This is a genomic window from Rhodobacter capsulatus (assembly GCF_052363175.1).
GTDB classification, from domain to species: Bacteria; Pseudomonadota; Alphaproteobacteria; order Rhodobacterales; family Rhodobacteraceae; genus Rhodobacter; species Rhodobacter capsulatus_D.
Window position 1 is genome coordinate 3555001 of sequence record NZ_CP198946.1, and the last position, 113779, is coordinate 3668779.

Below are 113779 nucleotides of genomic sequence, written 5' to 3' on the forward strand. Positions count from 1 at the left end.
GCTATTGCCCAATTGTCAACGTCAAAAAAGTTGGGCATTATCCCAATCTCTGACTTGGAGAGATTATGGCGTTCGCTGATGTTGTCCTTGCCCGACTAGCTGAGCTTGGCCTGAACGTGAATCAGGCGGAGGCGAGAGCTGGTTTGCCCCAGGGCTACATCCGTGGGGTGATCCGCGAGGATGAAAAGCGGGCCATTCCAAACATCGACAAGGCCACTAAGATTGCTGATGCGCTAGGCTTGGAGTTGTATTTTGGCCCGCCGAGAGACCACCAACCGGTCAATATCGTTCCGCCGAAAGACGATGATTTCGCGAAGATCCCGTTGCACGAAGCGACGCTATCCGCGGGTAATGGCTACGTGAATGGCGACGATATCGTGGTCGGAACCTTGGCGTTTAGGCGCGATTGGTTAAAGAAGCTGGGCGTCTCGGCATCCAGAGCCAGGGTGGCTCGGGTTCATGGTGATAGCATGGCGCCCACGCTTTCCGATGGCGACATGATCCTGATTGACACGTCGAAAACGGATGTTCTCGCGCGCTCAAAGTCATCGCGACGAAAAGCACCGCCGATCTACGCTTTTGTCGAGGACGGGGTTGCACGTGTGAAGCGCATCGAGCTTGTTGACGCGGATTTTTTCGCGGTGATGTCAGACAACCCGGAGTTCAAGACAGAGTTCAAGAGATTGGCGACGATCAGTTCCATGCGGATCATCGGCAAAGTTCTTTGGTGGGGCCACACAAGCACGGAGTAGTGCGATGGCAAATTGCTCGAAATGCGGCGAAAAAGTTTCACGGTTCGACTTGTTCGAGGGTTTGTGCCCTGATTGTCATGCCTCGAAGCGACAGCTTGAAGCTGCCGAGAAGGCAGCGGCTGATGAAGCGGAAAGAGCTGCAAACGAGGCTCACGAGGCCCGTTTGGCGGCTATCATGCTCACGACCGAGTCTTCGTCAGATCTGGGTGTCGAGACAAGGCTAGGAGTGATTGCTGCCGAATATGTGGTCGGCCTCAACATCTTCATCCGGCGCTTCGTCGAGTTTCGGCTGACACTGGGAAGCCCTTTGATTTTTTCATGCTCAGTCGACGCAGTCGCCAAACCCCAGACAGCAACTATTGAAGCAGAAAGAAGGTCAAGAAATGGAATGTAAAAATCTGGGTTGAAAACAATATTAAAAAAATCTGCCATGCGCCTGAAATCCTTATACTTACATTTCAGGCGGCAGGTAATCTGGCCGAGGTGAGCTGTCAATCAAATGACGATAGAGAACGAGTACAACTGGCGCATTCATCCACCGGCCAGCAGTTCAGCCGCCAGAGTTCTGAGCGCATGCGCCGCAACCAGCGGGACCACGCCGTTGCCACAGAGGCGAAGCCGGTCCACCCGGTGGGCCAGCCCATCAGCGCCTCGACGAACAGCGGGTTCAAGGTCCGGCGCAATTCGGAGGTATTCGGCCCAGCCATCGGCGTCACCAGGACCTGGCGGCCAAGCAAGCCGTTCACCGGGGTATTCGCCAGCGTCGTCGCGCCATCCTTGTGATCCCGCGCCGTCGGCGTCATCCACATCTGACTGGCATGGATGAGGTCCGCCGTCCGGCGGTTGCCGGCGCTCGGCTTGTTGCCGTCCGTTGCCATCGGGGTCGGCCAATCCCGCGCCATCCGGTCCAGACCTTTCTCGTCGCGCCTGTCGCCGCCCCGACTCCGAAAGCTGTCGGTCTGCGGCGTCGGCCACATTGCAGCCGTCGTCGCGAGGTTCATCCCGTGCTGACCCGCGGCCTGTGACGGCGTCGGCTTCGTCTGCCGGTTCTCGTTGGCGCTGGCCCTCGGCGTCGGCCAGAGCCGCAGCAGTTCCGTCCGGTTCCCGCCACTCGAGCGGGTTCCAGAGCAGGCGCGTGGGGTAGGCCAGCTCGTCACCCTCGCGGATGGCGAGGATGAACAGCCGCTCGCGCTTGTGAGGCGCGCCGACCTCCGCCGCCGTGAAGAGGCCTGCCGCAAGGCGGTAGCCCATGCGGACCAGTCCGCTGGCGACTTCGGGGAAGCCGAGGCGGAGATGATGGGCGACATTCTCGAGGAAGACGAAGGGCGGCTGGACCTCGCCGATGATGCGGGCGACATGCGGCCAGAGGTGCCGCGGGTCGTCTGCGCCCCGGCGCTTGCCAGCGACTGAGAACGGCTGGCACGGATAGCCCGCAGTGACGATGTCCACCGCGCCGCGCCACGGACGGCCGTCGAAGGTTCCAACGTCGTCCCAGACAACAGCCTGATCCAGGGACGCGTCTTCCATCCGCGCCACGAGAGTGGCTGCGGCGAAGGTTTCCCGTTCGACATGGCCCACAGTGCGATATCCGGGCAAGGCGATGGTGAGCCCGAGGTCGATGCCACCGGCGCCGGAGCAGCCAGTCGAGCGCCGACCGGATGGCGGGCAAGGTGCCGATCTGCCCGTGGTTGCGCAGGGATGTGGCCAGTGCTGCCGAGCGCAGCCCACGCTGACGCAGTTCCTCTGGCAGGATCGCATAGGCCTCCTCAAGAAAGGCCGCCGCCGCCTCCTCGGTGATTTCCGGAAGATCGCGGATATCGAGATCGGCCAGCCCCTCGTCGGGCCAGACATAGGGTGCGCCGGTGTCGGGGTGGTCGGCATAGACCAGAAACTGCTGCCCGAGGCAAAGCACCTCGAGCGGATGGCGTTTGATGCCCCGAAACGGTGCGGCCGTGCGATAGACCAGCATGCGCTTCGGGGCGCGGCCGATGCGCAGCGCGGGCGTGTCGCCAAGGCGCGTCCGCGCCAGTGCCTCGATCTGCAATGCCAGTTCGGCGTCCGTTGCGATGTCGATATCGACCGCCGCCACCGCACCGCCGACCATGCCGATGCCGCAATCGGGCCAGGCAGCCCAGGTCGCGACCTCGACCTCCGTGGTCGGGCGTTCGGCATGGCGGTTCCATTCCGGGTAATCGGCCCAGCCGCCGCGCTGGAACCGGCCGGGCTTCTTGGTGCTCGGGCCGATCGGCAGGATGGCATAGCCATTGGTGACGAGCCGCGCGCCGAAGCGCGCCATCCAGGACGTGTCAGCCATCAGAACGGCACCTCCGGGACCATCGCGTCCAGCCGGCTGCGATCCTTCGCCGCCAACGCACGCAGGTGGTCGCAGTAGCCGGTGACGACAGCATCGAGAAACCGGGCCCATTCCTCCTCGGACAGGGTCGCGAGGTCGGACTTGCCGATGGCTTCCAGATATTCGCCGCCCATCTGGCCGCCAAAGGCCGTGGCATCGGTCTCATTCGGGGTCGGATCGATCATGCCCTTCCTCCCATGGCAGAGGTCTTGGCAGGCACGGCTTCAGAGCCGCTTGCGGCTGGCGTCGCGCCGCGGGTCGGTGCGCCGGAAGCCCGGCTCGAACCAGCCAAACCCGCGAGGTTCCCGGTGGCAGACGGCGCAGAGGCCGGGGTCGGATGGGCGCATGGGGCGAACCTGTAACCGGAGATCTCAAGATAACGGCCCGAGGGGCGGACCGAGATGTCGCTGGGGCGCGCAAGGCGGCTCGTCTGCGCGAGGGCCTCGGCCACGCTCAGCGGCACGGGGCAGCCGGGCGCGCGCTTGCGCCACCACTGGGCCGCCTTCTGGCGGGCATAGCCCTGATGCTCGAGGCAGACCCATTCGCTGTAGGAGGCAAGGCCGCAGCTATAGGTCACCTTCAGCGACGGACGGCCGCCCGCCTTGTCGTGGCGGCTGTAGGAAACGCCTGTGACCGGAAGCCATTGTTGCTTCGGCGAAAGCACCGGCAGCGTGGCGGCCGTCGGGGCGATCTTCACCTCGCGCGCCGGGAAGACATAGCCGCAATCCGGGCATTCCGTCGCCGAGAGCGCGATGATGCTGTCGCACTCCGGACAGACCTTGGTCGGCGCTTCGCCACCGCCGCCATCACCGGGGCGCTTGGGCCGCACTAGGTCGATCGGCCCGTGGCGACGGACATTGCCAGCGAAGTCCAGCACCAGGCAATTCTCCTTGCCCGGCGCGAGACGGGTGCCGCGCCCGACCATCTGCACATAGAGGCCTGCCGATTGCGTCGGACGCAGGAGCGCGATCAGGTCGACGCCCGGCGCGTTGAAGCCGGTGGTCAACACGCCCATCGAGGCGAGCGCGCGGATTTCGCCACGCTTGAATGCGGCAAGAATCGCATCGCGCTCGTCCATCGGCGTGTCGCCAAAGATCGTGCGGCAGCTGATACCCTGGCGGCCGAATTCCTCGGCCACATGGCGCGCATGCTCGACACCCGAACAGAAGGCCAGCCAGGACTTCCGGTCACAGCCATGCTCGATGATTTCGGTCACGGCCGCGCGGGTGATGGCGTCCTGGTCGACCGCCGCCGCCAGATCACGCGCGATGAAATCGCCCGCGCGGGTGCCCACTTTCGAGACGTCTAGCCGTGTTGCGGGCTGCTTCGAGACCAGAGGGCTCAGATACCCCGCGTCGATCAGCTCACGGACCGGGGCCTCGTAGGCGATGTCGGTGAAGAGCGCGTTCTGCCCCTCGTGCAGCATCCCGCAATCGAGCCGGAATGGTGTGGCGGTCAGCCCGATCACCTTGAGCGCCGGGTTGATCGCCTTCAGCGTGTCGAGGAAGCGCCGATACATCGTGCTCGACTTGCCGGGGATCAGATGCGCCTCGTCGATCAGCACCAGATCGGTGTGGCCGATCTCGGCCGCGCGGCGATGGATCGACTGGATGCCGGCAAAAAGGATCCGCGCCTGAGCCTCGCGTTTGCCGAGGCCCGCCGAATAGATGCCCGAGGGCGCATCGAGCCAGAGGCCGATCATTTCGGCGTGGTTCTGCGCGATCAGCTCGCGCACATGGGTCACGATCAGGATGCGCTGGTCGGGCCAGGCCTTCAGCACGCCCTCGATGAAGGAGGCCATGACGAGCGACTTGCCGCCCGCGGTCGGGATGACCACCAGCGGATTGCCGGTGTGGGTCTGGAAATAGCCGTAGATCGCGGTGATCGCGGCCTGTTGATAGGGGCGCAGGGTCAGCATGGCGCGGCCTCCGGGGAACGGGCGTCGTTGGTCCAGGTCGAGCCATCGGCCATGCGGTAGGTGACGAGATCGTCGCCCGCATCGATGACCTCGCCCGGGATGAGATCGGGGATGAAGAGATGGCGACCGCAGGCCGCGCGTTGCTCGGCTGGCGCCAGCATCCGGTCGTGACGCGCACAGTGCCAACCACCGTCGACGGGTGTCGCATGCAGGCAGGACCGGCAGGTCACCGCCGCGCCACCGCCTTCGTGGCAGGCGGCATGGTGATCGCAAAACCGGCATTCGAACCAGGCCGGGTCCTCGCTGATCCGCGCGGGCGGATGCTGGGCGAAGATGATGCGCCGGGCCTTTTCCAGAAGACGCTCGGCCATCGCGCGGACCGCCTCGATGCGCTCGATATGCAGCGCGTCGGTGTCCTTGCAGACCGCGACGTAAAGGGCGCGCGTGATGCCCGTCAGGTGCATGTAGATCTGCATCTGCGCGGCGTGCTTAGGCTTCGCCAGAACGACGCCCTTGGCGACCAACTCGTTGAAGCTCTTGACCGAGTGGGTCTTGAACTCCAGCACATGCCAGGTCTTCGGCGCTTCGAGGAGTCCAAGGGCCACGCCGTCGAGCGAGCCGCCGAAATGGCCGCCATGGGCCTTGACCCGGAACTGGCGGCCGGTCTCGGGATCGACCTCGAGCACCGTTGCGCCAGTGGCGCGCAGATTGCGCACGAGACGGTCCTCTTCCAGCTGACCCGTCTCGAACAGACGCAGCAGGCGGCCGGAATGGCGCGCGGGCGTGATCCAGCGGAAGTCATACCAGAGCGCCCGGGCACAGGATTTGCCGATGATCGACGCCCCGAGATGGTCGCGGAAACCATCGCCCTGGCGGGCCTCGTAGTCCGCAAAGATCGCCGTCAGCGTAGGCGTGGGGGCTTCGGGAAGTTCTGCCATTACAGACCCTCCCGTTCAGTGCGGGCCTGCGCCTCGGCCAGAATGCCATCCCAGGTCTCGGGGTCATGGCGTTCGCGCAGGATGCCGATCAGCGCGTCCTTGAGCTTTTCGCGGCGACGGCGGCCGGTGCCTTGGGCCAAGAGTTCCGCCCGCTCGCGGCACAGGTGGCGCAGCGCCGTGCGGGCCCGATGGAACCAGTCCGGATCGATGGGCTTCTGGACGCGCTGGCGGGCCAGATCGGCTGTCGCGATCTGCGTGCGGATCTTGGCAATGGCATCGTCGAGCTCGATCAGTCGCCGCTGATCATCAGGCAAGCCGGGGCTGTTCACGGCCACGGGGGCCGCGTTGATCATGTCAGTCATGGAAATTTCCTCAGATGGGGTTGCGCGCTGCCCCGTCAGTCAGGGCGCAGGGCAGCGCGAAGGCTCAGGCCTTCTTGTTCCAGGGCGCGGAGGCCATTTTCGGCGGCACCGAAGAGCCGGCCGGATCGGGCGCGGGCTTGGCCGGACGGGCGGCCGGGGCCGAACCCCGCTCAGGCGGCAGGTAGGCAATCGCGTTGCTCTCGCCGTAGCCGTTCTTCGGCGGCCGGATCTTCACCTGGATCGTCATCGGGATCAGGTGCAGCTCCTCGCTGTCGCTGACATGCATCCGGCCCGTGGCGTGGCAGATCGCCGAGAGCGTGCGCTGCGCGATTTCCACCGTGGTCGGGTTCGGGTTCACCAGGTTCAGCTGGTCGAAGATCTTCCGCCCCTTGTGCTCGCCCTCGAGGATATCGAGCATCAGCCAGAGGAACTGGCCCATGCCGTTCTTCGTGACGCGCATCTCGCTCTCGACGATCTGGGCGCGGTATTTGCCTGCGGGCAGCAGCTCGTAGGCGGTGGTGGGCTCGACGCTGGTGGCGTCGAAGGACGTGTCGAAACGTGCCATGGTCTTGTCCTTGTTCAGTTCATTGGGATTGGGGCATGGCTGCGAGGAACTCCGACCACATCAGCGGCAGGGTGTCCGGCAGGCCGTAACGGTTCTTGGCGAGGAAGGCGGGACGCTCTTCGGTGTGCATGACGCGCGCACCGGACCCGAGCGCCCGGGTCACCTTCTTGTTGAAGCCGACATCGGATTTCGCGACCGATATCTGATAGTTGGCGAAGAGCACCACGTCCGAATGCTCCTGCAGCAGCGCCGAGGCGCGGGTCTGCAGCTTGATCACATAGCGGTCGTAAGGTTCGTGCCCGGGGCTGTCGAAACGCTTGATGTCGGTATGGGCGATCTGGATGACCACCATGCCCTTGCGGTCGCGCAGCGCGTTGAGCCGGTCGAGATATTCGCGCCAGATGGTCAGCGCCTCGGCATAGCCCTTGCCAAACCCCGGCGCCTCGATCGAGGCCCAACCGTTGCGCTTGCAGGCCTCGGCCCAGATCAGCGGCTCCAGCCAGTCGACGCTGTCAACGACGACCGTGCCGAAATCGTGGTCCTCGTTCAGCAGCGCATCAAGCGCCTCGGCCACCTCCGCATAGCTGGTCGCGAGAGGGAAATGCGGGACCTGCAGCTTGCCCAGACCATCCTCGGTCATGAGGAAGACAGGCCGGTCGGCATCGGCCGCGAAGGTGGATTTGCCCACCCCGGCCACGCCGTGGATCAGGATGCGCGGCGGGGTCAGCACCGAGGTCGTGCGCAGGGATGCGAGCGAAATGGCCATCAGCGCACCTCCTCGTTCAGCACGAGGCGGAACTTCGGCTTGCCGGTGCGGACGGTGCGCGCGGGCTCGAAGCCCTTGCGCCAGCTTTCCGGCAAAGCGCCGTATTTGCGCTCGGAGACCGACAACTTGGTCTCGATGAACTCCGCCGGGTCCTCACCAGCCGAGGCGATGTTCTCGGCGATCTGCGCCAGCAACGCCTGATTCCAGTCGATGCGCTTGGGCAGTTCGGCGATCACGGTGACGCCGTCATCCTCGAACCGGATCGTGCCGGTGTCCTTGCCCGCCTCCTGGCGGGTGTCCTGGGCGCGGTCCGCGTATTTCAGGGAGATGGCGCCGTCGAGCCAGTCCGCGACCGACTTCGCCTGCGTCAGTTGCTCGTCGGCCGCGCCTTTCAGCAGCGCGAGCTGATCGGCGGGCAGCGCCGCGATATGGCCCACCGGCACCCGGTGGAGATCGGCCAGGGTGATGTGGTTGGAGATCGTCATGTTCCGCCCCCTCACGCCGACATCGGACGATGGGGTTCGTGATCCACGCCGCGGATCTGTTCGGCCTCGAAGGCCTCGACATCCTCGAGCCGGTAGATCACCCGGCCGCCGAGCTTGATGAATTTCGGGCCTTCGCCCGTCCACCGCCAACGCTCCAGCGTGCGGTGTGAAATGTTCCAGCGAGCCGCCAGCTCGATCTGGGAAAGGTGCCTGGTCGCCATGTGAACCTCCTTGGGATTTCTGCGAACACTTGCGGGTTCAACATGGCGGACGGCGTGGTAGGGCTGAGGAAGGGCACCGGTAGGGAAGCCGGTAGGGAAGCCGGTAGGAAAGTCACAAAAGCAAAAGGCCGCCCTGATGGACGGCCTTCGAAATGGCGATGGCTGATCGGATCAGGGCTCGATCCAACAGTTTCCGTCGGCGTATTTGATGAACGAGCGCCAGTCGTCGCGACCGCTGAACACCTTGGAGAATGAATTCGTGCCGTCCTTGTAGCCCGCTTCATACAACACGGCTTCCGTCAGGCATGTTGCAGAACCTGTTTCGTATGCATCGAACAACACGTTCAACAAGCGACGCTGCTTGGGGCTCTTGAAGGTGAGGGCTTCGCCGCGCAGCCAGACGATGCCGTAGTCATCGGAATGATCGATCGGAAAACGACGCTGCGCTTGCCCAGGAAACACCCGAGCCCCGAGGACCTGTGGCGAGATCGCGAGCTTTGCCGGATCGCCAGCAACATCCGCCACGTTGATGATGTGGTTGCGCTTCTGGGTGGTCTCAGGGATGCGCTCCCCGGGTGCGGAGGTCAGGATGATGCGGATTTCCTGCGGCGGCTTGCGCCCGATCAGCGCCTCGAGTTGCGCCCAGACCGCCGGATCGCCAAGCCGCCGTGCAAACCAGACGGGCACAGGGGCTTTCGCTCCGGCGAGCTTGATTGTTCCCACCTCCCAGACGAGATCCGTGACCAAGGGTGCCGGGCGCGAAGGCCCGGCACGCTCGAACGCCACCAGCATCTTGGCAAGGGCCAGGCCGTAGTCGACCCTGCACGCCGCGATCTCCTGATGGGCGACCTTGATCCAACGGCCGGTGCTGTCGTGATAGCCATATGAATTCAGCTCGGCCGACCAGGTGGCCTCGAGCGGTTCATCCTCATAGTCGTCCATCGCGACGACGACGGGGACATGCCCGCTCGGCACCAGCAGTTTGGCCGCGATCAAAGCGTCGGTCGCACTGCGCGAAACCTGGTGCAGCGCCGATGTCTGGAGAGACATGCTGCGGGCTTCCATGGCCCGCAGCAGAAGGTCGATCGCACGCTTACTCAAGGACGTCGCCTTCGTCGTTGTCGTCTTTCAGGATGCCCCAGAGCCGCAAATACTTCTCGCCGATCAGGCGCTCTTGCGGCGTCATGTCCTTCAGGTTGCAGCCATGCGGCATGGTCACGGTCAGCGACAGCGACTTGCCCCGCCCGCCATCGGGGCCCGGGTGGAACTTGATGGTGAAGCGCGCACGGGTGACCACCCATTCCGCCACGTCGCCGGTGCCACCGAAGACTCGCGCGCCGCCACCGATGTCGAGGCCGATCCGGTGTTCCGCCATCTGCCAGATCGTCCGGTCGGCACCCGACATGGATTCGAGCGTGATGCGCTCTTTCGCATCGCCCAGATCCATCAGGCGCAATTCCTTGACGGTCACGCCGGCAATCCCGTCGGCCGGGTCGGTCGGGAAGTCGAACGGCCGGAGCAGCATGCTGAGATCATATTCGCGCAGCGGCAGCGACTGCTCTTCATCGAGGGTGATGCCTAGGAGGTCGCGCGCCATGTACCGGGTCAGATCGATCCGGTCCTCGCGCGTCTTGGCCACGACCTCGATCACGCCGGTCGCGGCCTCGTAGGTCAGCGCCGCCTCGACGACCGGCTTCACGATCCGACGCGACAGGGTGCTGTTGGCATCGAATCCCAGCGTGTCCTCGGGACGCCCCTCCCGGTAGACCGCGACCTGGACCAGTTCGCATTCCTGGCCCTCGAAGATCACCCGGTGGCGGTCGAAGATGTCGACATGGACGTTGGGCGTTTCAAACCGTGCACGGATCGCGGCCGTGAACGCGGCGAGCGAGACCGGGTCCTTCTTCACCGCGAGATCGGGATCGACGCCGAACCCGCTCCACGACCGCCCCCGACGGCGCTCGTCATTGTAGCGCACCTCTTCGGCAAGGCGGAACCGGTCGTTCTCGTTGAGGAAAACCCAGAGCGAGCGGTTGTTGGCCCCCTCGAGCGTATCGAAGACCGCGCGATTCACGACGACGTTCTGCAACGCGTTCTGGCCGGGCTCATCGGCCAGCGCCGCCACGCGGGCCGCATCAAGAACGACGCGCTGCTTTTCGTCATCTGACATGGCATCGACGGCCTTGATCAGCGGCTCCACGACCTCGGGCTCGGGCTTCGTCCAGTCGATGGGCGCAAGCGAGGTGAACCCTCCAGCGGTGAAGTAATCCTGCAAACGGATCACGGGGGTCTTGCGGAGGAACGCGGCGATGGCGGTCATGAGAGCCCTTTCTTTGGCCGGGGAGGAGGACAGAATCGCGAAAATGCGATACGATGTTGTTCGATATATACCGAACAAATCGCCACGTCTACTTGCGCGGCACAATTTTGTTCGGCATATCGAACAAGCGTTCTCCAACCAAGGAAACCAAGGATGATACGATGACCACGTCCCTCGGCGCGAAGATCAAGCGCCACCGTCAGGAAAAGGGATATTCCCTCGACAAGCTCGCCGAGCTGACCGTCTCCAGCAAGAGCTACCTCTGGGAACTCGAGAACCGCGACACGCGAAAACCGTCGGGCGAGAAGCTGACCCGCATCGCCCAAGCTCTGGAGGTCACGACCGATTACCTGCTCGATGACAGCGAGGAGCCCAGCGACGAGGTTCTGAAGGAAGCCTTCTTCCGCAAGTTCAGCAAGCTCGACCCCGAAGACCAACAGAAAATCAACCAGATGATCGACATGTGGGGGAAGAAGGATTGAGCCTGCCGACGACGCCTCAGAGCTGGGCTAACCGCCTGACGAAAATCCTGTCCGTGCATCAGGCGGTGCACGGGCTGCCGCGGTTCCCCATCGACGTGGCTGCGCTCGCGCAGGATTTCTCGCGTCAGGTGTTTCCGGACGCCCCGATCACCATCGTGAAGGGGCTTGCGCTGTCCAAGGGCGTCGAAGGCATGCTGATGCCGCATCCCAGCGGCTCAGGCGAGTGGGGCATTGTCTATAACGAGACCATCCGGTCGCCGGGGCGGCGCAACTTCACGCTGGCGCATGAGCTGGGGCACTACCTCCTGCACCGGCAGGCCAACCCGCGTGGGCTGGAATGCACCAGCCGCAACATGGCCGACTGGGATGAGGCCCGGAACAGGATCGAGGCGGAAGCGAACACCTTCGCCTCCTACCTGCTGATGCCCCTCGACGATTTCCGCGCGCAGATCAAAGGCCGGATCGTCGACATCGACGTGATGACCGAGCTCGCGGATCGCTATGCCGTGTCGCTGACCGCCGCGATCCTGAAATGGATGACCATCACCGACAAGCGCGCGATGATCGTGGTCGGCAAGGAAGGCTTCATCGATTGGGCCTGGTCCAGCGAACCGCTGTTGAAGTCCGGGGTTTTCTACAGGGCACGGCAAGAGGTGATCGAATTGCCGCCCGCCTCGCTTGCTGCACAAGAGGTGGACGGGGATGAAGGGCGATACGGCTGCCACCATGCCGCCGGCGTCTGGCTCGGCTCCGAGCCTGTGCATGAGATGACCGTGTTCTCACCCAGCAATGACCAGATGACGATCTCGCTTCTGCTTTACCCCGACCGCGCCCCATCGCGATGGGATATGGCCGATCTGGAGGAAGAGCCAGTCCTCGACAGCTTCGACAAGTTCATGGACGGCCGGACGAGTTGATTCGGCGCAGCCGCCCGACCGAAAGGTCGGCGCGGGGACATTTCCCCTACGCAGATTTTCGCCACGGCGCGCAGCGACCGCATGATGCCGCAATAAACTGATTTACTTGATATTTTTCTGATTTCGCGACACATTTTGCCTATCATAACAGTCGCGAAAACCCGCCATGTCCATTCCCCCCGAAGACCCGGTTTCCGGGCCCAATCCTCTATGCCCTGAACGCATGTCCCCTGATGCCCGGCTTGCCGAGTTGGGCCGCATCCTTGCTGCGGGCATCGTTCGCCTGAATGCCGGGAAGTCCAGTTCTTTATCGCCCGCCGACGGAGACAGTTCAGTGGACTACCCGCTCCGAAAGAGCGGTGGTCGTCGCAGGAAACGCATCCGCATCGGAGGAATTTATGAAGCATCACAGTAAGATAACGCCGCCCAAACCCGGGCAGGACGCGCGCCTGGACCAGAGCGTCCTATCGCGCATCGCCGCGCTCAAGGCCATGTCGGTGAAAGAGTTGAAGGCCGAATGGGAACGGCTCCTCGGCAGCGCCGCGCCGAATAACAGCCGCGCCTTTCTCGAGGGCCGCATTGCCTATCGCCTGCAGGAACTGACCTATGGCGGGCCCGACCACGAGACCCGCCGCATGCTGGACCTGCTTGCCGACGAGGTCGAGGACGTCTCCCGCCGCAAGAACCAGATCGCGGATCCTCGCAATCCGGTGGCTGGCACGCGGCTGATCCGGGAATGGAACGGGGTCGAGCACATCATCACCGTGCTGAAGGACGGTTTTGAGTGGCAGGGCCGCAAGTACAAATCGCTCTCCGGCATCGCGCGGGAAATCACCGGCGTGCGCTGGAACGGCTATCGCTTCTTCGGGCTGCAGGTCCGACCGCGGGAGGTTTGACCATGGACATGAACACGCGCCCCGGCCGCCGCCTGCGCTGCGCCATCTACACCCGCAAGTCGAGCGAGGAAGGGCTCGACATGGAGTTCAACAGCCTCGACGCCCAGCGGGAAGCCTGCGAGGCCTATATCGCCAGCCAGAAATCCGAGGGCTGGGTCGCCACCCGCGACCGCTACGACGACGGCGGCTTCTCGGGCGGCAATCTGGAACGGCCCGGCCTGAAACAGCTTTTGGCGGACATCGACGACGGGCTGATTGACGTGGTGGTGGTCTACAAGATCGACCGGCTCAGCCGCGCCCTGATGGATTTCTCGAAGCTGGTCGAGGTCTTCGACCGCAACGGCGTCACCTTCGTCTCGGTCACGCAGTCCTTCAACACGACCACCTCGATGGGGCGGCTGACGCTGAACATCCTGCTCAGCTTCGCCCAGTTCGAGCGCGAGGTCATCGGCGAACGCATCCGCGACAAGGTCGCCGCCTCGCGCAAGCGCGGAATCTGGATGGGGGGCTATGTTCCGCTCGGCTACGATGTGCAGGACCGCAGGCTGGTGATCAACGAGGCTGAGGCCGCCTCGGTGCGCCGGATCTTCGACCGGTTCGTCGAACTCGGCTCGGCCACCATGCTTGCGAAGGAGCTGCGGCGGGAGGGGTTTCGCAGCAAGCAGGGCACGCTGATCGACAAGGGATACCTCTATCGGGTGCTCCGCAATCGCGTCTATCGCGGCGAGGCCGTCCACAAGGGCAAGGCCTATCCGGGCGAGCACGAGGCCATCGTCACCGACAAGGTTTGGGATCAGGTCGATGCGATCCTGCAGGGCAACCGCCACGCGCGGTCCAGCAACAGCCGCATGCAGACGCCCGCGCCGCTGAAGGGCCTGATCTTCACCGACACCGGCGCGGCGATGACCCCGACCGCGACCAAGAAACGCGGCAAGCTCTACCGCTATTACGTCTCGATGGACGTGATCAAGAACCGCACGACGGAGGACGACAGCGGCGGCGATCAAGCACCGAACCGCTTGCCTGCGGGCATGGTCGAGGACGCCATCGTCACCGAGGTCCGGCGCATTCTGCAGACGCCAGAGGTGGTCACTCAGGTGCTGGCGGCCCTGAAGCGCGATCAGGTCTCCGAGGCCGAGGCCATCGCGGCGCTGCATGATTTCAACATGCTGTGGGCGCAGCTGTTTCCGCTCGAGCAGGCGCGGATCATCCAGCTTCTGGTCCGGCGCGTCACGGTCACCGCCGCCGGGCTCGAGGTCGACATCCGCCGCGAAGGCGTCGCGGGCGTCATTCGCGAGATGATCGCCCCGCGCGACATGGAGGCCGCCGAATGAACCGAGGCAATGACACTATCCGCGTGCTGATCCCCCTGAAGGTACGCAAGAAGAACGGGCGGCCCAAGATCATGCCGCCCGCCGATTACAGCCCGAGCGAGGATCAGACGCAGGACCCGCACATCCTGCGCGCCATCGGCCGGGCATGGGGCTGGCGGCGGCGTATGGAAGCAGGCGAGTTCGCCACGATCCAGGAACTGGCCGAGGCCGTCGGTCTGGCCGAGCGCCATGTCAGCCGCCAGCTGCGCCTCGCCTATCTGGCGCCAGAGGTGCTCAAACGCCTGACCTGCGGCCGCGAGGCGTCGGCGGTCAGTCTCTACGACCTGTGTTTTCTGGCGGGGGACACATGGCAGGAGCAGGCTGAGCGGGCGTTTCGGTGACCCTCAATGAAAACTCGCCTGAAAGGACGTCGCAGTCAGCGAGACATGCGCGTCCAGCGGCGGATGCAACTCGAACGCCTTCGGCTCGCGCGCGCAGTTCCAGAGCCGGAACAGGGACCACTCCGAGCGCCGCTCCTCGGCCACAGCCAGCTCGTTGCGGCTGATGTGGAAAGGCGTGCGTTCCCAGCCATTCGTCGTCTTCACCTCGATCAGGCGCGGACGGCCATCCGGCGCGAAGCTGGCGATATCGTAGCCGGCACCATCGCCATCCTCCTCCGACACCCACCGGACCTTGCGCGCAAGATCGTCGCGGCCTGCTGAATTCAGGGCTGCACGTTCATGCGCCAGGACGCGCTCCTCACCGGCACGGCCGAGGGCCCGGTTTCGCTCGTCTCTCGCCGCGACATCGAATTTGCGAGCGATATGCAGCATCTGCTCCAGCTCCTGCGGAGGCGGCTGGTTCGACAGCGTGGGCGGCGGCCCGATCCAGATCGGCGCAGCGTCGGCCAAACCGGTCGGCGGTCGCGCAGCAGGATGGCGGCCGAGCCAGGCCGGATTGAACGCCAGCCAGCGCGCTACGGCATCCACCAGCGTCATCTGAAAATTGAAGGCGGGCTTGTAGCCCGGGATCCAGTCCTCACCCAGCCCCTTCAGCACGGCGCTGATATTCTGGTGCTTGAACTCGACCGATCCCTCGGAGCGATCGTTCAACAGCGGCAGAAGTCCGCGCCGGTGCTCGGTCTTGTTGTAGGGGCGACCAGAGACGTCGTCGGCCAGCATCGCGAAGTAATCCGCGACGATCAGGTCGTTCTCTTGATCTGTCCAGCTCCCGTTCGACATTGCGCCAGGCTAGGGGCCGAAACTGCTTTTGTCATCAGAGACTTCGCGCAAAACTCCCAAGACATACCAACCACCACGCCGCCCGTGTTGCGTCGCCATCTGTTTTGAGACGAGCCGGAACCAGCGAAACACGGGCGCAGTGCGACCTTGTCAGTTCACTAAAAAATATGGGGATTATTTACCCGTCTCGCCGAGAGCGCAGGGCGGGTGGAAAGAGACGCTGGGCGTTCGGAGACCGATCTCGCGCGGCGGGCCAGTCTCCGAAGGGCGGATGGTCCCTGCAAACCCCTTTGGCACATAAAGAAAAAGGCCCCGCGAGGGACCTGTTTTCGGGTTTGCACTGTGCAAGTGGCGGAGGGGATGGGTCTGACGTCCAACCTTCTTTTGTGGATGCCGCTCGGTTTGCAAGGAAATTCTGATCTTCTGGACTTGTGATCGAGTGCGTACTTTTGTCAGGCCTGTTCGTGCGGCTGACATGGCGCCGCTGGCCGGGATGGTGATGCGCGGACCGGGTCCAAATCTCCAACGGCGAGCTCGAGGCTCGGAGAAGGTTTCTGGTTTTCCCGACCCGGATCATGTCGATCATGTGCCCATTCGGATCATGCCTTCCTCACAACTCGGTGGCCCCGCTGCCGATTCAACGCCGTGTCAGGCGCCGATCAGCACCGGGCCGCGATAGCTTTCACCGCGCGTCAGCATCGCCCAGATGCCACGCGCCATCTTGTTCGCCAGCGCGACGGCCACGACCGGGACCGGCTTGCGTTCCAGCATCCGCGCCAACCACGACCCCTTCGGCGCACCGCGGCGCGAGGCCCAGCGGATCACAGCGGTCGCCCCGATGACCAGCAATCGACGAATGTCGCGCTGCCCCATCTTCGAGGTCTTCCCCAGCTTCTGCTTGCCCCCGGTGGAATGCTGCCGCGGCACCAGGCCGAGCCAGGCGGCGAAGTCTCGCCCTCGGCGGAACTGATCCATCGGCGGCGCGAAGGTCTCGACCGCCAGTGCAGTGATCGGGCCTACACCCGGCATCGTCTGCAGCTGGCGCGGCATTTCCGCTTCGTTCGACAAGGCCGCGATCCTGGCTTTCAGCGCATCGATCCGGCCGGTCAGCTGGTTGATCTGGTCGAGGAGCATCTGGCAGATCTCGCGCGCCAGATCGGGAATGTCGGCGTCAGGATCTGCGATGACCCGTTCCAGGCGTGGCAAATAGCCAATCCCCACGGGGGCGACATGGCCGAACTCGTAGAGATGCGATCTCAGCGCATTCACGGCTTCGGTGCGTTGCTTCACGAGCTGTTCGCGCGTCCGGAACGCAACCGCTCGGGCTTGCTGTTCCTGGGTCTTGGGTTCCACAAACCGCATGGTCGGTCGCAGCGCCGCCTCGACGATTGCTTCCGCATCGGCGGCGTCATTCTTCTGGCGCTTGATGAACGGCTTGACGTAGTGCGGCGCGATCAGCCGGACCTTATGCCCGTGGCGGGACATTTCCCGCGCCCAATGATGCGCACTGGCGCAGGCCTCCATCACCACGAGGCACGGCGGCTGCTCCGCCATGAACCGGGCGAACTGTGGTCGCGTCAGCTTCTTGCGGAACACGACGGACCCGTCCGCCGCTGCGCCGTGAACCTGGAACACGTTCTTTGCCAGATCGACGCCGATGATGGTAACCTCTCCCATGGATGCCCTCTCCTTCAGCTTGTGCTTCGACACCACGAGTATGGCACATCGCGATGCCGTCAGGGTGAGAGCGGCATCCACCCCATCTCCACCTTAAGGGATTGATTTCATTATACAAGATCCCAACAGCTCTCGCTTCAGATCACGAACACCGGCGCGAACCCACCCCCTAGCGTCCTGAAATTTGTGGTCTGGCCTTGATGAAGGCGCGCGGCCACCAGAAGCACCTGCCCATCATAGGTATATAGTCGCACGTCCATTTTGCGCCCCTGGGGTGTCTCGTCGATCTTGATCATGCGCTCGCTGGGGCGGACCAGCGTCTGGGCAACGTATCCGCCTCCCGCGATCTCCGCCCAGACTCCTTTCGTCAGCTTGTCGCCACGATATACCGCCTTGCCACCATGTCCTCCTGTCGGCTTGAAGAACAGGTCCTTGCGGGATTTCCAAAGTGCATCAGCGTTGTCGGGATTGACCAGGACGGTGCGTGGAACGGCATCAAGCAGGGCGCGAAGTCTCGGCTCCACGCCCCAGGCCTCCAGCGTCGCGGGTTTTGAAAGAAGCGAAAGATTGCGCTTGTCGGCAAGGAGCGCGTGGTTGTGCGGATTCGGCGTTACGACAACCGCGCCATCACGGTAGGATTCCTGCAATGCCTTGTGCTCGGGCTGATCAAAGGCGAAATCGGTGACCCGGTTGTAAACGAGATCGATCGTCTTTCCGTCGACGCTGAGCCGACCATCGTCGTAGCTAAGGTGACCGGCGTCGGCGATGACCGCGTCTACCCCTCGTGCCGCCAAAACTTGCCGCGCGAGCACGAACTCGGGATAAAGGTACTGTTCCGGCGGATTGTCATCGATGATGGCGATGCGTTGTGGCGTGCCCGTTCCCCGCTGCCGAATCCATTCGTTCTGGAACATGCGAAACGCCGCGTCCTCGAACGATGGCAGCGCCGGGGGGATATCCATTTCGGCACAACACGCGCGCTGCGCCCTTGCAAGAAAGGCATTGAGAAATGCCCCGCCGGCGTTGGTATTGATCTCGATCAGCCGGGGGCCGTCTTCGCCAAGATGAAAGTCGTAGCCCATCAATGCCCCGATCGGACCGTGATCCGCCCGCGCGATTTCCGGCGCCCAGGAAAGGACCGCGGCTTTGTATGCCGCGAGTTGGGCGGTGGTCTCCACAGCCGCTGCGATGGCGCGCATCTCATCCACGGTGGTGGCCGAAAGGAACACCGGTACGTGCGAGAACAGATGGGCCTTGGGGCGGATGAACGTCTCGAAGAATGCCGGCTCACCGGCCTCGCGCTCCATCGCTTCGCGCAGCGATGGAAGGTCCAGTGTAACGCAGAAGCAGTTCTTGTTGAGTCGGTCCGTGCGGTCCTGAACCCGCTTCGATGAACTGGAGCCGGGATTGTTCATCGAGGGAAAACCCGAGGCGGCGCCAAGATCGAGCGCGCTTCAAATGCCAAGTAAGCCATGAATAATCCCACGAACATCCCTCCCAAAGGTTTCGCCATCAGGTCGATCCAAACATGCCGCTTCTGTTCGGCGGCATCAACTGTGACCGGTGGGCCTCGGGAAATTGCACTGCCGGTCGCAGGGGCAGCTCCATCCCGAAGGTGCCATCAGTGTGGTTGCGACACATTCTCCTGGTAGGTCCGCTCGCGCTCTGGCCAGGTGCTCTTGATATAGGCGAGGACAGCCCGGATCTCGGCGTCGCTGAGAAGATCGGCAAACCCCGGCATGTCGCTCTCATAGCCGCCCCCGACGATGGCGGCCGTGCCTTCCCTGACGATGCGGAACAGGATGTCATCGGGATGGTGCCACGTGTGGCCGCCGGCATCGTGCGGTGGCGCCGGGAGACGCCCGGACGGAAGGGGCGTCTTCCAGTCCGGCTGCCCCTCGAGCTGCGCACCGTGGCAGGACGCACATTGGTCCGCATAGATCTGCCGGCCCTGTTCGATGACTTCTGCAGATGACGCGGCGTTGGATGCGGTCTGGGCATAGTGCCTGCCAGCGAAGACCGCCATGACCAGGCCTCCGACGAGCAACCCGGGCCACAAGATATTACGGAGTTCTTTTCGCATGAGTTGCATGATTGGTGGCGAGGAATTTCTATTGGCTATATGCCGAGGATGAATTTCTGCCAGAGGCGCGACGCCGGAGGCAATGGACATTCCCGTGACCAGCGCCTATCTTTCCGGCATGTTCTCGCGCCTCGTCACCATGCTTGCCGTACTCGCGATCGCCGTCATGACGACGGTGACCTCCGCGCATGCGGCGCGCTTGAGCGCAGAGCCGGATCACTCGGTGCATGTCGGCGAGATGATGCAGGTTGCGGCCGGCAGCGACCGTTCCTGTGACGGCGCACAGCACTGCGGATCGATGGATGCTGGAAGCTGTGAGTTGCTTTGTTCAGGTCTTTTGGTCTTTCTGACATTTCCGAGGGAAGACTCGCCCAGCGTTTACGCGCCTGCCAGCCATGACCTGCCCACCGGTGCAGTGCTTGCCGGTCGGGCACCTGGACTGAACGAACGACCTCCCAAGCACCGTCTCCTCTGATCGCGCGTCCGGGCCGAGGCCCGCGGCGTCTTGTCGGTTTTGATGAACGGGACGAGCTGTCCCGAGGAGACGACCATGAATACCCTTTCACGACGCGGCTTTCTTGCCGCTGGCGCCGCCATGCTGGCCTATGCGCATCTGCCCCGGATCGCGGCAGCGCAGGGCGCCGCCCCGCTGTCGCTGCACGCCGCCACCCGGACGCTCGACATCGACGGTCGCGCCGCCACCGTCTGGGGTCTTGCCGGGCCAGCCGGACAGGGGCTGACACTCGATCCCGGCGCGCGGTTCCGGGTGGATCTGCGCAACGATCTCGATACTGACACGCTGATCCACTGGCACGGCCAGATCCCGCCCAACGCACAGGATGGCGTGCCCGACATGCCTTTGCCGATGCTCGCCCCCGGCGAGACTCGCGCCTATGACTTCGCGCCGCTGCCCGGCACCTACTGGATGCACGCGCATGTGCCGCTGCACGAGATGCGCCTTCTGGCCGCGCCGCTGATCGTGCGCAGCGCCGAGGATGTCGCCGCCGACCGGCAGGAGGTGGTGCTGTTCCTGCATGATTTCTCGTTCAAGGCACCCGAGGAGGTGATGGCCGAGATCCTTGGCGGCCACGGGACCGCCGGCGGTCATGGAGGCGGCCACGGCGCGGTCATGGGCGGCATGGCGGCCATGGACCACGGCGCGATGGGGAACATGCCGATGGGTGGCATGGATCACGGCGCCATGGGTGGCATGACGGGAATGGGCGCCATGGACGGCATGGCGATGGACCTCAACGACTACGACTGGGACGCCTATCTCGCCAACGACCGCACGCTTTCGGATCCCGAGGTGGTGCAGGTCGAGCGCGGCGGGCGCATCCGCCTGCGGGTGATCAACGCCGCCGCGGCAACGGTGTTCTGGATCGAGACTGGCGAAGCGCAGGCCCGGCTCGTCGCGGTCGATGGCCATGCCGTTCAGCCCGTCCCCGGCACGCGGTTCGGCTTGGCCATGGGCCAACGGCTCGACCTCGAGATCGACCTGCCGCAGGAGGGCGGCGCTTGGCCGATCCTCGCGCTGCGGGAAGGCGCGCGAGAGCGGACCGGGCTGATCCTTACCACGCAGGGCGCCGAGGTCCGGCGCATCGACCCCATGGCGGAGGCCGAAGCGCCTGCCTTCGACACCGACCTTGCGCAGGAGACGCGTCTGATCGCCGCCGACGCCCTGCCGGATCGTCCGGTGGACCGCAGCCACATGGTGATGCTGGGCGGCACGATGCAGCCCTATGTCTGGACGATCAACGGGGCCGTCTGGGGCCAGCATCGTCCAATAGCCGCGCGCAGCGGTGAGCGGGTGGTGCTGTCATTCCATAACATGTCGATGATGGGTCACCCGATGCACCTGCATGGGCATGTGTTCCAGGTCGTCGGGTTGAACGGACGTGCGGTCCGAGGCGCGCTGCGCGACACGGTCTATGTGCCGCCGATGTCGATGGTCGATGTAGCGCTCGACGCCGGCGAGGCCGCGCGCTGGATGCTGCATTGCCATCACATGCCGCATCTCGAGACCGGCATGATGACCGAATTCGCAGTCAACGCATGATCGGGCAAACCGCCAAGGAGGCGTGAGAAATGGCCAGCAAGACAGATCACCATCACCACAACCACGGCCATGTGCACGATCACGCGCATGACCACGCCGCCGTCGCGCGGGACGACACGCACAAGGTCAAGGACCCTGTCTGCGGCATGATGGTCGACCCGCACACGACCGAGCACAAGGCCGAGCATGCCGGCCTGCCGTATTACTTCTGCTCCGCCGGCTGCCGGGCCAAGTTCCTGGCAGAGCCGGAACGTTACCTCGATCCGGCGACCGCGGCGGCCACGGCAGAGCCGGTGCCCGAGGGGACGATCTATACCTGCCCGATGCACCCGGAGATCCGGCAGGTCGGCCCCGGCTCCTGCCCGATCTGCGGCATGGCGCTGGAGCCGGTGCTGGTCAGTCTCGAGGCCGGACCCAACGAGGAACTGATCGACATGACACGTCGGTTCTGGATCGGACTGGCGCTGACGATACCAGTGGTCGTCCTCGAAATGGGCGGCCATTTTCTTGGCTTGAGCCATTATGTCGGCCAGCTGACCTCGAACTGGCTGCAACTGATCCTCGCAACGCCGGTCGTTCTCTGGGCCGGCTGGCCATTCTTTCAGCGCGGCTGGCAGTCGCTGGTCAACCGCAGCCTCAACATGTTCACCCTGATCGCCATGGGCACCGGGACCGCCTGGATCTACAGCGTCGTCGCCACAGTTGCGCCCGGTATCTTTCCCGATGCGTTTCGCCAGCAGGACGGTTCCGTCGCGGTCTATTTCGAGGCGGCGGCGGTCATCACCGTGCTGGTGCTGCTCGGGCAGGTGCTGGAACTGCGGGCGCGAGAGAGCACCAGCGGCGCCATCCGCGCGCTGCTCGACCTCGCCCCCAAGACCGCCCGGATCATTCGCGACGATGGCATGGAGGAGGAGGTTCCGCTCGACAGCGTGCATGTCGGCGACCGCCTGCGTGTGCGTCCCGGCGAGAAGGTGCCGGTCGATGGCGAAGTGCTGGAAGGCCGCAGCGCCGTCGATGAATCGATGGTGACGGGTGAATCGATGCCTGTGACCAAGGAGGCCGGTGCATCGGCCATCGGCGGCACCATGAACCAGTCCGGCGCGCTGGTGATCGAGGCGCGGAAAGTTGGCCGCGACACCATGTTGTCGCAGATCGTCCAGCTTGTCGCCGAGGCGCAGCGGAGCCGCGCGCCGATCCAGCGCCTCGCCGACCAAGTGTCGGGCTGGTTCGTGCCGGCGGTGATCGTGATCGCGATCCTTGCCTTCATCGCCTGGTCGATCTGGGGCCCGGAGCCGCGTTTCTCCTTCGGTCTGATCGCTGCCGTGTCGGTGCTGATCATCGCCTGTCCCTGCGCGTTGGGGTTGGCGACGCCGATGTCGATCATGGTCGGCGTCGGCCGTGGCGCGCAGGCGGGCGTGCTGATCAAGAACGCCGAGGCGCTGGAGAATATGGAGAAGGTCAACACCATCATCGTCGACAAGACCGGCACTCTGACCGAGGGCCGGCCCGCTGTGACCGCCATCGTTCCGGCTGCTGGCTTCAGCGAGGACGAGGCGCTGCGGCTTGCCGCCAGTGTGGAGCGGGCCAGCGAGCATCCGCTGGCGCTGGCCATCGTCCGCGCCGCCGAGGAGCGCGGGATCGCGACGGCGCCGGTTGCGGATTTCGACTCGCCGACCGGGAAGGGCGCGCTCGGGGTGGTCGAAGGCAAGCGCATTCCGCTTGGCAATGCGAAGTTCCTCGCCGAGCAAGGCGTCGATGTCGCTCCGCTCGCCGATGAGGCCGACCGGCTGCGCGAGGACGGGGCGACCGCGATCTTCATGGGGGTGGATGGCCGCGTCGCCGCGATCTTCGCCATTGCCGATCCGGTCAAGCCATCGACGCCGGAGGCGCTGGCCGCGCTCAAGGAACAAGGCATCCGCGTGGTCATGCTCACCGGCGACAACTGGACCACAGCGAAGGCCGTCGCGCGCCATCTCGGCATCGACGAGGTCGAGGCCGAGGTTCTGCCCGATCAGAAAAGCGCGGTGGTGCAGCGGCACAAGGCGGCGGGCGAAGTTGTGGCGATGGCGGGCGATGGGGTGAACGACGCGCCGGCGCTGGCGGCCGCCGATGTCGGCATCGCGATGGGCACAGGCACCGATGTGGCGATGGAAAGCGCCGGTGTCACGCTGCTGAAGGGCGATCTGAACGGCATCGTCCGCGCCCGCTGGCTGTCGCAGGCGGTGATGGGCAACATCCGCCAGAACCTGTTCTTCGCTTTCATCTACAACGCGCTCGGCGTGCCGGTCGCAGCCGGAGTCCTCTATCCGTTCTTCGGCATCCTGCTGTCGCCGATCATTGCGGCCGCCGCCATGGCGCTCTCATCGGTCAGCGTCATCACCAATGCCGCTCGGCTGCGGAGGGTGAAGCTATGACGATGCCGGTGCCAAGGCCCTCGGTTTGCCCATCACTCCCTTGTGAGCCGGATGCGGACCGTGACGGCGAGACAATGAATCCATGGAAAAAGGTGTGACTATGAGAAACGACAGCAACATCAGCTGGCGCGCCATCCTGGCCGCTGCCGGCGCGCTGCCCCTGCTGATGTCCACGGCCGGCTGGGGACATGCCGAAACGCTGCCGCTGGTGAGCGTTACCAAGGATCCGTCCTGCGGCTGCTGCGATGGCTGGATCGCGCACATCGAGGATGCGGGATTCCCGGTGCGGGTGGTGGAATCCACCGACATGGACAGCTTCAAGCAGCGCCTCGGCGTGCCGGCCGAACTGGCATCGTGCCACACTGCCGAGGTGGACGGCTATGTGATCGAGGGTCATGTGCCTGCCGCAGCGATCCGCCGCCTGCTGGCCGAGCGGCCTGACGTGACGGGGGCTGGCCGTTCCCGGCATGCCTGCCGGCTCGCCCGGCATGGATTTCCCGGGCGTCGATCCCGAGCCGTATGAAGCGTTCCTGTTCGGCCCGACCACCCGGAGCTTCGGGCGCTTCCTCGGTTCGCGGGGGAAATCTGAAAGGCGCCGCCGACATGAACGCCAGGCTCGCGGATGATCTCAAACAGCACCTCGCTGTGGCGGCCTGCCTCCGTCCGCGGGGCTGGCGCCCCACGTCGGGTGGCGCGCGACATGAACGCGACATCGCGCAGGGCCGGCGTGCCGCCGGCCGGCAAGGAAGGTGGCGCATGACCAAACGGGCCGGGGTCAAATTTCGGGCGAGTTGCGGCCGACTGCGCCGGTTTGCGATCTGCATCCTGCTGCTTGCCATCGGCGCACTGGTTCTGCAGGTCCCAGTCCATGCGAGCCCGACTGGACACGCCATCCACCAGCAACAGGCCGCTGCCCAGGCAAGCCACTGCACCCAGCATCACGCGTCGGACGACCATGGCGCCAATCAATCGCCAAGCTGCGTGAACACGGACGGTAGCCCAAACCTTGCGGATTGCTGTCAGACCTGCCTGACCGCCGCAGTTCCCGTCGCGCCGCCGGAGTTCGGCCCGCCCACGAGCGGTGAGGCTTTCACGGTTGTGCGCCCTGATCCGCACGACCGTTTCCCCGAAGGCATCCTGAGGCCGCCACGTCTCATCGCTGCGTGATGCGCAGGGATCGCCGCGAGAACGAGAGATGTCTCCGGCCGCTCCGGCGCAAACCCGAAAGACCAGCGAACAGAACGGAGAACCGCGACCCGGAACCCGGGCCAGCGCTCCGGAACCAGAGGATGAAATCAATGAACCGAACCACAATAGCCCTTTCCCTCGGCGTCCTGGCAGGCCTGCCTGGCGCTGCCCTCGCGCAGGCCGGGCATGACGCCCACCACCCGGGAACCCCGCCCGCGCAAGTGCAGCAGGCTCCCGTGCCGACGCCTCCCTCAGGCCAGATGGCTGGTATGCAAGGGATGATGCCAGAGCAGTGCCAAGCCATGATGCAGGCGATGGCCCCGGAATGCATGAGCGCGATGCACCAGATGATGCAGGGCGGAATGATGCAGGGGATGATGGGCGCGCCGAACGAGGGTGCCGCCCCGGCCAACGAAAGCCTTCCGGAGTTCACCCGGGCCTACGTCGAAGCGATGAATGAAATGCACGGGCCGATGATGGACGGCGTCATGGCGGATGATCCGGATGTCGCCTTCGTCCGGGGCATGATCCCCCATCATCAGGGCGCGATCGACATGGCCCGGATCGTCCAGCAATACGGAAACGACCCGCAGACCAGGGCATGGGCGGACCAGATCATCGCGGCGCAGGAAGCCGAGATCGCCGAGATGCAGGCATGGCTGGAGGCGAAGGCCGGCGACGCGCCGTCGCCCTTTGCTCAGACCGGCGGAACGGTCTACTCCGCCAACGAGGGCGGCAATTCCATCAGCGCCTTCGATCTCGGCACGGGGGCGGTCGACACGGTTACGATCCCGGTCGCGCCTCACAACGTCGATCTGACGCCGGATGGCAAGCTTCTGCTGGCGGTCGGAGATCCTGCCGCCGAGGGGGATCACGGCTCGGACGGCCATGGGCATGGCGCGGAGGGCGCGGCCGAGGGTCTGCTGGTCATTCTCGATCCGCGGAACCTCTCGGCGCCCACGGCGACCGTGACGGTAGGCTCGCATCCGGCCCATGTGGTCGCTGACCGGCAGGGGCGCGCATTTGTCTCGCTGGCCGGCGGCGACGAGATCGCCGTGGTCGACCTCGCAAAGGGAGAGGTCATCGGGCGCATCGCGACGGGGGATTATCCGCACGGCCTTCGCCTCAGCCCCGATGAGAGCCAACTCTATGTGGCTAATGTCGAGGATGGCTCGGTTTCCGTCATCGACACGCAGGATCTGACGGAAGTTGCGCGCATTCCGGTGGGCGCAGCGCCCGTTCAGGTCGGGTTTACCCCGTCTGGCGATCAGGTCTACGTCTCTCTCCGGGACGAGAACCGGGTGGCCGTCATCGACACCGCCTCCCGCGAGGTGATGAACAGGATCGACGTCGGGCCGAACCCGATCCAGATGGTTGCGACCCCCGATGGAGCCTACGTCTATGTGGCAAACCAGGGCACCGACGCGGAGCCTAACAACACCGTGTCCGTGATCGACACCGCGACCGGTCAGGTCGTGAAGACCCTCGCCACCGGCGGCGGCGCCCATGGGGTCTCGGTATCGACCGACGGGGCATTCGTGTTCGTGACCAACATCGCCGACGATACCGTGTCGATCATCGAAGTGGGGAGCCAGCACGTCGTCAAGACCCTACCGGTTGGTGATCGCCCGAACGGCATCGTCTACGGCGGATCGAGCCGGTAGGTAGTGAATGGCGCCGGAGGCAGTTCCGGCGCCGCTCTTATTCGTGGCACAGAAACATTTACACGATTCTGGAGATATGGAAAAAATGGGCACCATAGCGGCCTTGGCCGCGCTCGCGCAGGAGACCCGTCTCGATATCTTTCGGATGCTGGTGCAGGCCGGGAGCGAAGGGCGCGCTGTCGGGCATATCGGCGAGAGGCTCGGCCTGCACTCGACCACCCTCTCGTTTCATCTGAGCCAACTGAAGCATGCCGGCCTGGTGACGTTCCGCCGCGAGGGGCGATCCTTTGATCTACACCGCCAACTGTGCGGCGATGAACGGGCTGATGGCCTATCTCACAGAGAACTGCTGCGGCGGCGATACCAGCGACTGCGCGGTCGGCACAGCGGTCTGCGACCCGGGCGACCGGTGTCGGGAAAGCGTAGATTTCAAGTAGAAAACCGTCCGGCATCACAATTCCAAAGCGCCGAAAACAGCCCTGACAGGGGGGCAGAATTGTTCCCATTGCCTGACGCGACATGCCGGGCCACTGTGTTATCTCCAACCTGCAGCGAATCCCCTTCCGCTTTCTGAAACGTGAATAGGTGAACCGGGCCGGGCGTATTGCTCCGGTCGAGGCATTCGGCGGTTGCCTCGATGGTGTTGCCCGGCCCGGCATGCACACGGCAGTCCATATCTACAGATCAGAAATCCGTCTCGACATAGACCCCCGCGCAGTCGTAGGCGACGGCGGCGGCGGTCGCGCCGGTGTTGAGGAAGAGGCGCGGTGACAGGAACTGCGTGGCCGCTGGCAGGTCGGCGGTGACCTCCTGCTCGAACACCGCGCCGGAAACCTCGTCGACCACCCGCGCCCAGACCGAGCTGCCATTGGGCGGTGCCGCGATGAACAGCGTCAGCACGCCCCCCGTTGCGACGGCGAAACTCGCCCCCATGTCGGTCAGCGTCGGCGCGCCGGTGCCGTCGTTTGCGACCAGCTGCCAGCGGGTGTGGGTGCCGCGCTGGAAGCCGATCCCGATGCAGTTGATGGCTGCGGCCAGCGTCAGAGTGGTGGCCAGCGCGGCGGTCGATCCATAGAGGCCAAAGAATGCCATGCCGGTTGCCTGCAGGGTCGTCAGCGAAATCCGCGTGACGAAGGTCCAGCCGCCGAGGCCCGCGGCGTTGCCACGCCAGCAGGCCCAACCGGCAGAACGCTGGTCGGCGGCCGCATCCACCAATGCTGCCGAGGTCAGCCGCCAGCGGCGCATGCTGGCGGCCAAGTTTGTGGCGGCGAGCGTCGGGTGCGAGACCGTTCCGACCGAGGTAATGGGCAAGCCTTCGGTCGTGATCGTGGTGGTGACCGAGGGCGACCAGTTGGCGATCCGGTTTACCCCGAAGTGCGGCTGCAGCGGGAAATCCCGACCGGAGGGACGCATCACGTCGATCCAAGGGGCCCCCGCCCGGTTGCGGGCATAGACGGCCGCCTTGCCGGTGGGCGGCGGGGTTGGCGCGGAGCTGAGCCCCGGCAGGATCGTCGGTTGCGGCAGTTCCACCTGGCCATTGGTGCGGTCAATCTTCAGGGCATCAAAGAAGGCGGAGCCATCCGGGCTGACCTTGAAGCTGAAGTCGTCGTTGCCCAAGAGGCCGATCAGCGCCCGTACTGAGAACCCGGTCTTGAAGGCGAAGGCCGCATCGTTCCCGGCCGCCGCCTTGTTGACCGTCGCCTCGATCCCGGCTCCGACGTTGTTGAACAGGAGCGCCGGTGTGTTGATCGACAAGCGGTTGAAGCTGTCCGCCGTCGCCCCGCCCAAGCCCAGAAGCTGGGCGGTCAGGTTGGCTTGCGGCATCCCCACCTGAGTGACCGCATTGGCGAAAGTCACGGTGGGCGTGTTCACCACCGTTGTGCCTGCGGCCCCCGCCGTGGCCGAGCCGATGTTGACAACGGTGGTCGATCCGGATGCGCCGCCTGTGCCGAGGTTCACGGTCTTGGTGATGCCGGTGGTCGTCGCCCCAGTGCCCATACCGTAGGTGGCAGTCGTCGTCGCTGTGCCGATGCTGGCCGATGCCGCCGAGACGGTGACAGTGCCCGAGGCGGTCAGAGTCCCCGAAAACGTCTTGTTGCCTGTGAAGGTCTGGGTGCCCGCGAGGATTGCCAATTCGCTGGAGGTGTTCGGCAATGTGAAGGTGCGCGTCGTACCGGTGGTGATCCCCGACAGCGAAAATAGCGCCTTCTTCGTCAGATCGGCGTCGTTGACGAGGCTGAAGATCGCGTCGGAAACATCCTGCGGCACGCCGACCGGATCCCAGGCGCTGCCATTCCAGACCAGAAATACCTGCTCGGCCGCAACCCAGACCAGCCAGCCGGGGCGCGGCACCAGGCGCAGCCAGGAGCCATCGACCCAGAAGGCGACGTTCAGATCCCACCCCGCCCAGAGGCCCGTCGCGCCCGATGCCACGAGGTGGCGGTCGCCATCGGTGGGACTGACCGGGGGCGTGGTGCGCGTGCGGTCGAGGACCGAGAGCTGCACCATGGCATCGAGGAGGCGCAGGGCCTCGTTGTGGGTGACATGCTTCTGGGCTTGGGCCGCCAGCAGGTATGGCAGGCCAAGGTGGGTGGAGGTGTCGGACATTGGGTGCCTTCAGAACTGGAGGATGACGGTAGCGGGATCGCCGCGACCGAGGCGGTTCGAGAGCTGGTAGATGCGGATTGCCAGTGTCTGACCGGGGCCGAGTGGCGCACCCCAGTCGGTGGTCTGCTGGGCGGCGGTGTAGAGGACGGACGTCGTGGTGCTGGTCAGCGTCCGCTTGACGACAGCCCCGTCGAGGATCTGGACGTCGTAGCTTTCCAGATCCTCGGCCAGCGGCACCTCAACCTGCTCCCAGGTATCAGCCACCAGCGCGCGGGATCGCCGCGTCCAGCGGATCGTCAAATCGCCCGGGCTGCGCGCTGTCCGCCACGGCTGGGCGACATGGACCGGGGCGAAGGGCACGAGGCCGCGACCGGCGGGCGTGAAGGCCAGCGCAGTGTAGCTCGCGTCGCTGACGGCCCGCGCCGCTGGGCCAATGCGCCAGTTCCATGGCAGACCGAGATCGGCTTCGGCGATCGGCAGCGGGGCTATGGAAGAATCCAGCGCCACTACCCGTGCCCCGGCCGGGGTTGGATTGCCCATCGCCGCTTCGGTGCCGCGCTGGCCGCGCAAAAGGCGGGTCAGGCGATAGCGGCCCGGGGCGATCAGTTCGGCGGCACCCGCCTGAACGACCTCCCATTTGCCTGGTGCGGCTTCCACCGCCATCGCATTGGCGCCGCCGAACAGCGTCAGATCGGTCACGCTTTCCAGCGTGCCCGAGGCCAGATCGACGACCAGCGCGTTGCCGAGATCGAAGCGCGAGGTCGGGCCAGGGTAGAAATCCGACACCAGCGTGCCGATCCGGGCGCGGCTGCCAAAGGTGGTCAGCAAGGCAAACCCATCCGCCCCCGGGCTGCGGAACACCGCCATCTCGCCCGGCCAGGGAATGGCCTGCGCCGCGACCATCGGCCGGTGCGCGGGCTGCTCCTCGGACAGTTGCGGCAGGTCGAGCAGCACGACATCCGGCGCGCCGAAGACCACGGACCGGGTCAGCGAAGCCGGTCGCGGATCGCCGGGCGGCAGATCATAGACTGCGCGGTCCTGGCGGACGGCCTCAACGCCCCGGCCATCGGAATCGGCGATGGACACCAGCCGTAACTCGATCTCGCGGCCATCATGGGACAGCCGGATCACGTCGGCGGGGTCCAGCGCCAGCCGCGAAGGCGGTAGCCGGAAGGTGGCGCTCTCGCGGCCGATCCACGCTTCCATCAGTGCGCGGCGGCAGCGGCGTTCTGCCTCCTCGGGTGGGATTGCCATCGGGAAGGACTCGGACGCGATGCGGGTGGTGTCGACAGTGATGCGGCGGGCTTCGACGAGGGCGGCATCATAGTCCTCATCAGCGCGGGCCACCTGCCACTTCAACGCCTGCGGCAGTTCGGTTTCCTGAGCGCGGACCAGTTCCAGCGCCTCGCCCTCGCGGGAGGCCACGAGGTCGTCATGGGCCAAGGTCAGAACCGACGCCCGCCCGCGCATGACGAAGCGGATCATGCCTTCGGTCTCGATGGCATCGAACCCGAAATGTCGGGCCAGCGTGCTAATCGAGGATCGCGGGGCTTCCAGCGCGGTGATGGCATAGCCCTCAACCGCACCCCAGAGGCCGGACACGTCGATCAGGGCTTCCAGCATCCCGGCGCGCAGGCAGAGGTGGCGCACGAGGGCCGCCAGCGAGACAGCCCCCAGCCGCCCGGTCAGCCAGTGGCCCAGTCGCCAGTTCGTGCCATCGGTCCAAACGTCCGTCAGTTCGGGGAAAAAGGGGTATGGCCGCGCATCCCAGGTCCAGGCGGCACATTCGGGCACATGCACCATGCGGCCGCCATAGATGCTGGAGATCGGGTTGTCGGCCGGGTGGCCCCAGTGCAGGTAGCTCGCTTCCAGATAGGCGCGCTGGATCGCATCGTCGCGCCATCCGCGCGAGAAATACGGCGTGAAGCTCTCAGACGACTTCGGGTCGAAGAAGACGTTCGGCTGGTTCGTACCCCGGTCGATGGCCGGGCAACCAAGTTCGGTGAAGCGGATGGGTTTCGATTGAGGCGCCCATGCGGTCGGTGAGCCGCTCTCCACTCCGCCCGGCCGGTTGAAATGTTGAACGGCTTGCAATAAGGACCCCGCTTCTGGGGTGATCGGCGTCCAAAAGGGACCCCACCGACCGGGGGTTGGGTCCATTGTGCCTTCGATGATTATCGGAGGCCGAGCACGGGATGCTGATCGTGGAGACAATCGCAAAAATCAGGCGGCTGCATTTTACTGAGGGCAAGGGGATCAAGACGATCTGCCGTGACCTGAAGCTGTCGAAGAAGGTGGTGCGGAAGGTGATCCGCACCGGGATTACCGAGTTCACCTATACCCGGACGGTGCAGCCGCGCCCGAAGCTGGGTGCCTGGCTGGGGGAGCTCAACCGGCTGCTGGAGGTCAACGCCGCGCGGGCCAGCCGGGAACGTCAATCCCTGACACAGCTCTACGAAGAGCTGAGCGGTCTCGGCTATGAAGGCGGTTATGATGCGGTGCGTCGCTACGCCTCGAACTGGGCGCGCAATCAGAGTTCGGGCGCATCTTCTGCTTTCGTGCCCCTGAGCTTTGCGCCCGGCGAAGCCTATCAGTTCGATTGGAGCCACGAGGTTGTGGTCATTGATGGGGCGACGACCACCATCAAAGTGGCCCATGTTCGCCTGTGTCACAGCCGGATGTTCTTCGTGCGGGCCTATCCGCGCGAGACACAGGAGATGGTGTTCGATGCCCACGACAGGGCCTTCGCCTTCTTCAAGGGCACCTGCACCCGCGGGATCTACGACAACATGAAGACGGCGGTGGAGACCATCTTCACCGGCAAGGAACGTCTCTACAATCGCCGGTTCCTGCAGATGGCCAGCCATTATCTGGTCGAACCCGTTGCCTGCACCCCTGCTGCGGGTTGGGAGAAAGGCCAGGTGGAGAGCCAGGTCGGTACGGTCCGCCAGCGGTTCTTCTCGCCCCGCGTCCGGGTCAAAAGCTACGAGGAACTGAATGCCTGGCTGCTGGACAAGTGCATCGCATCGGCCAGAAGCAGCAAGCATCCGGAGCTGACGGACAAAACCGTCTGGCAGGTCTTCCAGGAAGAGAGAGGTGGTTCGGTTGCTCTGAACAGGTTCCGGGCGTTTTCTAAGTGGTTTTCCGCCTCGGTTATGCCGCCGCCGCTTCGGGTGTCGGCGGGTTGAAGTAGGCCTGATCGGGGGGTTTGCCGTCAAGCGACGAATGAGGGCGGCGGGTGTTGTAGAAGTTCAGATACCGGCCGATCCCGGCGCGAGCTTCGGACACGCTGGCATAGGCGTGCAGGTAGACCTCTTCGTATTTGATGGTCCGCCACAGGCGCTCGACGAAGACATTGTCGCGCCAGGCCCCCTTGCCATCCATGCTGATCTTGATCTCGCGGGCGGCGAGCACCTTGATGAAGTCGATGGACGTGAACTGGCTGCCCTGATCCGTATTGAAGATCTCGGGCGTGCCGTGACGTGCCAACGCCTCCTCGACAGCTTCCATGCAGAACTCGGCCTCCAGCGTGATCGACACTCGCCATGCCAGGACGCGCCGTGTGAACCAGTCCAGCACGGCGGCGAGGTAGATGAACCCCCGGGCCATGGGGATGTAGGTGATGTCCATCGCCCAGACCTGGTTGGGCCGCGTGATCGGCAGCTTTCTCAGCAGATACGGGTAGGTCTTGTGCCCCGGCGCTGGCTTCGAGCTGTTCGGCTTGCGATAGAGCGCCTCGATGCCCATGCGCTTCATCAGCGTGGCAACATGCAGCCGCCCGACCTTGAACCCTTCCTGGACCAGCAGACCCTGCAGCATCCGGCTGCCCGCGAACGGGAATTCCATATGCAGCTTGTCGATCCGGTGCATCAGCTTCAGATCGGCCTCCGACACCGGGCGGGGCTTGTAGTAGATGCTCCCCCGGCTGATCCCCAGCACGACGGCCTGGCGGCTGATGCTCAGCTTGGCGGTGGGATCGATCATTTTCTTGCGCTCGGCAGCAGACCCGCCTTGCCGAGCGCGCCGGACAAAAAATCATTCTCCAGCGTCAGCTCTCCGATCTTCGCATGCAGGGTCTTCACATCGATGATCGGCTCCGGCTCGGCTTTCGGGGCTTCCCCGAACACCCCGGTCGCCCCCTCAAGCAGCTGGTCTCGCCACTGCTTGATCTGGTTCGGATGAACGTCGAACTCCTGCGCCAGCTCGATCATGGTCTTCTCGCCCTTGATCGCGGCTACCGCCACTTTCGCCTTGAAAGCCGGGCTGTGGTTCCGGCGCGGTCGTCTTGCCATGGTCTTCTCCTCGCTCGCAGCATCATGCTGCTGTTACGCGGAAAATCCACTTATCCCGGCTGTTCAGGTTCCCGCAGCCACCTCTAAAGGCATGGATCTCGCCTGCCGCCCCGATAAGATCCTCCATGTTTCGGCGCGTTTTGCCTGGCGCTCGCGTGCGCTTGGTCCGGTCCTTCGGTTCGCCCTTCTTTGGCCTTTTGGCCTTCTGCGGGAGCGTGACAGCCGACAAGTCGAAGCCTTCGAGTGCGCATACGCTAGCGTCAGGCACGTGGGCCGAGATATGCGCGAAGAGATCTGCGAGACCGCTCTCCGAGTTATCGATTTCTCCGCCGCAGACAGAGACCATTCGCTTTTTCCGTTCAGCCACAGCTTGTTGAGCTGCCAGACGACCCTGTGCATCCTCCATCTCGGAAGCATTGACCTGCAACGCTGTCATCAGCGCGTCTAGTGACCGTGCATCCCTGAGCGCGTCCCGAATCTTCTGCGGCGATGTAATGGGAAGATCCGCATGAATGAACTCGAGCACGCGCGCTTCATCCCAGCGTTTAGTGAAAACATCGCGATCTTCGGTCCTGGCCGAAATCGTGGGGTCGCCCAGTTTTGTCTCGCGCCAAGCTGAGCTTTCATTCTGACCCGCGGCCGCATGCCATGCCGTTGCGATCAGGATGAATTGGCTATGGAGCGTCTCCAGGAGACGGCGATTTTCGGACGCAGTTGCAACAGGATCAGTCAGCGGAACTTCGACCGGCAGGCATGAAACAGCGCGTCCGGGTTCGTCTGAGGCGAGGAGGAGGGATAAGGCAGCCTCATCAAGATCATAGCCTGCTGCGACCAGTTCCGTAGCGATGACTCTTGCGGTTTCCGACGCAGGGAGCTCCCAAAAAGCCTCGGCGGCAGCTGGGGGGCAGGAGATTTCATCGAGCCGTTTCATCATGGTAATGAAGGACGGCGCGTCGCGGTATTGCTTGTCTCGTGCATGTCTGGGCCCTTTGAGTTGCAAGTTCCACAAGCTCCACCCCAACCGGATGCATGGACAGGACAGTCATGTGACCGGATCGGTCAGGCCCTTCTCGGGTCACAAGCAGCGGCGAGGCGCAGCCTCTCCGCAAGGCGTTCCTGGGCGGCCGACAGGTCCGGGGAAAGACACGGCGGTCGATCAGTGTGTGGGTCAAACCGCGCAGGACGCCTTGCGGCGCCAGCTTACCAGACGGTCTATCGCTGTGAGAGTCAGGCCGCCCAAGAACTGGCAACCATCTTCTGACTATCCGTGTGATGAATACAGCCTGGTGGCGGGCGGCGCAGGGCAACAGCCATGTTCAGCGCCCTGATCGCCAGATCCTGTTTCATCCTGTTGCTGATAGCCCAGCCAATCACGCGCCTCGAGAACAGGTCGATGATGACGGCCAGATAAACCCAGCCCTCACGCGTCCAGATGTAGGTGATGTCGCCCGCCCACTTCTGGTTCGGGGCACTCGCCGAAAAGTCCTGTTGCAAGAGGTTCGGCGCGATGTTGAAGGCGTGATCGCTGTCGGTGGTGCGCTTGAACGCCGCTCGCTGCGGATGATGCGGATGCCGTTCTGGCGCATCAGACGGCCTACCCGACGCTGTCCGACCCGCAGGCCCAGCTCGTTCAACTCTTCGGTCATCCGCGGCCTGCCGTAGCTGCCCAGGCTCAGCCGATGCTGTTCGCGGATATGCGCCAGGATCACCATGTCGCGCCGCTGACGGATGGACGGGGGCCTGCGCAGCCACGCGCGCAACCCGCGATCCGTTACGCCCATCATGCGACAGAGATGGCTGCGCGAAAGGCTGCCCCGATAGCTGGCAATGAACTGAAACCTCACGGCTTTTGAGCCGCGAAGAACTGAGCCGCCTTTTTTAATACTTCCCTCTCCTCGCGCAATATACGGTTCTCTTTCCGCAGCCGTTCATTCTCGCGCAGAAGATCGGCGTCCCGGTCAGGCACCTTCGCCTCATCGGAAATCGCCCGTATCCACTTGCCGAGCGTCGAAAGCCCAACCCCAAGATCAGACGCAACCTGACGTCTCGTCAGGCCGCTGGTGAGCGCGATGCGAACCGCATCCCGCTTGAACTCGTCGCCGTGTGTCGCTGCCATATCCTGTCTCCTTTGGTGAGAGCATCGCTCTCAGAAGACCGGAACGAAACCGGGGCAGGTCCAAAGCTCTCGGCGTCACGCGCCATGATGGTTATGTTGACGCCTCCGCCTGCGCCGTAGCTCTGCGCCTCGCGCCGCGACAGCACGCGCTCGCCCCGCTGCAGGATCGCAGGAACCTCGTCGTGGCGCAGCGCACTGAACGACAGCCTCGATCTCGGCGCGGTGCTGGTAGTGGTAGCGTAGTGGCGAGAGCGTGACCTCCGGCTCGCCTGGCTCGCCGTCGCGCAGGATCAGCAGGCCTTCGGCCGGGACGCGCTCGGGCAGCACCTCACCGCGCAGGGCGGTGGCGGGCAGCGCCAAGAGCCGCGCGTGCAGCGCGGCGAGGATGGTTTCGCGGGGAGTGGGCATGGTTTACGGGCTGTCTGGGTTTTTGGGATGAGCCTTCCGGTCATCCGGGTGTAGGAGAGAGCGATCTTCCTCGATCTCGGAGTAGACCCAGACCATCCTGTCCAGGAGCCAAAGCTTCGACAGCATTGCGATAGCAACGCCAGTCATCGTCAGGGACAGATTCAACCCCGCAAGCCCGACGACCAGAAACACTGCGCCTGTCGACGTCGCAATCGTCAGGGCTCTGACCACCGGGACATGATGCGCGAGCGCCGCGTCCTTGCCCCGCAGCAGCCAGATGCGCTCGCCTAGGACACCCTTCGACATCCAGTTGTTGGTGGACGCCGGAGGTGGGAACAGGCGCGGGTTCAACCATGTCCAGATCAGCACTGCGCCTATTGGAAGCAGCGCCCACCAACCAATCCAGACGCGACTCCAGACGGCAACGGCAAGCAGGGGCAGGATCGAAACCCGCGACCAGCCACTCCAGGGATTCGCATGCCGCGCCCAGACTGTAGCGTTCATGGCCATGATCCGTTCGGCGCCAAAGCCGTTTAGCATTTCTGTGCCCCCGATCCTGCCAAATTACTGTAGCGCCGATGCAGGTCGTTGTCCGCCCGCCGGAGGTCCTGCCATTAGCCGATCCGCCCCTCGACCCAGTTCGCCACGATCAGCCCCGGCACGCTGTCCACCGCTCTCTCCGCATCCCGCGCCAGATCCAGCCGCTTGGGCAGCTTCACCTGCGGGACCAGCAGGAAGATCGGCGCGGTGACCTTGCCGCGTCCGGTCTTCGAGCGCGACACCACCGCCTGGCCCTTCGTGTTCAGCCGCCCCTCGGCCACCAGCAGGCTCGGACCGGTGCGGCGATAGACGAAGCGCAGCCGCAGCCCGCGTCGCCGTTCCCACTCGCCAGGAGTGATCCGGCCGCCGCGCAGGGACTTGCCCGCGGCGGGCAGCGGGATCGCCAGCCAGAACCCGTCCTTCGAGCGGATCAGCGGCCCGGCGTCATGCGCGCCGACGATGACCGGCGCCTTGGACCAGACCAGAGCTGCGGCGTCCAGGCTCTCGCCCGACCTCGGGAAGGTCTGGCTCCGGATCGAATTGGCGAGCCGTGTGCCGAGCCCCGCGCCGGTGATCTGCAACCGCCACGCCGACTTCAGCCCGGTCCCGGCCTCGCGCATGGCGGCGGTCACGGCGCGTTCGCCCGCGGCGACCTCAGCCGCCATCATCGCGACGATGTCGGGATCGATGTCGAGCTTCAGTTTCACGCGGGCCTCAGATCCACGGTCCAGACGAGCCGCTCGCGGTCGCGGACGGGCTCGCCCTGAATGAGGAAGGCGTCCCCATCGATCTCGATCCTATCGCCGGGACGCGGGTTCGCCACCTCGGCGACGCGCAGGTCGATCCGCGTGGTCTCGGACCAGAGCCGCGCATCGCCGAAGTCGGTGACCGCATCGGCACGCCGGGCGACGACGCGCACCAGGACGGGCGTGCCGCCGTCGGCGATGTAGACCGCGTCCCGGCCGATGTTCGGATCGGCGAAGAGCGCACCGACGGCGGCAGCGAAGGCGCTCATCAGAAGGCCGCGTTCAGCCGTACCCGGCCGATGGTATCGCTCGCGCCGCTCGCCACCGCCTCGACGGCCACGCCGATGAGGGTGTTGTCGGTGGCAACCGTGGTGCAGCGCTTGTTGGTGTCGTCCCAATAGATCTTGGCGCCGACGGTCCAGGCCTGGGAGCCGACCTTGGTGATGTCGAACACGCCGACGAGCGAGGTCTCGACGGGCTCGCCGAGGGCGGCCGCTCCGGCGGCGATGCCGAAGATGGAGCCGACGAGCAGACCATCGCCGGAGGCGACGGCATAGGGCGCGGTCAGGGTGATGGTGTTGCCGGGCTGGACGAAGTTTTTCATGGACGTGATCCTCGTGGAAAGACGAAGGGCGGCCCGTCAGGACCGCCCGTGTGTCAGGGTTCAGGATGGGTGCGTTACGCGCCCGGGTTCTTGTAGAGACCGCGCCAGTCGATCGCCTTGGCGCCGAAGTCGAGGCGGCACTTGATCTCGACGCCGTCGACGTCGAAGCCGTTGCGCGTCTCGATGTAGGCGCCCTGCTGACCCTCGAGATAGGCGTACTCGATGGTGTCGATCTGGTTCGGGCTGGCCGCGAGATACCAGGCGGTCTCGCTGGCCGCGTCGAGCCGGGGCTCGCTGATCGGCGCCAGTGTGCGGATCGACTGCGGCACCACGCTGGACGTCGCGGCGGGCACGAGGTTCTGCGCGACCAGCTGCTCGGCCTTCAGTTCCAACGAGGCGGGCACGATCAGGAAGGCGGGCCGGACGTTCAGCACCGTCTTCTTGTCGAGGCCCGTCTGCTTGGCCATCGCCGCCCGCGCCGCGCCCACCGCATCGACCGCCAGCGCCGCGCCGGTGCCCGCGAGGTTCTTGTGCGTGGTGTGGAACAGCGCGTTGCCGTCGGCCATGGCCGGGTTCGAGGTAATGATGCCCCAGACCACGTCCGACTCCAGCTGCGCGATGGAATTGCCGTACATTGCCGGGATCCGGGTGAAGGCGTCGAGATCATCGTTGATCAGCGTCTGGCGCATGACCCCGTCGCGCACCTGTGGCCAGACGAACTTGCCGCCCTCGAGCCGCTTGTGAACCAGCACTATCCCGGTCTGATCCCAGATCAAGAGCTTGATCCGATCCGCCCGCTTCGCTCGGAACACAAAGGCGGCTCCGCAGAACGGGTCTCTGGATAGTCCGGACCGGTTGTCCATGGCGCGACTTGCCGGCGGATTTCGGCAAGTGGAACTCAGTGTTCAAGCGGTTCCGGCGATGGGTAAAGGCCGATGCGTTCTACCGCATGTTCCGAGCCCTGGCTGAAGATGCCGATTTTGGATACGCCATGATCGACGGCAGCATCGTCAAGGTTCACCGCCACGGACAGGGCGCAAAAGGGGGACGCAAAGCCAGGCCATCGGGCGCTCTCGCGGAGGGATAACAACCAAGATCATGGCTTTGGCCGATGCGGTCGGCAACCTGACCGACTTTCGGCTGCTGCCGGGACAGGCCCATGATCTGCGCGGCACAGGGGCGCTGATCGATGGCCTGACGTGTGGCCAACTTCTTGCCGACCGGGCGTTCGATGCCGATTGGCTGCGCGAGGCGCTAACCGGTGCAGGGATCGAGCCGGTCATTCCGCCAAAGTCCAACCGCCGCTTCCCCGCCGAATTCGACCGCGAAACCTGCAAGTGGCGGCACCTGATCGAGAACCTCTTCGGCAGGCTCAAGGAATACAGAGGCATCGCCATGCGCTGCTGCAAGACTGATGAAAGTTTCAGCGCCTTCATTGCTCTCGCCGCAACCGTCATCCGACTCCGGTGAACGTCAACACACCCTAGCCGACCAGCGCCGAGATGATCAGCGCGTTGACGATATCGATGAAAAAGCCGCAGACCAGCGGCACGATCACAAAGGCCCGGTGCGCCGCGCCATGTTGCTGCGCCACGGCGGTCATATTGGCGATGGCGGTGGCGGTTGAGCCGAGCGTGATACCGCCAAACCCGGCCGAGATCACCGCCGCCTCATAATCGCGCCCCATCGCGGGGAACACGACCCAAATCGTGAATCCGACCGTCAGCAGGATCTGCATCACAAGGGCGGCGGTAATGAACAGAAGGACGCCGTTCAGCTCCCAGACCTGCAGGCCCATCAGCGCCATGATCAGGAAAAGCCCGAGTGACAGATCCGAGATCAGCGCCAGCGCATCATCGACCCCAGGCCAGATCCGCCGCACTAACCGCCTCGGGGCCAGCGGCAAAAGGTTGCGCAGCACGATCCCCGCGACAAGGCAGCTGACAAAGGCTGGAAGCGTGACGCTGGCCGCCGTGATCGCCTCATGCAGCGCCAGCCCGATCAGCACGGTGACATTCAGCGCCAGGATCGACCAGAGGATGCAGAAGTAATCCATCCGGACCGCGCGCCCCTCATTCGGAACGCCGATGTCCAGATCGCGCTTGTTTTCCGCCTTCAGCCCGCCCCGCCGGATCAGGAGCGCCGCAATCGGCCCGCCGATCACACAGGCCGCGATTAGCCCGACAGTATTGGCCGCGACCCCCAGTTCCAGCGCATTCGTGATCCCCAGCTTTTCGGCGAATATCGGTGCCCAGGCCAGCGTGGTGCCAACGCCGCCGGTCAGCGAAACCGAGCCGACCATCAGCCCGGTCTTCGGCTCCATTCCAAAGAGCCTCGCCAGCCCCATCCCCGCGAAGTTCTGCAAAAGGATGAAGCTGGTCGCAAGGATCAACAGGATCACCAACGGCCTGCCCCCCGCAAGCAGCGTGCGGATATCGGATTTCAGCCCGATACCGGCAAAGAACACCAGCAGCAGGAAATCACGGATCCCCACCTCGAATGAGACCTTCAGATCGAACAGCGCCCAGAGGAGCCCCGTTACCGCGATACAGAGAAAGCCGCCCGCCACCGGCTCGGGGATCGAATAGCGGCGCAGAAGATCAATGTTCAGGGTCAGGATCTTGCCCGCGATCAGCAAGACCACGGCAAGATTGAAGGAATGGAAGGGATGAACCGTAAAGAAGGTCACGCGGCGGCGCCTGTCAGAATGCTGTCAACTGATGTTGATTCCGCTTTGCCCCGGATCCGCCTTCCGGTCAAGGGCGGGGCCCCGCGCCTGCCTCAGGCGGTGGTGTGAAATCCGTTATCGGCATAGACCACCGATCCGCTCATGGGACTTGCGGCCTCGGTTGCCAGAAAGGCCGCCAGCGTACCGATCTCTTCGATGCTTACCAGTTTTCCCGCAGGCGTACGGGCGCGAATCTTATCCATCAGCGCATCGAACCGGTCGATCCCCGAGGCGGCGCGGGTCTTGACCGGACCGGTTGAAAGCGAAAAGGCACGAATCCCTTCGCCCGCCAGATCGGCCGCCGCATAGCGGACCGAAGCCTCCAGCGCGGCCTTTACCGGACCCATGAGGTTGTAATTCTCGACCACCCGATCCGCGCCGTAAAAGCTGACCGTGATCAGCGAACCACCCGCCTGCATCAAAGGCCGCGCCAGCCGCGCCATGCGCAGGAAGGAGTGGCAAGAGATATCCATCGCCGTCGCAAAACCTTCGGCCGAAGCGTTGACAACGCTGGTGTGCAGATCCTCGCGCGGGGCGAAGGCGATGGCATGAAGCAGAAAATCAAGCCGCCCCCATTCAGCGGTAATGCGGTCAAACACGGCTTCCAACTGGCCGGGTTCACGCACATCGCAAGGAAGGAACAGCGGCGCACCCACTTCCTGCGCCACGGGTTCGACCCATGGCCGGGCCTTTTCATTAAGAAAGGTCAGCGCCAGCTCTGCCCCCGCCGCGCGAAAGGCCCTGGCGCAACCGGCGGCGATGCTGGCCTCATTCGCCACGCCAACCACGAGGCCGCGTTTGCCTTTCAGATCAATCATGTCGCTGCCTCTTCGCTGACGGCCTCCTGGGCGATGATGCTTTCCTCATCGGTCGGAATGACAAGAAGCTGCACCCGGCTGGCGGCGGTGCTGATCCTGCGCGACCCTGCTTCATTGGCATCGGGGTCAAGCTCTGCCCCAAGCCAGGCCAGCCGCGCGGCGACACGGGCGCGGATACCGGGCTGATGCTCGCCGATTCCTGCCGTGAAGACCAGCGCATCGATCCCGCCCATGCTGGTCGCCAACCGTGCCACCTCGCCCGCGATGCGCAGGCAAAAGAGGTCGATCGCCTCGGCAGCCTCTGGGCGCGTGCTGGCCATCAGCTCGCGGCTGTCAGCCTCGAAACCCGACACGCCCAGAAGGCCGCTTTCACGATAGAGCATGGTCTCGACCTGTTTCAGGCTTTGCCCCATTTCGCCCATCAGATGCAGGATCACGCCGGGGTCCAGCGCACCCGAACGCGTCGCCATCGGGATGCCGTCCAGCGTCGAAAACCCCATCGAGCTGTCGATGCTCTTGCCGCCCCGGATCGCACAAAGGCTTGCGCCGCTGCCCAGATGTGCGGCGACCACCTTTGCATCGGTGGCCAGATCGCCCAGTTGCCCGGCGATATAGCGGTAGGAGAGACCATGAAAGCCATAGCGCTTGATCCCCTGATCATAAAGCGCGCGCGGCAGGGCAAAGCGGCGGATCAGGGGCGGGTTGGTGGCATGAAACGCCGTGTCGAAAGAGGCTGTCTGTGGCACATCGGGGTAAAGCCCCCGCATCGCCCGGATCAGCGCAAGGCTTTGCGGCTGATGCAGCGGCGCAAGCCGCGCCAGCGCGTCGATCTGCGCGATCACCTGATCGGTGATCCGGGCTGGTCCTGTGAAGACATCGCCGCCATGCACAACCCGATGGCCGATCACCGCAAGGCGCGAAAGATTGAAATGCCCGGCCAGCCAGGCAAAAGCCTGGTTCAGCACGGCTGTCAGATCGCCGGGATCCGCTGTGATCGGGCCTGAAAAGGTCTTGCCCTCGCGCGTCAGGCGCACTTCGAAAGGCTCATCGCGGAAATCGATCACGCCCGACGCCAGCGGGCGCGGCGCGGCGGCCTCCAGTGCGTAAAACCCCAGCTTGATAGTCGAGGATCCGGTGTTGAATGTCAGGATCAGATCGCGGGTCACGCCTTCCCCTCCGCTTTGCGGACCGCGACCAGCTTGGCCAGCGCAGCCGAGGCGATGCGGGCCGATAAAGGATCCGCCCGGCTTGTCAGAACGATTGGCACCCGTGCGCCCAGAACCAGCCCCGCGGCCGTGGCGCCCGCGAAATAGATCAGCTGTTTGGCAAGCATGTTCCCGGCCTCGAGATCCGGCACCAGAAGAATATCGGCCTCGCCCGCCACCTGCGAGACGATGCCCTTCGTCGCCACCGCCTCGGGGCTGATCGCATTGTCGAAGGCCAGCGGCCCGTCAACCAGCGCGCCCGTGATCTGGCCTCGAGCCGCCATCACCGTCAGCGCGGCGGCATCCAGCGTGGCGGGCATCGTCGCGTTCACCGTCTCGACCGCCGCCAGCACCGCGACCTTCGGCTGATCGCGCCCCAGAAGCCGCATCAGATCGACGGCATTCTGGCAGATGTCGCGCTTATGCTCCAATGTCGGTGCGATATTGATCGCGGCATCGGTGACGATCACCGGCTTGCGATAGGCGGGCACATCCATCGCATAGACATGGCTGATCCGGCGTTCGGTGCGCAGGCCGCCGCTTTTCGAAACCACCGCCGCAAGCAGTTCATCGGAATGCAGGCTGCCCTTGACCAGCACCTGGACGTTGCCACAGGCCGCCAGTTCCACCGCCCGCGCCGCCGCTGCATGGCTGTGCTCTGTCTCCTCGATCCGGAAGCCGTCAAGCGAGACCCCGGCCTCGGCGGCCGCCGCGCGAATCTTTGCGCCGGGACCGATCAGGATCGGGTCAAGCAGGCCTTCGTCGCGCACCTCGATCGCGCCAAGGATCGCGGATTTCGAACAGGGATGCACCACCGCCGCCCGCACCGGGGGCAATGCGCGGGCCTCTTCGACAAAGCCCTGCCAGCGCCCCTTCGGCAAGACCGCCGCCTCGGGAAGGTCACCCGGCACCCAGGTCACCTGCTCGACCGGGGCCAGCACCAGCGCCTCGCCCGAAAGCACCACCTCGCCCCGCTGATTGCGGGCGGTGGTCGTCAGGCGGACACGGTTCTTGCCCTCGATCAGCTCGGCCACTTCAACTTCGGCGGTGATGGTATCGCCTGGCGAAACCGGCTTGTTAAAGCGGATCTGCTGGTCGAGATAGATCGTCCCCGGCCCCGGCAGGCGGGTGCCCAGCACCGCCGAAATCAGCGCCGCAGTCCACATGCCGTGCACCACGACATGGCCAAACGGCCCATGGGCGGCGAAACCGGCATCCAGATGCGCGGGGTTGGCGTCGCCGGAAACAGCGGCGAACAATTCAATATCCTTGGGACCGACGTGGCGGACAAGACTGGCGCGGTCGCCGATTTTCATCTGGTGAAACAGATAGTTGGTCAGAGTGCCGGTCATCTTGTCACCTCTGGAAAACATATGTGCCGGGCGCATCTGCCAGCGCGTTGCCCATTGCGGGCGGCGCGGCGGGGGCACCCGAACGCGCGGCAAGCCAGGCCTGCCAGGGCGTCCACCACGAACCCTCGGTTGCAGGATTGGCCTCGACCCAGGTCTCGGGCGGCAAAAGCGCGTCGTCATGGGCGCGGGTCGCCAGCCGGTAGCGGCGGCGCGGGTGACCGGGAGGAGAGACGATCCCCGCATTATGCCCGCCCGACGTCAGCGCGAAAGTCACCTCGCAATCGGTGAACTGGTGGATTTTGTAGACCGACTTCCAGGGTGCGACATGATCGCGCTCGGTCCCGACGGCAAAGATCGGCACCCGGATGTTCTGCAACAGAACTGTCTTGCCCCCGGCGGTGAAGCGTCCCGAAGAAAGCTCATTATTCAGATAAAGCCTGCGCAGATATTCGGCATGCATCCGATAGGGCATCCGGGTGCTGTCGGCATTCCAGGCCATGAGATCATTCATCGCCGTCCGCTCGCCCATCATGTAATCGCGCACCATCCGGGACCAGATGAGGTCATTCGAGCGCAAAAGCTGAAACGCCCCCGCCATCTGATCGGCAGAGAGATAGCCGCGGTTCCACATCATGCTTTCAAGAAGATGCAGCTGGCTTGGGTCGATGAACAACGCAAGCTCGCCCGGTTCGGCGAAATCGACCTGCGCGGCAAGCAGCGTCAGCGAGGCGAGACGCGCGTCCCCCTTCCCCGCCATGGCAGCCGCCGCGATCGACAGCAAAGTGCCACCCAGACAATAGCCGGTGGCGTGGATTTTCTGATCGGGCATTAGACGGGTGATCTCATCCAACGCGGCCATCACGCCCAGCCGGCGATAATCCTCCAGCGTCAGATCACGATCCTCTGCACCCGGATTGCGCCAGGAAATGGCGAAAACCGTGTGGCCCTGCGCCACCAGCCAGCGGATCAGTGAATTCTCCGGGCTGAGGTCGAGGATATAGTATTTCATGATCCAGGCCGGAACGATCAGCACCGGCTCGGGGTGCACGGTTTCTGTCGTGGGCGTATACTGGATCAGTTCGATCAGGTGGTTGCGGAAGATTACCTTGCCCGGCGTCACCGCCACATCGCGACCCGGTGTAAAGGCCTCGACACCCTCTGGCGGCTCCTGCCGGATCTGGCGGACGACGTCCTGCAGCCAGTTCTGCCAGCCCTTCACAAGGTTCATGCCTCCGGTAGCCCAGGTCCGTGCCACAACCTCGGGATTGGTAAAAGGGTTGTTCGAAGGCGCACAGACATCAAGGATCTGTTTCGCGGCAAAAGACACCACATCCTCGTGGTGCTTCGTCACGCCCGGAACCTCATGGGTGACGTTATGCAGCCATTGCTGCTGCAGCAGGAAAGCCTGCGACATCCAGCTGAAGGGCGGTTTCGCCCAGGCTTCACCGGCGAAACGGCGGTCGCCCGGCAAGGGCGTGATGACCGGCGCGGCCTGCGGATCCATCGCCGAGGCCATCAGATGCGCCATGAGACGCTGCCATTTGCGGCCCGCCTTGACGCCCAGTTCCATCTGCTTGCCCGGTGCCTGCGCCAGATGAAAGGCCCAGTCGACATAGGCCATCATCAGCGAGCCGGGCGAGACCCCGCCGCTGAGCTGTCCCGAGAGCGCCTCTCGTATGCGGTCAACGGCCTGAAAAGCCTCGATGCCAAGGCTTTCATCGCCGGTTGCACCCGAGCCATCTGATTTGGGAGTAAGGGCCATGTCGCGTCTCCAATTTACCGGCGGAAGTTAGCACAGAACTATCAACGAGTGTTGATCGAAATCAAAGAGTTCAAGATTTTTCTTGAACATAGGCATTGCGCCCAAGGCCCGATGCCGACGACATGTCGTAAAGCGCCGTCAAACCGCCGAAACAGCCGCCCCCGGACTGAACAGGCAAAGCATCGGCGTCCGGCGGCGGACACGGAATCCCCTGTCCCTGCCCTGATCATCATGGACGATTACCGGCAAAACGGCGCGACGTCGAGGCCATGACCCGGCCAATGCCGCTGGCACCAACGCCGGGCCAAGGCCGCGGCCTCAATCCGCCAGCACATCACCGATGCCAGTGAAGACACCGCCGACCTGATTGAAGACAAAGGCCCCAGCCAAGCGTACCTCACCGAAAAGGGTGTTTTCAACCACAGCCCCGGCCTCGCCGGAAAGCAGGCCGACATAGCGGCTGTGGGCGGGATCATCGGTCGGAATATCGGTAATATCCACGATCCGTATTCCGGTCGCGACCGCCAGGCGCTGGACCGCCGGATCACGCACATCGACAAGCCCAAGCCGTATCCGACGTGCCGAAAGCCGCGACGACAGTTTCAGCGCCAGATCGTCCGAGGAGACGAGCACCGTGATGGGATGCTTCATCGGCCCAAGGCTGACCATCTGGGCGCGGAAAAGATCGATATCAATATCCGGGGCGGCAAGGATGACCTCGATCCGGTCCAGCACATCGTCCCGCCCGGCAAGACGCAGTTGCACCAGCGTCTCCATCGTCAGCCGCGCGCCCATGCTGTGAGCCAGCACCGGCACCGCGTCGGAAGCGGACCGACCCTTTGTCAAAAGCCGCAGCAGATCGGCAAGCGCCGCGCGGGAAAAGTCAGACGCGTCACGATCAGCCAGATAGGCGCCCGGATAGCCTGCCGAGGGCCATGTAAAAAGGACGGGCTTTTCCTCGATATGCGCATCGACCGAAAGCTGCGCGGTACGGAACAAGGCCTCATGAAAGCGGGTGTTGAAGCCGTGGACATAAAGCCCGACCCCCTCGCGCGAGAGACGCTTTGCAAAGGCGTCACGGCTAAGCGTCTGCCGGCTGCGCATCACGAAATTCCGGTCGGCGCTGCTGCCATTGCGATCCGGCCATTCAATCTTTCCCGGCCGATGGCCAGGCGGCACCGAGACCTCGTATTCCAGCCAGCTTGGCCGGATGGAGCGAGAGTCGCCAAAGGCCCCCGGCAGATTTGCCTCGGGCGCGCGGGTGGTCATGGTCAGCACCCGGACAAGGCGGGCGCCCTCGGGCAGGGCACCGGCATCGGGGGCCAGAACTTCCGGCCCCGGACGCGCAGCGCAGCCTGCAAGCGCAAGCGTCAGGATCAGAAGCAGGCGGCCCAACATATGCCTTACCGCAGGAATTTCTTGAATCGTATCAGTGCCACCCAGAACAGCGCCACCCCGATCGCCGCCAGCGCCGCGAACTGGGGCCAGACCACGTCAAGCCCCGCACCTCGGAACAAGATGCCCTGCGAGAGGATGATGAAATGCGTGTTGGGGGCTGCAAGCATGATGGTCTGGATGATCTCTGGCATGGATTCCCGCGGCGTCATCGCGCCTGACAGCACCTGCAGCGGCAAAAGCGCCATCATCAGCAAAAGCGCGAATTGCGGCATCGACCCGGCGATGGTGGCAAGGAAAATTCCAAGCCCCGTCATGGCGAAAACCATCAGCACCGCGCCCGCAAGAAACAGCACGACCGAGCCCTGCACCGGAACCGCCATCAGCGCCTGCACCACAACACTTAGCGAAAAGATCGACCCCAGCAGCACCACCAGCCCCATCGACCAGATCTTGGAAAACATGATCTCGGTCGTGGTGACGGGCATGACCAGCAGGTGCTCGACCGTGCCATGTTCCTTTTCGCGGATCAGCGCCGCGCCGGTCAGCACCAGCGACAGCATGGTGATCGACCGGATCACGGCGGAAATCGCGCCGAACCACTTCGGATCCAGCGAGGGATTATACCGCGCGCGGAGCGCCAGATCGACCGGCAGCGCGGTCTCGGCCCGGTAGCCCGCCACATATTCCGAAACCTCGGAGGACACGATCTGCTGGATATAGCCGCCGCCGGTGAAGGCCTGGCTCATCCTTGTCGCGTCGATATTCAGCTGGATCGCCGGGTTTTTTCCGGCCAGCACATCGCGCGCGAAATCCGGTGGGATGTTCAGCGCAAAAGTATCCAGCCCCTGATCCATCCGCCGATCCATCTCGGCCGTCGTGGTCATCTGCGGCTCGACAAAATAGGGCGGATAAAAGGCCGAGGTGATGCGGGCGGAGAGATGCGACTGATCCTCATCCACGATCGAGATCGCGGCATTCGTCAGCGCCTCGGGCGAGACGTTCGCAGAGGTCCAGATCGAGAGCGAAAAGGAATAGACGATCAGCACCAGCATCACCGGATCGCGCCAGAGCCCGCGCAATTCCTTGACGCCCAGATTGAAGGTGTTGCGCAGGTTCATCCGCCCCTCACTTCGCCTGTTTTTCCAGGAAGGCCGCCGCCAGCCCGATAATCACCGGAATGGCGATGCCCATGGCCAGCATCGGCCCGGCCAGTTCCGCCATTCCGAAGGCCTTGGAGAAAGCCCCCCGCGCGGCGGTGATAAACCAGGTCGAGGGGTAGATCTCGCCCAGAACCCGGCCAAAACCCGACAGCGAAGAGACCGGGTAGATCAAACCCGAATAGCTGACCGCCGGGATCATCGTCAGCATGGCGGTCGCGAACAGCGCCGCGACCTGACTTGCGATGAAGACCGACACCAGAAAACCAAGCGCCGTGGTCGCGGTGACATAGATCAGCGCCGAAAGGGTAAAGCCCAGAAAACTGCCGTTGAAGGGCACTGCGAAGAATGTGACCGCCATGGCCATCATCAGGAAGAAATTCAGCATGGCCAGCGCGATATAGGGCAGCTGTTTGCCAAGCAGAAATTCCAGCCGCGTCACCGGCGTGACGTAGAAATTGATGATCGAGCCCAGTTCGCGTTCACGCGCGACCGAAAGCGTGGTCAGGATCGCCGGGATCATCAGCAAAAGCAGCGGGATGATCGCCGGCACCATCGCATTCAGGCTGCGCACGTCGGGGTTGTAGCGGTATCGGGTCACCAGTTCGAAACTGCCGCCGCTCGCCTTGTCACCGTAAAGCTGACGCGCCTGACGTGTGATCCAGTCGGCATGCATGCCCTGCACATAGCCCTGCACCGTATTGGCGCGGCTGGGGTTGGCGCCGTCGAACCAGGCCCCGACCTGCACATCCCTGCCTGCCGCGATATCGGCGGCAAAGCCGGGCGGGATCTCGATCGCCAGCGCCAGCTCGCCCGAGCGCATTCTTGCGTCGATCTCGTCGTAACTTGTCAGGGCCGGCTGTTCGATGAAATAGCGCGATCCCGCAATATCGGCGATATAATTGCGGCTGGTGGTGGTCTGGTCGCGGTCAAGGGCGGCGAAGGTCAGATCCTCGACATCCATGTTGATGCCCAGCCCCACCACGATCATCAGAAGAAGGCTGCCGACCAACGCCATGGTCAGCCGGATCGGATCGCGCTGCAATTGCAGGCTTTCCAGCTGCGAATAGCTAAGCAGTCGCCGCAGGCTGAAGCCGGATTGCTGCGCGTGATGGGTCACCCCGGCTGCGGGGGCCTCGGGCGCGGCCTCGGGCGCAGCGGCGGGGGCGGGTGCCGTCTCGCCAATCGCCTCTTCAAGATAGGCGATGAACGCGTCTTCCAGCGTGGCGCAACCTTTGGCTTTCGTGATCCCCTCGGCGGTGTCCGAGACCAGCACCTTGCCCGCATGCATCAGGCTGATGCGGTCGCACCATTCCGCCTCGTTCATGAAATGGGTCGAGACAAAGATCGTCACGCCATCCTTGCGCGATAGTTCCGCCAGAATGCGCCAGAAGCCGTTGCGCGCCACCGGGTCCACCCCCGAGGTCGGCTCGTCAAGGATCAGGATCTCGGGCGCATGGATCATCGCCACCGCCAGCGAAAGCCGCTGGCGGATACCCAGCGGCAACGCCTCGGGCAGGCTGTCGGTCACGTCGCCCAGATCGAACCGGGCGATCATCTCGTCAACCCTGGCGGGGATCTTCTCGGCCGCCATATCGAAAAGCCGCGCGTGCAGATCAAGGTTCTGACGCACCGTCAGCTCGGAATAGAGCGAGAAGGCCTGCGACATGAACCCGACCCGGCGGCGCACCGACAGATCGCTTGCATCGACCTCATGGCCGAAAAGCTTTGCCCGGCCCTCACTCGGCTCCAGAAGCCCGGTGAGCATCTTCATCGTCGTCGTCTTGCCGCAGCCGTTCGAACCCAGAAAGCCGAAAATCTCACCCCTAGGGATGCGGAAGGAAACATTATCGACCGCCACGAAATCGCCAAAGCGCTGCGTCAGCCCCTCGGCCTCGATGGCGATATCGCTGTCATCGGTGGTCCGCGGCGGGATCACCACGGCACTGTCTTCGCCCCGGTCTTCTTCGGGCAAAAGCGCGATGAAGGCTGCATCAAGCGTGTCGGCCCCGGTCCGCGACAGCAGATCGTTGGTGGTGCCGGTGGCCAGCACCCGGCCCGCATTCATCGCAACCAGCCAGTCGAAGCGCGCGGCCTCTTCCATATAGGCGGTGGCGGTGATCACGCTCATCCCCGGCCGTGTCGCGCGGATGCGGTCGATCAGATCCCAGAACTGGCGGCGCGACAGCGGATCGACGCCGGTGGTCGGCTCGTCAAGAATCAGGAAATCGGGATCATGGATCAGCGCGCAGCACAGACCCAGCTTTTGCTTCATGCCGCCCGACAGCTTTGACGCCGGGCGCGACCGGAACGGCGTCATGCCGGTCGCAGCCAGCAGATCGGTAATCCGCCGCTCGCGTTCGGCCTTGTCATGACCGAAAAGCGAGCCGAAGAAATCAAGGTTCTCTTCGACCGAAAGCGTCGGGTAGAGGTTCTTGCCCAGACCCTGCGGCATATAGGCGGTGCGGGGGCAGACGCGGTTGCGATGCGCCACATCGCGCATATCGCCGCCCAGAACCTCGACCTTGCCCTGCTGGATCACACGTGCCCCGGCCAGCAGCGACAGAAGGCTGGACTTTCCGACCCCGTCTGGCCCGATCAGCCCGACCATGCGCCCCTCAGGGATCTCCAGCGTCACATTGTCAAGCGCCGTGACCTTGCCATAGCGCAGCGTCAGGCCGGAGACCCCGGCAACTGAGCCGGTCATTTCGCGACATTGGAAAGAAAGTCAGGCCAGGCGGCATCCGGATCAAGCCGCAGATAGGCCATGCCCGGCAGGCCGGTTTTGACATATTCGATATGCCGCGACAGCAGCTCGGGGTCGATGCGGGCACGGACGCGGAACATCAGCTTTTCGCGCTCATCGGCGGTCTCGACCGTCTTTGGCGTGAACTGCGCCACATCGGCAACATAGGAAACCGTGGCCGGGATCACGAATTCCCGCGCCGCATCCATGACAAGGCGCACCTCTGATCCGACCTGCACCCGGCCGACCTGCGATGTCGGCAGAAAAACCGTCATATAGACATCGCCCAGATCGACAAGGCTGAGGATCCGCCCGCCAGAGCCGACAATCTCGCCCTCTTGTGCGATGCGATACTGGATCCGGCCCGTGCGCGGCGCTTTCAGCGTGGCGTCGTCCAGAGAGGCCTGGATCGCATCAATCGACGCCTTTGCCGCCTCGACGGCCGCACTTGCATCGACCACCTGCGCCTGCGCGCTGCTGACCCCCGCCAGCGCTGCCGCATGGCTGGCTTCGGCCGAGGCCACACCGGCGCGGGCCTGGGCGTCCCGGGCGCGGTCATCATCCAGCACCTGCTGCGAGATCGCACTGGTCTTTGCAAGCTGCTCAGAGCGTTCAAGCCTGCGCGACGCGGCATCGGCAACCGAGCCTGCCTGATCAACCGCGGCCCGGGCCGCGCGCTCTTGTGCCTCGGCCTGAGCGACCAGCGCCCTTGCTGTCTCGACGCCGATTTCGGCGCGGGCAAGCTGCGCTTCGGCCTGACGTTTTTGTGCGTTCAGCTGCACCACGTCCATCTGCACCAGCACATCGCCTGCGCTGACCATGTCACCTTCGGCAGCGGTGATTTCGGCGATTCGGCCGCCGGTGAGCGCCGCGATATCCACCTCGGTCGCCTCGATCCGGCCATTGGCGCTGGCAAAACCCGCCGGCAGACCGGCGGGTTGCAGCCGGTCCCAGGCCAGCCAGCCAAGCACGGCGACAACGGCCAGGCCGCCCAGAATAATGGTGTTTCTGCCGGGCTTTGCCATGATCTGCCTCTGATTGCTGTGCTGATGGATGCTTCGCGCATGTCCCGATGCGGTTTTCGCCCTACGCTCCCCTGTTGTCAACGCTCGATGACAGGGTAAAAACCTGTATTGTCGCGCAAAAGCGGCTGCTGGTTGTTTGCTGTTGAAAAACCAGCTAAACAACACGACCCGGTGTGGGCTGCACCTTGCCGCACCTCTGCTCCGGGGCAGCATTTTCAGTTTCTTCGCGTCGAAGCCACCGGACGAACACAAGCCACCCATGCCAAGGACGCTCAACTCAGCCAACTCGACCGACCGCATGCCGGGGCAGGCAACCGGGAAAGAACGCATTCTTGCATCGGCGATGCTGCTTTTCGCGCGGATGCCCTATTCCGACACCAGCCTGCGCGACATCGCCGCCGCGGCTGGGGTCGATGTGGCCTATGTCCATCGCGCCTTCGGGTCGAAGGCCGAGATATTCCGTCAGGCCTTGCTGGCGCTTGCGCCCCTCGATGACATCGCCGCAGGGGACCCCGATGGCGCGACCATGATCAACCGGATCTGCGATCTGGCCTTCCTGCGTGATCCGCGCAAGGTAGAAGATGTCAGGCCGCTTCATTTACTGACACAGTCCAGCCTCTGCAGCGAGGCGCGGGCGATCATTGCGCAATTCTTTGGCACGTCACTAGCCCTGCCTCTAAGCAGGGCGTTTGGCCATGCGGATCCGGGACGGGCGCATTTCGCGCTTAGCCTTCTCAGCGGTTTCGTGACCCATCGTGCGATTTTCGGGCCTGCGGATTTGCTGGCTATCCCCGAGGCGGATCAGCGACAGATGCTGCAAACCGCCCTGATGAACGCAATGCTGCCTGGTTGTTCAGATGGGGTATTCGGCTGGCGTCCCATCTAGACCACTATCCAAGTCAGCTTGCCAACTGCGATCCTGTATAAGTCATGTTGGGATTTCCGCGTTTCGTGCGGAGATTTCAACACGATTGATCGGACGCCTCAGGTGCTTTCAGGCGGCTATATACGGTCGGTCAGATGGCCGCTTGGATCGAGTGTCGGTCTCGTAGGTAGCGCGCCCCCGCACCAAACAAATCAACGATATCAAAATGTTGGAGCCCGACTTAAACCGTCGGGTTTTTGCTTTTGAAATTCTTGTCAACACCTGGTCAACATTTGCAGAGGCCCCCATCGAAGGCCCTGCGGATGGGCGAGTGCTTCCATTTTCCCGATCAATGGAAATCCCGACTCGGAAACAGCTTCCGTGCCTGTTCGCGGGGATGGCGCGCTGTTGGTCTCCTGCTGCCGCCAGTCGGGCGCTTTCCCGGTCTCGACCCATGTCTCGCCTAGGATGGTGTTGCGGAACGCCTTGATCGCCTCGTCCGACCCCTGAGCTGCGTCCCATGCCCGAACGATCCGCTCCCAGCTCAGCCAGCCGATCGGCGAATAGAGCGCCGAGAGGTGATACCCGACCGTGGTCGGATCGGCGGCCGTGGCGGTCGCCCGCCACTCGCCGCCTTCCAGCATCGCCGTCTTGTGGTGTTCCGTGATTGCCGCGTCGCAGCCCTCGAAGTGATATTCCGCCGTTTCCGGCTTACCCTTCTGCCAGCGCAGCCGGTCGAACTTCAGCCATTGCATCGCGCCGCAATGCGGGCACGGCACGAAGTACCGGCGCTGGTCGCTCACCTCGTATTCCCGTTCGATCCGGCTCAGCCCCCGGATGGTGGGCGTCGACACCAGCAGCACCTTGCGCCGATGGGCGAAGGTCAGCGACCGTGCCTCGGCCAACGTGACCGGATCGCCTTCCTCGTCGGCCGAGGCGGGATAGGCATCGACCTCGTCGAGGAAGATGTACCGCGCCGGGGTGGACCGCAGCCCGACCGCCGAATTGGCCCCGGTCATGATCAGGATGCCACCCGCGAACTCCTTCGACAGCATCGTATTGCCCGCATCTCGCGACCGGGCCGGTTTGACCCGCTCCCGCAGCTCGGGGCTCTCGTCGATCAGCGGGTCGATCCGCTGGCGTGAGTTGCGCTTGGCAAGTTCCACCGTCGGCTGGACCGCAAGCATCGGGCCCGGTGCCTGGTGGATCGCAAAGCCGATCCAGTTGTTGCCCGCCTCGGTCGCCCCGACCTGCGCGGCCTTCATGAACACGATCCGCTGCATCGTGTCGCCGGCCGACAGCCGGTCCATGATCTCGCGCATGTAGGGCGTGCGCACCGTCCGGTGCCCGAGCACGATCACCGGCGCTTCGGTCAGCCCGAGCTGCGTCGCGGCCAGCACCCGGCCATGGCCCGCTATCAGTTCGCCGTCATCGCCGACGAGGCAGGGCACGGTCCAGCCGAACTCGGCCATGCTGGCGGCGATTTTTGCGACCTGGTCGGGCCCGTGCACCTTCGCGTTCTTCGCGTAGGGTTGGAGGCGCGCAAGCGGCCACATCTCGATCCGCTCGGGGGCGAAGGCGAGGTTCATGCAGGTTCCTGTCGATGATAGGTCGGCATCCGCTGGGCTGGACTCCGGCGCGATGGGGTCCGCCGGCTTCCGGCTGGACTCCGGCATCCGCGGGGTATCCACCCCGCGCGGCCGGTCAGATGCTTGAATTCACGAGGGTTTCTTGGCGTCGCGGCTGGACGCTGGACTCCGGTGGCTTCCCAAAAATCTGGCCCTGTCGCTGGCGAAATGCCGAGCTTCGCCCGCCAGCATACGAATATCGCCAGGAAGGAACCAAGATATCAAAGGCTTGGCAGTTCGGACCCCGACTGGCCCCCTCGCTGGACCCCGGAAGCCAGCGGCGCGGCCAGTGCCTGCGCGCTCCTCTCCCGAGTATATTGAATCTGTAGCGTCCTGGACGCGATCTGTCTTGGCGTCTGGTGTCTCGCTTGAAAGTGTCTCGCCCACGCGACGGCTCTTGACAGATTCAGGGCGTCACCTTCGCCACCACGAAGTCCATCGACCGCTTGGTCGGCACGCGCTTGCCGTTCAACCGCCACACAATGACGGCGATGCCATACTGCCAGCGCCGGTTGGCGGTGGCGCGGCTGATGCCCAATTCCCAGCAGATCGGCTTCCATGGCTTGCGGTTCGCGCGCAGCCACAAGAGGCGCGCGTCGGCCGGGTCGAGCCAGCGCAACCACAGCAGCGCGTCGTCGGCTTGGGTGATGTCGCGCGGGCCAGGCTTCGGCCGTCGCATCCGGGGTTCCTGACCGACCTGATCGGCGAAGCTGTGGAAATACTCTGGCCAGGCGTTGAAGTAGCCCTGCGGCTTGACCTCGGGCAGCGACCGGAAGACATCGGCAGCGCTTTCAAGGCGCGCTTCGACCACGGCAGGCGTCCACTCAGCCATTGGCCACCTCCCTTGGCTCGACACGCGGGCCGTAGAGTTTTTCACCCAGCTGGCGGACCAGTTCTTGCTCGGGCCAAGTGAGACGGGGGTCGTCGATGGAGACGGCCAGCAGGCCATGGTCGTGCCAGCCTTCCTGCTTGACGCGATCTGGATCACGGCGGGTGCCACCATAGCCTCGGGGATACCACCTCACGCGACACCCCCGTTCGTTTCGATTGCCCAATGCAAGATGGCGATGGCATCCGCCTCGTTGTCATCGGCGGGACTGAACCCGCGCGCCCGCGCGGCCGCGATCATCGCCTGCTTGTCGGCGTTGCCCTTGCCGGTGGCATGGCGCTTGATGGTGCCAACCGGAACGCCCTCATAAGGGATGCCGCGGAGTTCAGCCCATGCGGTGAGCGTGGCCATCAGCCCGCCATAGACATGGGCAGCGTCCGTTCCGACATGGCGGCGGACTTCCTCGAACCAGATCGCAGCGATGGGGCACGATAGCCGGTCGACCTCGGTCAGCCAGTTGGTGAAGCGAAGATACCGCATACCGCCGCCGTCGAACCGCCCGGGGCGAAAGGACATCGTGCCAGAGGTGATCAGGCCGTCATGGCCACGCAAGGCCCAACCTGTCGTTGTCCCGAGGTCGAGGGCAAGGATGCAGGACGTGGAAAGGCGCCCCTGTTCGAGGTGCAGATCCGCAGTCTGGATGGTCGGCGTCATGTTGAAGGCTCACCTGAATCGTGGGCCTTCGGCTTTGGTCGTGGGCAGAGAATCATGACACGCGCACCCATACAAGAAAAATGCGCCAGACGATGCTTCTGTCCCACCTGCTCGTGGGGTGTCCCACTTGGCGATCAAAGTGGGACGCCAGATTTTCCTTTTAGAACAAGGCGTGTCCCACCTGTCCCACTTGTCCCACCTTTTTCCCTACGTCGCATGAGGAAGAATGAGGTCGAGGGGGATGTATGTGCTCCATATGGGAAAGAGAGATGTTGGCAGTCCAAGTGGGACAGGTGGGACAGGATTGATTTTAAATGGTTTTTTCTGTCCCACCTTGGGCTTGAAGTGGGACAGGCCGCGAAGTGGGACAGCGGCAAAACGAAAAAGGGCACCCGGATGGATGCCCCTTCGGTGCCTGACACTGCCATCGCGATGTCAGCCGCGCGGCGACCTGCGGTAGCGCCATTCGCGGGTCGCGCCTGCGCCGCTGCGGTATCGCTCCCAATCCCGCGACTTCAGCCAGGCCCCCACGCGCATCTGGTCACCCTTGGTCCATTTCGCGGGCTCGATGCCGAGCGCGCCTTCGAGGATTTCGCCCACCGACACATCGCGGATCGGCTCGGGACGTTCGAACTCTTCATCCTGCCAATCATCCCAGCCCGCATGGCCGCGATTGACGCTGCGGGTGTCGTGGGTCAACCAGCGGTCGATCCGCGCGTCCCAGGCATCCGCCTGGTAGCGTGCCTCCTGCGCGGCGGCGGCTTCCGAAAGGATCGCCGGATCGTCGATCCACCAGATTGCGCCGTCGCGGAAGCGGTGGACGGCTTCGGCCCAGAGTTGATCCCGGTCACGGGCGATTGCGGCGATGTCGATGGTGCCACAGCGTAGCGGCCAGAAGCGGCGATTGCCGGTTTCATCGCGCAGATAGGTGTCGGGGTTCACAGTGCCCGCGAAGACGCATTGGCGCGGAACCTCGACAGTGTAGCGGCCATAGGGCGGACGGAAGCGGTCTGTGGTGCGGGTCAGGAAGGCCTTGATGCGCGAGACCTCGGCGCGGCCGATGGCGTCGAGTTCGGCAATTTCCACGATCCAGACGCCCTGCATGTGGATGGCAGCATCCTTGGACCCAAGCTCGGGCAACTCGTCGGTGAACCAATCCTCACCCGCCAGCACCTTGATGGCTGTCGACTTGCGCGCGCCCTGCGGCCCTTCGAGGATCAGCATGTGGTCGGCCTTCACGCCGGGTCGGTAGATCCGGGCCACAGCCGAGATCAGCCAAAGCGCGCCGATGGTGTGATGGAAGGCGGTCGGCGCTGCGCCGAGATAGGTGCTGGTCCAGGTCTCGATCCGGGGCGTGCCATCCCATTTCAAGGTGTCGAGCCAGTCGCGAACCGGATGGATGCGCAGGTCGCGGGCCACCGCGCCAACACCACGGCCGACAACCATCGGGGCGACGTTCAGCCCGCGCAATTGCAGCCACTCGGCCGTGCGCACATCGTCGGCATCGTTCCAGGGGCGCGGAAAGCGGATGGCCGGATCATCCCAAGGCAGCGGCTGGCGCACCACGATGGATTGGGCGAACTCGTCGAAGGCCAGGAGACCGGCAAAGACCGGATCCGAGGACAGGGCGATGATCACATTGGCCTCGTTGCGCTCGGGCGTGCCGGACAGATCCTGACACAGCCGCCCAAACCAGGCGGGACGCGCAATCCTGCCCTGCGGATCGCCCGTCGCATGCACGCGGCGGCGCAGTTCCGTCAATTGCTTGTCGAGGATGGACATGGAGATGCCGGTCGCAGTCTTGATCCGGGCAAGGATCTGGCGTTCGGGCAGCGGATCGAGCCGGGCAAGCGCAAGGCGGCCGAGAAGGCTGGAGAGTGCGGCGAGTTCGGGCGGGTTGGTCAGCGCCTCGGCGGCGGCAATCAGAACGTCCGGATCGCCAGGCGTCGGAGCTGCCGCTGTCGTCATGGCCTCAATACCGACCGGCTCGTCTGCCGAAATATCCCGGCTATAGTCGGCCGCACGCGCCCCGCGCATCAGATCGTCGTTGAAATCGTCGCCATGGAGCGGGACCACGATTTCGTTCGGAATGTCGGCCCGGTTCAGGCGATCCGACAGGGTCGCAGCGGCCTGACGACCGGCATCGCCAGCATCGGCGTAGATCGTGACCCGTGTCGTGCCCGTCGGCCACTGAAACCGCGCGAGCCCCTCGGCGGAGAGCGCCGCCCATACGGCGGTGCCGAACAGGGCATGCGCTGCCAGGGCGGTCTCGATGCCTTCAGCGATGCCGAGATGGCCGTCCGCAGGCATGGCGAACAACCGCACGGCCGCTTCGGCCACCGAACCCAGCATCTTCTTTCCGGCAGGCGCCTTGGCACTGCCGTCGTCGAGCAGGAAAGTCCGGTGAATACCCTGCGCGCGAGTGCCATCCACCAGGCGTGGCAATGCGATCAGCCCCGGCCAACCGCGTCGCGTGTCGAAATCCGGCAGGTCGGGGTGGAACAGCAGATCCGGGCATCCCGGATCAGCAAGGCCGCGGGTGCGGAGGTAGGTTTCGCCGGGGGTGCCAGCGAGCGGCTTTGCGCCATCGACCAGCCGGGCAATCTCGCCGGTATGATCGGGCTTCCCGCGTGGCGCGTTTCGGGGCGCGGGATGATCCATTCCGGCAATCCGCGCCGCCTCGTCGAAGAGCGCGCCATCGCAGAGCCCGGTTGCCTGCGCGATCAGGTCGATGGGCCCTGCGCTTTCGCCGGTGGCATAGTCGAACCCCCAGCCGGCATAGGGCCCGTCGAGATGGATCGTGCAGGACCCTTCCTTGCGCGGCGGGCGGCCGGACAGGTCGGCACAGCGCAAGGAGCGACGGTCGCGCGCAAGCCGCGCCTCCGGAAAGATGCCGGGGAGCCAGTCGCCAGCTGTCGCCGCCAGCCGGTCCTTTACGGCCGCCAGATCGTGGCGTGCTTTCGGCGTGCCGACATCGTTGAGATCGATCATCGCGCCCCCTCAGGCCAGAAGGACGAGCCCGCGCTCAGCGCGGGTGATGGCGGTATAGAGCCAGCGACGGCGGTCGATCTCGCTGCGTCCCAGCCCGTCATCCCAGACGATCACGTTCTCCCACTGCGACCCTTGCGCCTTGTGGGCGGTGATCGCCCAGCCGTAGGTCGCCTCGGTCAGCTTGCGCTTTTCCCGCCAATCGCGGTCATGGCGCTTGGCGTCGTAGGAGACGTGATCCTCGAAATGCCCCTTGTAGATGCGCAGCCGCCCGGGGCGTCCGTCGCTGTCGAAGGGGGATACCCGGCGCCCGTCCTCGTCATGCACCACGGCAGAGAAATAGAGGCTGCCCTCGTCGACGATATCCTCGAGGGTCAGGAACATGCCGTTGATAAGCCCGAGTGAATTGTCGTTCTTGAGGCAGATGATCTTTTCCGCCGCGCCAGTGGGCAAATACGTCCCGCCAAGGCCAGCCGCCGCGCGCATCGCATTGTTGATCTGCAACCGTGTCGCGTTCAGCCCGCAGATCAACTGCCCGCCGCGCAGCGCCTGTTCCGGCGAAATGTCGCCCTTGCGCATCTTGGCGACATGGGTGTCGTAGGTGCCAAAACCGATGGGCTCGCCCATTCGCGCCATGGTGGCGAGACGGATGATCGCGCTCTCAGTCGCCTGACGGTGGATCTCGGTCAGCATTACGTCAGGCGCATCGCGGGTGAAGGCGCCTTCGCCCTTGATGGGCGGCAACTGACCCGGATCGCCCAGAACGAGGATCGGCTTGCCAAAGCTCATCAGATCGCGCGCCATTTCCTCGCCCACCATCGACACCTCGTCGAGGACGATCAGCCTTGCATCCGCGGCATCGCTCTGCGGGTTCAGGGCGAAACGGGGATGCTTCATCGCCGAGAGCGCCTGCCGCATGGCCTCGATCGCGGCCTCGGCCGTGGTGCGGTCAAAGCCGGTCAGCCGCCGCGCGGCAGTCTCGGCCTCGCGGACCTTCTGCGCTGCGGCCTCGATTTCCGCTTCCGTGGCCTCGATCACAGAATAGATCAGGCTGTGGATGGTGCGCGCAGGCGTGCCTTTGCGGGTCAGCACCAGCGCCGCCTTGCCGGTGAAGGTGGCGGTAACCACACCCGGCACGCAGGTGCCGTCCTTCGCGCCGCGGTGGGGCGACAAGCCAAGCTCATCGAGCGCGAACTTCAGCACCGTGCTCTTGCCCGATCCGGCATAGCCAAAGAGCCGGAACACCTGTTGCGTGTCCGTGCGGTTCTCGAACCAGTCGCGGACCTCGGCGATGGCGGCGGCCTGCGCTGCCGATGGGGTGAATTCCGTCATGCCTGCCGCGCCTCCACCGCATAATCCTTCACCACCCCGCCGCGCGCGGGATCGCCCACTTCACATTGGCGCACGAAGATGCGCCGACCGTCCGGCAACTGGCGCCAATGTCCTCGACGCAGGTGCCAGCGCGGGCTGGCATGACTGCCGCCGAGCGGTTCGGATGCGGCGCGAAGCCGGGCCGGATCGATGGCGACCTGATGCCAGGTCCAGCCGCGCACGCCATCCCGCGCGAAGGGTTTGCGCCTGATTGGGGCGATCTGCCGTTCGCCGATCCTTGCAGCGGATGCGAGGATCGCGAGCCCACGCCAGACGATGGCGGCCGCCGCCTGACCGCTTTGTTCCGCCAGTCCTGCATCGCGGAGCGCCGGATTGGTGGCGAATTCCGCGACGCCGCCATCGGCGATCCGGACATGGGCATGGATATCGGTCCAACGTCTGGGGCTGCGCCAAAGGGCGAGCCAGACCGCCTCAATGCCGTCTTCGCGCTGCCGGGCATAGACGATCTGGCTGCGGATGGTCCGACTGCGGTCGGCCAACTCAAAAATCGTCTCGGGGTGTGGCAACCGTTGCGGACCGGCCGCCAAGCGGCGGGCCAGTGCATCGACGACGTCGGAATCGAACTGCGCCTGATCGGCGAAGCGCCAGACCGGTGCAAACTCGAACCCTTCGAGCAGGTCCGGCAGCCAGAAGCGCGCGCGATGGGTACGGATGATGCGTTTGAGATCATAGGCGTCGGGGATCATCGCCTGGGCTCCGCCCGTTCGCGGCTGAAACGCTCCACTGGAGCGTTTCCGGGACGCCGCTCACCCCAGCACCTAGCCGCCCATGCGCAGGGCGCGTGCCATTTGCCTCCGGCCATGCCACCCCGGCAGACGACAGCCGTGGGTTCGGTCGCCGTCCGGGGCAACCATTCGGCCGCCTCTGATGCTTGCACGACCGTGATCGCTCGATCCGACATTTCCTGCGCCAAGCGGGCATCGAAGGGCACCAGTTCCGTGTGCAATTCCATCGTGTCGCGGTTCAGCGCGGTGAAGAGCGCCGGGTTGGGCAGGTCCATATAGGCCTGATAGAGCGCGATCTGGGCGGCGTAGACGGGTCGCGCGATGCTGACGCCACGCTTGACCACATCCTTCCAGCTCGACGCGCCGAGCGCCTTGTTCTCCCAGAGCGCGGGATAATCCATCACCACGGGGCCTGAAACGAAGCAGCCGTCGATATGCCCCTTGAACCGGCCCGCCATGGCCGCGAAGCCGAACTGGCGGCCATCAGGGCGTGCGGTGCGCAGGTCGAACCCTGCGATCCGGAACCAGCCCGCGACAATGTCCTCGGCCCGGTGTCCAGCCTCGAATATCCGCAGGATGCGCGGTTCGAACTCCTGGCCCGCATCTTTGGGGATCGCGAGAAAGTCGTACTGGATCTGGCGCAAGCAGTCGCGCCCGAGCCCCGACGAACTGACATAGGTGCGGGGGCGCTCGGCGCGATTGCGCGCCGTCAGGGCGGTGTCGATGGCGGATGAGACGGCAGTGGCGATCGGCGGACGCGGCGCGTCCTGGCCATAGAGGCAACCAGAGCCATGGTTCAGGTCGATCATTGGTCGCGCTCCCAGAACCCGCCCGCCTGCGCGATGCAGGTCAGCTTGTGATGCTGGGCCTCGGTCAGCTGGGCGCGCGCGCCGAATGTCTCCAGCTTCTGGCGCAGGCTCTCGCAGAACTCGACCTCGAAGTCGGTGATGGCGTTCGCTGTCGCTGCGGCGAGAAGGTCGGTCCAGGGAGCGGTCTCGTCGTTCAGATCGATCATGACGGCCCCCTCAGAACGGAATCGGATCGTCATGGGCCGTGCCGGTCCGCTCCTTGCGTGCGCCCTGCGCCAGCATGCTGTCGACATAGCCGGTGACAGCCGCCTCGATCAGCCGGTCGATATCGGCGGCGGTGCGATGGAAGAAGGGCTCCATGAGCCCGAGGTCGGTCAACGCTTCGGCAAAGAGCGTCCGCGCGTCGCGGATCGCCTGTGCCTCGCGGGCGGTCTTGTCGATCATGCCATTCATCCTTTGGGCGATTGCGCTGCCCACGTCCTGACAGCGGAGCGAGCAGAAGCGGTGATAGGGATAGCGGTCGTGCTGGAGGCGGTGGACGTAGCCGAAGCCACGAGCCTCCCGCGCGCAGACGGCGCAAAGCGCTACCCCAGTAGGAAATTCGCGATCGGGTCCTCGGGCGGCCAACCCGCCCGCTGAAGCTTCTCGGTCTGCATCACGATCCAGCGCGAGATCGCGTTGCTTGCCATGGCCTCGAGGTCGCCGAGGGTGAGGCTTGCGATGGGTTGGTGCAGTCTTCCTCGGGCCTCGAGCCATGTTCCGATCTCCAGCGCGGCGGCGCGCGTCACATGCGCTTGCCATTCGTCCGGGGTCATGGGCCGGTCGCCCGGCCCAGCCCCATCGGGCTCGGCGGTGGTGGATCGCGCAGAGCCACCCGACCGCCGCTTCCGCCGCGCCTCAGCCATTGAGCCAGGCGGGCATCGCGGGGGCGCCCGGCGCGGCGGACGCCGGTGCCTGCGTCGCGGCAGCCGCTGTGGGTACGGTCTGCGCGCCCCAGGCCGGAGGGGTCGTTGCAGCGGGCTGCTGTGCCGCGCCCCATGCCGGTGTCGGCGCTTGCCAGCCCGGCGCCGCGCCGCTCGCGGCCTTGCGCGGCGGGGCGTTGACGGGTTCCGGCGGGACGGTTTCACCGCGCATGACGGTGGCATGGTGCGGCTCGTCGGGCAGAACGACGTTGGCGATGCGGTTCTGGTCGCGGTATTGCGGGTTGGACGCGGGCTCCACCATGATGCGGGCTGCGAAGACGATGCCGTCGAGATGCTTGAGGCCGGGCAGCACCCGCTTGGCCTTGGTCGCCGGGGTTTCGTCGCGCGGATCGAGCCCGAGGGCGCTGTCCACCATGGCGCGAAACGTGGATTTCGAGATATTCCAACCGATGGACTGGCCTTTCTCGTCCAGCTTTCCGCCCGCCACGGTGAAGCTCTGCCAGAACTTGCGCCGGGCATGCGGGCCCTCGACCACGGTGAATTCGCAATCGAGCATCCGCGCATCGCTGGACTGCGAGGCCTTCAGCAGCCCCGCATCCATCGGCGTCGCGCCGTTCACCCCGCCGGGGCGGATGGTCAGGCGGACCTTGGCAAAGGTGCCGTCCGGGATCAGCTCGCCGATGGGGGCCATCTGAGGCTGGGCGTCGTTCAGATCGTAGCTCATGTCAGTTCCTTTCAGGGATCAGGAGGCAAAAGCGGGTTGATGGGAGGCGCGACCGTCGATCCGGGCGAGCAGCGCGCCGAGGTCGGGCGGTTCGGTCAGGTCGAGACGGCCGGAGCGGTCCTTGGCAGGAAGGCCCCAGGGATTGCCGGACTTGCAGACAAGGCGGCGGTCGGTGGCGGTCTCGTCCAGCACCCAACCACCCTCGGCATCGCGGGCGAACAACTGCATCGAAACCACCTGGTCCACGATGCCGGGCAATTCCCGCCCCGCCTTGCTGCCTTCCATCTGCGGCTGCCAGGTGACGGCACCGAAATCGTCGGTCACCTTTTCCAGCACGCCCACGAAGATCACGGTCTTGCCGCGAGCATGCTGGAGGTGCTTCAGCGCCTGGATCACCTCACGCCCCAGAAGCCCATAGGCGCCTCGGACATCCGGCTTGCCGGTCCGGTCCGAGAAGGCTTCAGGCTGCTGGCGGGCATAGGCCATCGCCTGCCGGGTCAGATCGGTGATCGAGTCGACGAAGACGATGCGGCGCGCGGCGAGGAAGGCCTCGATGCCGCTGTCGCGGTGCTGGGCCTGCAGCCACGCGTGCCGTTCGGTCCCGTACCAAGACTGCGGATGTTGCGCGGGGTCCGGCCCGCCGATCAGCACCGCCAGATCGCGGAAGTCGGTGAAGCTGCGCACCGGGATCGACGCGCCGCGCCAATCCTGCACCGATTTCATGCCAGCCTCGAGGTCGAGGCAGACGGTTTCGTCGGCCGGGAGGGATTTCAGAAGCGTGGTCTTGCCCACGCCGGGCGGGCCGAAGATGGCGAGCGAGGTCTTGTTCTCGGCGGCCGAGAGGCGTTCGTCGGCGGTGATGATGCGGAAGGCCATGGGATTCTCCGAAGGATTGCAAGGGGCGCGGCGGCGGGGGTGACCGGGTGCCGAAGGGGAACCTGCCCGGCGTTGCCGCTCGGGCGTCCCGCCGCCGCGCGTCACCGGTCTCGGGTCTCGAGCCGGAACACGGGTTTGCCGGTGGTCTCGGACCGGGCGGCTGCGAAGCCTTCGCGCATGGCGTCGGGCCAGGCCCCGAAGCGGCGTTCGGGCACGCGATAGGCGATCTCGAGATACTGGGTCGGATCGTCGCCGACCTCGCGGATCCGGGTTGCCATGGCGGCCAGCCGGTCCTGATCCCACGTGACCTTCTTCGGCAGGTCGGCGATCACCACCACGCCCGCATCCTCGATCCGGACGGTGCCCGAGGTCTTGCCCTGCGCAGACCGCTCAGCCTCGGTCGCGGCGCCATAACGCTGCGCCAGTGCCGCCTCAAAGCGGTCCTTCAGGCGCTTGACCCGGGCGGTCTCGGTCGCTGCTTCTTCCTGCAGCGCAAGAAGCAGCGCCGGTGGCATGTCGGCGATCTCACCGATGGACAGCCGGTCGAGGTCGTCAAACTTCGGCATGTTGTCGAGGCGGGCCTCTGTCGGCGCCTCGGTGCTGGGGAAAGGCATGGCCATTACAGCCCCTCCCGCTTCAGGGCCGCATCCACGGCACGGTCCGTGCCGACAGCCCCGGCTTCACGCGCCAGACGATGGAGCTTTTCCAGCGCCGAGGATCGCTGGATGGCCGCAGAGAGTTCGGCATTCGCGGCGACGATCGCGATGGCGATATCGTCGACACTCGCGGTCTCGACGGGCAGCGGATCGGTGGCATCGCCGGGACGCCAGGCGGCGGGGATCACCTCCGGCAGATCCTCAAGGCTGCGGAAGGCCTTGCGCAGGCGCGCAAGCAGGCCGTTGGTCTCGGTCATGTCGTGGTCTCCGATGAGGGATGCGGCCGAGCTTCCGGCCAGAAGAAAGTAAAGGGACGGCGGCAGCCGATCCCCGATCCAGGCAAGCGTGGCGCGCATTAGGCGGCCTCCTCTGTCGCGATGAGTTGGGAAAACGGGATCGGCGCATGGCGCGGCTTGGTCCGCGCGATGGCCAGATAGGCGAAGCGATCAGGGCCGACGCGGACCTGCACCAGATGCACCAGCGCGGCCTCGAAGGCGCGGTGGGCGGCACTGGCCAACGCCCCAAGCCTGCGGCGTTCCGGTTCCGGCAAGGTGGAAATCACCGCCGTGATATCGATCCCGAGAAACCCGCGATGATATTCGAGCCGGTCGCCCGGCATGGCCTGGCCGATCCAGGCGCAGAACTCGATGTCGGTGAGCGGCCGGACCTTTGCGGGCGTGAATTCGGTGAGGGGCATGACGATCATCTCCATGTCGGTCCTCTACTCACGCTGCTTTCGAACCGTCCCACTCGACCGCGATCCCGCGCATGGCGAGGTCGAGCCGCAGGCGCGCGATGTGACGGTAGAGGGCGGAACGGGAGGTGCCGGTGCGTTCGACGATCTCCGCGACAGCGCAGGTGCCAAGCGCCGCGCAAAGCCCGCGCGCCTCCTCGGGCAGGCCGCCCAGCACCCGGGCGAGATCGTGGATTGTGTCGGCGTCGTCCGTCGCAGAGCGGTCCTGCCCATGCCAGGCGGCCAGACCATCGGCTTCCGCCAGCAAGCAGCCCAGCGGCTCGGTCGCGCCGGAAACGGGGGCATCGAGAGAAAGCACCGTGCCGCCCTGCGCGCGACGCTGGCGATGGTGGCGGATCGCGATGCGCGAGGACTGGTTGCGCAGGACGATGTTGGCGAAAGCGCCGATGCTGCCACGGCGGGCGTCGAAGCCGGGCAGTCGGCAGATCAGGTCGACCAGCAGGTCCTGGCGGAGATCGTCGAGATCGGCGGCGGGCAGCACCAGCTTGCGATGCAGGCGGCGCGCCGCAATGGCCGCCTCGTCGATCAGCGTGGCAAGGTCATTGGGGGAAATGGGAGGGAGCATCTGTTTCGATCCTGGTCGTTTGCGTTGACCAGTCGAAGATGCAACCTGCTGAAATTCTTTATCTCTCGGGCTTCTCCCGGAAACCTCCCGAAAATCTCCCGGTGCCGGAAAACGGGTCTAGGCGATGAACGCGATCCCGGAGGATGCAAGGTCGAGACGTGCGCCGACCTTGGACTTGCGATCGATGAACCCGTTGCTCGGGACCGCATCCAGCCGCTTGTTCTTCCGGAACGCATCGCGCAGCCGGTTGATGCAGCGATCGACCTGTTCGGGATTGCTTTCCCGCCCTGTGCTCGCCTGAAGCGTTGCCGCCAGCGCCTCCTTTGAAACCCAGCCCCCGGCGGCCATGGCCTCCTCTGCGAGCAGGGCGAAGGCGTCGAAGTCTCGCGGCTCGATGTCGATTTCGATGCCTTCGAAGATCACCCGGCGGCCGATACGGTCGATCTGGAGGCGCGCGTCCGGGGCCTGCTGTCCCGTGGGCACCCGAACCCGACCGAGATCGAGCGCGAAGGGGCGATCCGGGTCGTCGCGCAGCAGATCGAGGGCACGGGTGACCGTCAGGCGGAGGCCGTCGAGCTGGCGAGCGACCGCCGTCGGCAAGTCGCAATCGCCGAGACTGATCAGGGCAACAGGCGTTTCGCTGTCGATGGCGCCGCGCACATGGTCCACGATTTCTTGCGAATTCTCCTCCCGCAGTCGCCGCACAAGGCAGATTTCGGCAGTTCGACCATGCTGTTCGTGGCGACCGAGCCGCCAAATCCTGGCCGAGATCTCAACCGGACCCGGCCCCTTCAGTCCCGACTGCTCGCGTATCGCGCGGCAGAGAGCGGCGATGTCGATGTCGAAGGACTGGATATCCAGCGCGTCGTCGTAACGTTCGCACTCTCCGGTCTCTGGATCGACGACGATCAATTCATCGCCGACCACCTGAAAGACCGCAGTGCCATCGTTGCGTTCATCCTCCCGATCCGCCAGGATTCCGAGATTGCGCAGCGATCGGACGAAGCGCGGATCATAAGGCTCTAGCTCTGCCGCACCGATGGCACGGATCGGATGACGATCACTCTGCCGCAGCAGCAGCCTGATCAGTTCTGCGGCGTTTGCGAATGTCATTGTTTTCCAGCATCTCGAGGATGAGCCGTTCGTGCGAGTGGTCGCGCATGCTGACTGTGCGCGGCGGCCGGATCGTAACCGGGACCACGATCTCGCTGCCGTCCACTTCAATGGTGACGTCGATCTTGGCATGCACGATCCGCACGTCAGCAACCTCGATCTCGGGGGCCAAATCCTTCAAGCGCCTGAGCGCATTCTCGGAATCGCCGAGCGCCAGAAACCACGGCGAGCGACGCAAGCGCCCCGTAGCGGTCAGTTGCGCCTCATCGATGCGCACTTCCCGCAAGGCGACATGCGTGATGTCGCCGTCGGGATCGAAGGTGAACCTGAACTTCTCGCCGTGTCGCTGCAGGGGACCGAGAGTGTAGAGTTCTTCTTTGGCCGAGGCCTCGAAAATGTCGCCATCTCCAAGGACATGGGCGCCGAAAAGCCTTACCAGCTTCTTGGCGTCGGTGGCGGACTTCGAGCCCACAGAGACCGCGCTCCTGCGTCGGTCATACTCGATGGTCGATTGCACGATCTCGCGGAATTTCAGCGTGTCCTCTGCCCCCTCCTGATCGACGTTCTTGGTTTCTGGCTTGGAGCCGTGCAGGATCAGCACGCGTAACAGATCGTCCTCTTCGAACCACCGCACATCGCAATAGTGACCGTTGTAGCGGCCTGCGAAGTGCAGCCGTGCCGATTCGGCGAAGCTGTCTTTTACCCCGGCATCGTGGTGGCGCAGTTCGACGTCCTCCCGTTCCGCGTCGCGTTCGAGCTTGGACGAATGGGCAAGAAATGCCGCTGCGCTGAGGGCGCGGTCGAAGATTGCACGGTGATCGAGCCAGGTGACCAGCGCCATGAAGCGCGGCGTGAAGCGCAGATCGTCAGCTGCCCCGTCGATACGACACGCCGACAGGACATCAATACCAGCCTCCGAGGCGATTTCCTGGATGATTCGTGCGCTGGCATCGGTCGACAGCGTCGAGATATTGTAGAGTGCGAATTGCAGCTTTGCCGGGAATCGCAGGTCAGCCCTGGCGAAGAGCGCGAAAATCGCCTCACGCCGCTTTCCCTCGTCCTCTGGGAGCCCATTCCAGTCGAAATCTATCTGGCCCAGATAGGGGCTCAGCAAACGATGAAGCAGTTCGAGGTCGACGGTGCGCGAGAACGCGCGATCGACGAAATTCTTGATCCTCTTTGCCATGTAATCTCCTCTCGCCCCGAAACCTTGTCGCTTGCGGTCGCAAACCGGTTTGCGCCTCCACGACCCGCTTAACGCTGGCGGAAAATGCACGACCGATTCACCGGGCGAAGGTGAAGCACTGTTCCGATTATGTTCTACCCGGCCGATCAACCATGAGTCGAGTCCCGCCTTTCGCGTAGCAGTCACCTATCCCAGCGGGACGTTGTCCGGCTTACCTGAGTAGAGGCAGGGCAAGCCACCACGGACTTGCCCGCATGAAACGTCCCAACCCGCTCCGGCCTGAGCTGATGACCGTCACCGAACGCCGCGCCGAACTGTGCGGGCTGCTTGCCCTCGGGCTGGTGCGTTTGACGCAGCGCGCGCGGGGCGAACATTCTGACGAAACTGGAGAAATTCGCCTACACTATCCGGCCGACCGATGCCGTCATGCAACCCCGAACTCAACGGAGAAAGCATGACGACGCACGATCCCATCCCCGCGCGCCTGGCCGCGCTCAAGACCACAGCGACGCCTGACCTGAAAAAGCAGTGGCGCGAGTTGTTCGACAGCGAACCGCCACCGTTCAACCGCCGCCACCTCGAGTCCCGCCTGGCATACCGCATCCAGGAACTCGCCTATGGCGGGCTGAAGCCCGAAACGATACGGCGGCTGGAGCGGCTTGGCGTGGAACTGGACGGCGGCGACAGGAAGAAGCGTGGCATGCGCGCCGACCGTGACCGCCCGATCACCGGAACGCGCCTCCTGCGCGAATGGCAGGGTGTCGAGTTTGTCGTCACCGTCACAGCCGTCGGCTTCGAATGGCAGGGGCGGGCCTACAAGTCGTTGTCCGCCATCGCCCGCGCCATCACCGGCACGCGTTGGAACGGTTGGGTGTTCTTCGGGCTCAAGAACCATAGGGGGCGGACATGACGAAGCCGCCCGAAAAAACGAAGGTCGTCCGCAAGCTGCGGTGTGCCGTCTACACGCGGAAATCCTCCGAGGAAGGGCTGGAGCAGGAGTTCAACTCGCTCCACGCCCAGCGCGAGGCCTGCGAGGCGTACATCGCCAGCCAGCGGTCTGAGGGCTGGGTGCTGGTCCGCGATCAGTATGACGACGGCGGCATCTCGGGCGGCACGCTGGAACGCCCCGGTCTGAAGCGACTGACGGCCGACATCGAGGACGGGCTGGTCGATGTGGTGGTGGTCTACAAGATCGACCGCCTCAGCCGCTCGCTGGCGGATTTCGCCAAGCTGGTCGAGGTGTTCGACCGGAACGGCGTGACCTTCGTCTCGGTGACGCAGAGTTTCAATACTACCACCTCGATGGGGCGGCTGACGCTGAACATCCTGCTCTCCTTCGCCCAGTTCGAGCGGGAGGTGACCGCCGAGCGCATCCGCGACAAGGTCGCCGCCAGTCGGAAGAAGGGCATGTGGATGGGCGGGGTGCCGCCCTACGGCTACCGGGTGGAAAACCGCAAACTGGTGGTCGATGACGAAGCCGCCGAACACGTCCGCTGGATCTTCGCCCGCTTCCTCGAGATCGGGTCCTGCACGGAGTTGGCGCGGGAGGTTGGCACGCGCGGAATCCGGACGCCGCGCGGCAACCGGATCGACAAAAAGTACATCTACCGGATGCTGAACAACCGTGCCTACCTCGGCGAGGCGGTCCACAAGGGCGACAGCTACCCCGGCGAGCACGACGCGATCATCGACCATGACGCATGGGACCGTGTCCATGCGATCCTAACTGAAAGCCCCCGCAAGCGCGCCGCACGCACCCGTGCCGACACGCCCGCGCTGCTGAAAGGGTTGCTCTACGGCCCTGATGGCGCAGCCTTCTCGCCGACCCACACCCGCAAGGGCGGGCGGCTTTACCGCTATTATGTCAGCCAGACCGTGCTTAAGCATGGCGCTAGATCTTGCCCGGTCGGCCGCGTGCCCGCGGGCGAGATCGAGGCCGCCGTCATCGACCAGCTTCGCGCCGTGTTACGCCAGCCCGAGATCGTTGCGGGGACGTGGAAGACGGCGCGGGCGCAGGATTGCGAGATCACCGAGGCAGACGCCCGCGCGGCGCTGCAGCAGCTCCATCTGCTGTGGGATGAACTGTTCCCGGCCGAACAGGCGCGCATCGTGGCACTGCTAGTCGAGCGCGTGGATATTGGCACTGACGGGCTCAACCTCCGCCTGCGCGTCGAGGGCCTCGGCGGCCTGGCCCGCGAGATGCTGGCTGGTGGAAACGGAGAAGTTGGGTGACACGCGGTGCGCCAGTCCCCGACACCGTGACACTCCATGTCCCGTTCCGCATCGTGAAGCGGGGCGGACGGAAAGAGATGCAGTTGCCAGAAGGCGCGGCGCACTCGCCACGGACCGACAACACGCTGGTCAAGGCACTGGCTCGCGCGTTCCGCTGGAAACGGATGCTGGAGTCGGGAGAGTTCGCTACCATCGCCGAACTGGCCGAACGGGAGGGCATCGCGCCTTCCTACATGACTCGTGTCCTGCGCCTGACGTTGCTCGCGCCCGACATCGTCGAGGCCATTCTTGTCAGTCGGCAGCCGACCAAATTCCAACTGGACGACCTGCTCGTAGCGTTTCCGGGGGAGTGGGAAGAACAGCGCCGCATGCTTCGGGCTGTGCGCACGATTTGACCCTGCCTCAGGCAAACGCTTTCCTTCCGCACCGGTTTGGTGCAGTATGGTGCAAACGCGAGCAGGTGGAGTTGATTATGGGAGCCAAGGTCAGGTTTTCAGTAAGTTTGAGTGACGAGACAAATAGCGAACTGGAAGCCTTGGCGGCGGATCATAGGCCACCTCTATCTAAGTCATACTTGGTAGAGTACGCGGTTCTAAGACTCGTTTATGCGGTCAAATCAAAACAGTTGGCACTGCCGCTTCTATTGGAGGACGAAGACAGTGCCCACTGAGTTTAATTCTGAGTTACTAACTAATTACGAGAATTCGGTGAAACTCCAAGAATCGGAAGTAATCACTGCAGGCAGTGAGACGTGCGACGCGACAACTTTGGCACCGTCGGAGACATTATGCCTACCTTTGACAAAAGGAGCAGGCGCGAGCGTGTTCCGGCCGGTCCAATACCTCGGCAGCAAGCTTCGAGTGTTGGAAGCTATCACTTCTCTCGCCCGCGACGTCGTTCCGCAGGAGGGAGAAGCCGTCGACCTTTTTGCTGGATCCACCGTCGTCTCGCAGGCATTTGCAGCCTCTGGATTTCGCACCACTTCGGTCGACACTCAGGCCTACTCCCGGGTGTTCGCCCAAGCGCTGTTGGGCATCGACCGTGAAATCGCCGCTGAGGTCGATGCAGAGGCCCTTTTGCGCGATGCTGAGAACTCAATTCACCGCGACTACACATGGGCTGCCTTCGCGCAGGAGGAGCGAAATTCTCTCGAACAATCCGACGCGACAGCGCTGCGCGACCTTGAGGCCCGTCTACCCCTAGCGTGGCGGCATGGAAGAATAGAGGCCGACAGTGACGCGCCGCTGACTTCGTTCTATGCAGGAAGCTATTTTGGAGTGAGGCAGGCCCTACAACTAGATGCACTCGCGTCGGTCATCGCGTCTCCAACAACGGGTTTAACTCCGTGGCAGCGCGCGGCAGCGCAGACGGCGCTCATGCATGCTGCCTCCCGTATAGTTCATTCGGCAGGCAAGCACTTCGCGCAACCGCTCAAGAACAGAGCCGGCAACGCAGCGTTCCACGACCAACGACTTCTGTCAGATCGGGCGATCGACGTGTCGGCAGTATTCCGCGAGGCATGTGCCACGATAGCCAGCGTTGCACCAAAGAGCGACGCCGGGCATCACGCAGTTCAAGACACGGCTGAGCGATTTGTGGCCAGGGAGGGCGGAACCGCCAAACTCTTTTATCTTGATCCGCCATACACTGCACAGCAATATTCACGCTTCTATCACATACTGGAGACAATCGCGACCAACACCTTGCCGCGTCTTCCAGCTGGTTCGGCGCCGACGATGGGCCTGTATCCGGACAATCGCTACAAATCGGCGTTTTCCTCCCGCCGACACGCCCCTACGGCACTTGCACTAGTTTTAGGCCATCTAGCGTCGCTCAAGGCGACCGCAATTATTAGTTACTCTGCATCAGCACGCGGGTCCGATGGAAATGCCCGAATGATAAGTTTGGAGGAATTGATGGCGGTCTGCCGACAGGAGTTCGGCAGCCGTCGTGTCGAAATGATCGAATTCGCGCACCGCTACCGCCAGTTCAACAGCGGAGAGAACGCCAACAAAGGCCGCGATGATAAGGAGGTACTGGTTCTATGCAGGTCGGCCTGATCCAAAGGTATTTGGGCAATAAATCCTCGATTGCGCCCGACATTGTCGCGTTGGTTCGCTCACTCTCCGAGCCTGGAGACACGGTTGTTGACGCCTTCAGCGGCTCGCTGGCCGCAACCTTTGCGATGCGCCAAGCAGGACTCCGGGTCGTCCCGAACGACATCAATCACTTCTCTTGGCTGTTCGCGACTGCATTCCTGACTGGAAGCCAACCAATCGGCCCGAACGGAAGGTTGGGCAGCCCTGGCGAACGCCACCAGCAGTGGCGCGCACTAGCTGACGAACTCGTCGCACCAGTCGGCCATGGCGATGCGGCTTCCATCTTTCGGACTGACATATACGACCATTATTGCGAGGAAGGTGGAAAGAGCAGCTTCCTCAGTGCTCGTGGCCGATCAGGACGGCGTCGGTTTTTCAGTGCGGATAATGCGGCAACTATCGATCGCGCGCTCTCGCGGATACGCTTTTGGTGGCGCAACGGACGCATCGACCAGCGCACGCGGTGTATACTGTCCGCCATGCTGATCTCCGGTGTCGAACGCGTCAGCAACACGCAAGGCACTTACCACGACTTCCCACGAGAGTTTATCGATTCACGGGCGCTACGCCCGCTGAAGATTGAGGTGCCGCCCGACGAGATCTTTCTAGGACCGGAATCTCCGCTCATTGGGCGCGCTGAAGACAGTCTTGATTTTGTGAGGCGCGCGCCTGCGCACCGTGTGTTGTACCTTGACCCACCGTACAACTTCCGACAGTACACCTCGTACTACTTCATGCTCAATCTGCTGTCTAAGCACGCTGAGGTCGATGACCTCGACGAATTCTTTTCCGAACTGGAGTATGTTCGTGGTCAGAACATGGCCGATGATTTCAAGTCAACATTCTGTAGCAAAAAAGCATTTATGCCGTCTTTGCGTACAATCATCGAGCGCGCGGACACCGAACACGTGGTCATCAGTTATTTCGATGGTCGAAACCACTGGGGTTCGTTTAAATCAGAGCACGCCGAAAGTGATGGCAGAAAAGCGATCGAAGAGTTCTTGGCGTCAGATCTCTTCGAGGCTGGTAGCGCACGCTGCATCCCCGTCGACAGGCTCAATTACCAGAGCTACGGAGGCTTCAAAGCAAAAAAAGTTAGCGAGTATCTTTTCACCGCTCGGACGAGTAGCATCATCGCCAATGAACGGCGCGGTGAGGTGCTTGAGTGGACTGGGAAGGCATTGGGCTAGCAGACGAGATTACGGCTTGGCTAGATGAGACCGGGAGGAGGAAGGCGACGCGCGAAAGGCGGCTAGACCCGTTCGCAACCTCCATGCGCGACTTTGATGATGTAGCTGCCAACCTCGAAGGCGTGGAGAAGAAAGGCGCGATCGAGCATACCGATCCGACGCAGAGAGTCGCCGACCTTCGGTCGGCAGGCCTTATCGAGACCCCCGATGGTGCCCCTGTTCTGTCCAGCCTCGGAGCAGTTGTGCTGGATCGATGGCGGGTTGCCAGCGTCGCCAACCAGGACAAGCTAGACGAGACCGCACGCACCGTGATCGTCTACGGAACAGCAAGGGAAATGGGGGCCGAGCCCTATGTCACCTTTCTCGCTTACTGGGCAGAACTGCGCGCCGCCTTCGATCCCGCAGCGTTGATCAACGGCTGGGATAACCTATTCTCACTCAATTACCTCGACTTCCGCATTAATGGCTTCGCACCCGGTGATGCCTTCAGGGACGAAGGGATTAGAGCTGCGGACATCGTCTACGATCTTGATGCCTTCGCTGAAGAACAGGGTGCTTCCGAGCGTGTTCGCAAGGGCGCTAGGCAAGTCCGCAGCGGCATAGCGGGCAAGGTACCACGTGGGCGCGCCCGCGCGACATGCTGTCTGGCAATGGAGCTTCTGCTGCGACGTCCCGAAGAAAGGAACGCGCTCGTCGCGCGCTTCGGAGTGCCACGACGTCCTCACGACTGGAGTAAATTTAGCGCGGATCAGGCCGAGAATTTGCTCAAAATTGTAGCTGGTTTCGACGACTTTCCTGCCGTCACAGGAGCAGCTTCTGCCAAGCCTGACGAAGTCAGCAATGAACCGGGCGCTCAAGTGGAGAACTATGACTTCTCAACCGCGCTGCAGCCCGTGCCGAAGCGAGCCAAATCGAAGAGTGGCACGGGCAGCAGCGGCCCGAAAAAAGTAGACTACAATAGGAGGCAAGAGCGCAACAGCGAGGTTGGACAACTTGGCGAAGCTTTCGCGTTTGCCTACGAGAAGTGGCGGCTCGCAGAATTTCCGGAATTAGCAGCGAAGATCGTCCATGTCTCACTCGATGACGACACGCTCGGCTATGATATTATGTCATTCGAGACGGACGGGCGTGTCCGATATGTCGAAGTCAAAGCGACAGAAGGGCCGCTGGCGACGCGATTTTTCATCAGTGCAAACGAGATTGCTCGTGCCGAACAGCATACTGATCAATTTCTCATTCTGAGGGTCGGTAACGTCAGGAACAAGCCTGTCTGTTGCGAGATAAGGGATCTGAAAGCAGAGCTCGACTTAAAACCTACGGTGTTCGAATGCGCGTTTAAACCAATTAGCGAATGACCTTGCAATAGCGGCGACGAACTCACCAATCGGCGTTGAGCCGCGATCACCTATCCATCTGAAGCCAGGGTTGCTGGTCGAAAACTACACGGTTGGGCCTGCGGAGTGTTGTGATCTTAGCAGCGAGGCGTTGCGTGGAGATGACGCGGCCCACTTCTGAGAGTTGTGCGGCGCAGACTATCGGAGCCCGGTGCCGAGAGCCATGTTATGACATTGGACCTTGAAGCCATGGACGCAAACAGCGACAGCCCAAGACATGAGCGATCGCCGCGCCATCAACGCAGGTTCGATTTCGGTTCCATTTGACCGGACGCGACTCCTGTCGAAGTGCTCAGCGCGGGATGCCGAAAAACGTCATGATTTCAGTCGCCTGCAAGAAATTCACCAAATCGACGCAGTCATGAGGTCCGGAGAATATCGGCCCTAAGAGACCGCTTCCGAGCCACCTGTCAGCAGGGGCAGTGCTCAGCCCCACCCGCATAACCCTCGAAAACAACGAGAAAATCCGGCCGCAGCCGGATCGGGAGAACGCTTTCGCGAGGGCAAGTGGCGGAGCGGAAGGGATTCGAACCCTCGAGACGGTTTCCCGCCTGCACCCTTAGCAGGGGTGTGCCTTCGACCACTCGGCCACCGCTCCGTCGACCCGTATATGCGGCAAGTGCAGGTAGAACAAGAGCTTTTTCGGTGCGGCCGCTGGCCACAGGTAAGCCGCTGTTTTTGCTGATTTTCGCAGAACTTTTGCAGAACTGGCCGCGATTCGTGAGCTTTGGTGGCCCGCCCACACCCCAACACGAGGGGCGAAATCCTCCCCGAAATCAGAGCCCTCCCGCGCCTTCTGCGTTCCGGAACAGAGCGTCGCTCGGCCTTAAAAAAAGGCCCGCGATGCCTTGCCGCATCGTTTCAGCGGGAAAAACTCCCTCGTCTTCATGGAGTTAGGCATTCCTTTACACCCCTGAACGAAGATCGACGCACGGCGCTCCAGAATGGCGGTGCCAGATCATGACACGGGCCCGACCGGGCCCCTTCAGGGTGAGTGGCAGAATGTCCCTTCTCAGCACGATGACGACGGCCGAAATCGCGGCCCTCTCCACTTCGGCGATTGCCGATCTCACCACCGGAGACATCGTCGGCGTCAGCTCGGATCAGATGCAGGCCCTCAGCTCGGGTCAGATTCAAGCCTTCTCCTCGGAATTCGTGTCGGGCCTGTCACCGCTGCAGGTGCAGATGCTGACCACCGCCCAGATCGCCGCCTTCGCCTTCCAGCAGATTGCGGTCCTGCCTACGGTCGCCCTGCGCGGCTTCTCGACCGAGGCGATCGTCGCGCTGACCACGGAACAAGCCGCCGCTTTCACCTCGGAACAGGTCGGCGCCCTTTCGACGTTGCAGCTCAGCGCGTTCGAGACCGCCGATCTGGCCATGATCGGCCCCAAGGCCGTGGCGGGGCTGACATCGGCGCAGATCCGCGCGCTTGCCACGAGCCAGTTCGCCGCGCTGACCGTCGATCAGATCAACGCGCTGACGGCCGCTGCCGCCGCCGCGCTGAGCTCGACGCAACTTTCGTCCCTGGCGACTGCACAGATCGCCGCGCTGAGCGAATCGGCCATTGCGGCTCTTGGCACTTCGGCGCTTCGCGGTTTCGGGACCGAGGATGTCGTGGCGCTGACCGCGGACGAAGCCAGCGCTCTGACGGCAACCCAGCTTGCCTCTTTCAGCACCGACCAGCTTTCCGCCTTTGAAACCGCCGATTTCGCGCATCTGAACACCGCCGCTCTGGCCGGGCTCGGTTCCGCACAGATCCGCAGCCTGTCGACCGACAAGCTTGCGGCGCTGTCGACCGACCAGATGGCCGGGCTGTCGAGCAGCATGATCCAGTGGCTGACCACCGATCAGATCAGCGCCTTTTCCACCGCCCAGCTGCGCGCCCTGTCAAGCCGGGCGGCGGGCGCGCTGACCTCGGCACAGATCGACGCAATGTCCGCCGAACAGGTCGGCGCTTTTGCCGGAACGGCTTTTGCGGCCATCGGCACGGCGGCGCTGAAAGGCATGACGACCGAGGACATCGCCGCACTGAGCACGATCGAGATGGCCGCACTGACCAGCACGCAGGCGGCTGCGCTTTCGACCACGCAATTTGCAGCGCTCAGCACGACGCAGATCGCGGCGCTGACCGAGTCCGCGGCGGAATCGCTGAGTTCGGCACAGATCGACGTTCTGACAACGGCGCAGGTCGCGGCGCTTGGCAGCGATGCCTTTGCCGCGCTTGGCACCTGGGCCTTGTCGGGGCTTGCGACCGAAGACATTGTCGCGCTGACCACCTCGCAAGTGGCTGCGATGACCGCGGAACAGGTCGCGGCGTTGTCAACCGAACAGATCGCGGCGATGGAAACCGCGGATCTTGCCCATCTGTCCGGCGAAGCGGCGGCGGGGCTCGACGCCACGAAGATTGCAGCCCTCGACACGGCGCAGGTGGCCGTTCTGGGCACCGCAATCATGGCCGGGCTGACAAGCGCGGCGATCGGCGGGTTCGGCACCTCGCAATTCGCGGCACTGACCACCAGCCAGCTCGCGGCGATCACCAGCGGGGCGGCAGCAGGACTTGGATCGGCACAGATCGCGGCGCTGGAGACGAACCAGATCATCGCGCTCAACACCGCCGCGATGGCGGGGATGTCGACCGCGGGGCTGCGCGGATTTGCGGTCGAGGATATCGAAGCGCTGACGACAGCGCAGGCGACAGCGCTGAAATCGGCGCAGATCGCATCGCTGACGACCACGCAGATCGCAGCTTTCGAGACGGAAGATATTGCGAAACTCAGCTCTTCGGCCCTTGCGGGGCTGACTTCGGCCCAGGCACGCGCACTGACGACCGCGCAGATCGCGGCGCTTGGTACCGGCCAGATCGCCGGGCTGGGCAGCGCGGCACTGTCCGGGCTGAGCACGACCCAGATCACCAAGCTGACGACCGCGCAAATCGGTGCCCTGTCGAGCACCGCCATGGCCGGGATGACCTCGGCGCAGGCTGCCGTGCTGAGCACGGCGCAGATCGCAGCGCTGGCCTCGACCACGCTGGCCGCGCTGAGCACCGGCGCCATCCGGGGGCTCACCACCGCGGATATCGTCGCCCTCACGACCGCCCAGGCCTCTCGGCTCGGGTCGGTGCAGATCGGGGCGCTGACCAGCACGCAGCTGGCCGCTTTCGAAACCGCCGATCTGGCTCAGATCAGCTCTGCCAGCCTTGCCGGGCTTGGATCTGCCGCCATCGCGGGATTGTCCACTTCCCAGATCGCCGCCCTGTCAACCCGGCAGGTCGCGAGCCTGACAAGCACGGCGATGCCGGGCCTGACCACGACACAGATTGCCAGCTTCTCGGTCCCACAGATCCGCGCACTGTCAAGCAGTGCGGCGCGCGGGCTGACCTCGACCCAGGTGGCCGCGCTGAGCACGACGCAGATCTCGGCGATGAACACCGCCTTTCTCAATGCCCTGAGTTCGAGTGCGATCAAGGGGTTGGGCACCGATGACATCGCCGCGCTGAACACGGTGCAGGCAACGGCTCTGGGGTCGGAGCAGCTGGCCGCCTTGTCGAGCACGCAGGTCGCCGCGCTGGAGACCCGCGACCTGATCCGGTTCAGTGCCGATGCGCTGACGGGCTTTGGATCGACACAGGTCAAAGGGCTTTCGACACGTCATATTGCGGCGCTGCTGTCCGATCAGATCGCGGCGCTGACCTCAGGCGCGGTGGCCTCCTTTGCCACGGCACAGCTTGCCAGCCTGAGCACCGATCAGATCGCGGCCCTGACCAGCGCGGCGGTGGGCGGTCTTGGCTCGCTACAGATCGCCGCCTTTGGCACCACGCAGATTGCCGCCCTGTCGACAGCAAGCTTCGCCGCGCTGAGCACGGTCGCACTGAAGGGCCTGGCCACCGACGACATCGTGGCACTGACCGGCGATCAGGTGGCGGCGATGACCTCGAAACAGCTGGCGGCACTGAGCACGACACAACTGCAGGCGATCGAAGTCGACGATCTGACCCGGCTTTCGACAGAGGCGCTGGCCGGGCTCGGCTCGGCGCAGCTGCGCAGCCTGAGCGGCGCGCAGATCGGCGTGCTGGGCACAGACCTCATCGCCAGCCTCTCGAGCACCGCCATTGCCGGTCTGAGCACCAGCCAGATCGCCGGGCTGACGACCGAACAGATCTCTGCCGTCTCGGGCGCGGCCGCGCTGGCGTTGCGCTCCGGGCAGATCGCAGCGCTCAGCACCGCACAGATCGCCGCTTTCAACACCGAGGCGCTGGCCGCGCTGGGAACGGCGGCGCTGAAGGGGCTTGGTACGGCGGCCATCGCGGCGCTGACCGGCGTTCAGGCCGGCGCGCTGACACTTGCCCAGCTGGCCGCCCTCAGTTCAACGCAAATCGCCGCGCTGGAGACCGACGACCTCGCGCAACTGTCCACCACGGCCATTCCGGGTCTCGGTTCGAACCAGGTCAAGGGTTTGAGTCTGAGCCAGATTGCGGCCCTCGGAACAGAACAGGTCGCCAACCTGAGCGCCACCGCCATCGGTGCGCTGAGCACGACACAATTCGCGGGCTTCAGCGCCGATCAACTGGGGGCCCTGTCCTCGGTCAGCGGGGCGGGCATCGATTCTACCCAGATCAACGCGCTTTCGACCGCGCAGATCGCGGCGCTCTCGACTGCGGCCATCTCTGCCCTGACCACGACAGCTCTCGCCGGATTCGGAACGGCGGATATTGTCGCGCTGACCCTCGATGAGGCGGCAGCGCTGGCCTCGCGGCACATCAGGGCCCTGACGACCCAACAGATCGCCGCCTTCGCCACCGAGGATCTGGCACAGGTGTCAAGCTCGGCCATTCGCGGCCTGACCTCGGCGCAGTCGAAAGTGCTGTCCACCGCACAGCTTGCCTGTCTATCGAACGAGCAGATTGCCGCGCTGGCCAGTGTCGCGCTTGCGGGCCTCAGCACCACGCAATTCGCCAGCCTGTCCGACGATCAGCTGGGTGCGCTTTCGTCCTCGGCGGCCCCCGGGGTGACCTCGGCGCAGATCGCGGCCCTCTCCACCGGTCAGATTGCGGCGCTCTCGACCGCGGCGCTGAGCCGTCTGGGCACTGCCGCACTCGCCGGGCTCTCGACCGCCGATGTCGTCGCGTTGAGCGGCGATGCCGTGGCCGCACTCACCGCCTCGCAGATCGCGGCGTTGAGCAATGCGCAGATCGGCGCGATCGAAACCGCCGATCTTGGCCAGCTCTCCGCCACGGCGATGACCGGTCTGGGCTCGCGTCAGATCGGCGGACTAAGCACCACCCAGATCGTCGCCCTGACTCAGGATCAGGTGGCACGGCTGAGCACGGCAGCCATCCTTGGGCTGAGCACCGCACAGCTGGCGGCGCTGTCGATCGAGCAGATCGGCGCCCTCTCGGCCGCGGCGGCGCGCACGCTAAGCTCGACGCAACTCTCGGCATTCACCACGGATCAGGTCGCGGCGCTCGGCTCGGTGGCCGTAGCCGCGCTCGCGACTGCAGCGCTGGCCGGACTTGGCACGGCCGACATTGCCGCGCTGAACGACAGTGCGGTGGCGGCGCTGACCTCGACCCAGATGGCAGCTCTCAGCTCGACCCAGATCGGGGCCCTTGAAATCGAAGATTTCGGCCGGATTTCAAGCACGGCGGTGGCCGGGATCGGGTCGGCCCAGATGCCGGGGCTGAGCACGGCGCAGATCGTGGCTCTGGGCGCCTCCCGGTTCGAACGGCTTTCGACAGCGGCGGTTGCCGCGCTGTCGACACTGCAGATTTCGGCGCTGACGACGGATCAGGTGCAACTTCTGTCCGGCGCGGCGGCGAAAGGGCTTGGCTCGACGCAGATCGCGGCAATGACAACGGAACAGATCGCGGCGCTGAGCAGCTCGGCGATTGCCGCATTGACCACTGCAGCGTTGCAGGGTCTTGCAACGGACGATATCGCAAGCCTGACAACGACACAGGTCGGGCGGCTCAGCTCGACACAGATCGCAGCCCTCTCGACGACCCAGATTGCGGCCTTCGAGGAGGAGGATGTGACGCAGATCGCCTCTGCGGCGCTGCAAGCGCTGAGCTCGACGCAAGTGGCTGCGCTCTCGACAACGCAGGTGGCGGCGATCTCGACCGCGGCGATCGGCGCCCTGTCCACCGCCGCCCTGCGCGGCCTTGCCACCGAGGATATCGCCGCCTTGACCACGGCGCAGGCGGCACGGTTGAGCTCGCTGCAGCTGGCAGCCCTCGGCACGGCACAACTTGCAGCCCTTGAAACCGCTGATATCGCGAAGCTTTCGCTCTCGGCGATCGGCGGGATCACATCGACGCAGATGGCCAGCCTTGCCACGACGCAACTGCGTGCGCTGACCACGGCGCAGATCGCACGCCTGACCACAGCGGCGATCCGCGGATTGACGACGCAGCAGATCCTGTCGCTGACGACGGGTCAGGTGGCGGCGCTTTCAAGCGTGGCGGTTTCCGCAATCGGATCGGCGCAGCTGGCCGCCTTCCGCAGCAACCAGATCGCCGCGCTGAGCACGACCGCCATTCCGGGCCTGAACACCGCGGCCATGGCCGGGCTCGACACCTCGGACATGGTCGCCCTCACCGGCACGCAGATCGGGCGGCTGAGTTCATCGCAGATTGCCGCGCTGACCAGTGCCCAGATCGCCGCGATCGAAAGCGCGGACATGGCCGAGATTGCGCTCACCGCCTTGGCCGGGATCGGTTCGGCCCAGATGGCAAGTCTTTCGACCGCCCAGATCGCCGCCTTCTCCGAAACCCAGATCGCACGGCTGTCGCTGACCGCCATCTCCGGCCTCAGCACAACACAGATCGCCGCCCTGACGACCGGGCAAATCCGCGCCATTGCGGTTTCGGCCGCGCAGTCCTTCACCTCGACGCAACTGGCCGCCTTTACCACGGCACAGATCGCCGCGCTCGCCACCAATGCGATTCCGGCCCTCTCGACGCTTGCCCTGCAGGGCCTGTCGACAGAACAGATCGCGGCGCTGACCCCATCGCAGGCCGCAGTTCTGACCTCGAAACAGCTTGCATCCCTCAGCACCACGCAGATCGCCGCGATCGAAACCGAAGATCTGGCGCAGCTCTCGGCAACAGCCTTTGGGGGGCTTGGCTCGGCGCAGATCGGCTGTCTCGACACGGCGCAGATCGCGGCAATCACCGCGACGCAAATGGGTCGGCTCGGTGTCGCTGCAATCACCGGCTTGAAGACGCAGCAGGCTGCGACACTGAGCACAGATCAGGTGCGGGCGATTGCCGCCACGACAATCCGGGCGCTCAGCTCGACACAGCTTGCGGCCTTCTCGACCGCTCAGATCGCCGCGATCAGCACCGGCGCCATCGCATCGTTGTCCACTCAGGCGCTGACGGCCCTCTCGACGGCCGATGTACGGGCGCTGACCACGGCGCAGGTCGGTTGCCTGACGGCGAGCCAGCTCGCCGCCTTTTCAACGCAGCAGGTGCGGGCGATCGAAACCGAAGACATCCCGCGGATCACCGCCTCGGCCATCGTCGGGATCGGAACGGCGCAGATCGGATCTTTGGCCAGCGCGCAGGCGGCCGCCCTGCTGACATCGCAGGTCGCCAGCCTGACGACCGCGCAGATCCACGCCTTGAGCACCGCCTCGGTCGCAGCGCTCAGCACGCAAGCCATCTGGGCGCTGCGGACCAATCAAATGGCCGGTTTCACAACATCGCAGATCGCCGCCCTGACCATCGATCAGGTGACCGCACTGGAAACCGCCGACATCAAGGCCCTGACCGGAACGCAGGTGACCGCCTTCACCGACAGCCAACGCGGGGTGATGACGACGGCGCAGATCGCGGCCCTGTCTATGTAACGTGGCTCAGCCCCCAGTAGAGACGAGATTCGCAATCCGTCCAAGCAGATAGCGATGCCGTTTGCGATCGAAACCGAGGACGCTCAGCCCGGCCGCGAAAGCCGTCTGAAGGCTCTCGCGCAGCCGCAGCCTCTCGGCCAAGGCTTGTTCGGGATCGGCAAGCAGCAACGCGTCGATATCGGCGGGGATCTCTGCCTCAAGACTGGCGAAGGGCGTCGGCAACGATTGCCCGGCGGCCCGGGCGACAACGCGGGGCGCGTCGAGTTGCCAGACCGCCATCACCCGATCAGACGGCAGGCCCGCGTTGATCCCCGGCATCGGGCCGTAATAATCAGGCAGATATTCGCGCGCCGTGGCCCCCAGAACCGCGATGTTCAGCCCGGCATTGATCGCGCGCAACGGATCATAGGTCCAGCGCACCCGCGTGATGCCGCGCGCCAGACACCAGTCGCGCTGAAACCATTTCAGCCGCGCGCCCAGCCCCAGCCCGCGCGCCTGTTCCGACACCGCCAGCCGGTGCGAATGCTGCACCCCGGGCGTCGCACTCGGAAAACCGAACAGAAACCCGAGCATCCGGTCGCCCGCAAACGCCCCCGCCACCAGCGCGCCTTCGTGTTGCAGCGCCAGCATGATGTCGCTGTTGTCGGGCCGCTCGCCCTCGCCCCAGACTTCGACCTGAAACCGTTCAGCCTGCTGCAATTCGGCGACGCCGTTCAGTTCGCGCAGGATCACCCCGGAGGTCATGGGCGGAACTCCTCGGTCGAACGGGTGACGGTGTTCAGGAACGGCCGGTCGAGTGTGACCCCGATTCCCGCCCCGTTGCCCGGCACCGGCATCAGACCCTCCGTCGCTTCCAGCGGTTCGGCGATGATATCGCGATGGAAATAGCGGCTGGCCGAGGAGGTATCGCCCGGTTTGGTGAAATTCGGCAGCGTCGCCAGATGGATGTTATGCGCCCGCCCGATCCCGCTTTCGAGCATCCCGCCGCACCAGACCGGAGCGCCGAACGCCTCGGACACGTCATGAATCGCCTTGGCCGCCGTATACCCACCGACCCGACCAACCTTGATGTTGATCACCCGCGCCGCCCCGGCCGCCAGCGCCTTGCGGCAATCGGCAGGCGTGCGGATCGATTCATCCAGACAGATCGCGGTCGCAATCTCGCGCTGCACCAAAGCATGATCGTGGATGTCATCGACCGCCAAGGGCTGCTCGATGTAGTCGAGATCGAAGCGATCCATCGCCCGCAGCGTCGCCAGATCGGCCAGACCGTAGGCCGTGTTCGCATCGACCGTCAGCTTGACGGTCGGAAAATCGCGCCGGACCGCTTCGAGCAGCTTCAGGTCATGCCCCTGCGCCACCTTCAACTTGATGCGCTTGTAGCCCGCCGCCTCGGCCTCGGCGATGCGCTCAAGCGTGCGGTCGATCGGCGTGATGCCCAGCGACACCCCCACCGGCACGGCGTCGCGCACCCCGCCCAGGGCCGCACAAAGCGGCAGGTTCAAGGCCTTCGTCCACAGATCCCAGAACGCCAGCTCGACCAGCGCCTTGCTCATCTTGTGACCGCGCCAGGGGGCCAGCAGCGCCGTCAACTCGGCCGGGTTGCCGATCCGCTTGCCGACGATCTGCGGCAGGATCAGATCACGCAGGAAGGCGAGCGCCCCGGGCAGGGTTTCTTCCAGATAGTCGGGATAGGGGTCCATCACCCCCTCGCCATAGCCCTCGATGCCATCGGCGCGCAGCGTCAGCAGCGGAAAGGTCTTGTCGGTCAGGGTCTGGTTCGAGACGGTGAAAGGGGTGATCAGCGGCAGGTGCACGACGCGCAGCTCCGCGCTGTCGATCGTCACCCCGGCAAAGGCTTGGGTCATGCGAAGTCTCGGCGGGTTTTGGAGATGAAACGGGCGAACACCTCGGTTTCGGGGTGGTCGAACAGCTTGTCGGGCGGGCCCTGTTCGGCGATTCGGCCCTCGTTCAGGAAGACAACCTCGGTCGAGACGTCGCGGGCGAAGGCCATTTCATGGGTGACGACGATCATCGTGCGCCCTTCGGCGGCCAGATCCTGCATCACCTTCAGCACCTCACCCACCAGTTCCGGATCAAGTGCCGAGGTCGGCTCGTCAAACAGGATCACGTCGGGCTCCATCGCCAGCGCGCGCGCAATCGCCACGCGCTGCTGCTGCCCACCCGACAGCATCGCCGGATAATGGCCCATCCGGTCGGCAAGGCCCACGCGGGCCAGAAGCGCCTCGGCCAGATCGCGAGCCTCGGCTTTCGGCATCCGCTTGACCTGCACCGGGCCTTCCATGACGTTTTCCAGCACGGTGCGATGGGTCCAGAGGTTGAACTGCTGGAACACCATGCCAAGATGGCGGCGCAACCGTTCGATCTGGCGCTGATCGCCGATGCGGCCATTGCGAAAGACGATTTCCTCGCCATGCACGGCGATAGAACCGGAATTCGGAATTTCCAGACAATTCAGGCAGCGCAGAAATGTCGATTTTCCCGAGCCCGACGTGCCCAGGATCGAAATCACATCATGATTGCGCGCGCCAAGGGTGATGCCTTTCAGCACCTCCTGCGGGCCGAAGCTCTTGTGAATATCCTGCGCGCTCAGCACCAGATCGGTTGCGATTTTCGGGGGCATGGCTCAGCTTCCTTGCGTACGGCGCATGTGGCGGGTCAGGCGGCGTTCGGTCTGCCGCCACAGAAAGACGAAGATGACCGTGATCATCAGATAAAGCGCCGCGGCTTCGAAATAGACCGAGAATTCGAAACTGCGCGAAAAGATCTGCCGCGTGCGCCCCATCAGATCGAAAACGGTGACGATCGACGCCAGCGCCGAGGCCTTCATCAGCAAGATCACTTCGTTGCCGAGTGCGGGCCAGGCGATGCGATAGGCATGCGGGAAGATCACCCGGGCCAGCACGCGCGCACGGGTCATGCCGATGGCGCGGGCGGCCTCGATCTCGCCGGGGGGGACGGCCTCGATCCCGCCGCGCAGGATTTCGGTCTGATAGGCGCAGGAGTTGATCACGAAGACCAGCACCGCGCAGTTGAACGGATCGCGGAAAAAGGACCAAAGGCCAAGCCCGGTCAGCTCGGCGCGGAACTGCCCCGAACCGTAGAAGACGAGGAAGAGTTGCGCCAAGAGCGGCGTGCCGCGCACGAAGGAGATATAGGCGCGCAACAGCATCCTGGCCGCGGTTGGCCCGAACAGGCGGATCAGCGCCAGACCGGGCGAGAAGACGGCGGCCAGCGTCGCGCCAAGGCCGGTCAAGACCAAGGTCGTTTCCGCCCCGTCGAGCAGCTTCGGCAGATTGGCTGAGAGGCTTTCGATCAGGCTCATCTCAGGCTCTCCGCACGCCACGGTTCGCCCGCGCCTCGAGCCGGGTCAGCACCAGTTCCGAGCCAAGACAGAGCAACCAATAGATCAGGCAGGCGGCCAGATAGAAGGTGAAAGGCTGCTTCGTCACGCCGACAGCAACCTTGGTCGCCCGCATCAGATCATCAAGCGCAATGACGGAAACCAGCGCCGTATCCTTGAGCAGATTGAGCCAGAGATTCCCCATGCCCGGCAGTGCAAAACGCCACAGTTGCGGCAGCTTGATGCGCCAGAACACCTGGGCGGAGGTCATGCCGATGGCCAGCCCGGCAAGCACCTGCCCCTCGGGCACGGCCTGAAAGGCGCCGCGCAGAACCTCGGCCGCGAAGGCGGCAAAGACAAGCGCCAGCGCGATCACCCCGGCGGCAAAGGGCGGAAAATCGACCGCGCCGATCTGCGGCGCGAAATGGTCGAGGAGGCGGTTCAGCCCCAGCCCGAGCCCGTTGTAGACGATGAAGAGCGTCAGGATTTCGGGCATCCCGCGCATCACCGTCGTGTAACCCCAGCCCATCGCCCGCAGCACGGGGCGGCGCGACAGCGAAGCCGCCGCCACCAAGAAGCCCAGCAATAGCCCCACGGGAAGGGTGGCCGCCGCAAGCCGCAGCGTCACCCCCAACCCCGCAAGGAGTTCGTCGCCCCAGCCTTGGGGGCCATATGAGAACAGCGTTTCCATCATCTGCCGCCTCGGCCGGGGCCGCGATCACTTCATCGAATAGATGTCGATCGAGAAGTATTTGTCGTTGATCTTCTTGTAGGTGCCATCGGCGCGGATCTCGGCCAGCGCCTTGTTCAGCCGCTCGCGCAGATCATTGTCTTCCTGCCGCACGGCGATGCCCACACCTTCGCCGACAAAGGCCGGATCGGTGATCGGCTCACCGGCGAGCTTGCAGCATTTGCCGTCTTCGGTCTTTTGCACGAAATCAAGAAGCGGCAGCATGTCGCCCACCATCACGTCAAGCCGCCCGGACGCCATGTCGAGGCTCGCCTCATCCTGCGTCGGATAAAGCCGCACGTCGGCATCGGGATACATCTTCACCGCATAATCGGCCTGCGTCGTGCCCGATTGCGCGCCGACGACCTTGCCCTTCAGGCTCTCATTTGTGAATTCGGTAATTTCCGAATCTTTCGGAACAACATGCGTCATCGCCGCCTTGTAGTAGGGATCGGTGAAGGACACCTGCTTCTTGCGTTCCTCGGTGATGAACATCGAGGCGATGATGAAGTCGTATTTGTTCGCGATCAGCCCGGGGATGATGCCATCCCAATCCTGCGCGACGACCTCGCATTCGGCGCCGATGCGTTTGCACAGCTCCAGACCAATATCGAGATCGAAGCCCGCGATCGTGCCGTCAGGCTGCACGAAGTTGAAGGGCGGATAGGCGCCCTCGGTCCCAAGCCGCAGTTTCTCGGCCTGCGCGGTGCCTGCCATCGCCAGAAAGGCGATCGCACAGGCCAGAAGTTTCGAACGAAGTGTCATGTCTTTCCCCTGTTGATGGTGATTATTGCGCGACCGGTGTCAGCGGATTGCCGACATGGCCACTGAACGCGCCGTAAAGCCGCGCGATTTCGTTCAGACGGGTCTCGGCCCCCTCGCCGAGCGTCAGGAAGATGTCGTTGATCATCAGATTACCGAGCAGCGCCAGATGCGCGGTCGAGTCCCAGAACTGGTTCACCTCGGTCGCCACCATGAAGACCTCGGTCGCGTGATCGGCGCCCCAGCTGCAATAACGGTCGGTGAAAAGCGTCACCGCAATGCCGCGCGCCTGCGCCTCGCGGGCCAGAACCAAGGCCTGACGCGCATAGCGGCGTGCCTCGAAAATCGCGAGACAGGTCTGCGCGGGCGCGGTCAGATCGGTCAGCACATCGGCGAAATTGCCCGCCGAGAGATCGACAACCTGCACGCCCGGGCGGACATATTGCATCTGCGCCGCGAAATATTGCGCAAGGCCACGCTCGGTCTGAAACCCCGCCACCAGCACGCGCCGCGCCCGGGCAAACCGTGCCGCCACCCGCCCCCATTCCTCGGTCCGGGCCAGCTCGTAAACGCCCACCAGCGCCGCGATCTCGGCCTTCAGCCCCTGCGACAGCCGTTCGTCGCGCTGATCCGAGGCGCGGCGTAGCGCGTCGAGCCGATCCTTGATCAGCCACGGCTGATCGCCAATGTCATCCTTCAGATGCTCTTTCAGATCCTTGAAATTCGCATAGCCGATGGCCCGGCAGAACCGCCCGATGCTGACCTCGCTGACCTGCACCTTGGCCGCCAGTGTCGCCGCGGTCTCGAAGGGCAGGTCCTGAAACTGCGCCAGCATGAAATGGGCAATCGCCCGCATCGACGGCGAGCCGGTCTCGGCGGCCGTCGCAAGCCGCGCGCGCAGAGGCTGTTGGTCGGTGTCGCTCAGGATCGGCTCCGCGAATCAATGTCAGCTTTCTGTCACTGAGAAACCGATTGCATTTATCTTGCAAGCGTCAAGCCGGAACCGGGTGAAAAAACCGGGATCACCGGGAGCCAGTGCCGCGATTGCAGGCAGCCACACAACATCTCGCGCAACTGCCGAAGCCGGTTTTCCCGCACAGGGCGAGGAGAAAATATCGCAAGCGGCGGAGGTTGACCTTCCGACGCATGGCTCCGATGCTCTCGACCGGGCCGCGGCGCGGAGCCCCTCGCTTCCGATCCAGACCGCAGGACCCGACCGGGATGGTTTCCACCCCGCTTTTCCCGGCCTGCCGCGCCGCAGCGACGGCCGGTCCGACACGAAAGGAAGGCAGATGCCCGCACTCGATCACCCGGCATCCGCGATGCTCGACCTTGATTCCGCCCGCCGACTGGCCTGCGGACTGGTCGCGCCGCTCAGCGGCATCGAAATGCTCGATCTGACGCATGTGGCGGGGCGGACCTCGGCCACCAGCCTGCGCGCCGAGATTGCCCTGCCCCGCGCCGCGCGCTCGGCGATGGATGGCTTTGCCCTGCGCACCGCCGATCTGGCCAAGGGTCTGACCTTGCCCATTGCCGGCACGGTTGCCGCCGGAATGCAGGCGCCCGCGCTGCCCGAAGGCGCCGCGCTGCGCATCTTTACCGGCGCGCAGATCCCCGAGGGCGCCGATGCCGTCGTGCCGGTCGAAGAGGTGACCGAGACCGGGACCGAGGTGCAGCTGACAACCCCCCCCGCGCCGGGAACGCATATCCGCGCCGTGGGGTCGGAACAGCCCGAGGGCGGGCTGCTGTTGCGCCGCGGCACGCGAATCCGGGCGCATCACATTGGCCTGCTCGCCTCGAACGGCGTGACTGCCGTCGAGGTCGTGCGCCGCCCGCGTCTGGCGATCCTCTCGACCGGCGACGAGTTGCATCGCCCGGGCGCCGAGGGCGGCTCCGGGGATACGATGCCCGATGTGAACCGGCCGATGCTGATCGCGCTGGCCCGCGGCGCCGGGGCCGAGGTCGATGATCACGGCATCCTGCCCGACGATGCCGAAGCGACGCTGGCGAAATTCCTCAGCCTGCAGGGGCAATATGATCTGATCGTCACCTCGGGGGCGGTGTCGATGGGCGGGCGGGATCATCTGCGCCCGGCGCTGATCGCCGCCGGAGGCCAGATCGACGGCTGGAAAGTGGCGCTCAAACCCGGCAAGCCGGTGATGTTCGGCCGTCTGGGCAACGCCGCGGTGACCGGGCTTCCGGGCAATCCCTTCTCGGCGCTCGTCGGCTTCACCCTGTTCGTCTCGGCGCAGATCGCCCGGCTGAAAGGCGCGGTTCCGGCGCCGCTTTTCCATTGCGCCGGGCGGGCCGGGTTCGACTGGACCCGCAAGCCGGGCCGGGCAGAGATCTTCCCGATCCGGCTTGGCAACCGCGAGATCGACGGCCTGCCGGTGGTGCATCGCTTGGGCGAAGGCGCCTCGGCGACGCTGTTCCCGCTGGCCGAAGCCGATGGCCTGGGCTTCGTCTCGGCCGAGACAACACGGGTCGGGGTCGGCTCGCCGATCTGCTGGCAGACCTTCGAGGCGGGCGCGCGCTGAGACCTCACCCCGCCCGGCGCAACGGGCGGGCGGCGGCGATGAGCGGCAGATCAAGACGTGCCACCGCGCCCCGCCCGGGTCCGGGGCTTGTCAGCGTCACGCTACCGCCCAGCGCGGCCAGCGTATTGGCGCACCAATGCAGCCCCAGCCCGCCGCGTTTGTTGGTGCGCGTGGAAAAACCGCGCTCGAACAGCCGCGCGCCGGTCGGCTCATCGAAACCATCGCCGTCATCGCGCAGCAAGACGAGACAACGCCCGGTCTTCTCGTCCGGGCTGACGGTGATATCGATCCGGCCCGTCGCGCGTCCGGTGGCGCGGATCGCCTCGGTCGCATTGACGACAAGATTTTCCAGCACCTGCGCCAACAACACCCGGTTGCCGCGCACCTGCAGACCCGGCGGACATTCGAGGATCAAATCAAGCTTCGGCCCGTCGATGAACCGGGCCGCCGTCGCCGCATGGGCCAGCAGACGCGCCAGATCGCAGGCCTCGTCACGGTTCATCTTTTCAGGGTCGCGCGGCGCCCGCATCGCCTCAAGCGCCTCGGAAAGACACCGCCCCGCCTCTTGCACCAAGCCCCGTGCCTGTGCGGACCGGTCCTTGCGATCCGCCTCAAGCGCATCGAGATAAGCGACCAGACGCAACCGACGCTCGGCCGCCGTCTGCGGATCCGCCAATTCGGCACGGGCCCGATCAGATTCGGGCGGGGGCGAGGCCCCGAGGTGGCGCTCGAGATCGGAGAGGATCACCCGGACGGGGCTGAGACTGTTGCGCAGATTATGCAAAAGCCCGCTCGCATTCTGTTCCCGTCCGAGCGCGAAGGACTGTGCCGCATGGCTGAGCCTCAAAGCCTCGAGCTCGTTCGCCATCGCATTGAATTCCCATTGCAAGGCGCCGATTTCATCGGCCCGGGATGGCCCCGCAAGCGGCACCAGCTCTCCTTCGTTCCGGATCTGGCCGACATGATCGCGAAAGGCCCGGATTGGCGCCAGAACATGCGTGGAAAGCCGCCGCCCAAGCAGCCCAATCAAAGCCACAAGCAAGCCGAGCATCGCCACGATCGTCAGATCCCGCAACCGCTCGCCCGCAGCCAGCATCTGTCGGGGCAGGTCGAACTGCAGCATTGCAACAGGCGCACCGGAAGCCATCGTCACCGGAACCGCAATGTTCAGAACCTTGTCTGCCTCAGTGATCTGCACGGTTTCGCTCAATGCGATGAAGCTCAACCTGACCGGAACCTGCAGCGCCTCTGCCAGAGTCCGTGCGTCGATCCGATGCAGGAAGACCAGCTTGCCTTCGGCGGTGCCGGACCCATCGCTGCGCAGCACCGGCGTGCTGGCAACGGCAAAAAGTTCCCCGTTCTGCGACCAATAGCCCACCTGCGCCTCTTCGCGGTCGGGCAGGGGCTGCAATGGTATCGTGCGGAAGTCTCTCTCGAAAATCTGGGCAAGACCGGGGTCGACCGCACCGCTTTCGGTATTGAAGCAGAAGCTGCGTTGCCCCTTACCATCATCGCGCAGATAGGCGGCACAGCTGATTTCTGCGTTGGCGAAGGAGACAAGATTGATGTTCCGCCCCTCGTAGCGCGTGTCGAAAGCCTGCAGATAGGCGTAGGTTTCGTCCCAGATCCCCCAGTCGAGGACATGCGCCTCGGTCGCGCCAAGATCGGCGATCAAGGCGGCACGTGCCCGATCGATGTTACGCGCCACATCCGCGGCTTCAAGATCACCGAAACTGCGCTGGATCATCAGGCTGAGCACTGCAATGATCAACGCCGCAGCGCTGACCCCGATCACCGCCAAATCGAAAACCAGCGCGGCGCGAAGGCTTGTGGGGCGGAGCCGGGGCAGGCGCATCCCGCCGCCTCAGCCCGCCACGCTGCGGACTGGCTCCACCTCGGCCGCACCGCTCGAAAGCACACGCTCAAGCGTCTGACCGCGTCCGAACAGGAAGCCCTGCAGGTGCGAACACCCGAGTTGGCGCAGCACATCGCGCTGAGAGATGCGCTCCACCCCCTCGGCAACGACTTCGAGGCCGAGTCCGGAGGCCAGATGCGACAACGCCGTTACGATTGCCGCCGAGGGCCGATCGCTGTCCATGCCGTCGATGAAACTGCGGTCAATCTTGATCGCGTCGACGGACAGATCCTTCAGATTTGCGATGCTGGAGGCGCCCGTGCCAAAATCATCGATCGCGACCCGGAAGCCCTGTGCCCGCAGTTCATCGACGATCTTGCGGCTTTGTCGGGCATGCGAGCGCAGCGTGCTTTCAGTCACTTCGATCTGGATCTGCGCGGGCACGATGCCGTTTTGCCGGGCTTCGGCCGCAAGGCGGGCAACGAAATCCTGACGCTGGAATTGCCGGGGCGAAAAGTTGATCGCGGTGAACTTGCCCGGCCAGCCGCGGGCATCGCGCAGCACTTGTTCGACAACCCAATCGCCCAGCAGCAGCGTCACCGGGCTTTCCTCGGCGATCGGCATGAAGACGCCCGGGGGAACGGTGCCGTAATCGCGGCTGTTCCACCGCAAAAGCGCCTCGTAACCCGCGACTTCGAGCGTGTCCGAGGCGACGATGGGCTGGTAGTGGATCGAAAGCTCTTCGCTTGCCAACGCGTAGAACAGGCCCGCCTCGATCCGCTGTCGAAACTGCTGGCTGGCGTCGAGTTGCTTGTCGAAGACCCGCACGGTCTGCCCGCCATCCTGCTTGGCGGCAAACAGCGCCAGATCGGCGAAACGCATCAGATCGGCGGCATCGCAATTGGGATGGCAGGAGCAATCGACCAACCCACAGGACGCGCCGACAAAGACCGAATTGCCAAAGACAGAGAAATCGCCCGAACAGGTTTCGAGCAGGCCGTGACAGGTGGCCAATGCGGAATCCCGGTCCATTCCCGTCAGCAGCACGCCGAATTCATCCCCGCCAAGCCGGGCCACCATCGTGCCTTCGGGCGCGCGGGCGACAAAGGCGGCGCAAGCCATCCTGATCACCTCGTCTCCGGCATCATGTCCGAAAGTGTCATTCACATGCTTGAAGTGGTCGAGATCGAGAAAAGCCACGAAAAGATCGCTGGTTCCGGCGTCAAGCCGCTCGATCAGCGCATTCTGAAAGGCCATCCGGTTCGCCGCTCCGGTCAGGAAATCATGATTGGCGATGTGCTGGGCACGGGCCTCGCTGGCGGCAAGTTCGGCGATCTTCGCGCGCAGGAACGTCAGTTGCCGGGTATCATTGTCCCATCTTTCGCTGAGCGCCCGGGCCATCTGGCGCACTTCGTCGGGTTCGAAGGGCTTACAGATATAAAAGATCTTGTCGGCCTGCCCGGCAACGGCGGCGATGTCGGTGACCGAATGATCCGACCAGGCAGAGACGATGACGATATTCAGATCAGGGTCGATCGCGCGCAGACGGCGGGCGGTTTCCTTGCCGTCGATCCCGGGCGGCATGCGCACATCGACAAAGGCGACCTTGAAGGGGTTTCCTTCCTGCAGGGCCCGGGCCGCAAGCTCGACCCCTTCCAGCCCTTGCGCGGCAAAACTGACCTCGCCCCCCGTTGGCGCCGCGGTCCGGGGATACGCGGGGGTTGCCCCGAACAACTCTTCCGCCAAGGCATCAGCCTGAGACACCGGGCGGGCGGCCTCGGGACCGGAGAAGAGCAGGCGATAGGCATCGCGAACGCTGGATTCGTCATCGATGACGAGAATGGTCATGCGGCCCTCCCGAAGGGTTTGGGCCGAAACTAGCCGCAAGTCGTTAAGGATCGGTTTGCCCGATCAATCCTCTAGCCCGCCAGAACCTTGCGAAACCGCGCCAGAACGATCGTCACCGCCACCGCCGCCATGCCCGCCATCATCGCCAGTTCCGGCCAGACGAGCGTCAGCCCCGCGCCGCGATAGAGCACCGCCTGCGCAAAGATCACGAAATGCGTCGCAGGCGAGACCGTCCGCATCGTCACCTGCAGCCAGCCGGGCATCGATTCGAGCGGCGTCATCCCCCCGGACAAAAGGATCATCAGCACGATCACCGGAATGACCAGCAGTCCGAATTGCCCCATCGTCCGGGTGAAGGAGGCCAGCAACAGCCCAAGGCTGGCCACCGCCACCACATAGATCGCCGCCCCCCCGGCATAAAGCGCAAGCGAGCCCGCCACCGGCACGCCCATCGCCCCCTCGACCACCACGACAAGGCTGAAGAGCGAGGCCAAAAGGATTACTGCCCCCGAGGCGAGGATCTTCGCGGCAACGATCTCGTGCGGGCGCACGGGCATCACCAGCACATGTTCAATCGTGCCATGCTCGCGCTCGCGGATCATCGAGGCGCCCGACAGGATCAGCATCAGGATGGTGACGTTGTTCATCAGCTGCATCACCGCGCTGAACCAGCTTGAGGTCAGGTTCGGGTTGAAGGCATTGCGAAAGACCACGGTGACCGGATCGGCGCTGGCGGCGCCGGGTGTCAGCGCGGCAGACAGTTCCTGCGCCAGCGTCTGGCGCAGGAAACTGGCGCCATTGCCCGCCTGCGCCACCGCCGTCGCATCGACAAGGATCTGCAGCGTCGTCGCGCGGCCCGCATGCAGGTCGCGCTCGAAATCCGGCGGGATCGTCAGCACCAGGATCGCCTCGCCCGCGCGTTGGGCGGCGGCAGCCTGCCCGGCGGTCATCGGCACCGGCTCGGCAAATAGGGGCGGACGGATCGCATCGGTCAGCCGGGCGGACAGCTGGCTGCGGTCCTCGTCCACCACGGCGGTGGCCAGATGATCGACCTCGGTGCTGGCGGCATCCGACACCAACCAGACCGCCAGCGTGAAGACATAGGCGATCAGCACCAGCATCACCCGGTCGCCGCGGATCGCCCGCAATTCCTTGCCGGTCAGCCACAGGATGTTGCGAAGACTGCGCATTCACCGCTCCTGCTTCGGAAGGGAAAGGATCGCCAGCGCCAGATAGCCAAGGGCGAACAGGCCAAGCACGGCGGCGGCCGAAAGCGCCTCGGGCCAGCCGAAGCCCTTGAGGAACGCGCCCACCGAAACCGGCTGGAACCACGCGCCGGGGAAGGCCAGACCGAAGATCCGCCCGCCTTCGCCCAGCGACGACACCGGCACCACCAGCCCGGAAAAGTTCACCGTGGGGATGATCGCAACGACGGCGGTGGCAAAGACCGCCGCCACCTGCGTGCGGGTGAAGGCCGAGATCAGCTGGCCAAAGCCCGTCGTGGCCGTCACATAGACGAGCGCGGCAAAGGCCAGCGCGGTCAGGCTGCCCGACAGCGGCACGGCAAAGACCGTCACCCCAAGCGTGATGAGCACCCAGAAACTGAGCCATGCCAGAGCCAGATAAGGCAGTTGCTTGCCCACCAGAAACTCGACCCGGCTGACCGGAGTAGACTGGAAATTCGCGATCGTGCCGGTTTCCTTTTCCCGCACCACACTGACTGCCGCCATCACCGCAGGCACCAGCATCAGGATCAGCATCAGCACCGAGGGCACCATCGCATTCGCGCTCTCGAAGGCCTGATTGAACAGGTAGCGGGTTTCAAAGCCGACCTTGCTCGTCTGTCCGATCCCCTCCTCGGCCGCGAGCTTGTCACTGAAATCCTGCAGCACGCCCAAGGCATAGCCCTGCGCGGTCTGGGCGCGAAACGGCATCGCGCCATCAAAGGTCAAGCCGATTTCAGGCACGTCGCCGCGGTGCAGATCGCGCCCGAACCCCTCGGGGATATCAAGCGCCAGCGTCACGCCCCCCAGCCCCATCCGGCCCTGCAACTCGGTAGGGCTGGCAAAGGGGGCGGTTTCGGCAAATTGCGGGATCGCGGTGAAGCCCTCGGTCAGGCGGCGGCTTTCGGCGCTTTGATCCTGATCCATCACCGCGAAAGACAGCCGGTCGACGTCGAAGGAAATCCCGAACCCCATCGCCAGCATCAGGATGACGGGGCCGAGCAGCGCGAAGAACAGCCGGATCGGATCGCGGGCCAGTTCCAGCGTCTCGCGCCAGGAATAGGCGTAAAGCCGCGTCAGCGCGGCCAGCCCCCTGCCCTTCGGGGCCGCGACCGGCGCTGGCATCCGGGCCTCGGGCGTGGCCTCATCGGTGTCGCTCTCGGCCTCCAGCACAGCAATGAAGGCGGCCTCCAGACTGTCCGCGCCGCGCCGCGCGACGATTTCCGCGGGCGTGCCCACCTCCAGCACCCGGCCCGCATGCATGAGCGAGATGCGGTCGCAGCGCGCCGCCTCGTTCATGAAATGGGTCGAGATGAAGATCGTCACCCCCTTTTCGCGCGACAGCCGCATCAGCACCGCCCAGAACCCGTCGCGCGCCACCGGATCGACGCCCGAGGTGGGTTCGTCCAAAATCAGGATCGGCGGTTCATGGATCATCGCCACGGCCAGTTGCAGCCGCTGCCGGATGCCCAGAGGCAGGCTTTCGGGCATCGCCTCGGCCACCTCGGCCAGATCGAATTCGGCCATCACCTCGGCCACGCGGGCCTGCCGCCGCTCGGGCGGCACGCCGTAAAGCCGCGCATGCAGGATCAGGTTTTGCCGCACCGACAATTCGCCATAAAGCGAAAACGCCTGCGACATGTAGCCGATGCCGAGCCGCGCCGTCATGTCCGCGCGCCCCAGCTCGCGGCCGAAAAGCTTCGTCGTGCCTTCGGTCGGGTCCAGAAGCCCGGTCAGCATCTTCATCGTCGTGGTCTTGCCGCAGCCGTTCGAGCCCAGAAAGCCGAAGATCTCGCCCTCGGGGATCGAAAAGCCGACGTGATCGACCGCGGTAAAGGCGCCGAAGCGTTTCACCAGCCCCTCGGCCTCGATAGCGATGCGGCCGCCGGTTTCGCGCCGCGGCAACACCGGCACGGCGGCATGACCGGCGCGGACAGCCTCGGGCAAAAGCGCGACGAAAGCCTCTTCAAGGCTCGCCGCCCCGGTGCGGGCACGCAGATCGGCTGGGCTGCCGGTGGCAATGACCCGGCCCGCGTCCATCGCGGCGATCCAGTCGAAACGGTCGGCCTCTTCCATGTAAGCTGTTGCGGTCAGCACGCTCATGCCGGGGCGGGAGGCACGGACGCGGGCGATCAATTCCCAGAACTGCCGCCGCGACAAGGGATCGACGCCGGTCGTGGGCTCATCGAGGATCAGCAGGTCCGGGTCATGGATCAGCGCGGCGCACAGGCCGAGCTTCTGTTTCATCCCGCCCGACAGCTTGCCTGCCGGACGATCGGGAAAAGGCGCAAGGCCGGTGGCGTCGAGCAGCATCGCGATGCGCTCGGCCCGTTCGGCCGCACCCTGACCGAAGAGACGCCCGAAGAACTGCAGGTTCTCGGTCACTGTCAACGTTGGATAGAGGTTCCGCCCCAGACCCTGCGGCATATAGGCGATGCGCGGGGCCAGCGCGGCGCGGTGTCGCCGCTCGGACATCGCGCCGCCCAGAACCTCGACGGTGCCGCCCTGCCCCCGCCGCACCCCGGCCACCAGCGCAAGCAAGCTCGACTTGCCGACACCATCCGGCCCGATCAGCCCGGCCATCACCCCCGCGGGGATCTCAAGACTCACCGCGTCAAGCGCCGTCACCGCGCCGTAGCGATGGGAAACCTCGCTGAGGCGGGCCACCGGCTGCATCGGCCTACTCGGGCAGCTTCACCGCCAGATCGGCGGGCCAGGGTGTGTCGGGCGTCGCGCGCACGAACCCGATGCCGCGCACGCCGACCTTCACGCTGTCGGCAAAGCGCAACAGCAGATCGCGCGGGATCGCCAGCTTGACGCGGAACACCAGATCGGCGCGCTCGGTGCTGGTTTCGACCGATTTCGGGGTGAATTGCGCCTGCGGGGCGACGAAACTGACCCGCGCGGGCACGACATATTGCGGCACCGGGTCCAGTACCAGCCGCGCCTCGTCATTCAACGCCAAAGTGCCGACGACCGAGGCCGGCAGGTAAAGCACCATGTAGACATCGGTCAGGTCCAGCAGCGTCACGACGGGCGTGCCCGCCGCGATCACCTCGCCCGGTTCGTGCAGCCGATAGAGCACCCGACCCCGGATCGGCGCCCGGATCACCAGATCGTCAAGCGCGATCTTCGCCTGTTCCCGGCTGGCTTCGGCCGCGGCGATCAACGCGGTGGCGTTTTGCACCTGCGCCCGCGCCGAAGCGAGCGAGGCCGCCGCTGCCGTGGCCGCATTCACCGCATCATCGAGCTGCGCCTGTGCCGCGTGGCCCTCGCCATGCAGCGTCGTCACCCGGTCGCGGTTGGTCGTGGCCACATCGAGCGCGCTTTGCGCCTGCATCACCGCCGCTTCCGCCTCGGCCTTTGCCGCTTGCGCTTGCAGCACGGAAGCCTCGGCCGCCAGCAATTTCGCCTGTGCGTCGCGATCATCCAGCCGCGCCAGCACCGCGCCCGCCTCGACCATCTGCCCCTCGGCAGCCGAGACCTCGGTAAGACGCCCGGCATATTTTCCGGCCACATCGATACTTTGCGCCTCAAGCCGCCCGTTCGAGGCGGTCACGCCGGTCTGATCTCCCGCCCCCTCGATCCGCGCCAAAAGCCCGGCAAAGGGCGATTGCGCCTGAACCGGGGCGCAGAGCGCGGCAAGCACGGCAAGGGACAAGGCAGGGACAGACGGCAGCGACATCGCGGATCTCCGTATCGAGTCTGAACCAAATGGTTCACCTTTGCCGCGCGAAGGTCAAGGCCTACTCGACACGCCCCCATCGCAACCACGTGAGCACTGGCCTCAGAGCCGCGCGATGCCTTGCCGCAGCGTCTCTGCCGCGCGAGCGAGCAGCCCCGCATCGATGCCGATCCCCAGAAAATCGACGCCGATCTCCAGCGCCATCTTCTGCATCACCGGATCGGTGGTCAGGATGCCCGCAGGCTTGCCCGCCGCCTGAATGCGCTTGAGGGTGTCGAGCACCTTCGCCCGCGCCTCGGGATGAGCCTGATTGTCGCCAAAGCCGAGCGAGGCCGACAGATCCGCAGGCCCGACGAACAGCGCATCGATCCCCGGCACAGCGGCAATGTCTTCAAGGGCGTCGAGCGCCGCGACGGTCTCGATCTGCGCGATCACGCAAAGCTCTTCGGCGCAAGTCGCCATGTAATTCTCGATCCGGCCAAACCGCGTCGCCCGCGTCAGACCCGACACGCCGCGCACGCCCTCGGGCGGGTAGCGGGTCGCGGCCACGGCGGCCTGCGCCTCGGCCACGCTGTTCACCATCGGAATGAGCAGCGTCTGCGCCCCGGCATCCAGCATCCGCTTGATCAGCGCGGTGTCATTGACCGCAGGGCGAACCCAGGCCGAAACTTCGGGGTAACCGCCAAGGCATTGCAGCTGCGGCAGGATCGTCAGCGGATCCCCGGGGCTGTGTTCGGTATCAAGGCAAAGCCAGTCATAGCCCGCGCCCGCGACGACCTCGAGCGCGAAGCTGGTCGAAAGCGTCGTCCAAAGCCCGATCTGACAGCGCCCGGTTCCCAAAGCCCGTTTGAAGCGGTTCTCGATCATGCAGCCCCCCGAAATGAAAAGGGCGACGGCGAACCGTGCGCCCGAGCCGGGCTTAGCACGTCGCCGTCGCCGATGTCGACCGCCGCGGCGGAGGGGTCAGGCGGCCCCCGCCTTGCGCCGGGAGAACAGCGCATTCGTCAGTCGGAAGAAGAGCGGCACGAAGAAGATCGCCAACCCGGTGCCCGACAGCGTGCCGAACAGCGTCGTGTAACCGATCGCTTCGCGCGCCCCCGCGCCTGCCCCCGTTGACAGAAGCAGCGGCACGACGCCAAGCGTGAAGGCGAGCGAGGTCATCAGGATCGGGCGGAAGCGCAGCCGGGCGGCCTCGACCGCGGCGGTCAGCGCATCCTCGCCAAGGTTCCGCATCCGCTCGCGAGCGAATTCGACGATCATGATGCCGTTCTTGCCGGTCAGACCCACGACGGTCAGCAGACCGACCTGGAAATAGACCCCGTTCGCCTGACCGCCGAGCCACGCGCCCACCAGCGCCCCGATGATGCCCACAGGCATCGCCAGAATGACCGCAATCGGGATCACCCAGCTTTCGTAAAGCGCCGCAAGGCACAGGAAGACCGCGGCCAACGAAAGCGCATAAAGTGCCATCGCGCCGTTGCCCGCCTCTTTCTCCTCCAGCGACAGGCCCGACCATTGCAGCGCGAAGCCGGGCGGAAGTTGCGCGGCAAGGCTCTCCATTTCGGTCAGGGCTGCACCAGAGGACAGACCCGGCACCGGCGAGCCCTGGATCTCCATTGCGGGCAGCGCGTCATAGCGCACGATCTGCTGCGGCCCGTAGACCCATTTCTCGGTGGCGAAGGTAGACAACGAAACGAAATCGCCATTCGCATTCGGCACCCGCCAGAGCGCGAAATCGGTGGGCGTCGAGCGCGCCCAAGGCTCGCCCTGCACATAGACGCGTTTGACGCGGCCCTCGTTCAGGAAGTCGTTCACATAGGCCGAAGACCAGATCGTCGAAAGGAAATCGCCCACATCCGCCGCCGTCAGGCCAACGGCCCCGGCCTTGGCCCAGTCGATATCCAGCCGGAACTGTGCCGCATCCTCAACCCCGTTCGGACGCACGGCCATCAGTTTTCCGCTTTGCCCGGCCATGCCCAGAAGCTGGTTGCGCGCCGCCAGAAGCTCTTCGTGCGTCTGGCCTGAGCGCGCCTGCAGGAAGGCGGTGAAGCCGTTCGAGTTGCCCAGTTCCAGCACCGGCGGCGGCACGATCGGAATGACGATCGCTTCCTTGATGCCGCCCATCAGCGGCCCGAAAGCCCGGCCCGCGATCGCCTGCGCACCATTCTGCGGCCCGGGGCGTTGGTCCCAGTCCTTCAGCTTGATGAACATCATCGCCATGTTCTGGCCCTGCCCGGCGAAGGAGAAGCCGACAACCGAGAACAAAGCCTCGACATTGTCCTTTTCCGCCGTGCGCCAGTAGCCCTCGACCTGCTCGACGACCTTTTTGGTTTCCGCCGCAGTGCTGCCCGAAGGGGTTTGCACCAGCGTCATCAGCACACCTTGATCTTCGTCGGGCAGGAAGGCGGTCGGCGTGCGCAGATAAAGCGCCCCCATCGCGGCCACCAGACAAGCATAGACGACAAGCCCCTTGACCGGGTTCGCCACCACCCAGCGGGTGATGCCACCATAGCCATTGGTCAGCCGCCCGAAGCGGGTCTCGAAATGGCCGCCGAACCAGTTCGCGAAACCGCCCTTGGCCTCGGCATGGGGTTTCAGGATCGTGGCGCAAAGCGCAGGTGTAAAGACAAGCGCCACCAGAACCGAAAGCGTCATGGCCGAGACGATGGTGACCGAGAACTGCTTGTAGATCTCGCCCGTGGAGCCGCCGAAGAAGGCCATCGGCACAAAGACAGCCGAAAGCACCAAAGCGATGCCGACCAGCGCGCCCGAGATTTCCCCCATTGACTTGCGGGTGGCCTCGCGCGGGGACAGGTGTTCCTCGGCCATGATCCGCTCGACGTTCTCGACGACGACGATGGCGTCATCGACCAGCAGCCCGATGGCCAGAACCATGGCGAGCATCGTCAGCGTGTTGATCGAGAAGCCGAAGGCCGCCATCACGCCAAAGGTGCCCAGAAGCACCACCGGCACCGCCAGCGTCGGAATAAGCGTCGCGCGCAGATTGTGCAGGAAGACGAGCATCACGATGACGACCAGCACGATCGCTTCGAAGAGGGTCTTGATCACCTCCTCGATCGACAGCGTCACGAAGGGCGTCGTGTCGTAGGGGATGACGTAATCCATCCCCTTCGGCAGATAGGGCGCCATTTCCGCCAGCCGGTCCTTGACCAGTTTGGCCGTATCGAGCGCATTCGCCCCCGACGCCAACTGAATGGCCATCCCGGCGGAGGGCGTGCCGTTGTAAAACGCGTCGATATCGTAGCTTTCGGCGCCCAGTTCGACCCGCGCCACATCGCGCAACAGCACCAGCCCGCCATCGGTATCGGCACGCAGGACGATGCGCTCGAAATCCTCGGGCGTGGTCAACAGCGATTGCGCGGTGATCGTGGCGTTCAGAAGCTGTCCTTCCGGCGCGGGCAGCGCACCAAAAGAGCCGGCCGAAATCTGCGCGTTCTGTCCCTTCACGGCGGCGATCACCGCAGCCGGGGACATGTCATAGGCCTTGAGCTTGCGCGGATCGAGCCAGATCCGCATCGCATGTTCCGAGCCAAAGACCGTAACCGCCCCAACGCCCTTGAGCCGCGAGAAGCTTTCGACCATCGAGGCGTTCATGTAGTCCGAAAGCTCGACCGAAGACCGCGACTTGTCGGGCGAAATCAGGGCCGCCACCATCAGGAAGCCGGTCGTCGATTTCTCGACCGTGACGCCTTGCCGGGTGACGGCTTCGGGCAGGCTCGCCTGCGCCTGCGCCAGCTTGTTCTGCACCTGCACCTGCGCGATGTCGGGATCGGTGCCCAGCGCGAAGGTCAGGGTGATCGTTGCCCGCCCGGTCGCGGTGGTGTCGGATTTGAGGTAGCGCAGCCCGTCTAGGCCGGTCATCTGCTTCTCGATCACCTGCACCACGGTATCGGTGACGGTCTCCGCCGAAGCGCCGGGATAGGCCGCGGAAATCACCACGGCGGGCGAGGCGATCGAGGGATATTGCGACACCGGAAGGCGCAGGATCGAGAGCGCCCCCAACCCCATGATCACCAGCGCGATGACCCAGGCGAAGATCGGCCGGTCAATGAAGAAACGCGCCATGTTACTGCGCCTCCGCCGGAACGACGGCCACCGGCGCCCCCGGCCCGGTCTTCTGGAAGCCCGAGGTGATCACCTGATCACCCTCCGCCAGCCCAGAGGTCACGATCCAGTCCGCCCCCGAAGAGGTGGCCACCGTCACCGGCTTTTGCGCCACCTTGCCCGCTTCGACGACCCAGACATAGGCGCCGCCGGAAGGCTCGCGCATCACCACGTTCTGCGGCAGGGCAAAGGCATTCTTCGCCAGTGCTTGCGGCAGGTCCACCTCGACATACATGCCGGGCAGAAGGATGTGATCGGGGTTCGGGAAACTCATCCGCAGCGTCACCATCCCGGTCGTCGGCTCGACGCGCGGTTCGGCGGCCTGCAAACGGCCTTTCATAGGATAGACCGAGCCATCGGCGAGGATCAGCCCCGCCTCGCCCACGGCCCGCATCGCGCGCCCTTCGGGGGTCGAGGTCAGGCGCAGGATGTCGGTCGCCGACTGCGTGACATCGACATAGACCGGATCGAGCGCCCGGATCGTCGTCAGGGGCGTCGTCTGGCTTGCCGCGACCAGCGCGCCGGTCGTGGCCTGCGTCAACCCGATCACCCCGGCGATGGGGGCGCGGATCGTCGTGCGGTCCAGCTCGATCGTCGCGCTTTCCAGCTGCGCCTCGGCCGCCTGCACCGCCGCATCGGCGGCGGCCCGCGTTGCCACCGCGGAATCGCGGTTTTGTGCCGAACCGGCATTGGAAGCAAAAAGCTCAAGCGCCCGCTTTTCCTCCAGTACCGCCAGATCGCGTGAAGCCTTGGCCTGCGCCACCGCGGCCTTCGCTGCCGCAACGGCAGCCTGATAGCTGTCATCCTCGATCTTGTAGAGCGGCTGCCCTTCGGTCACCGGGGTGCCCTCCTCGAACAGCCGCCCGCGCAGGATGCCCGAGACCTGCGGGCGCACCTCTGCCTCGGTCGAGGCCTTGATCCGGCCGGGCAGACGCGCGGTCAGCGGCACATCCTTTGCATGGGCGACAAGAACAGTAACCGGCGATGGCCCCTGCGGCTGTTCCTGCGCAAGAACAGGCAGGGGCAGAAGCAGAAGGAGCAGCCCGAGGGTTTTGTGAAACGACATGAGAAACCTGTCTGGAAGGAGGGGGATCAGCGGATACCGCCCGCGGCGGCAACACTCAGGGTTATGAAATCGACCGCGCGCTGCCGTTCGGCCGCGGCCTGGCTTTGCTGTGCGGACAGATAGCTGCGCTCGGCATCGAGGACGGTCATGAAGTCGCCCTCGCCCAAGCTGTAATTGGTACGCGACAGCTCCAGAGTTCCAGCGCTGGTCTCGACCAGATGCGCCTGCGCCGCGATATTGCGCCCGTCACGGTTATAGGCGGCCAGCGCACTTTCAACCTCGTCGATCGCGGTCAGCACGGCCTTCTCCCAAGCCAGCTTCGCTTCGAGCGCCCGCGCCTCGGCGCCGCGCAGGTTCGCGCGGTTGGCGCCGCCGGTGAAGATGGGCAAGTTGATCGACGGGCCGACCGCCCAATACCGGATCGTGTTCGCATCGCGCACATGCGTTGGCGTGATCGAGCCCGAAAGCGTGACCGACGGATAGAAGGCCGCCTTGGCCACGCCGATATCATAGACCGCGGCGGCATAATTGCGCTCGGCCAGACGCACGTCGGGACGCGCGCGCAGCACATCGGCCGGCACGCCGACGCTGGCCTTGTAACGCGGACGGGGTTGCCCCGCTCCACGCGTCAACTGCGGACGCAAGGCCGCGACCGGCTGCGCGGTCAGCGTCGCCAGTGTCACCAGCGCCTGATCGAAGCCGGTCTCATAGCCCGGCAGCTGCGCCTCGCCCTCGGCCACCAGCTGCTCGGCCTGCAACAGCTCGAGCCGCCCGGCTGTGCCGCTGTCGACCTGCGCCCGCGTCAACTCGAGGCTCTTACGGCGGCTCTCCAGAGATTTGCGGGTCAGCGCGATCGAGGCCTGCTGATAGCGCAGATCCGCATAGGCCTGCGCGATCGCGCCTTCCATCACCAGCCGCGCAACATCGGCCGAGGCATAGGCCGCATCGAGCCGCGCCGAGGCCGCCGCGCGATTGGCACGGTTCGCCCCGAAGAGATCGGCCGTCCAGCCCACCGCCAGCGCGCCCGAACTGACCTCGCGCACCCCGGTGCCGGTGGTGTTGCCGCGCGTGCCGGTGACCGTACCGGACAGCTGCGGCACATCGGCCGCTCCGGTGGCCGCGGCGGTGGCCCGGGCCGCCTCGATCGCCGCCACCGCCTGCAGCACGTCAAGGTTGCGCGCCCGCCCCGCCGCGATCAGCTGATCCAGCGTCTTGTCGCGGAAGGCCGACCACCACGGCCCCTGCGCGGCGCGCCCCGGCGCGGCGGCATCGAAGTCCGCCGGAACCTTGGCCGCGGGGGCCTCGTAACTGACCTGCGCGCAACCGGCGAGCGCCGCCGTCGCCCCCAGAAGAAAACCCCGCCGCCCGATCCGCATCATGCTCTTGTCCTTCGTGCCTTGATCCGACAGGCCGGATCGTTGGAAGGGCATTTACATACATGCGCGTATGTTTGTAAAGAGGCAGATAGGGCGCTTGACCAAAATCGCGCGAGGCGAAACAAGGCGGGCAAATCGGGGGCCAGGCCCACCGGGGAGGCGGCACGGATGCGGCGCAGCAAGGCTGATGCGGAACAGACGCGACAGAACATTCTCGACGCGGCGGAACGTCTGTTCTGCACGCGCGGCATCGCACAGACGACGCTGGAGCAGATCGCCCGCGAGGCGGGGGCGACGCGGGGCGCAATCTATTGGCATTTCAAGGACAAGACCGATGTCCTGAGCGCAATCTACGAGCGCTACGAAGACCCGCAGCTGTGCCGGATCGAGACCGCCGCTGCGGGCGAATTGCCCGATGATCCGCTTGACGTGCTGGAAGTCACCGGGTCTGAATATCTTCAGACGATCGAATCCGATCCGGTGCAGCAGCGGCTGCATCTGATTCTGATCTCGGGGACGCCGAACGACGGCACCGAGCAATGGCGCGAATCAAAGAATGCCGAAATCTACCGACTGCTGCTGCGGCTTATGGAACGCGCCCATGCCGAGGGCTATCTGAGCGATGCGCTGACCCCGCAGGAGGCGGCGGTGGCGCAGATGGTGATGTTCAACGGGTTGATCGGCGAATGGCACCGCTCGGGGCGGGCCTTTCCGCTGCATGCAACCGGCTCGAAACTGGTGCGCCATCTGATCAACTCGATGCGCAAGACGCCCGCCGAAATGTGACAGGACGCAAACCGGTCTGCGGCGGTCCGTCGCAATCGGGATTGCGGCACGATAACGTTTCTGTCATCTGCGCCACATGATGCGCCGTTTCTCTCACGACCTCCGCGGCTTCGTGATCGCCACCCTGACGATCGCGATGCTGTTCGTCGGATTCGCGCATCGCATGCCGACGGCGGCGGAAACCGCGCTGCAAAACTATGTCGCCTCGGGCGGCTCGGTCGCGGCGCTCTGTCATGACAGCGGCGGCAGCCCGCAGATGCAGGCCGGGGAATGCCCCGTCTGCCATCTGACCGCCCATTGCCTTCTGCCCGAAGCCGAGATCACGCTGCGCCCTGCGGCGCGTGTCTTTGCCTTCGATCCCCCTGCCCCCGCTGCGGTGCATCCGCTGGCCGCAAGGCGCGATCACGCCCACGCCAGCCGCGCTCCTCCCGCAACCGCCTGATCCGACGGCGCCCCCGATCCCGGGCTGGCGCTGCCCGATCCGGTTGCAAAGACCGGTCCCCGTCTGATTGCCGAACCTCCGCCCGGGGCCGCAAGCCCGGTCGGGTGTTCTCCCCAATCCGGCCGCCTGCCGCGGCCTGCTTCGGAGATCCCGATGTCCCTCCTTCTGCGCGGCCTTGCCGCCTCTGCCCTCTCTTGTGTCCTTGCCCTGCCCGCGCTGGCGCATGACCCCGTCCAGATCACCGACCTCGACGGTCGCACGGTCACCCTGCACGACCACCCCGAAAAGGTCGCGCTCGGCTTTTATTACGAGGATTATCTGGCCGTCGCCGGACCCGAGGGGGCGGCGAAACTCGTGTCGCTCTCGCGCGCACCCCGGGCCGATTGGCGCCCCGGCCAATGGGCGGCCTACACGAAGGTCTTCCCGAACCTCGAGACCCTGCCCGATTTCGGGAATGCCGATGACAACACCTTTTCGGTCGAGGCGCTGATCGCCTCGAAGCCCGATGTGGCGATCCTGTCGACCTGGCAGACCGCCGCGATCGGCGCCGCCGGGGTGAAACAGATCGAAGACGCCGGGATCGCGGTCGTCGCCATCGATTACAACGCGCAGACGCTCGAACGGCACCTGCTCTCGACCCGGGTTCTGGGCGCGGTGATGGGCCAGCCCGAACGGGCCGAAAAACTGGCCGCGATGTATGAGGCGAAGACGAAAGACACGCTCGAGCGCATCGCCAAGGCCGGGCCCTCGGGCAAGAAGATCTATGTCGAACTGGCGCAGAAGGGCCCGGACGAGATCGGCAACACCTATGGCAAGGGCATGTGGGCCGGGGTGATCGACATGGTCGGCGGGCAGAATATCGCCAAGGGCCAGCTCGAGAACTGGGGACCGCTTTCGCCCGAATATGTGCTGGCCAACCAGCCCGACGTGATCTTGCTGGCCGGGTCGGAGTGGAAGAACAAGCCCCATGCGGTGATCCTTGGCTTTGGCGCAAGTGACGCCGAGGCGCAGCCGAAGATGGCGGCCTATGCCACGCGCGCGGGCTGGGCTGACCTGCCGGCCGTGAAAAACCACGAGGTTTACGGCATTTATCACGGCGGCAACCGCACGCTGTCGGATTTCGTCTATGCCCGCACCATCGCCAAGGCGCTTTATCCCGCGGCGTTTGCCGATGTCGATCCGGCGGCGGAACTGGCGGACTATTACAAGGCCTGGTTGCCGGTGGCGCCTGACGGCCTTTTCGTGACGAAACTGCAATGACCGTGCTGGCTCGTCCCGCCCTTGACCGGTGGCGGGCGCGGGCAGTGCGCAGGAGCACGGCGGCCCTGCTCGCCGTGCTCCTGCTCGCCAGCCTTTCGCTCGTCGATCTGATGACCGGTCCCTCGGGCATGAGCCCGCAGGACGTGTGGCGGGCGGCCGTCGCGGGCCCCGAAGGGCTCGACCGCGCCGCCGCCACGATCTTCTGGCAGATCCGGCTGCCGCAACTGCTGATGGGGCTGATCGTCGGGGCCTCGCTCGGGCTGGCGGGGCTCTTGATGCAGACGATCCTTGCCAATCCGCTCGCCTCGCCCTTCACCCTCGGCTTTTCCGCGGCCGCCGGGTTCGGCGCAGCCCTTGCGTTGATGGGCACCTCGGTCGTGGCCCTGCCGCTGCCGGGCTGGCTGCTGACCCCGGTCGCCGCCTTTGCCGCCACGCTTTGCGCCACCGCGCTTGTCTGGCTTGTCGCGCGGTTCAAGGGCACCGCGCCCGAGATCCTCGTTCTGGCCGGGATCGCGGTGATGTTCTTCTTTCAGTCGGCGCAATCGCTGCTGCAATTCATGGCCTCGCCCGAGGTGTTGCAGCAGATCGTCTTCTGGCTCTTCGGCTCGCTCCTGAAGGCGACCTGGGTTTCGGTGGCGGTCTCCGGCACGATCCTGACGCTGTGCATCCCGCTCATCGCCCGCGATCTCTGGGCGCTGACGGCGCTGCGGCTGGGCGAGGCGAATGCCGCCTCTCTTGGCCTCGATGTGGCGGCGCTGCGGCAGCGAGCCTTCCTGATCACCGCGCTTCTGACCGCCGGGGCGGTCAGCTTCACCGGCACGATCGGCTTTGTCGGCCTGATCGCGCCGCATCTGGCCCGCGCGCTGGTGGGTGAGGATCACCGCCTGTCGGTGCCCGTTGCCGGGCTGGCCGGGGCGCTGATCCTGATCGCGGCCTCGATCACCGGCAAGCTTTTGTCGCAAGGCGCGGCGATCCCGGTGGGGATCGTCACCGCCGTGGCCGGGATTCCGATGCTGATGGTGGTGATCTTGCGACACCGCGGCGCCTGAAGGAGGGGATCATGCTGACCATCGACCTGCCCGCCCTGCATCGCGGCAAGATGCAGGTGCTGCACCCCGAACATCTGAGCCTCGCCCCCGGCGAGGTGGTCGCGCTGCTTGGCCCGAATGGCGCGGGCAAGAGCACGCTTTTGCACGCGATCGCGGGCCTTGCGCCGGAGCGGGTGCGGCTGCGCAACCACGGGACCGATCTGCCCCGCGATCAGATCGGATTTCTGCCGCAGGCCTTTGCCGTGCGCTCGACGCTGAGCGTGCTCGATTGCATCCTGCTCGGCCGGCGCGAGGCGCTTGGCCTGCGCGTCCCGCCCCGGCTGATCGCCGAGGCCGAGGCGCTCCTGTGCCGTCTCGGCCTGGCGCCGCTGGCCGACCGGCCGATGCAGGATCTGTCGGGCGGGCAGCAGCAGCGCGTGCTGATCGCCCAGCGGCTGTTCCGACGGCCGAAACTGCTGCTGCTCGACGAGCCGACCTCGGCGCTCGATCTGCACCATCAGCTGGAGGTGATGGCGCTCTTGCGGGCCCATGCGGAGGAGACCGGAACCCCGGTTCTGGCGGCGCTGCATGACCTCAGCCTTGCGGCGCGCTGGTGCGACCGGGTGCTGGTTCTGGCCGAGGGGCGGCTTCTGGCCGATGGCCCGGCCGAAGCGGTGCTGACCCCCGACTGTCTGGCCCGGCACTGGCGCATCACCCCCGAGGTGCTGCTGTCGCGCGATGGCAAGCCGGTGATCGTGCCGCATCCGCTTGGTGCGTGAGCCCCGCTGCCCCTTGCGCCCACACCGCGCATCGGGCAGCGTCGCAGGCGCGCGAACCGGAAAGGACCCCCGATGACGATCTATGTCGATGCCGATGCCTGCCCGGTCAAGGCCGAGGTCGAACGTGTCGGCACAAGGCACCGCCACCCGATGGTGATCGTCTCGAACGGCGGCATCCGACCCTCGCCCAATCCGCTGATCGAAACGGTGATCGTCGCGGCGGGGCCGGACGAGGCCGACAAATGGATCGCCGAACGCGCCGGTCCGGGCGATGTGGTGATCACCGCCGACATCCCGCTTGCCGCGAAATGCGTCGCAGCGGGGGCGCAGGTGCTCAAACACACGGGCGAGCCGCTGACGGCAGACAATATCGGCAATGTGCTTGCCACCCGCGATCTGATGGCCGATCTGCGCGCGGCCGATCCGTTCCTGCAGGGCCGCGGTGGCGGCTTCACCAAGGCCGACCGCAGCCGGTTTCTGGACGCGCTCGAACGCGCGCTGCGCCGCATCACGGGCTGATCGGCGGGCGCGAGCTCAGGGCTTCCAGCGATCCTGCACCCGCAGATGCTCATGCGTATGGGCGCGGGTGCCGTGCAGGTGAAACTCGATCTCGGTTTTCACCGGGATCAGCGCGGTCTGCCCGTGCAGCACCCCGCGCTGCAAAAACAGCGAATTGGCATATGCCTGAACTGAACCGACCGTGCCGCGCATCACCGCCACCTCGACCGCGGCGTGATGATCGAGCGGCACCGACAGCGCGGCAATCGTGGTGTCGTGATGGCGCTGGCGGCTTTCGGGCACGGCCCGACCCAGATCGCGTTGCGAGGGGTCAAGCGCATAGGTGATCACGCCGACGCATTCGGACCCATCGGGCGCATCCTCGGCCAGAAGCCCGCGGCGGACCAGATCGCGCAAGGCTTCGGACCGGTTCGAGGCGCCCGAGCGCGCCATGAACCCGTCGAGCGCGGCCAGAAGATCGTCTTCGATGGTGATGGTGATGCGCTGCATGGGGTCCCTCCGCCGCAGACCCTTGCATGGGCGGGCCGCGCGCACAAGCGGACCGTCAGTCGACCGCGGCCCGTTGCGGCAAAAGCCGGGTGCGCCGCAGCAGCGCCGTATCGGCCAGAACCTCGGCTGCCGGTCCTGCGGCCGCCACCCGCCCGGCTTCGAGCACGACGACATGATCAGCCAATCGCGCCGCAATATCGAGATCATGCGTCGACAGGATCAGCGTGCGCCCCGGATGCTGCGGCCCGAAAGCGGTCTCAAGCCGGGCCACGATATCGTCGGTCGCCTGCGGATCGAGCGCCGCCGTCGGTTCGTCGAGCAGCAGCACCTCGGGATCAAGGATCAGGACCGAAGCCAGCGCCACCCGTTTCTTTTCGCCCCCCGACAGCCGATGCGGCGGCCGGTCGGCGAGCGGCGTCAAGCCGAACTCCGCCATGATTTCGGCCACCCGGGCGCGGATCTGCGGCTTCGGCCAGCTCAGCTGCAACGGCCCGAAGGCCAGCTCGTCAAAGACAGAAGGGCAGAAAAGCTGCACCTCCGGGTTCTGAAACACGAAACCAACGCGGCGGCGAAAGGCGATCGCGGTTGCCTCATCTTGCAGCGCTGCGGCACTCAGCGGCGCGTCGAGCGCGGTGATCGTGCCCGCGGCGGGGAATTGCAGCCCGTCAAGCAGCCGCAGCAGCGTCGATTTCCCCGAGCCATTCGCGCCCAGAAGCGCAATCCGTTTTCCGCGCGGCAGATCAAGGTCGATGCCGCAGAGCGCAGGCTGACCGCGATAGCTGAACTGCACCCCGCGCAGGCTGAAGGCGGCCCTCATCTTGCCACCACCGTCGCGGCGACGATCAGCGCTGTGGCCGCCAGCGCCACCGCATCCCGCGCACGAAAGCGGAAGTCGTCGAGCAGATGCACCTCGCCGCGCCAGCCGCGCGCGACCATCGCCAGATGCACATCGGTCGAAAGCGCCAGCGAACGCTCTAACAGCGTCCCGGCAATGCCGGTCGCCAGACGCCGGGCGCCGCGGGCATCGAGCTTGCCGACCAGACGGCTGCGCCGGGCCTCGAACAGCTCGAGCGCGGTTTCGGCGAGAACGAAGATGTAGCGATGCGTCATGCCAAGGATCATCACCGCCGCCTTCGGCACCCCGAGGCTGCGCAGCGCCTTGAGCACCTGCGGCCAAGGCGTCGTCAGCACCAGAAGCAGCGCCAGCGTCGCCGTGGTTTCCGCCCGCAGGATCAGAAAGGCGGCGGTGCGCAGTCCCTGTTCGGTGATCTGAAGACCAAACGGCAGATCGACCAGCGGCACCCCGGGCACCATCACCAGCGCCGGGGCGGCAATCGTGCCGGTGAAGGCCAGCACCACTCCCCAGACCTGCCGCGCGAGCCGCAGCGGCCCGATCTGCGAGGCCGCAGCGATGCCCACCGCCAGCACGAACAGACAGGCCAGAACGGTCAGGGCAGGCGTCGCGACAGCCGCCAGAATGAGCGCAAACAGCCCCGCGACCTTGGCCCTTGGATCAAGCCCCTGCAGCAGCCCCGGCCGTCGTGCCGAAGCCGTCGCATCGTCGGCATGATGCAGGATCGCCGCGACGCCGCCCGCGATCCGGGCGACGAGATCGGCCTTGTCCGGGCCGGAATGGCTGTGGGCGAAGGATTGCTCGGCCATGCGCGGCGCTTACACCGACCGCAGCTTGGCCGACCGCAGGCGCGTCACGATCAACACCATCGCCACGATCAGCGCCACGCCCGCAAAGGCCGACAACACATATCCCAGCGTCTCGCTTTGCAGGAAGGCGGGGGCATAATCGGGCAGCGGCGCACTCCAGAAATCGGCCAACGCCGCAAAGCCTTGGGGAATCTGATCAGGCGGGGCGATGCCGCCCGAGGCATTGGCAATGGCCGCACGCCCCTCGACCGAAGTGAAATCACTTGCCCCCCATTCGCCCCAGGCGGTGCCCGAGGCGATCAATCCGAGCGGCGACAACACGACCAGCCCGGCGAGCCCGGCCCAGAGCCAGCGCAGCGAGGTTGCGCCGCGTTCCTCCGTCTCGGCACGCGAAAGCAGGTCAGGGTTTGAACGTTGCAGCCAGGCGACGATCCCGGCGGTGACGATGAACTCGGCCGCGCCCGCGATCGTCAGATGGGTGATCGCCATCGCTGGAACCGCGACCGACAGCGGATAGGGCGCATAAAGCGGCGTGCCCGCGGCATCAGTGAACAGCAGCGGTTGCAGCCCGAACTCGATGGCGGCGAGGAAGGCCGAGGCATTGAGGCCAAGATA

General features: G+C 64.8%; 102 protein-coding genes, 1 tRNA gene and 6 pseudogenes (1 of these 109 cut by a window edge). 33 read left to right on the top strand and 76 right to left on the bottom strand.

The features are described 5' to 3' along the window. Window positions 1-65 precede the first annotated feature (65 nt). Window positions 66-752 (top strand): LexA family transcriptional regulator, encoded by a 687-nt coding sequence (locus ACTTAI_RS18410; protein WP_444452934.1) that lies wholly within the window; start codon window positions 66-68, stop codon window positions 750-752. 4 nt (window positions 753-756) lie between these two features. Beyond that, on the top strand, window positions 757-1146 hold the full coding sequence (locus ACTTAI_RS18415) for a hypothetical protein (RefSeq protein ID WP_444452935.1): 390 nt from the start codon (window positions 757-759) through the stop codon (window positions 1144-1146). A 97-nt stretch (window positions 1147-1243) separates the two neighbouring features. Here ACTTAI_RS18415 and ACTTAI_RS18420 read toward each other — a convergent pair whose 3' ends face one another. From ACTTAI_RS18420 to ACTTAI_RS18480, 13 genes and pseudogenes are all read right to left on the bottom strand, one after another. Then, on the bottom strand, window positions 1244-1753 hold the full coding sequence (locus tag ACTTAI_RS18420; RefSeq protein WP_444452936.1) for a hypothetical protein: 510 nt from the start codon (window positions 1751-1753) through the stop codon (window positions 1244-1246). A gap of 202 nt (window positions 1754-1955) precedes the next feature. After that, window positions 1956-2633: pseudogene (locus tag ACTTAI_RS18425) on the bottom strand (DNA cytosine methyltransferase); the annotation flags it as partial. Continuing rightward, window positions 2563-3066, bottom strand: a pseudogene (locus tag ACTTAI_RS18430) (bifunctional DNA primase/polymerase); the annotation flags it as partial. The pseudogenes ACTTAI_RS18425 and ACTTAI_RS18430, both read right to left, overlap by 71 nt. Next, window positions 3066-3290, bottom strand: a complete 225-nt coding sequence (locus ACTTAI_RS18435) for a DUF6511 domain-containing protein (protein WP_444452937.1) — start codon at window positions 3288-3290, stop codon at window positions 3066-3068. The pseudogene ACTTAI_RS18430 and the gene ACTTAI_RS18435, both read right to left, overlap by 1 nt. Then, entirely contained in the window at window positions 3287-5023 is a 1737-nt protein-coding gene (locus ACTTAI_RS18440; RefSeq protein WP_444452938.1) for a DEAD/DEAH box helicase, read from the bottom strand. The genes ACTTAI_RS18435 and ACTTAI_RS18440 overlap by 4 nt, the downstream gene beginning before the upstream one ends. Beyond that, the gene (locus ACTTAI_RS18445; protein ID WP_444452939.1) at window positions 5017-5961 is read right to left on the bottom strand and encodes a hypothetical protein; all 945 of its coding nucleotides are present in this window, start codon (window positions 5959-5961) and stop codon (window positions 5017-5019) included. The genes ACTTAI_RS18440 and ACTTAI_RS18445 overlap by 7 nt, the downstream gene beginning before the upstream one ends. Beyond that, entirely contained in the window at window positions 5961-6323 is a 363-nt protein-coding gene (locus tag ACTTAI_RS18450; RefSeq protein WP_444452940.1) for a hypothetical protein, read from the bottom strand. Before ACTTAI_RS18450 ends, ACTTAI_RS18445 begins: the two co-directional genes overlap by 1 nt. 64 nt (window positions 6324-6387) lie before the next feature. Then, window positions 6388-6888 carry a DUF669 domain-containing protein gene (locus ACTTAI_RS18455; RefSeq protein ID WP_444452941.1) on the bottom strand — a complete coding sequence of 167 codons (501 nt, stop codon included), beginning with the start codon at window positions 6886-6888 and terminating at the stop codon, window positions 6388-6390. Window positions 6889-6907: 19 nt separating this feature from the next. Then, entirely contained in the window at window positions 6908-7654 is a 747-nt protein-coding gene (locus tag ACTTAI_RS18460) for an ATP-binding protein (RefSeq protein WP_444452942.1), read from the bottom strand. Then, window positions 7654-8139: a hypothetical protein gene (locus ACTTAI_RS18465; RefSeq protein WP_444452943.1), complete on the bottom strand. Its 486-nt coding sequence runs from the start codon at window positions 8137-8139 to the stop codon at window positions 7654-7656. Before ACTTAI_RS18465 ends, ACTTAI_RS18460 begins: the two co-directional genes overlap by 1 nt. 11 nt (window positions 8140-8150) lie before the next feature. Further along, window positions 8151-8360, bottom strand: coding sequence for a helix-turn-helix transcriptional regulator (locus ACTTAI_RS18470; protein WP_043869387.1), 210 nt, complete (start codon window positions 8358-8360; stop codon window positions 8151-8153). 171 nt (window positions 8361-8531) lie between these two features. Continuing rightward, the gene (locus ACTTAI_RS18475) at window positions 8532-9461 is read right to left on the bottom strand and encodes a hypothetical protein (protein ID WP_444452944.1); all 930 of its coding nucleotides are present in this window, start codon (window positions 9459-9461) and stop codon (window positions 8532-8534) included. Next, window positions 9454-10680 (bottom strand): hypothetical protein, encoded by a 1227-nt coding sequence (locus ACTTAI_RS18480; RefSeq protein ID WP_444452945.1) that lies wholly within the window; start codon window positions 10678-10680, stop codon window positions 9454-9456. The genes ACTTAI_RS18475 and ACTTAI_RS18480 overlap by 8 nt, the downstream gene beginning before the upstream one ends. 161 nt (window positions 10681-10841) lie before the next feature. On the opposite strand from ACTTAI_RS18480, the gene ACTTAI_RS18485 reads away from it, so the two are divergent. From ACTTAI_RS18485 to ACTTAI_RS18505, 5 genes are all read left to right on the top strand, one after another. Beyond that, the gene (locus tag ACTTAI_RS18485) at window positions 10842-11162 is read left to right on the top strand and encodes a helix-turn-helix domain-containing protein (RefSeq protein WP_444452946.1); all 321 of its coding nucleotides are present in this window, start codon (window positions 10842-10844) and stop codon (window positions 11160-11162) included. After that, window positions 11159-12079, top strand: a complete 921-nt coding sequence (locus tag ACTTAI_RS18490; RefSeq protein WP_444452947.1) for an ImmA/IrrE family metallo-endopeptidase — start codon at window positions 11159-11161, stop codon at window positions 12077-12079. The genes ACTTAI_RS18485 and ACTTAI_RS18490 overlap by 4 nt, the downstream gene beginning before the upstream one ends. A 398-nt stretch (window positions 12080-12477) precedes the next feature. Next, window positions 12478-12975 carry a DUF2924 domain-containing protein gene (locus ACTTAI_RS18495; protein ID WP_444452948.1) on the top strand — a complete coding sequence of 166 codons (498 nt, stop codon included), beginning with the start codon at window positions 12478-12480 and terminating at the stop codon, window positions 12973-12975. 2 nt (window positions 12976-12977) lie between these two features. Continuing rightward, window positions 12978-14309: a recombinase family protein gene (locus ACTTAI_RS18500; RefSeq protein ID WP_444452949.1), complete on the top strand. Its 1332-nt coding sequence runs from the start codon at window positions 12978-12980 to the stop codon at window positions 14307-14309. Further along, window positions 14306-14689 (top strand): hypothetical protein, encoded by a 384-nt coding sequence (locus tag ACTTAI_RS18505; RefSeq protein ID WP_444452950.1) that lies wholly within the window; start codon window positions 14306-14308, stop codon window positions 14687-14689. Before ACTTAI_RS18500 ends, ACTTAI_RS18505 begins: the two co-directional genes overlap by 4 nt. 3 nt (window positions 14690-14692) lie before the next feature. Here ACTTAI_RS18505 and ACTTAI_RS18510 read toward each other — a convergent pair whose 3' ends face one another. The 4 genes from ACTTAI_RS18510 to ACTTAI_RS18525 all read right to left on the bottom strand — a co-directional run bounded on the left by ACTTAI_RS18510 (window position 14693) and on the right by ACTTAI_RS18525 (window position 19232). Continuing rightward, window positions 14693-15529 (bottom strand): DUF3883 domain-containing protein, encoded by an 837-nt coding sequence (locus ACTTAI_RS18510; protein WP_444452951.1) that lies wholly within the window; start codon window positions 15527-15529, stop codon window positions 14693-14695. A gap of 648 nt (window positions 15530-16177) precedes the next feature. After that, window positions 16178-17206 (bottom strand): IS110 family transposase, encoded by a 1029-nt coding sequence (locus ACTTAI_RS18515; RefSeq protein ID WP_374592153.1) that lies wholly within the window; start codon window positions 17204-17206, stop codon window positions 16178-16180. A gap of 137 nt (window positions 17207-17343) precedes the next feature. After that, window positions 17344-18621, bottom strand: coding sequence for a hypothetical protein (locus ACTTAI_RS18520; protein WP_444452952.1), 1278 nt, complete (start codon window positions 18619-18621; stop codon window positions 17344-17346). A gap of 206 nt (window positions 18622-18827) precedes the next feature. Next, the gene (locus ACTTAI_RS18525) at window positions 18828-19232 is read right to left on the bottom strand and encodes a c-type cytochrome (RefSeq protein WP_052174987.1); all 405 of its coding nucleotides are present in this window, start codon (window positions 19230-19232) and stop codon (window positions 18828-18830) included. A gap of 139 nt (window positions 19233-19371) precedes the next feature. On the opposite strand from ACTTAI_RS18525, the gene ACTTAI_RS18530 reads away from it, so the two are divergent. The 7 genes from ACTTAI_RS18530 to ACTTAI_RS18560 all read left to right on the top strand — a co-directional run bounded on the left by ACTTAI_RS18530 (window position 19372) and on the right by ACTTAI_RS18560 (window position 27188). Further along, a complete protein-coding gene (locus ACTTAI_RS18530) occupies window positions 19372-19764 on the top strand; it encodes a hypothetical protein (RefSeq protein ID WP_444452953.1) in 393 nt (130 codons plus the stop codon). A gap of 75 nt (window positions 19765-19839) precedes the next feature. Beyond that, complete coding sequence (locus ACTTAI_RS18535) at window positions 19840-21348, top strand: multicopper oxidase family protein (protein WP_444452954.1); 1509 nt, start codon at window positions 19840-19842, stop codon at window positions 21346-21348. A 29-nt stretch (window positions 21349-21377) separates the two neighbouring features. After that, a complete protein-coding gene (locus ACTTAI_RS18540) occupies window positions 21378-23762 on the top strand; it encodes a heavy metal translocating P-type ATPase (protein WP_444452955.1) in 2385 nt (794 codons plus the stop codon). Window positions 23763-23844: 82 nt separating this feature from the next. Beyond that, window positions 23845-24285 carry a DUF411 domain-containing protein gene (locus ACTTAI_RS18545; RefSeq protein ID WP_444452956.1) on the top strand — a complete coding sequence of 147 codons (441 nt, stop codon included), beginning with the start codon at window positions 23845-23847 and terminating at the stop codon, window positions 24283-24285. Window positions 24286-24518: 233 nt separating this feature from the next. After that, complete coding sequence (locus tag ACTTAI_RS18550; protein ID WP_444452957.1) at window positions 24519-24929, top strand: hypothetical protein; 411 nt, start codon at window positions 24519-24521, stop codon at window positions 24927-24929. Window positions 24930-25060: 131 nt separating this feature from the next. Beyond that, window positions 25061-26614, top strand: coding sequence for a CopM family metallochaperone (copM, locus tag ACTTAI_RS18555; protein ID WP_444452959.1), 1554 nt, complete (start codon window positions 25061-25063; stop codon window positions 26612-26614). Window positions 26615-26759: 145 nt separating this feature from the next. Beyond that, window positions 26760-27188 (top strand): ArsR/SmtB family transcription factor, encoded by a 429-nt coding sequence (locus ACTTAI_RS18560; RefSeq protein WP_444455808.1) that lies wholly within the window; start codon window positions 26760-26762, stop codon window positions 27186-27188. 110 nt (window positions 27189-27298) lie between these two features. Here ACTTAI_RS18560 and ACTTAI_RS18565 read toward each other — a convergent pair whose 3' ends face one another. Then, a complete protein-coding gene (locus tag ACTTAI_RS18565; RefSeq protein ID WP_444452960.1) occupies window positions 27299-29221 on the bottom strand; it encodes a DUF2793 domain-containing protein in 1923 nt (640 codons plus the stop codon). Window positions 29222-29230: 9 nt separating this feature from the next. Then, a pseudogene (locus ACTTAI_RS18570) lies at window positions 29231-31300 on the bottom strand (baseplate megatron protein TIM-barrel domain-containing protein); the annotation flags it as partial. Between the two features lie 116 nt (window positions 31301-31416). Here ACTTAI_RS18570 and istA point away from each other — a divergent pair. Next, window positions 31417-32352, top strand: a pseudogene (gene istA, locus ACTTAI_RS18575) (IS21 family transposase); the annotation flags it as partial. Window positions 32353-32374: 22 nt separating this feature from the next. Here the strand turns inward: istA and ACTTAI_RS18580 are convergent. From ACTTAI_RS18580 to tnpB, 9 genes and pseudogenes are all read right to left on the bottom strand, one after another. Beyond that, window positions 32375-33513, bottom strand: a protein-coding gene (locus tag ACTTAI_RS18580) for an IS3 family transposase (RefSeq protein ID WP_444452961.1) whose coding sequence is annotated in 2 segments (ribosomal slippage) — window positions 32375-33258 and window positions 33258-33513 — 1140 coding nt in all. Because the reading frame shifts where the segments join, the coding sequence is not laid out codon by codon here. A 22-nt stretch (window positions 33514-33535) separates the two neighbouring features. Further along, window positions 33536-34522: a hypothetical protein gene (locus ACTTAI_RS18585; RefSeq protein ID WP_444452963.1), complete on the bottom strand. Its 987-nt coding sequence runs from the start codon at window positions 34520-34522 to the stop codon at window positions 33536-33538. A 254-nt stretch (window positions 34523-34776) separates the two neighbouring features. Continuing rightward, a pseudogene (locus ACTTAI_RS18590) lies at window positions 34777-35629 on the bottom strand (IS3 family transposase); the annotation flags it as partial. A gap of 186 nt (window positions 35630-35815) precedes the next feature. Next, window positions 35816-36037, bottom strand: a pseudogene (locus ACTTAI_RS18595) (acyl-CoA transferase); the annotation flags it as partial. A 3-nt stretch (window positions 36038-36040) separates the two neighbouring features. Then, window positions 36041-36547, bottom strand: coding sequence for a DUF6653 family protein (locus tag ACTTAI_RS18600; RefSeq protein ID WP_444452964.1), 507 nt, complete (start codon window positions 36545-36547; stop codon window positions 36041-36043). 104 nt (window positions 36548-36651) lie between these two features. Then, window positions 36652-37284, bottom strand: a complete 633-nt coding sequence (locus tag ACTTAI_RS18605; RefSeq protein WP_444452966.1) for a DUF6441 family protein — start codon at window positions 37282-37284, stop codon at window positions 36652-36654. Further along, window positions 37281-37592: a head-tail joining protein gene (locus tag ACTTAI_RS18610; RefSeq protein ID WP_036707952.1), complete on the bottom strand. Its 312-nt coding sequence runs from the start codon at window positions 37590-37592 to the stop codon at window positions 37281-37283. The genes ACTTAI_RS18605 and ACTTAI_RS18610 overlap by 4 nt, the downstream gene beginning before the upstream one ends. Further along, window positions 37592-37927, bottom strand: coding sequence for a DUF2190 family protein (locus tag ACTTAI_RS18615; protein WP_036707950.1), 336 nt, complete (start codon window positions 37925-37927; stop codon window positions 37592-37594). The genes ACTTAI_RS18610 and ACTTAI_RS18615 overlap by 1 nt, the downstream gene beginning before the upstream one ends. 74 nt (window positions 37928-38001) lie before the next feature. After that, window positions 38002-38790, bottom strand: coding sequence for an IS66 family insertion sequence element accessory protein TnpB (gene tnpB / locus ACTTAI_RS18620; protein ID WP_081962565.1), 789 nt, complete (start codon window positions 38788-38790; stop codon window positions 38002-38004). On the opposite strand from tnpB, the gene ACTTAI_RS18625 reads away from it, so the two are divergent. Both ACTTAI_RS18625 and ACTTAI_RS18630 read left to right on the top strand, forming a co-directional pair. Then, a complete protein-coding gene (locus ACTTAI_RS18625) occupies window positions 38769-39014 on the top strand; it encodes a transposase (RefSeq protein WP_081962564.1) in 246 nt (81 codons plus the stop codon). The genes tnpB and ACTTAI_RS18625 overlap by 22 nt on opposite strands. Beyond that, on the top strand, window positions 38912-39397 hold the full coding sequence (locus ACTTAI_RS18630) for an IS5 family transposase (RefSeq protein ID WP_131023395.1): 486 nt from the start codon (window positions 38912-38914) through the stop codon (window positions 39395-39397). Before ACTTAI_RS18625 ends, ACTTAI_RS18630 begins: the two co-directional genes overlap by 103 nt. Window positions 39398-39410: 13 nt before the next feature. On the opposite strand, the gene gltS is transcribed toward ACTTAI_RS18630, so the two are convergent. The 9 genes from gltS to ACTTAI_RS18675 form a co-directional block, all read right to left on the bottom strand. Next, window positions 39411-40616, bottom strand: coding sequence for a sodium/glutamate symporter (gene gltS / locus ACTTAI_RS18635; protein ID WP_444452968.1), 1206 nt, complete (start codon window positions 40614-40616; stop codon window positions 39411-39413). 92 nt (window positions 40617-40708) lie between these two features. Further along, entirely contained in the window at window positions 40709-41473 is a 765-nt protein-coding gene (fabI, locus tag ACTTAI_RS18640; protein WP_035745640.1) for an enoyl-ACP reductase FabI, read from the bottom strand. Then, on the bottom strand, window positions 41470-42639 hold the full coding sequence (locus tag ACTTAI_RS18645) for an acetate/propionate family kinase (protein WP_035745643.1): 1170 nt from the start codon (window positions 42637-42639) through the stop codon (window positions 41470-41472). The genes fabI and ACTTAI_RS18645 overlap by 4 nt, the downstream gene beginning before the upstream one ends. Beyond that, complete coding sequence (locus tag ACTTAI_RS18650; RefSeq protein ID WP_444452971.1) at window positions 42636-44030, bottom strand: bifunctional enoyl-CoA hydratase/phosphate acetyltransferase; 1395 nt, start codon at window positions 44028-44030, stop codon at window positions 42636-42638. The genes ACTTAI_RS18645 and ACTTAI_RS18650 overlap by 4 nt, the downstream gene beginning before the upstream one ends. A gap of 4 nt (window positions 44031-44034) precedes the next feature. After that, window positions 44035-45792 (bottom strand): PHA/PHB synthase family protein, encoded by a 1758-nt coding sequence (locus ACTTAI_RS18655; RefSeq protein ID WP_051693716.1) that lies wholly within the window; start codon window positions 45790-45792, stop codon window positions 44035-44037. Between the two features lie 318 nt (window positions 45793-46110). Beyond that, window positions 46111-47190, bottom strand: a complete 1080-nt coding sequence (locus ACTTAI_RS18660; RefSeq protein ID WP_036707944.1) for an alpha/beta hydrolase — start codon at window positions 47188-47190, stop codon at window positions 46111-46113. A 5-nt stretch (window positions 47191-47195) separates the two neighbouring features. Next, window positions 47196-48308, bottom strand: a complete 1113-nt coding sequence (locus ACTTAI_RS18665; RefSeq protein WP_035745648.1) for an ABC transporter permease — start codon at window positions 48306-48308, stop codon at window positions 47196-47198. A gap of 7 nt (window positions 48309-48315) precedes the next feature. Further along, on the bottom strand, window positions 48316-51054 hold the full coding sequence (gene rbbA / locus ACTTAI_RS18670; protein WP_036707940.1) for a ribosome-associated ATPase/putative transporter RbbA: 2739 nt from the start codon (window positions 51052-51054) through the stop codon (window positions 48316-48318). Further along, complete coding sequence (locus ACTTAI_RS18675; RefSeq protein ID WP_097031790.1) at window positions 51051-52118, bottom strand: HlyD family secretion protein; 1068 nt, start codon at window positions 52116-52118, stop codon at window positions 51051-51053. Before ACTTAI_RS18675 ends, rbbA (ACTTAI_RS18670) begins: the two co-directional genes overlap by 4 nt. A gap of 259 nt (window positions 52119-52377) precedes the next feature. On the opposite strand from ACTTAI_RS18675, the gene ACTTAI_RS18680 reads away from it, so the two are divergent. Continuing rightward, window positions 52378-53004, top strand: a complete 627-nt coding sequence (locus ACTTAI_RS18680) for a TetR/AcrR family transcriptional regulator (RefSeq protein WP_078543000.1) — start codon at window positions 52378-52380, stop codon at window positions 53002-53004. A gap of 254 nt (window positions 53005-53258) precedes the next feature. Here ACTTAI_RS18680 and ACTTAI_RS18685 read toward each other — a convergent pair whose 3' ends face one another. From ACTTAI_RS18685 to ACTTAI_RS18770, 18 genes are all read right to left on the bottom strand, one after another. Further along, window positions 53259-54572, bottom strand: a complete 1314-nt coding sequence (locus tag ACTTAI_RS18685) for a terminase gpA endonuclease subunit (protein WP_444452976.1) — start codon at window positions 54570-54572, stop codon at window positions 53259-53261. Between the two features lie 445 nt (window positions 54573-55017). Next, the gene (locus ACTTAI_RS18690; RefSeq protein WP_068767874.1) at window positions 55018-55443 is read right to left on the bottom strand and encodes a DUF6362 family protein; all 426 of its coding nucleotides are present in this window, start codon (window positions 55441-55443) and stop codon (window positions 55018-55020) included. 189 nt (window positions 55444-55632) lie between these two features. Beyond that, a complete protein-coding gene (locus ACTTAI_RS18695; RefSeq protein WP_444452978.1) occupies window positions 55633-56154 on the bottom strand; it encodes a crossover junction endodeoxyribonuclease RuvC in 522 nt (173 codons plus the stop codon). Window positions 56155-56589: 435 nt separating this feature from the next. Continuing rightward, window positions 56590-59145, bottom strand: coding sequence for a VapE domain-containing protein (locus ACTTAI_RS18700; protein WP_444452979.1), 2556 nt, complete (start codon window positions 59143-59145; stop codon window positions 56590-56592). Between the two features lie 9 nt (window positions 59146-59154). After that, window positions 59155-60474, bottom strand: coding sequence for an ATP-dependent DNA helicase (locus ACTTAI_RS18705; protein ID WP_097031838.1), 1320 nt, complete (start codon window positions 60472-60474; stop codon window positions 59155-59157). Continuing rightward, complete coding sequence (locus tag ACTTAI_RS18710) at window positions 60471-61220, bottom strand: hypothetical protein (protein ID WP_444452981.1); 750 nt, start codon at window positions 61218-61220, stop codon at window positions 60471-60473. The genes ACTTAI_RS18705 and ACTTAI_RS18710 overlap by 4 nt, the downstream gene beginning before the upstream one ends. Then, complete coding sequence (locus ACTTAI_RS18715; RefSeq protein WP_444452983.1) at window positions 61217-62068, bottom strand: hypothetical protein; 852 nt, start codon at window positions 62066-62068, stop codon at window positions 61217-61219. The genes ACTTAI_RS18710 and ACTTAI_RS18715 overlap by 4 nt, the downstream gene beginning before the upstream one ends. Beyond that, the gene (locus ACTTAI_RS18720; protein WP_444452985.1) at window positions 62065-62274 is read right to left on the bottom strand and encodes a hypothetical protein; all 210 of its coding nucleotides are present in this window, start codon (window positions 62272-62274) and stop codon (window positions 62065-62067) included. Before ACTTAI_RS18720 ends, ACTTAI_RS18715 begins: the two co-directional genes overlap by 4 nt. 10 nt (window positions 62275-62284) lie before the next feature. Continuing rightward, complete coding sequence (locus tag ACTTAI_RS18725) at window positions 62285-62512, bottom strand: DUF6511 domain-containing protein (RefSeq protein WP_155045842.1); 228 nt, start codon at window positions 62510-62512, stop codon at window positions 62285-62287. A gap of 140 nt (window positions 62513-62652) precedes the next feature. Beyond that, complete coding sequence (locus ACTTAI_RS18730) at window positions 62653-62883, bottom strand: hypothetical protein (RefSeq protein ID WP_068767866.1); 231 nt, start codon at window positions 62881-62883, stop codon at window positions 62653-62655. An 82-nt stretch (window positions 62884-62965) separates the two neighbouring features. Further along, a complete protein-coding gene (locus ACTTAI_RS18735) occupies window positions 62966-63715 on the bottom strand; it encodes a hypothetical protein (RefSeq protein ID WP_444452987.1) in 750 nt (249 codons plus the stop codon). An 18-nt stretch (window positions 63716-63733) separates the two neighbouring features. Next, on the bottom strand, window positions 63734-64591 hold the full coding sequence (locus tag ACTTAI_RS18740) for an ATP-binding protein (protein ID WP_444452989.1): 858 nt from the start codon (window positions 64589-64591) through the stop codon (window positions 63734-63736). Window positions 64592-64692: 101 nt separating this feature from the next. Then, window positions 64693-65211, bottom strand: a complete 519-nt coding sequence (locus ACTTAI_RS18745) for a hypothetical protein (protein ID WP_444452990.1) — start codon at window positions 65209-65211, stop codon at window positions 64693-64695. After that, window positions 65211-65504: a hypothetical protein gene (locus ACTTAI_RS18750; RefSeq protein ID WP_444452991.1), complete on the bottom strand. Its 294-nt coding sequence runs from the start codon at window positions 65502-65504 to the stop codon at window positions 65211-65213. Before ACTTAI_RS18750 ends, ACTTAI_RS18745 begins: the two co-directional genes overlap by 1 nt. 98 nt (window positions 65505-65602) lie before the next feature. Then, on the bottom strand, window positions 65603-65959 hold the full coding sequence (locus ACTTAI_RS18755) for a hypothetical protein (RefSeq protein ID WP_418024675.1): 357 nt from the start codon (window positions 65957-65959) through the stop codon (window positions 65603-65605). A 13-nt stretch (window positions 65960-65972) separates the two neighbouring features. Beyond that, window positions 65973-66566, bottom strand: a complete 594-nt coding sequence (locus tag ACTTAI_RS18760) for a sigma factor (protein WP_444452993.1) — start codon at window positions 66564-66566, stop codon at window positions 65973-65975. A gap of 117 nt (window positions 66567-66683) precedes the next feature. Then, a complete protein-coding gene (locus tag ACTTAI_RS18765; RefSeq protein WP_444452994.1) occupies window positions 66684-67679 on the bottom strand; it encodes a hypothetical protein in 996 nt (331 codons plus the stop codon). Beyond that, complete coding sequence (locus ACTTAI_RS18770) at window positions 67627-68865, bottom strand: hypothetical protein (protein WP_444452996.1); 1239 nt, start codon at window positions 68863-68865, stop codon at window positions 67627-67629. Before ACTTAI_RS18770 ends, ACTTAI_RS18765 begins: the two co-directional genes overlap by 53 nt. Before the next feature lie 254 nt (window positions 68866-69119). Between ACTTAI_RS18770 and ACTTAI_RS18775 the strand changes: the two genes are divergently transcribed. The 7 genes from ACTTAI_RS18775 (at window position 69120) to ACTTAI_RS18805 (ending at window position 75741) form a co-directional block, all read left to right on the top strand. After that, window positions 69120-69323: a hypothetical protein gene (locus tag ACTTAI_RS18775; protein WP_444452997.1), complete on the top strand. Its 204-nt coding sequence runs from the start codon at window positions 69120-69122 to the stop codon at window positions 69321-69323. Then, window positions 69320-69775 (top strand): DUF2924 domain-containing protein, encoded by a 456-nt coding sequence (locus tag ACTTAI_RS18780; protein WP_444452998.1) that lies wholly within the window; start codon window positions 69320-69322, stop codon window positions 69773-69775. Before ACTTAI_RS18775 ends, ACTTAI_RS18780 begins: the two co-directional genes overlap by 4 nt. Continuing rightward, window positions 69772-71097 (top strand): recombinase family protein, encoded by a 1326-nt coding sequence (locus ACTTAI_RS18785; RefSeq protein WP_444453000.1) that lies wholly within the window; start codon window positions 69772-69774, stop codon window positions 71095-71097. The genes ACTTAI_RS18780 and ACTTAI_RS18785 overlap by 4 nt, the downstream gene beginning before the upstream one ends. Beyond that, window positions 71094-71492, top strand: coding sequence for a hypothetical protein (locus tag ACTTAI_RS18790; RefSeq protein ID WP_444453001.1), 399 nt, complete (start codon window positions 71094-71096; stop codon window positions 71490-71492). The genes ACTTAI_RS18785 and ACTTAI_RS18790 overlap by 4 nt, the downstream gene beginning before the upstream one ends. Window positions 71493-71918: 426 nt before the next feature. Continuing rightward, on the top strand, window positions 71919-73157 hold the full coding sequence (locus ACTTAI_RS18795; RefSeq protein ID WP_444453003.1) for a DNA adenine methylase: 1239 nt from the start codon (window positions 71919-71921) through the stop codon (window positions 73155-73157). After that, the gene (locus ACTTAI_RS18800) at window positions 73142-74386 is read left to right on the top strand and encodes a DNA adenine methylase (RefSeq protein ID WP_444453005.1); all 1245 of its coding nucleotides are present in this window, start codon (window positions 73142-73144) and stop codon (window positions 74384-74386) included. The genes ACTTAI_RS18795 and ACTTAI_RS18800 overlap by 16 nt, the downstream gene beginning before the upstream one ends. Window positions 74387-74469: 83 nt before the next feature. Continuing rightward, on the top strand, window positions 74470-75741 hold the full coding sequence (locus ACTTAI_RS18805; RefSeq protein WP_444453007.1) for a DUF3883 domain-containing protein: 1272 nt from the start codon (window positions 74470-74472) through the stop codon (window positions 75739-75741). 547 nt (window positions 75742-76288) lie between these two features. On the opposite strand, the gene ACTTAI_RS18810 is transcribed toward ACTTAI_RS18805, so the two are convergent. Then, window positions 76289-76378, bottom strand: a tRNA-Ser gene (locus tag ACTTAI_RS18810). A 404-nt stretch (window positions 76379-76782) separates the two neighbouring features. Here ACTTAI_RS18810 and ACTTAI_RS18815 point away from each other — a divergent pair. Beyond that, window positions 76783-83628 carry a beta strand repeat-containing protein gene (locus tag ACTTAI_RS18815; RefSeq protein ID WP_444453008.1) on the top strand — a complete coding sequence of 2282 codons (6846 nt, stop codon included), beginning with the start codon at window positions 76783-76785 and terminating at the stop codon, window positions 83626-83628. A 6-nt stretch (window positions 83629-83634) separates the two neighbouring features. Here the strand turns inward: ACTTAI_RS18815 and ACTTAI_RS18820 are convergent, their stop codons facing one another. Genes ACTTAI_RS18820 through ACTTAI_RS18850 form a run of 7 tightly spaced genes read right to left on the bottom strand, consistent with a single transcriptional unit; the run spans window position 83635 to window position 89340 of the window. After that, window positions 83635-84372, bottom strand: a complete 738-nt coding sequence (locus ACTTAI_RS18820) for a GNAT family N-acetyltransferase (protein WP_444453009.1) — start codon at window positions 84370-84372, stop codon at window positions 83635-83637. Continuing rightward, a complete protein-coding gene (menC, locus tag ACTTAI_RS18825) occupies window positions 84369-85496 on the bottom strand; it encodes an o-succinylbenzoate synthase (RefSeq protein ID WP_444453011.1) in 1128 nt (375 codons plus the stop codon). The genes ACTTAI_RS18820 and menC overlap by 4 nt, the downstream gene beginning before the upstream one ends. Beyond that, a complete protein-coding gene (locus ACTTAI_RS18830) occupies window positions 85493-86272 on the bottom strand; it encodes an ABC transporter ATP-binding protein (RefSeq protein WP_444453013.1) in 780 nt (259 codons plus the stop codon). The genes menC and ACTTAI_RS18830 overlap by 4 nt, the downstream gene beginning before the upstream one ends. A gap of 3 nt (window positions 86273-86275) precedes the next feature. Continuing rightward, entirely contained in the window at window positions 86276-86974 is a 699-nt protein-coding gene (locus ACTTAI_RS18835; protein ID WP_444453015.1) for an ABC transporter permease, read from the bottom strand. 1 nt (window position 86975) lies between these two features. Beyond that, entirely contained in the window at window positions 86976-87686 is a 711-nt protein-coding gene (locus tag ACTTAI_RS18840; RefSeq protein ID WP_444453017.1) for an ABC transporter permease, read from the bottom strand. A gap of 24 nt (window positions 87687-87710) precedes the next feature. Continuing rightward, entirely contained in the window at window positions 87711-88487 is a 777-nt protein-coding gene (locus ACTTAI_RS18845; RefSeq protein ID WP_444453019.1) for an ABC transporter substrate-binding protein, read from the bottom strand. A 22-nt stretch (window positions 88488-88509) separates the two neighbouring features. Then, window positions 88510-89340: a MurR/RpiR family transcriptional regulator gene (locus tag ACTTAI_RS18850; RefSeq protein WP_444453021.1), complete on the bottom strand. Its 831-nt coding sequence runs from the start codon at window positions 89338-89340 to the stop codon at window positions 88510-88512. 436 nt (window positions 89341-89776) lie between these two features. Here ACTTAI_RS18850 and ACTTAI_RS18855 point away from each other — a divergent pair, with 436 nt between their 5' ends. After that, complete coding sequence (locus ACTTAI_RS18855) at window positions 89777-91021, top strand: molybdopterin molybdotransferase MoeA (protein ID WP_444453023.1); 1245 nt, start codon at window positions 89777-89779, stop codon at window positions 91019-91021. Between the two features lie 4 nt (window positions 91022-91025). Here ACTTAI_RS18855 and ACTTAI_RS18860 read toward each other — a convergent pair whose 3' ends face one another. From ACTTAI_RS18860 to ACTTAI_RS18900, 9 genes are all read right to left on the bottom strand, one after another. After that, complete coding sequence (locus tag ACTTAI_RS18860) at window positions 91026-92876, bottom strand: CHASE4 domain-containing protein (RefSeq protein ID WP_444453025.1); 1851 nt, start codon at window positions 92874-92876, stop codon at window positions 91026-91028. A gap of 9 nt (window positions 92877-92885) precedes the next feature. Then, window positions 92886-94724: a putative bifunctional diguanylate cyclase/phosphodiesterase gene (locus tag ACTTAI_RS18865; protein ID WP_444453027.1), complete on the bottom strand. Its 1839-nt coding sequence runs from the start codon at window positions 94722-94724 to the stop codon at window positions 92886-92888. A gap of 71 nt (window positions 94725-94795) precedes the next feature. Next, complete coding sequence (locus ACTTAI_RS18870) at window positions 94796-95914, bottom strand: ABC transporter permease (protein WP_444453029.1); 1119 nt, start codon at window positions 95912-95914, stop codon at window positions 94796-94798. Next, the gene (rbbA, locus tag ACTTAI_RS18875) at window positions 95915-98623 is read right to left on the bottom strand and encodes a ribosome-associated ATPase/putative transporter RbbA (protein ID WP_444453030.1); all 2709 of its coding nucleotides are present in this window, start codon (window positions 98621-98623) and stop codon (window positions 95915-95917) included. Between the two features lie 4 nt (window positions 98624-98627). Beyond that, window positions 98628-99632, bottom strand: coding sequence for an HlyD family secretion protein (locus ACTTAI_RS18880; RefSeq protein ID WP_444453031.1), 1005 nt, complete (start codon window positions 99630-99632; stop codon window positions 98628-98630). Window positions 99633-99734: 102 nt separating this feature from the next. Then, window positions 99735-100499: an HpcH/HpaI aldolase family protein gene (locus ACTTAI_RS18885; protein ID WP_444453033.1), complete on the bottom strand. Its 765-nt coding sequence runs from the start codon at window positions 100497-100499 to the stop codon at window positions 99735-99737. Between the two features lie 96 nt (window positions 100500-100595). Next, window positions 100596-103718, bottom strand: a complete 3123-nt coding sequence (locus tag ACTTAI_RS18890) for an efflux RND transporter permease subunit (protein ID WP_444453035.1) — start codon at window positions 103716-103718, stop codon at window positions 100596-100598. A 1-nt stretch (window position 103719) separates the two neighbouring features. Further along, on the bottom strand, window positions 103720-104823 hold the full coding sequence (locus ACTTAI_RS18895; protein WP_444453037.1) for an efflux RND transporter periplasmic adaptor subunit: 1104 nt from the start codon (window positions 104821-104823) through the stop codon (window positions 103720-103722). A gap of 26 nt (window positions 104824-104849) precedes the next feature. Then, window positions 104850-106202 carry an efflux transporter outer membrane subunit gene (locus ACTTAI_RS18900; protein ID WP_444453039.1) on the bottom strand — a complete coding sequence of 451 codons (1353 nt, stop codon included), beginning with the start codon at window positions 106200-106202 and terminating at the stop codon, window positions 104850-104852. Between the two features lie 165 nt (window positions 106203-106367). Between ACTTAI_RS18900 and ACTTAI_RS18905 the strand changes: the two genes are divergently transcribed. The 6 genes from ACTTAI_RS18905 (at window position 106368) to ACTTAI_RS18930 (ending at window position 111013) form a co-directional block, all read left to right on the top strand. Then, on the top strand, window positions 106368-106985 hold the full coding sequence (locus ACTTAI_RS18905) for a TetR family transcriptional regulator (RefSeq protein ID WP_444453041.1): 618 nt from the start codon (window positions 106368-106370) through the stop codon (window positions 106983-106985). Between the two features lie 79 nt (window positions 106986-107064). Then, complete coding sequence (locus ACTTAI_RS18910; RefSeq protein ID WP_444453043.1) at window positions 107065-107427, top strand: DUF2946 family protein; 363 nt, start codon at window positions 107065-107067, stop codon at window positions 107425-107427. A 153-nt stretch (window positions 107428-107580) separates the two neighbouring features. Then, a complete protein-coding gene (locus ACTTAI_RS18915) occupies window positions 107581-108687 on the top strand; it encodes an ABC transporter substrate-binding protein (RefSeq protein ID WP_444453045.1) in 1107 nt (368 codons plus the stop codon). Next, the gene (locus ACTTAI_RS18920; protein ID WP_444453047.1) at window positions 108684-109736 is read left to right on the top strand and encodes a FecCD family ABC transporter permease; all 1053 of its coding nucleotides are present in this window, start codon (window positions 108684-108686) and stop codon (window positions 109734-109736) included. Before ACTTAI_RS18915 ends, ACTTAI_RS18920 begins: the two co-directional genes overlap by 4 nt. Before the next feature lie 11 nt (window positions 109737-109747). After that, on the top strand, window positions 109748-110494 hold the full coding sequence (locus ACTTAI_RS18925) for an ABC transporter ATP-binding protein (RefSeq protein ID WP_444453049.1): 747 nt from the start codon (window positions 109748-109750) through the stop codon (window positions 110492-110494). A gap of 72 nt (window positions 110495-110566) precedes the next feature. Beyond that, window positions 110567-111013, top strand: a complete 447-nt coding sequence (locus tag ACTTAI_RS18930) for a YaiI/YqxD family protein (protein WP_444453050.1) — start codon at window positions 110567-110569, stop codon at window positions 111011-111013. 15 nt (window positions 111014-111028) lie between these two features. On the opposite strand, the gene nikR is transcribed toward ACTTAI_RS18930, so the two are convergent. The 4 genes in view from nikR to cbiM are tightly spaced (at most 55 nt apart) and all read right to left on the bottom strand, a layout consistent with a single transcriptional unit that may run on beyond the window. Next, the gene (nikR, locus tag ACTTAI_RS18935) at window positions 111029-111502 is read right to left on the bottom strand and encodes a nickel-responsive transcriptional regulator NikR (RefSeq protein WP_444453052.1); all 474 of its coding nucleotides are present in this window, start codon (window positions 111500-111502) and stop codon (window positions 111029-111031) included. A 55-nt stretch (window positions 111503-111557) separates the two neighbouring features. Beyond that, the gene (locus tag ACTTAI_RS18940) at window positions 111558-112319 is read right to left on the bottom strand and encodes an energy-coupling factor ABC transporter ATP-binding protein (RefSeq protein WP_444453054.1); all 762 of its coding nucleotides are present in this window, start codon (window positions 112317-112319) and stop codon (window positions 111558-111560) included. Further along, window positions 112316-113164: a cobalt ECF transporter T component CbiQ gene (gene cbiQ / locus ACTTAI_RS18945; RefSeq protein ID WP_444453056.1), complete on the bottom strand. Its 849-nt coding sequence runs from the start codon at window positions 113162-113164 to the stop codon at window positions 112316-112318. Before cbiQ ends, ACTTAI_RS18940 begins: the two co-directional genes overlap by 4 nt. Before the next feature lie 9 nt (window positions 113165-113173). Next, window positions 113174-113779: the 3' portion of a cobalt transporter CbiM gene (gene cbiM / locus ACTTAI_RS18950; protein WP_444453058.1), read on the bottom strand. It continues 441 nt past the right edge of the window; the window shows 606 of its 1047 coding nt (coding positions 442-1047); the start codon falls outside the window, past its right edge; the stop codon is at window positions 113174-113176.

Bases quoted from the DNA above. Each gene is read 5' to 3' on its own strand.
- ACTTAI_RS18410 (WP_444452934.1), top strand. From the start codon at position 66: ATGGCGTTCGCTGATGTTGTCCTTGCCCGACTAGCTGAGCTTGGCCTG.
- ACTTAI_RS18415 (WP_444452935.1), top strand. From the start codon at position 757: ATGGCAAATTGCTCGAAATGCGGCGAAAAAGTTTCACGGTTCGACTTG.
- ACTTAI_RS18420 (WP_444452936.1), bottom strand. From the start codon at position 1,753: ATGAACCTCGCGACGACGGCTGCAATGTGGCCGACGCCGCAGACCGAC.
- ACTTAI_RS18435 (WP_444452937.1), bottom strand. From the start codon at position 3,290: ATGATCGATCCGACCCCGAATGAGACCGATGCCACGGCCTTTGGCGGC.
- ACTTAI_RS18440 (WP_444452938.1), bottom strand. From the start codon at position 5,023: ATGCTGACCCTGCGCCCCTATCAACAGGCCGCGATCACCGCGATCTAC.
- ACTTAI_RS18445 (WP_444452939.1), bottom strand. From the start codon at position 5,961: ATGGCAGAACTTCCCGAAGCCCCCACGCCTACGCTGACGGCGATCTTT.
- ACTTAI_RS18450 (WP_444452940.1), bottom strand. From the start codon at position 6,323: ATGACTGACATGATCAACGCGGCCCCCGTGGCCGTGAACAGCCCCGGC.
- ACTTAI_RS18455 (WP_444452941.1), bottom strand. From the start codon at position 6,888: ATGGCACGTTTCGACACGTCCTTCGACGCCACCAGCGTCGAGCCCACC.
- ACTTAI_RS18460 (WP_444452942.1), bottom strand. From the start codon at position 7,654: ATGGCCATTTCGCTCGCATCCCTGCGCACGACCTCGGTGCTGACCCCG.
- ACTTAI_RS18465 (WP_444452943.1), bottom strand. From the start codon at position 8,139: ATGACGATCTCCAACCACATCACCCTGGCCGATCTCCACCGGGTGCCG.
- ACTTAI_RS18470 (WP_043869387.1), bottom strand. From the start codon at position 8,360: ATGGCGACCAGGCACCTTTCCCAGATCGAGCTGGCGGCTCGCTGGAAC.
- ACTTAI_RS18480 (WP_444452945.1), bottom strand. From the start codon at position 10,680: ATGACCGCCATCGCCGCGTTCCTCCGCAAGACCCCCGTGATCCGTTTG.
- ACTTAI_RS18485 (WP_444452946.1), top strand. From the start codon at position 10,842: ATGACCACGTCCCTCGGCGCGAAGATCAAGCGCCACCGTCAGGAAAAG.
- ACTTAI_RS18495 (WP_444452948.1), top strand. From the start codon at position 12,478: ATGAAGCATCACAGTAAGATAACGCCGCCCAAACCCGGGCAGGACGCG.
- ACTTAI_RS18500 (WP_444452949.1), top strand. From the start codon at position 12,978: ATGGACATGAACACGCGCCCCGGCCGCCGCCTGCGCTGCGCCATCTAC.
- ACTTAI_RS18505 (WP_444452950.1), top strand. From the start codon at position 14,306: ATGAACCGAGGCAATGACACTATCCGCGTGCTGATCCCCCTGAAGGTA.
- ACTTAI_RS18510 (WP_444452951.1), bottom strand. From the start codon at position 15,529: ATGTCGAACGGGAGCTGGACAGATCAAGAGAACGACCTGATCGTCGCG.
- ACTTAI_RS18515 (WP_374592153.1), bottom strand. From the start codon at position 17,206: ATGGGAGAGGTTACCATCATCGGCGTCGATCTGGCAAAGAACGTGTTC.
- ACTTAI_RS18520 (WP_444452952.1), bottom strand. From the start codon at position 18,621: ATGAACAATCCCGGCTCCAGTTCATCGAAGCGGGTTCAGGACCGCACG.
- ACTTAI_RS18525 (WP_052174987.1), bottom strand. From the start codon at position 19,232: ATGGCGGTCTTCGCTGGCAGGCACTATGCCCAGACCGCATCCAACGCC.
- ACTTAI_RS18530 (WP_444452953.1), top strand. From the start codon at position 19,372: ATGGACATTCCCGTGACCAGCGCCTATCTTTCCGGCATGTTCTCGCGC.
- ACTTAI_RS18535 (WP_444452954.1), top strand. From the start codon at position 19,840: ATGAATACCCTTTCACGACGCGGCTTTCTTGCCGCTGGCGCCGCCATG.
- ACTTAI_RS18540 (WP_444452955.1), top strand. From the start codon at position 21,378: ATGGCCAGCAAGACAGATCACCATCACCACAACCACGGCCATGTGCAC.
- ACTTAI_RS18545 (WP_444452956.1), top strand. From the start codon at position 23,845: ATGGAAAAAGGTGTGACTATGAGAAACGACAGCAACATCAGCTGGCGC.
- ACTTAI_RS18550 (WP_444452957.1), top strand. From the start codon at position 24,519: ATGACCAAACGGGCCGGGGTCAAATTTCGGGCGAGTTGCGGCCGACTG.
- copM (WP_444452959.1), top strand. From the start codon at position 25,061: ATGAACCGAACCACAATAGCCCTTTCCCTCGGCGTCCTGGCAGGCCTG.
- ACTTAI_RS18560 (WP_444455808.1), top strand. From the start codon at position 26,760: ATGCTGGTGCAGGCCGGGAGCGAAGGGCGCGCTGTCGGGCATATCGGC.
- ACTTAI_RS18565 (WP_444452960.1), bottom strand. From the start codon at position 29,221: ATGTCCGACACCTCCACCCACCTTGGCCTGCCATACCTGCTGGCGGCC.
- ACTTAI_RS18600 (WP_444452964.1), bottom strand. From the start codon at position 36,547: ATGGCCATGAACGCTACAGTCTGGGCGCGGCATGCGAATCCCTGGAGT.
- ACTTAI_RS18610 (WP_036707952.1), bottom strand. From the start codon at position 37,592: ATGAGCGCCTTCGCTGCCGCCGTCGGTGCGCTCTTCGCCGATCCGAAC.
- ACTTAI_RS18615 (WP_036707950.1), bottom strand. From the start codon at position 37,927: ATGAAAAACTTCGTCCAGCCCGGCAACACCATCACCCTGACCGCGCCC.
- tnpB (WP_081962565.1), bottom strand. From the start codon at position 38,790: ATGGACAACCGGTCCGGACTATCCAGAGACCCGTTCTGCGGAGCCGCC.
- fabI (WP_035745640.1), bottom strand. From the start codon at position 41,473: ATGATTGATCTGAAAGGCAAACGCGGCCTCGTGGTTGGCGTGGCGAAT.
- ACTTAI_RS18650 (WP_444452971.1), bottom strand. From the start codon at position 44,030: ATGACCGGCACTCTGACCAACTATCTGTTTCACCAGATGAAAATCGGC.
- ACTTAI_RS18655 (WP_051693716.1), bottom strand. From the start codon at position 45,792: ATGGCCCTTACTCCCAAATCAGATGGCTCGGGTGCAACCGGCGATGAA.
- ACTTAI_RS18660 (WP_036707944.1), bottom strand. From the start codon at position 47,190: ATGTTGGGCCGCCTGCTTCTGATCCTGACGCTTGCGCTTGCAGGCTGC.
- ACTTAI_RS18665 (WP_035745648.1), bottom strand. From the start codon at position 48,308: ATGAACCTGCGCAACACCTTCAATCTGGGCGTCAAGGAATTGCGCGGG.
- rbbA (WP_036707940.1), bottom strand. From the start codon at position 51,054: ATGACCGGCTCAGTTGCCGGGGTCTCCGGCCTGACGCTGCGCTATGGC.
- ACTTAI_RS18675 (WP_097031790.1), bottom strand. From the start codon at position 52,118: ATGGCAAAGCCCGGCAGAAACACCATTATTCTGGGCGGCCTGGCCGTT.
- ACTTAI_RS18680 (WP_078543000.1), top strand. From the start codon at position 52,378: ATGCCAAGGACGCTCAACTCAGCCAACTCGACCGACCGCATGCCGGGG.
- ACTTAI_RS18685 (WP_444452976.1), bottom strand. From the start codon at position 54,572: ATGAACCTCGCCTTCGCCCCCGAGCGGATCGAGATGTGGCCGCTTGCG.
- ACTTAI_RS18690 (WP_068767874.1), bottom strand. From the start codon at position 55,443: ATGGCTGAGTGGACGCCTGCCGTGGTCGAAGCGCGCCTTGAAAGCGCT.
- ACTTAI_RS18695 (WP_444452978.1), bottom strand. From the start codon at position 56,154: ATGACGCCGACCATCCAGACTGCGGATCTGCACCTCGAACAGGGGCGC.
- ACTTAI_RS18700 (WP_444452979.1), bottom strand. From the start codon at position 59,145: ATGATCGATCTCAACGATGTCGGCACGCCGAAAGCACGCCACGATCTG.
- ACTTAI_RS18705 (WP_097031838.1), bottom strand. From the start codon at position 60,474: ATGACGGAATTCACCCCATCGGCAGCGCAGGCCGCCGCCATCGCCGAG.
- ACTTAI_RS18710 (WP_444452981.1), bottom strand. From the start codon at position 61,220: ATGATCCCCGACGCCTATGATCTCAAACGCATCATCCGTACCCATCGC.
- ACTTAI_RS18715 (WP_444452983.1), bottom strand. From the start codon at position 62,068: ATGATCGACCTGAACCATGGCTCTGGTTGCCTCTATGGCCAGGACGCG.
- ACTTAI_RS18720 (WP_444452985.1), bottom strand. From the start codon at position 62,274: ATGATCGATCTGAACGACGAGACCGCTCCCTGGACCGACCTTCTCGCC.
- ACTTAI_RS18725 (WP_155045842.1), bottom strand. From the start codon at position 62,512: ATGATCGACAAGACCGCCCGCGAGGCACAGGCGATCCGCGACGCGCGG.
- ACTTAI_RS18730 (WP_068767866.1), bottom strand. From the start codon at position 62,883: ATGACCCCGGACGAATGGCAAGCGCATGTGACGCGCGCCGCCGCGCTG.
- ACTTAI_RS18735 (WP_444452987.1), bottom strand. From the start codon at position 63,715: ATGAGCTACGATCTGAACGACGCCCAGCCTCAGATGGCCCCCATCGGC.
- ACTTAI_RS18740 (WP_444452989.1), bottom strand. From the start codon at position 64,591: ATGGCCTTCCGCATCATCACCGCCGACGAACGCCTCTCGGCCGCCGAG.
- ACTTAI_RS18745 (WP_444452990.1), bottom strand. From the start codon at position 65,211: ATGGCCATGCCTTTCCCCAGCACCGAGGCGCCGACAGAGGCCCGCCTC.
- ACTTAI_RS18750 (WP_444452991.1), bottom strand. From the start codon at position 65,504: ATGACCGAGACCAACGGCCTGCTTGCGCGCCTGCGCAAGGCCTTCCGC.
- ACTTAI_RS18755 (WP_418024675.1), bottom strand. From the start codon at position 65,959: ATGGAGATGATCGTCATGCCCCTCACCGAATTCACGCCCGCAAAGGTC.
- ACTTAI_RS18760 (WP_444452993.1), bottom strand. From the start codon at position 66,566: ATGCTCCCTCCCATTTCCCCCAATGACCTTGCCACGCTGATCGACGAG.
- ACTTAI_RS18765 (WP_444452994.1), bottom strand. From the start codon at position 67,679: ATGACATTCGCAAACGCCGCAGAACTGATCAGGCTGCTGCTGCGGCAG.
- ACTTAI_RS18770 (WP_444452996.1), bottom strand. From the start codon at position 68,865: ATGGCAAAGAGGATCAAGAATTTCGTCGATCGCGCGTTCTCGCGCACC.
- ACTTAI_RS18775 (WP_444452997.1), top strand. From the start codon at position 69,120: ATGAAACGTCCCAACCCGCTCCGGCCTGAGCTGATGACCGTCACCGAA.
- ACTTAI_RS18780 (WP_444452998.1), top strand. From the start codon at position 69,320: ATGACGACGCACGATCCCATCCCCGCGCGCCTGGCCGCGCTCAAGACC.
- ACTTAI_RS18785 (WP_444453000.1), top strand. From the start codon at position 69,772: ATGACGAAGCCGCCCGAAAAAACGAAGGTCGTCCGCAAGCTGCGGTGT.
- ACTTAI_RS18800 (WP_444453005.1), top strand. From the start codon at position 73,142: ATGCAGGTCGGCCTGATCCAAAGGTATTTGGGCAATAAATCCTCGATT.
- ACTTAI_RS18805 (WP_444453007.1), top strand. From the start codon at position 74,470: ATGCGCGACTTTGATGATGTAGCTGCCAACCTCGAAGGCGTGGAGAAG.
- ACTTAI_RS18815 (WP_444453008.1), top strand. From the start codon at position 76,783: ATGTCCCTTCTCAGCACGATGACGACGGCCGAAATCGCGGCCCTCTCC.
- ACTTAI_RS18820 (WP_444453009.1), bottom strand. From the start codon at position 84,372: ATGACCTCCGGGGTGATCCTGCGCGAACTGAACGGCGTCGCCGAATTG.
- menC (WP_444453011.1), bottom strand. From the start codon at position 85,496: ATGACCCAAGCCTTTGCCGGGGTGACGATCGACAGCGCGGAGCTGCGC.
- ACTTAI_RS18830 (WP_444453013.1), bottom strand. From the start codon at position 86,272: ATGCCCCCGAAAATCGCAACCGATCTGGTGCTGAGCGCGCAGGATATT.
- ACTTAI_RS18835 (WP_444453015.1), bottom strand. From the start codon at position 86,974: ATGAGCCTGATCGAAAGCCTCTCAGCCAATCTGCCGAAGCTGCTCGAC.
- ACTTAI_RS18840 (WP_444453017.1), bottom strand. From the start codon at position 87,686: ATGATGGAAACGCTGTTCTCATATGGCCCCCAAGGCTGGGGCGACGAA.
- ACTTAI_RS18845 (WP_444453019.1), bottom strand. From the start codon at position 88,487: ATGACACTTCGTTCGAAACTTCTGGCCTGTGCGATCGCCTTTCTGGCG.
- ACTTAI_RS18850 (WP_444453021.1), bottom strand. From the start codon at position 89,340: ATGCGGGCGATTGCCCATTTCATGCTGGCGCAGTTTCAGGACCTGCCC.
- ACTTAI_RS18855 (WP_444453023.1), top strand. From the start codon at position 89,777: ATGCCCGCACTCGATCACCCGGCATCCGCGATGCTCGACCTTGATTCC.
- ACTTAI_RS18860 (WP_444453025.1), bottom strand. From the start codon at position 92,876: ATGCGCCTGCCCCGGCTCCGCCCCACAAGCCTTCGCGCCGCGCTGGTT.
- ACTTAI_RS18865 (WP_444453027.1), bottom strand. From the start codon at position 94,724: ATGACCATTCTCGTCATCGATGACGAATCCAGCGTTCGCGATGCCTAT.
- ACTTAI_RS18870 (WP_444453029.1), bottom strand. From the start codon at position 95,914: ATGCGCAGTCTTCGCAACATCCTGTGGCTGACCGGCAAGGAATTGCGG.
- rbbA (WP_444453030.1), bottom strand. From the start codon at position 98,623: ATGCAGCCGGTGGCCCGCCTCAGCGAGGTTTCCCATCGCTACGGCGCG.
- ACTTAI_RS18880 (WP_444453031.1), bottom strand. From the start codon at position 99,632: ATGTCGCTGCCGTCTGTCCCTGCCTTGTCCCTTGCCGTGCTTGCCGCG.
- ACTTAI_RS18885 (WP_444453033.1), bottom strand. From the start codon at position 100,499: ATGATCGAGAACCGCTTCAAACGGGCTTTGGGAACCGGGCGCTGTCAG.
- ACTTAI_RS18890 (WP_444453035.1), bottom strand. From the start codon at position 103,718: ATGGCGCGTTTCTTCATTGACCGGCCGATCTTCGCCTGGGTCATCGCG.
- ACTTAI_RS18895 (WP_444453037.1), bottom strand. From the start codon at position 104,823: ATGTCGTTTCACAAAACCCTCGGGCTGCTCCTTCTGCTTCTGCCCCTG.
- ACTTAI_RS18900 (WP_444453039.1), bottom strand. From the start codon at position 106,202: ATGATGCGGATCGGGCGGCGGGGTTTTCTTCTGGGGGCGACGGCGGCG.
- ACTTAI_RS18905 (WP_444453041.1), top strand. From the start codon at position 106,368: ATGCGGCGCAGCAAGGCTGATGCGGAACAGACGCGACAGAACATTCTC.
- ACTTAI_RS18910 (WP_444453043.1), top strand. From the start codon at position 107,065: ATGCGCCGTTTCTCTCACGACCTCCGCGGCTTCGTGATCGCCACCCTG.
- ACTTAI_RS18915 (WP_444453045.1), top strand. From the start codon at position 107,581: ATGTCCCTCCTTCTGCGCGGCCTTGCCGCCTCTGCCCTCTCTTGTGTC.
- ACTTAI_RS18920 (WP_444453047.1), top strand. From the start codon at position 108,684: ATGACCGTGCTGGCTCGTCCCGCCCTTGACCGGTGGCGGGCGCGGGCA.
- ACTTAI_RS18925 (WP_444453049.1), top strand. From the start codon at position 109,748: ATGCTGACCATCGACCTGCCCGCCCTGCATCGCGGCAAGATGCAGGTG.
- ACTTAI_RS18930 (WP_444453050.1), top strand. From the start codon at position 110,567: ATGACGATCTATGTCGATGCCGATGCCTGCCCGGTCAAGGCCGAGGTC.
- nikR (WP_444453052.1), bottom strand. From the start codon at position 111,502: ATGCAGCGCATCACCATCACCATCGAAGACGATCTTCTGGCCGCGCTC.
- ACTTAI_RS18940 (WP_444453054.1), bottom strand. From the start codon at position 112,319: ATGAGGGCCGCCTTCAGCCTGCGCGGGGTGCAGTTCAGCTATCGCGGT.
- cbiQ (WP_444453056.1), bottom strand. From the start codon at position 113,164: ATGGCCGAGCAATCCTTCGCCCACAGCCATTCCGGCCCGGACAAGGCC.